Origin of the sequence: Pseudomonas aylmerensis (assembly GCF_001702265.1) — a bacterium.
Lineage (GTDB): Bacteria > Pseudomonadota > Gammaproteobacteria > Pseudomonadales > Pseudomonadaceae > Aquipseudomonas > Aquipseudomonas aylmerensis.
Genome location: NZ_MAUE01000010.1, coordinates 225,757 through 338,508, shown reverse-complemented (window position 1 = coordinate 338,508; position 112,752 = coordinate 225,757). Strand labels below are relative to the sequence as shown.

General features: G+C 58.5%; 110 protein-coding genes (2 of these 110 cut by a window edge). 74 read left to right on the top strand and 36 right to left on the bottom strand.

The features are described 5' to 3' along the window. Positions 1 to 992: the 5' portion of an anthrax toxin-like adenylyl cyclase domain-containing protein gene (locus BBG20_RS07735; RefSeq protein ID WP_083221342.1), read on the bottom strand. The gene continues 241 nt to the left of window position 1, outside the view; 992 of the gene's 1,233 nt are visible here — the first part of the coding sequence; it begins with the start codon at positions 990 to 992; its stop codon lies off the left edge, out of view. A 303-nt stretch (positions 993 to 1,295) separates the two neighbouring features. On the opposite strand from BBG20_RS07735, the gene BBG20_RS07730 reads away from it, so the two are divergent. Next, a complete protein-coding gene (locus BBG20_RS07730; protein WP_065901880.1) occupies positions 1,296 to 1,919 on the top strand; it encodes an HAD family hydrolase in 624 nt (207 codons plus the stop codon). On the opposite strand, the gene BBG20_RS07725 is transcribed toward BBG20_RS07730, so the two are convergent. Next, a complete protein-coding gene (locus BBG20_RS07725) occupies positions 1,916 to 2,821 on the bottom strand; it encodes a LysR family transcriptional regulator (RefSeq protein ID WP_065901875.1) in 906 nt (301 codons plus the stop codon). The genes BBG20_RS07730 and BBG20_RS07725 overlap by 4 nt on opposite strands. A 103-nt stretch (positions 2,822 to 2,924) precedes the next feature. Between BBG20_RS07725 and BBG20_RS07720 the strand changes: the two genes are divergently transcribed. Then, positions 2,925 to 4,094, top strand: coding sequence for an aspartate aminotransferase family protein (locus BBG20_RS07720; protein ID WP_065901873.1), 1,170 nt, complete (start codon positions 2,925 to 2,927; stop codon positions 4,092 to 4,094). A gap of 60 nt (positions 4,095 to 4,154) precedes the next feature. Here BBG20_RS07720 and punR read toward each other — a convergent pair whose 3' ends face one another. Continuing rightward, entirely contained in the window at positions 4,155 to 5,069 is a 915-nt protein-coding gene (gene punR / locus BBG20_RS07715; RefSeq protein ID WP_065901871.1) for a DNA-binding transcriptional activator PunR, read from the bottom strand. Between the two features lie 122 nt (positions 5,070 to 5,191). Between punR and punC the strand changes: the two genes are divergently transcribed. Further along, the gene (gene punC, locus BBG20_RS07710; RefSeq protein WP_065901869.1) at positions 5,192 to 6,382 is read left to right on the top strand and encodes a purine nucleoside transporter PunC; all 1,191 of its coding nucleotides are present in this window, start codon (positions 5,192 to 5,194) and stop codon (positions 6,380 to 6,382) included. Between the two features lie 102 nt (positions 6,383 to 6,484). On the opposite strand, the gene BBG20_RS07705 is transcribed toward punC, so the two are convergent. After that, positions 6,485 to 7,318, bottom strand: a complete 834-nt coding sequence (locus tag BBG20_RS07705) for a nucleoside-binding protein (RefSeq protein ID WP_065901867.1) — start codon at positions 7,316 to 7,318, stop codon at positions 6,485 to 6,487. A 158-nt stretch (positions 7,319 to 7,476) separates the two neighbouring features. Here BBG20_RS07705 and BBG20_RS07700 point away from each other — a divergent pair, with 158 nt between their 5' ends. Next, positions 7,477 to 8,979 (top strand): nucleobase:cation symporter-2 family protein, encoded by a 1,503-nt coding sequence (locus BBG20_RS07700; protein ID WP_065901865.1) that lies wholly within the window; start codon positions 7,477 to 7,479, stop codon positions 8,977 to 8,979. Between the two features lie 100 nt (positions 8,980 to 9,079). On the opposite strand, the gene BBG20_RS07695 is transcribed toward BBG20_RS07700, so the two are convergent. Beyond that, positions 9,080 to 10,006: a proline iminopeptidase-family hydrolase gene (locus BBG20_RS07695; protein ID WP_065901863.1), complete on the bottom strand. Its 927-nt coding sequence runs from the start codon at positions 10,004 to 10,006 to the stop codon at positions 9,080 to 9,082. A 95-nt stretch (positions 10,007 to 10,101) separates the two neighbouring features. After that, positions 10,102 to 10,866 carry a LuxR family transcriptional regulator gene (locus BBG20_RS07690; protein ID WP_065901861.1) on the bottom strand — a complete coding sequence of 255 codons (765 nt, stop codon included), beginning with the start codon at positions 10,864 to 10,866 and terminating at the stop codon, positions 10,102 to 10,104. A 183-nt stretch (positions 10,867 to 11,049) separates the two neighbouring features. Here BBG20_RS07690 and BBG20_RS07685 point away from each other — a divergent pair, with 183 nt between their 5' ends. Genes BBG20_RS07685 through BBG20_RS07660 form a run of 6 tightly spaced genes read left to right on the top strand, consistent with a single transcriptional unit; the run spans position 11,050 to position 17,207 of the window. Further along, complete coding sequence (locus tag BBG20_RS07685) at positions 11,050 to 11,937, top strand: proline iminopeptidase-family hydrolase (RefSeq protein ID WP_065901854.1); 888 nt, start codon at positions 11,050 to 11,052, stop codon at positions 11,935 to 11,937. 3 nt (positions 11,938 to 11,940) lie between these two features. Beyond that, on the top strand, positions 11,941 to 12,888 hold the full coding sequence (locus tag BBG20_RS07680; RefSeq protein ID WP_065901852.1) for an ABC transporter permease: 948 nt from the start codon (positions 11,941 to 11,943) through the stop codon (positions 12,886 to 12,888). Next, positions 12,885 to 13,742, top strand: a complete 858-nt coding sequence (locus BBG20_RS07675; protein WP_065901850.1) for an ABC transporter permease — start codon at positions 12,885 to 12,887, stop codon at positions 13,740 to 13,742. Before BBG20_RS07680 ends, BBG20_RS07675 begins: the two co-directional genes overlap by 4 nt. After that, positions 13,739 to 14,695 carry an ABC transporter ATP-binding protein gene (locus BBG20_RS07670; protein ID WP_065901848.1) on the top strand — a complete coding sequence of 319 codons (957 nt, stop codon included), beginning with the start codon at positions 13,739 to 13,741 and terminating at the stop codon, positions 14,693 to 14,695. Before BBG20_RS07675 ends, BBG20_RS07670 begins: the two co-directional genes overlap by 4 nt. Beyond that, a complete protein-coding gene (locus tag BBG20_RS07665) occupies positions 14,692 to 15,711 on the top strand; it encodes an ABC transporter ATP-binding protein (protein ID WP_065901846.1) in 1,020 nt (339 codons plus the stop codon). The genes BBG20_RS07670 and BBG20_RS07665 overlap by 4 nt, the downstream gene beginning before the upstream one ends. Then, positions 15,693 to 17,207, top strand: a complete 1,515-nt coding sequence (locus BBG20_RS07660; RefSeq protein WP_065901844.1) for an ABC transporter substrate-binding protein — start codon at positions 15,693 to 15,695, stop codon at positions 17,205 to 17,207. Before BBG20_RS07665 ends, BBG20_RS07660 begins: the two co-directional genes overlap by 19 nt. A gap of 140 nt (positions 17,208 to 17,347) precedes the next feature. On the opposite strand, the gene BBG20_RS07655 is transcribed toward BBG20_RS07660, so the two are convergent. The 4 genes from BBG20_RS07655 to BBG20_RS07640 form a co-directional block, all read right to left on the bottom strand. Then, entirely contained in the window at positions 17,348 to 18,088 is a 741-nt protein-coding gene (locus tag BBG20_RS07655) for a YciK family oxidoreductase (protein WP_065901843.1), read from the bottom strand. Positions 18,089 to 18,258: 170 nt separating this feature from the next. Beyond that, positions 18,259 to 18,930 carry an N-acetylmuramic acid 6-phosphate phosphatase MupP gene (mupP, locus tag BBG20_RS07650; RefSeq protein WP_065901841.1) on the bottom strand — a complete coding sequence of 224 codons (672 nt, stop codon included), beginning with the start codon at positions 18,928 to 18,930 and terminating at the stop codon, positions 18,259 to 18,261. 4 nt (positions 18,931 to 18,934) lie between these two features. Continuing rightward, positions 18,935 to 19,633, bottom strand: coding sequence for a bifunctional 2-polyprenyl-6-hydroxyphenol methylase/3-demethylubiquinol 3-O-methyltransferase UbiG (gene ubiG / locus BBG20_RS07645; RefSeq protein ID WP_003172645.1), 699 nt, complete (start codon positions 19,631 to 19,633; stop codon positions 18,935 to 18,937). Positions 19,634 to 19,697: 64 nt separating this feature from the next. After that, positions 19,698 to 21,029, bottom strand: coding sequence for a TRZ/ATZ family hydrolase (locus tag BBG20_RS07640; protein WP_065901840.1), 1,332 nt, complete (start codon positions 21,027 to 21,029; stop codon positions 19,698 to 19,700). A 109-nt stretch (positions 21,030 to 21,138) separates the two neighbouring features. Here BBG20_RS07640 and mtnA point away from each other — a divergent pair, with 109 nt between their 5' ends. The 26 genes from mtnA to BBG20_RS07515 all read left to right on the top strand — a co-directional run bounded on the left by mtnA (position 21,139) and on the right by BBG20_RS07515 (position 50,604). Next, positions 21,139 to 22,209, top strand: coding sequence for an S-methyl-5-thioribose-1-phosphate isomerase (gene mtnA, locus BBG20_RS07635; protein ID WP_065901839.1), 1,071 nt, complete (start codon positions 21,139 to 21,141; stop codon positions 22,207 to 22,209). A 424-nt stretch (positions 22,210 to 22,633) separates the two neighbouring features. Next, positions 22,634 to 25,288 (top strand): DNA gyrase subunit A, encoded by a 2,655-nt coding sequence (gyrA, locus tag BBG20_RS07630; RefSeq protein WP_028619469.1) that lies wholly within the window; start codon positions 22,634 to 22,636, stop codon positions 25,286 to 25,288. Positions 25,289 to 25,531: 243 nt separating this feature from the next. Beyond that, positions 25,532 to 26,617: a 3-phosphoserine/phosphohydroxythreonine transaminase gene (gene serC / locus BBG20_RS07625; protein WP_065901837.1), complete on the top strand. Its 1,086-nt coding sequence runs from the start codon at positions 25,532 to 25,534 to the stop codon at positions 26,615 to 26,617. After that, the gene (pheA, locus tag BBG20_RS07620) at positions 26,617 to 27,711 is read left to right on the top strand and encodes a prephenate dehydratase (protein WP_034096534.1); all 1,095 of its coding nucleotides are present in this window, start codon (positions 26,617 to 26,619) and stop codon (positions 27,709 to 27,711) included. The genes serC and pheA overlap by 1 nt, the downstream gene beginning before the upstream one ends. A 9-nt stretch (positions 27,712 to 27,720) precedes the next feature. Further along, entirely contained in the window at positions 27,721 to 28,833 is a 1,113-nt protein-coding gene (gene hisC, locus BBG20_RS07615; RefSeq protein ID WP_065901836.1) for a histidinol-phosphate transaminase, read from the top strand. A 28-nt stretch (positions 28,834 to 28,861) separates the two neighbouring features. Next, the gene (locus tag BBG20_RS07610) at positions 28,862 to 31,072 is read left to right on the top strand and encodes a bifunctional prephenate dehydrogenase/3-phosphoshikimate 1-carboxyvinyltransferase (RefSeq protein ID WP_065901834.1); all 2,211 of its coding nucleotides are present in this window, start codon (positions 28,862 to 28,864) and stop codon (positions 31,070 to 31,072) included. Beyond that, positions 31,069 to 31,758, top strand: a complete 690-nt coding sequence (gene cmk / locus BBG20_RS07605; protein ID WP_003172653.1) for a (d)CMP kinase — start codon at positions 31,069 to 31,071, stop codon at positions 31,756 to 31,758. The genes BBG20_RS07610 and cmk overlap by 4 nt, the downstream gene beginning before the upstream one ends. Positions 31,759 to 31,877: 119 nt before the next feature. After that, positions 31,878 to 33,569, top strand: coding sequence for a 30S ribosomal protein S1 (gene rpsA, locus BBG20_RS07600; protein WP_065901832.1), 1,692 nt, complete (start codon positions 31,878 to 31,880; stop codon positions 33,567 to 33,569). Positions 33,570 to 33,729: 160 nt separating this feature from the next. Next, complete coding sequence (locus tag BBG20_RS07595) at positions 33,730 to 34,017, top strand: hypothetical protein (RefSeq protein ID WP_065901830.1); 288 nt, start codon at positions 33,730 to 33,732, stop codon at positions 34,015 to 34,017. Between the two features lie 132 nt (positions 34,018 to 34,149). Next, positions 34,150 to 34,446, top strand: coding sequence for an integration host factor subunit beta (ihfB, locus tag BBG20_RS07590; protein WP_065901828.1), 297 nt, complete (start codon positions 34,150 to 34,152; stop codon positions 34,444 to 34,446). Positions 34,447 to 34,470: 24 nt separating this feature from the next. Next, on the top strand, positions 34,471 to 34,713 hold the full coding sequence (locus BBG20_RS07585; protein ID WP_065901826.1) for a lipopolysaccharide assembly protein LapA domain-containing protein: 243 nt from the start codon (positions 34,471 to 34,473) through the stop codon (positions 34,711 to 34,713). A 756-nt stretch (positions 34,714 to 35,469) separates the two neighbouring features. After that, positions 35,470 to 36,450 (top strand): NAD-dependent 4,6-dehydratase LegB, encoded by a 981-nt coding sequence (locus BBG20_RS07580; protein ID WP_065901824.1) that lies wholly within the window; start codon positions 35,470 to 35,472, stop codon positions 36,448 to 36,450. Between the two features lie 9 nt (positions 36,451 to 36,459). Further along, positions 36,460 to 37,611, top strand: a complete 1,152-nt coding sequence (locus BBG20_RS07575) for a LegC family aminotransferase (protein WP_065901822.1) — start codon at positions 36,460 to 36,462, stop codon at positions 37,609 to 37,611. Continuing rightward, a complete protein-coding gene (gene neuC / locus BBG20_RS07570) occupies positions 37,608 to 38,762 on the top strand; it encodes a UDP-N-acetylglucosamine 2-epimerase (protein WP_065901816.1) in 1,155 nt (384 codons plus the stop codon). Before BBG20_RS07575 ends, neuC begins: the two co-directional genes overlap by 4 nt. Positions 38,763 to 38,765: 3 nt before the next feature. Further along, the gene (neuB, locus tag BBG20_RS07565) at positions 38,766 to 39,848 is read left to right on the top strand and encodes an N-acetylneuraminate synthase (protein WP_065901814.1); all 1,083 of its coding nucleotides are present in this window, start codon (positions 38,766 to 38,768) and stop codon (positions 39,846 to 39,848) included. After that, on the top strand, positions 39,848 to 40,537 hold the full coding sequence (locus BBG20_RS07560; protein WP_065901812.1) for an acetyltransferase: 690 nt from the start codon (positions 39,848 to 39,850) through the stop codon (positions 40,535 to 40,537). Before neuB ends, BBG20_RS07560 begins: the two co-directional genes overlap by 1 nt. Then, entirely contained in the window at positions 40,534 to 41,580 is a 1,047-nt protein-coding gene (locus BBG20_RS07555; protein ID WP_065901810.1) for a nucleotidyltransferase family protein, read from the top strand. Before BBG20_RS07560 ends, BBG20_RS07555 begins: the two co-directional genes overlap by 4 nt. Then, positions 41,577 to 42,599 carry a Gfo/Idh/MocA family protein gene (locus tag BBG20_RS07550; protein ID WP_065901808.1) on the top strand — a complete coding sequence of 341 codons (1,023 nt, stop codon included), beginning with the start codon at positions 41,577 to 41,579 and terminating at the stop codon, positions 42,597 to 42,599. The genes BBG20_RS07555 and BBG20_RS07550 overlap by 4 nt, the downstream gene beginning before the upstream one ends. After that, a complete protein-coding gene (locus BBG20_RS07545) occupies positions 42,596 to 43,297 on the top strand; it encodes an acylneuraminate cytidylyltransferase family protein (protein WP_065901806.1) in 702 nt (233 codons plus the stop codon). The genes BBG20_RS07550 and BBG20_RS07545 overlap by 4 nt, the downstream gene beginning before the upstream one ends. Continuing rightward, the gene (locus BBG20_RS07540; protein WP_065901804.1) at positions 43,284 to 44,045 is read left to right on the top strand and encodes an oxidoreductase; all 762 of its coding nucleotides are present in this window, start codon (positions 43,284 to 43,286) and stop codon (positions 44,043 to 44,045) included. The genes BBG20_RS07545 and BBG20_RS07540 overlap by 14 nt, the downstream gene beginning before the upstream one ends. Positions 44,046 to 44,171: 126 nt before the next feature. Further along, positions 44,172 to 45,380: a hypothetical protein gene (locus BBG20_RS07535; RefSeq protein ID WP_141697266.1), complete on the top strand. Its 1,209-nt coding sequence runs from the start codon at positions 44,172 to 44,174 to the stop codon at positions 45,378 to 45,380. 19 nt (positions 45,381 to 45,399) lie between these two features. After that, positions 45,400 to 46,656, top strand: coding sequence for a lipopolysaccharide biosynthesis protein (locus tag BBG20_RS07530; RefSeq protein ID WP_065901800.1), 1,257 nt, complete (start codon positions 45,400 to 45,402; stop codon positions 46,654 to 46,656). Positions 46,657 to 46,740: 84 nt separating this feature from the next. Next, positions 46,741 to 48,033, top strand: coding sequence for a hypothetical protein (locus BBG20_RS32350; protein WP_141697265.1), 1,293 nt, complete (start codon positions 46,741 to 46,743; stop codon positions 48,031 to 48,033). A gap of 33 nt (positions 48,034 to 48,066) precedes the next feature. Beyond that, on the top strand, positions 48,067 to 49,209 hold the full coding sequence (locus BBG20_RS07525; protein WP_065901797.1) for an N-acetyl sugar amidotransferase: 1,143 nt from the start codon (positions 48,067 to 48,069) through the stop codon (positions 49,207 to 49,209). Further along, the gene (hisH, locus tag BBG20_RS07520; RefSeq protein ID WP_065901795.1) at positions 49,206 to 49,820 is read left to right on the top strand and encodes an imidazole glycerol phosphate synthase subunit HisH; all 615 of its coding nucleotides are present in this window, start codon (positions 49,206 to 49,208) and stop codon (positions 49,818 to 49,820) included. Before BBG20_RS07525 ends, hisH begins: the two co-directional genes overlap by 4 nt. A 1-nt stretch (position 49,821) precedes the next feature. Beyond that, positions 49,822 to 50,604, top strand: coding sequence for an AglZ/HisF2 family acetamidino modification protein (locus BBG20_RS07515; protein ID WP_065901793.1), 783 nt, complete (start codon positions 49,822 to 49,824; stop codon positions 50,602 to 50,604). 56 nt (positions 50,605 to 50,660) lie between these two features. On the opposite strand, the gene BBG20_RS07510 is transcribed toward BBG20_RS07515, so the two are convergent. Genes BBG20_RS07510 through BBG20_RS07495 form a run of 4 tightly spaced genes read right to left on the bottom strand, consistent with a single transcriptional unit; the run spans position 50,661 to position 54,374 of the window. Continuing rightward, on the bottom strand, positions 50,661 to 52,187 hold the full coding sequence (locus BBG20_RS07510; protein ID WP_065901787.1) for a hypothetical protein: 1,527 nt from the start codon (positions 52,185 to 52,187) through the stop codon (positions 50,661 to 50,663). 53 nt (positions 52,188 to 52,240) lie between these two features. Further along, entirely contained in the window at positions 52,241 to 52,657 is a 417-nt protein-coding gene (locus tag BBG20_RS07505; RefSeq protein WP_226939983.1) for a GtrA family protein, read from the bottom strand. Positions 52,658 to 52,670: 13 nt separating this feature from the next. Further along, positions 52,671 to 53,384: a class I SAM-dependent methyltransferase gene (locus tag BBG20_RS07500; protein WP_065901786.1), complete on the bottom strand. Its 714-nt coding sequence runs from the start codon at positions 53,382 to 53,384 to the stop codon at positions 52,671 to 52,673. A gap of 3 nt (positions 53,385 to 53,387) precedes the next feature. After that, on the bottom strand, positions 53,388 to 54,374 hold the full coding sequence (locus BBG20_RS07495) for a glycosyltransferase family 2 protein (protein WP_065901785.1): 987 nt from the start codon (positions 54,372 to 54,374) through the stop codon (positions 53,388 to 53,390). Between the two features lie 630 nt (positions 54,375 to 55,004). Between BBG20_RS07495 and BBG20_RS07490 the strand changes: the two genes are divergently transcribed. The 8 genes from BBG20_RS07490 (at position 55,005) to BBG20_RS07455 (ending at position 64,110) form a co-directional block, all read left to right on the top strand. After that, a complete protein-coding gene (locus BBG20_RS07490) occupies positions 55,005 to 56,039 on the top strand; it encodes a polysaccharide biosynthesis protein (protein ID WP_065901784.1) in 1,035 nt (344 codons plus the stop codon). Positions 56,040 to 56,042: 3 nt separating this feature from the next. Beyond that, a complete protein-coding gene (gene wbjC, locus BBG20_RS07485; protein WP_065901783.1) occupies positions 56,043 to 57,161 on the top strand; it encodes a UDP-2-acetamido-2,6-beta-L-arabino-hexul-4-ose reductase in 1,119 nt (372 codons plus the stop codon). Positions 57,162 to 57,185: 24 nt separating this feature from the next. Next, positions 57,186 to 58,316: a non-hydrolyzing UDP-N-acetylglucosamine 2-epimerase gene (gene wecB / locus BBG20_RS07480; protein WP_065901781.1), complete on the top strand. Its 1,131-nt coding sequence runs from the start codon at positions 57,186 to 57,188 to the stop codon at positions 58,314 to 58,316. A 7-nt stretch (positions 58,317 to 58,323) separates the two neighbouring features. Then, the gene (locus BBG20_RS07475; RefSeq protein WP_065901780.1) at positions 58,324 to 59,586 is read left to right on the top strand and encodes a glycosyltransferase family 4 protein; all 1,263 of its coding nucleotides are present in this window, start codon (positions 58,324 to 58,326) and stop codon (positions 59,584 to 59,586) included. Continuing rightward, positions 59,586 to 60,548 carry a UDP-glucose 4-epimerase family protein gene (locus BBG20_RS07470; protein WP_065901779.1) on the top strand — a complete coding sequence of 321 codons (963 nt, stop codon included), beginning with the start codon at positions 59,586 to 59,588 and terminating at the stop codon, positions 60,546 to 60,548. The genes BBG20_RS07475 and BBG20_RS07470 overlap by 1 nt, the downstream gene beginning before the upstream one ends. Further along, positions 60,545 to 61,582 carry an MraY family glycosyltransferase gene (locus BBG20_RS07465; RefSeq protein ID WP_065901778.1) on the top strand — a complete coding sequence of 346 codons (1,038 nt, stop codon included), beginning with the start codon at positions 60,545 to 60,547 and terminating at the stop codon, positions 61,580 to 61,582. Before BBG20_RS07470 ends, BBG20_RS07465 begins: the two co-directional genes overlap by 4 nt. Positions 61,583 to 61,670: 88 nt before the next feature. Beyond that, positions 61,671 to 63,665 carry a polysaccharide biosynthesis protein gene (locus tag BBG20_RS07460; RefSeq protein WP_065901947.1) on the top strand — a complete coding sequence of 665 codons (1,995 nt, stop codon included), beginning with the start codon at positions 61,671 to 61,673 and terminating at the stop codon, positions 63,663 to 63,665. Positions 63,666 to 63,777: 112 nt separating this feature from the next. Continuing rightward, the gene (locus BBG20_RS07455) at positions 63,778 to 64,110 is read left to right on the top strand and encodes a ComEA family DNA-binding protein (RefSeq protein ID WP_065901777.1); all 333 of its coding nucleotides are present in this window, start codon (positions 63,778 to 63,780) and stop codon (positions 64,108 to 64,110) included. 16 nt (positions 64,111 to 64,126) lie between these two features. Here the strand turns inward: BBG20_RS07455 and BBG20_RS07450 are convergent, their stop codons facing one another. After that, a complete protein-coding gene (locus BBG20_RS07450; protein WP_065901775.1) occupies positions 64,127 to 64,705 on the bottom strand; it encodes a TetR/AcrR family transcriptional regulator in 579 nt (192 codons plus the stop codon). A 132-nt stretch (positions 64,706 to 64,837) separates the two neighbouring features. Here BBG20_RS07450 and BBG20_RS07445 point away from each other — a divergent pair, with 132 nt between their 5' ends. Together BBG20_RS07445 and BBG20_RS07440 are read left to right on the top strand one after the other, a co-directional pair. Then, positions 64,838 to 65,482 carry a GntR family transcriptional regulator gene (locus tag BBG20_RS07445; protein ID WP_065901945.1) on the top strand — a complete coding sequence of 215 codons (645 nt, stop codon included), beginning with the start codon at positions 64,838 to 64,840 and terminating at the stop codon, positions 65,480 to 65,482. Positions 65,483 to 65,497: 15 nt separating this feature from the next. Further along, positions 65,498 to 66,346 carry an urea carboxylase-associated family protein gene (locus BBG20_RS07440; RefSeq protein WP_065901773.1) on the top strand — a complete coding sequence of 283 codons (849 nt, stop codon included), beginning with the start codon at positions 65,498 to 65,500 and terminating at the stop codon, positions 66,344 to 66,346. Positions 66,347 to 66,355: 9 nt separating this feature from the next. Here the strand turns inward: BBG20_RS07440 and BBG20_RS07435 are convergent, their stop codons facing one another. Together BBG20_RS07435 and eat are read right to left on the bottom strand one after the other, a co-directional pair. After that, entirely contained in the window at positions 66,356 to 66,523 is a 168-nt protein-coding gene (locus BBG20_RS07435) for a DUF2897 family protein (RefSeq protein ID WP_012722955.1), read from the bottom strand. Positions 66,524 to 66,634: 111 nt separating this feature from the next. Continuing rightward, entirely contained in the window at positions 66,635 to 67,999 is a 1,365-nt protein-coding gene (gene eat / locus BBG20_RS07430; RefSeq protein WP_065901771.1) for an ethanolamine permease, read from the bottom strand. Positions 68,000 to 68,441: 442 nt separating this feature from the next. Here eat and kdpF point away from each other — a divergent pair, with 442 nt between their 5' ends. From kdpF to BBG20_RS07400, 6 genes are all read left to right on the top strand, one after another. After that, a complete protein-coding gene (gene kdpF, locus BBG20_RS07425; protein ID WP_003218754.1) occupies positions 68,442 to 68,531 on the top strand; it encodes a K(+)-transporting ATPase subunit F in 90 nt (29 codons plus the stop codon). 10 nt (positions 68,532 to 68,541) lie between these two features. Then, positions 68,542 to 70,236: a potassium-transporting ATPase subunit KdpA gene (gene kdpA, locus BBG20_RS07420; RefSeq protein WP_065901768.1), complete on the top strand. Its 1,695-nt coding sequence runs from the start codon at positions 68,542 to 68,544 to the stop codon at positions 70,234 to 70,236. A gap of 12 nt (positions 70,237 to 70,248) precedes the next feature. Next, on the top strand, positions 70,249 to 72,306 hold the full coding sequence (kdpB, locus tag BBG20_RS07415) for a potassium-transporting ATPase subunit KdpB (RefSeq protein WP_371920680.1): 2,058 nt from the start codon (positions 70,249 to 70,251) through the stop codon (positions 72,304 to 72,306). A gap of 133 nt (positions 72,307 to 72,439) precedes the next feature. Next, positions 72,440 to 72,985 (top strand): potassium-transporting ATPase subunit KdpC, encoded by a 546-nt coding sequence (gene kdpC, locus BBG20_RS07410; RefSeq protein WP_065901764.1) that lies wholly within the window; start codon positions 72,440 to 72,442, stop codon positions 72,983 to 72,985. A 125-nt stretch (positions 72,986 to 73,110) separates the two neighbouring features. Then, positions 73,111 to 75,762, top strand: a complete 2,652-nt coding sequence (locus BBG20_RS07405; protein ID WP_065901761.1) for a sensor histidine kinase — start codon at positions 73,111 to 73,113, stop codon at positions 75,760 to 75,762. Positions 75,763 to 75,799: 37 nt separating this feature from the next. Beyond that, positions 75,800 to 76,489, top strand: a complete 690-nt coding sequence (locus BBG20_RS07400) for a response regulator (RefSeq protein ID WP_065901943.1) — start codon at positions 75,800 to 75,802, stop codon at positions 76,487 to 76,489. A gap of 232 nt (positions 76,490 to 76,721) precedes the next feature. Here BBG20_RS07400 and BBG20_RS07395 read toward each other — a convergent pair whose 3' ends face one another. Further along, positions 76,722 to 77,759 carry a patatin-like phospholipase family protein gene (locus BBG20_RS07395; RefSeq protein WP_065901760.1) on the bottom strand — a complete coding sequence of 346 codons (1,038 nt, stop codon included), beginning with the start codon at positions 77,757 to 77,759 and terminating at the stop codon, positions 76,722 to 76,724. A 217-nt stretch (positions 77,760 to 77,976) separates the two neighbouring features. Here BBG20_RS07395 and BBG20_RS07390 point away from each other — a divergent pair, with 217 nt between their 5' ends. The 3 genes from BBG20_RS07390 (at position 77,977) to BBG20_RS07380 (ending at position 79,958) form a co-directional block, all read left to right on the top strand. Then, on the top strand, positions 77,977 to 78,255 hold the full coding sequence (locus BBG20_RS07390; RefSeq protein ID WP_010176194.1) for a hypothetical protein: 279 nt from the start codon (positions 77,977 to 77,979) through the stop codon (positions 78,253 to 78,255). Positions 78,256 to 78,308: 53 nt separating this feature from the next. After that, on the top strand, positions 78,309 to 79,070 hold the full coding sequence (locus tag BBG20_RS07385; protein WP_065901758.1) for a CHAD domain-containing protein: 762 nt from the start codon (positions 78,309 to 78,311) through the stop codon (positions 79,068 to 79,070). 90 nt (positions 79,071 to 79,160) lie between these two features. Next, on the top strand, positions 79,161 to 79,958 hold the full coding sequence (locus BBG20_RS07380; RefSeq protein WP_065901756.1) for an acyl-CoA thioesterase: 798 nt from the start codon (positions 79,161 to 79,163) through the stop codon (positions 79,956 to 79,958). A gap of 2 nt (positions 79,959 to 79,960) precedes the next feature. Here BBG20_RS07380 and BBG20_RS07375 read toward each other — a convergent pair whose 3' ends face one another. The 3 genes from BBG20_RS07375 to BBG20_RS07365 all read right to left on the bottom strand — a co-directional run bounded on the left by BBG20_RS07375 (position 79,961) and on the right by BBG20_RS07365 (position 82,979). Further along, positions 79,961 to 80,323 (bottom strand): Mpo1-like protein, encoded by a 363-nt coding sequence (locus tag BBG20_RS07375; protein WP_065901754.1) that lies wholly within the window; start codon positions 80,321 to 80,323, stop codon positions 79,961 to 79,963. Positions 80,324 to 80,594: 271 nt separating this feature from the next. Next, on the bottom strand, positions 80,595 to 82,076 hold the full coding sequence (locus BBG20_RS07370) for a methyl-accepting chemotaxis protein (RefSeq protein ID WP_065901753.1): 1,482 nt from the start codon (positions 82,074 to 82,076) through the stop codon (positions 80,595 to 80,597). A 96-nt stretch (positions 82,077 to 82,172) separates the two neighbouring features. Beyond that, positions 82,173 to 82,979 (bottom strand): TatD family hydrolase, encoded by an 807-nt coding sequence (locus BBG20_RS07365; protein ID WP_065901752.1) that lies wholly within the window; start codon positions 82,977 to 82,979, stop codon positions 82,173 to 82,175. A gap of 236 nt (positions 82,980 to 83,215) precedes the next feature. Here BBG20_RS07365 and BBG20_RS07360 point away from each other — a divergent pair, with 236 nt between their 5' ends. From BBG20_RS07360 to BBG20_RS07350, 3 genes are all read left to right on the top strand, one after another. After that, complete coding sequence (locus tag BBG20_RS07360) at positions 83,216 to 84,637, top strand: MltF family protein (protein ID WP_065901750.1); 1,422 nt, start codon at positions 83,216 to 83,218, stop codon at positions 84,635 to 84,637. A gap of 103 nt (positions 84,638 to 84,740) precedes the next feature. Then, positions 84,741 to 85,175 carry a DoxX family protein gene (locus BBG20_RS07355; RefSeq protein WP_065901747.1) on the top strand — a complete coding sequence of 145 codons (435 nt, stop codon included), beginning with the start codon at positions 84,741 to 84,743 and terminating at the stop codon, positions 85,173 to 85,175. A gap of 261 nt (positions 85,176 to 85,436) precedes the next feature. Continuing rightward, positions 85,437 to 85,745, top strand: coding sequence for a hypothetical protein (locus BBG20_RS07350; protein WP_065901740.1), 309 nt, complete (start codon positions 85,437 to 85,439; stop codon positions 85,743 to 85,745). A gap of 3 nt (positions 85,746 to 85,748) precedes the next feature. Here the strand turns inward: BBG20_RS07350 and BBG20_RS07345 are convergent, their stop codons facing one another. The 3 genes from BBG20_RS07345 to BBG20_RS07335 are packed head-to-tail and all read right to left on the bottom strand — an operon-like array spanning position 85,749 to position 89,150. After that, positions 85,749 to 87,494, bottom strand: a complete 1,746-nt coding sequence (locus BBG20_RS07345; protein ID WP_065901738.1) for a Gldg family protein — start codon at positions 87,492 to 87,494, stop codon at positions 85,749 to 85,751. A gap of 13 nt (positions 87,495 to 87,507) precedes the next feature. Further along, a complete protein-coding gene (locus BBG20_RS07340) occupies positions 87,508 to 88,233 on the bottom strand; it encodes an ABC-2 transporter permease (protein WP_065901735.1) in 726 nt (241 codons plus the stop codon). Further along, complete coding sequence (locus tag BBG20_RS07335; RefSeq protein WP_065901733.1) at positions 88,230 to 89,150, bottom strand: ABC transporter ATP-binding protein; 921 nt, start codon at positions 89,148 to 89,150, stop codon at positions 88,230 to 88,232. Before BBG20_RS07335 ends, BBG20_RS07340 begins: the two co-directional genes overlap by 4 nt. 222 nt (positions 89,151 to 89,372) lie before the next feature. On the opposite strand from BBG20_RS07335, the gene BBG20_RS07330 reads away from it, so the two are divergent. Next, complete coding sequence (locus BBG20_RS07330) at positions 89,373 to 90,359, top strand: hypothetical protein (protein WP_065901731.1); 987 nt, start codon at positions 89,373 to 89,375, stop codon at positions 90,357 to 90,359. Positions 90,360 to 90,472: 113 nt separating this feature from the next. Next, positions 90,473 to 90,946, top strand: coding sequence for a transcription elongation factor GreB (gene greB, locus BBG20_RS07325; protein WP_016972352.1), 474 nt, complete (start codon positions 90,473 to 90,475; stop codon positions 90,944 to 90,946). Between the two features lie 45 nt (positions 90,947 to 90,991). Here greB and BBG20_RS07320 read toward each other — a convergent pair whose 3' ends face one another. Both BBG20_RS07320 and BBG20_RS07315 read right to left on the bottom strand, forming a co-directional pair. Beyond that, positions 90,992 to 93,502, bottom strand: a complete 2,511-nt coding sequence (locus tag BBG20_RS07320; RefSeq protein ID WP_065901729.1) for an ABC transporter permease — start codon at positions 93,500 to 93,502, stop codon at positions 90,992 to 90,994. After that, positions 93,502 to 94,185, bottom strand: coding sequence for an ABC transporter ATP-binding protein (locus tag BBG20_RS07315; RefSeq protein ID WP_065901727.1), 684 nt, complete (start codon positions 94,183 to 94,185; stop codon positions 93,502 to 93,504). The genes BBG20_RS07320 and BBG20_RS07315 overlap by 1 nt, the downstream gene beginning before the upstream one ends. Positions 94,186 to 94,195: 10 nt before the next feature. On the opposite strand from BBG20_RS07315, the gene BBG20_RS07310 reads away from it, so the two are divergent. From BBG20_RS07310 to BBG20_RS07300, 3 genes are all read left to right on the top strand, one after another. Beyond that, positions 94,196 to 94,801 carry an arylesterase gene (locus BBG20_RS07310; RefSeq protein WP_065901725.1) on the top strand — a complete coding sequence of 202 codons (606 nt, stop codon included), beginning with the start codon at positions 94,196 to 94,198 and terminating at the stop codon, positions 94,799 to 94,801. 58 nt (positions 94,802 to 94,859) lie between these two features. Beyond that, complete coding sequence (locus tag BBG20_RS07305) at positions 94,860 to 95,153, top strand: hypothetical protein (protein ID WP_003172705.1); 294 nt, start codon at positions 94,860 to 94,862, stop codon at positions 95,151 to 95,153. 118 nt (positions 95,154 to 95,271) lie between these two features. Beyond that, positions 95,272 to 96,240, top strand: coding sequence for a L,D-transpeptidase family protein (locus BBG20_RS07300; RefSeq protein ID WP_065901724.1), 969 nt, complete (start codon positions 95,272 to 95,274; stop codon positions 96,238 to 96,240). A 136-nt stretch (positions 96,241 to 96,376) separates the two neighbouring features. Here the strand turns inward: BBG20_RS07300 and oprI are convergent, their stop codons facing one another. Next, positions 96,377 to 96,628, bottom strand: a complete 252-nt coding sequence (oprI, locus tag BBG20_RS31640; protein WP_003172710.1) for an outer membrane lipoprotei OprI — start codon at positions 96,626 to 96,628, stop codon at positions 96,377 to 96,379. Between the two features lie 611 nt (positions 96,629 to 97,239). Between oprI and BBG20_RS07295 the strand changes: the two genes are divergently transcribed. Then, positions 97,240 to 97,521 carry a GNAT family N-acetyltransferase gene (locus tag BBG20_RS07295; RefSeq protein ID WP_003189869.1) on the top strand — a complete coding sequence of 94 codons (282 nt, stop codon included), beginning with the start codon at positions 97,240 to 97,242 and terminating at the stop codon, positions 97,519 to 97,521. 72 nt (positions 97,522 to 97,593) lie between these two features. Here BBG20_RS07295 and BBG20_RS07290 read toward each other — a convergent pair whose 3' ends face one another. Continuing rightward, positions 97,594 to 98,670 carry a 3-deoxy-7-phosphoheptulonate synthase gene (locus BBG20_RS07290; protein WP_016975370.1) on the bottom strand — a complete coding sequence of 359 codons (1,077 nt, stop codon included), beginning with the start codon at positions 98,668 to 98,670 and terminating at the stop codon, positions 97,594 to 97,596. A 131-nt stretch (positions 98,671 to 98,801) separates the two neighbouring features. Beyond that, positions 98,802 to 99,236, bottom strand: a complete 435-nt coding sequence (locus BBG20_RS07285) for a PilZ domain-containing protein (RefSeq protein WP_065901723.1) — start codon at positions 99,234 to 99,236, stop codon at positions 98,802 to 98,804. Here BBG20_RS07285 and BBG20_RS07280 point away from each other — a divergent pair. The 5 genes from BBG20_RS07280 to cysB all read left to right on the top strand — a co-directional run bounded on the left by BBG20_RS07280 (position 99,235) and on the right by cysB (position 103,142). Beyond that, positions 99,235 to 99,621, top strand: coding sequence for a YbbN family protein (locus BBG20_RS07280; RefSeq protein WP_065901722.1), 387 nt, complete (start codon positions 99,235 to 99,237; stop codon positions 99,619 to 99,621). The two genes, BBG20_RS07285 and BBG20_RS07280, sit on opposite strands and share 2 nt — an antisense overlap. Next, positions 99,618 to 100,571 (top strand): putative 2-dehydropantoate 2-reductase, encoded by a 954-nt coding sequence (locus BBG20_RS07275; protein ID WP_065901720.1) that lies wholly within the window; start codon positions 99,618 to 99,620, stop codon positions 100,569 to 100,571. Before BBG20_RS07280 ends, BBG20_RS07275 begins: the two co-directional genes overlap by 4 nt. 15 nt (positions 100,572 to 100,586) lie before the next feature. Further along, on the top strand, positions 100,587 to 101,492 hold the full coding sequence (locus BBG20_RS07270) for a 5'-nucleotidase (RefSeq protein WP_065901719.1): 906 nt from the start codon (positions 100,587 to 100,589) through the stop codon (positions 101,490 to 101,492). A 70-nt stretch (positions 101,493 to 101,562) separates the two neighbouring features. After that, on the top strand, positions 101,563 to 102,063 hold the full coding sequence (locus BBG20_RS07265) for a universal stress protein (RefSeq protein WP_065901717.1): 501 nt from the start codon (positions 101,563 to 101,565) through the stop codon (positions 102,061 to 102,063). 104 nt (positions 102,064 to 102,167) lie between these two features. Continuing rightward, positions 102,168 to 103,142, top strand: coding sequence for an HTH-type transcriptional regulator CysB (gene cysB / locus BBG20_RS07260; RefSeq protein WP_003189876.1), 975 nt, complete (start codon positions 102,168 to 102,170; stop codon positions 103,140 to 103,142). Positions 103,143 to 103,213: 71 nt separating this feature from the next. On the opposite strand, the gene BBG20_RS07255 is transcribed toward cysB, so the two are convergent. Further along, positions 103,214 to 103,696 (bottom strand): GreA/GreB family elongation factor, encoded by a 483-nt coding sequence (locus BBG20_RS07255; RefSeq protein WP_065901715.1) that lies wholly within the window; start codon positions 103,694 to 103,696, stop codon positions 103,214 to 103,216. Positions 103,697 to 103,708: 12 nt separating this feature from the next. Then, a complete protein-coding gene (locus tag BBG20_RS07250; protein ID WP_065901713.1) occupies positions 103,709 to 104,077 on the bottom strand; it encodes a hypothetical protein in 369 nt (122 codons plus the stop codon). A 132-nt stretch (positions 104,078 to 104,209) separates the two neighbouring features. Here BBG20_RS07250 and earP point away from each other — a divergent pair, with 132 nt between their 5' ends. Together earP and BBG20_RS07240 are read left to right on the top strand one after the other, a co-directional pair. Then, a complete protein-coding gene (gene earP / locus BBG20_RS07245; RefSeq protein WP_065901711.1) occupies positions 104,210 to 105,343 on the top strand; it encodes an elongation factor P maturation arginine rhamnosyltransferase EarP in 1,134 nt (377 codons plus the stop codon). A 49-nt stretch (positions 105,344 to 105,392) separates the two neighbouring features. Further along, the gene (locus tag BBG20_RS07240; protein ID WP_003172723.1) at positions 105,393 to 105,965 is read left to right on the top strand and encodes an elongation factor P; all 573 of its coding nucleotides are present in this window, start codon (positions 105,393 to 105,395) and stop codon (positions 105,963 to 105,965) included. A 60-nt stretch (positions 105,966 to 106,025) separates the two neighbouring features. On the opposite strand, the gene BBG20_RS07235 is transcribed toward BBG20_RS07240, so the two are convergent. The 3 genes from BBG20_RS07235 to BBG20_RS07225 form a co-directional block, all read right to left on the bottom strand. Next, positions 106,026 to 106,445: an organic hydroperoxide resistance protein gene (locus tag BBG20_RS07235; protein ID WP_065901709.1), complete on the bottom strand. Its 420-nt coding sequence runs from the start codon at positions 106,443 to 106,445 to the stop codon at positions 106,026 to 106,028. 173 nt (positions 106,446 to 106,618) lie between these two features. Continuing rightward, on the bottom strand, positions 106,619 to 107,071 hold the full coding sequence (locus BBG20_RS07230) for a MarR family winged helix-turn-helix transcriptional regulator (RefSeq protein ID WP_065901707.1): 453 nt from the start codon (positions 107,069 to 107,071) through the stop codon (positions 106,619 to 106,621). 80 nt (positions 107,072 to 107,151) lie between these two features. Next, positions 107,152 to 108,102 carry a LysR family transcriptional regulator gene (locus tag BBG20_RS07225; RefSeq protein WP_065901705.1) on the bottom strand — a complete coding sequence of 317 codons (951 nt, stop codon included), beginning with the start codon at positions 108,100 to 108,102 and terminating at the stop codon, positions 107,152 to 107,154. 108 nt (positions 108,103 to 108,210) lie between these two features. On the opposite strand from BBG20_RS07225, the gene BBG20_RS07220 reads away from it, so the two are divergent. Next, positions 108,211 to 108,960, top strand: coding sequence for a sulfite exporter TauE/SafE family protein (locus BBG20_RS07220; RefSeq protein WP_065901703.1), 750 nt, complete (start codon positions 108,211 to 108,213; stop codon positions 108,958 to 108,960). Here the strand turns inward: BBG20_RS07220 and BBG20_RS07215 are convergent. Then, positions 108,950 to 109,804 (bottom strand): LysR family transcriptional regulator, encoded by an 855-nt coding sequence (locus tag BBG20_RS07215; protein WP_065901939.1) that lies wholly within the window; start codon positions 109,802 to 109,804, stop codon positions 108,950 to 108,952. The two genes, BBG20_RS07220 and BBG20_RS07215, sit on opposite strands and share 11 nt — an antisense overlap. A gap of 97 nt (positions 109,805 to 109,901) precedes the next feature. Between BBG20_RS07215 and BBG20_RS07210 the strand changes: the two genes are divergently transcribed. Beyond that, positions 109,902 to 110,108, top strand: a complete 207-nt coding sequence (locus BBG20_RS07210) for a DUF1127 domain-containing protein (protein ID WP_065901701.1) — start codon at positions 109,902 to 109,904, stop codon at positions 110,106 to 110,108. A gap of 45 nt (positions 110,109 to 110,153) precedes the next feature. After that, positions 110,154 to 111,383, top strand: a complete 1,230-nt coding sequence (locus BBG20_RS07205; RefSeq protein WP_065901700.1) for a winged helix-turn-helix domain-containing protein — start codon at positions 110,154 to 110,156, stop codon at positions 111,381 to 111,383. A 69-nt stretch (positions 111,384 to 111,452) separates the two neighbouring features. Here BBG20_RS07205 and BBG20_RS07200 read toward each other — a convergent pair whose 3' ends face one another. After that, positions 111,453 to 112,752, bottom strand: partial view of a class II 3-deoxy-7-phosphoheptulonate synthase gene (locus BBG20_RS07200; protein WP_065901698.1) — the 3' portion only. Its footprint extends 47 nt past the window's final position; the window shows 1,300 of its 1,347 coding nt (coding positions 48-1,347); its start codon lies beyond the right edge, outside the window; its stop codon occupies positions 111,453 to 111,455.

The following is a 112,752-nucleotide window of genomic DNA, read 5'->3' as shown; positions in this document are numbered from 1 at the left end:
GGGCTGCCTGAATCCGCGTTGTGGTGGACCACTCGCTCTGCATCGCCCACCAGCTTTTGGTTGATGAGCTCGATCATGTGCTTGATGCGCGGCGTGGCGTTACCGAGGTCGGGATCTTCTTTGCTATAAAAGTGGCCTGCGCTGTCAAAATCCGCGCGCAACGCTTCTGGCACTTGATAGTCGTCGACATCGGCGTGGCGATGCTTGTAGCTGTTGATGCGGTCTGTGTAAACACTATGAGCGATATCGGGTACGGGGAGTCTGTCCTGGCGACCGTAGTCGCTGATGTGAGGCGCGATCGTGTGCAGGTCATAGTCTGCCGTCAATGCCTTGCCCTCCGGACTTTTCGCCAGCACTTGCACGGGCTTGCCCTCTTGGCTGATGACATAGCGCTCGTCTGAAGACGAAGCGCGCTTGCCTTCGAATACATACTGCTGCTGGCTGGGCCCCAGGGCCTTGAGGTGGATAGTGCCGTCGTCGTCGGGCAGCGTCAGCTCAGAGAGCTTGCCCAGGCCGAGCAATTCATCCAGGCGGGCGCGGGAGATCTCCAGTGGGACGCTTACTGCATGGCCATCGCGAATGCATGCCTGTATTTGCTCGTTGGCGCGTGCGACTTTCTCCGGCGCCAGTGTTGCAGACTTCTCGAGCTTGCTAAGTGCCTGGTCCGCGCAGATCAGACCCGCCTGCGGCCCCCAGTCAGCGCTTTTTCCTTTGATATGGAAGTCCTTGGTGGGGTGCCCTTCCCGTATCAATCCGGTGGCGACGGATTCCACCGGGCGGATACCAATGATGGTGTTGGTCTGTGTTGCGAGGCTTTGCAAGGGAATCAGGTGGTCCGACAGGATTCCGGTCCCGTCCTGGGCACGTGCTGCCGCCGCTTCCACTGAATTCAACGCCGATTGCGCGTGACTCTGCGGATTGGAAGGGCGGGGCTCCAAGGGCGCCTGATTGCGGCTGGATGCAGAGCAATGGGCGTTGATCACGTTTGTCATGGGGAGCTCCAACTGAGGTTTCAGCATACCGTTGGATAATCCTTTCCAGTCTGAGGCATTCCCTCCTTTGCACGTCGGACCCTAAACAGATCGGTTGGCCTGGGCTAAATAAAAAATATGACTACTTGTATGCCCTACACTCGCGCGAGGGAGGTCAAAGCGCGATTATCGGGGATGCAGGCGCAGTTTATCTGTAGGTAAGCTGCGAAATTCCCAGAAAATTCCTACGTTTCTTTGTTCTTCTAGAAGCATGCCAGCATGCCAGACTCGTGTGCCTGTCACGCCACACTGAGGGGAGACCCCATGACCATTCGTGCAGTAGTCTTTGATTTCGGCGGTGTCCTGTTCGACTGGAACCCGCAGCACCTCTACCGTCAGCTGATTGCCGATGATCACGAGCGGCAACACTTTCTCGACACTGTCTGCACCCAGGCCTGGAACACCGAGCAGGACGCCGGCCGCAGCCTGGCAGAAGGCACTCGCCACCTCGTCGAGCAATACCCCGAACACGAACCCTTGATCCAGGCCTATTACGCCCGTTGGCACGAGATGCTGCGTGGCTCGTTGCCAGAAGGCGTGGCGATTCTCGAAGCGCTGCATGCCGCCGATATGCCGCTGTTCGGGCTCACCAACTGGTCCGCCGAGACCTTCCCTTATGCGCGGGCCAACTATCCGTTCCTGCAACGCCTGCGCGATATCGTGGTGTCGGGAGAGCTGAAGCTGATCAAGCCGGATGCGGCCATTTATCACGCGAGCCTCGCCCAGGTGCGGGCGCATCTGCCGGATATCCAGCCCGGTGAAGTGGTGTTTATCGACGACGTTGCCGGCAATATCGACGCTGCGGTCGCCTTGGGCTGGCAGGGTATTCACCATGTGTCGGCCGAGCGCACAGCAGCGCGCCTGCGCGAGTTGGGTGTGAGCTTCTAGCGCGCCCATTTTTCCATGGCGAAATCCACAAAGGCGCGCAATTTGGGCAGACGGTAGCGATCCTGTCTGTAGAGCAGGTGCATGGGACGCGAGGGCAGTTGGTAGCCGGGTAACAGGGCCACCAGCTTGCCGCTCTCCAGGTCCGGTTGTACCAGCGCGTCGGCCAGCATGATGATGCCCATGCCGTTGACGGCGGCCTGGCGCAAGCCTTGCGAGCTGTTGATGGTCAACGAGCCGGACACCGGCACCTCCACCTCGCCTTCCGCGCCGGTCATGCGCCAGAGTTTGTCGGTGTCTCGCCAGTTGTCGCTGGCCGGGTAGGCAAACGCCAGGCAGTCGTGCTGCTGCAGGTCGTCGGGTGTCTGCGGCGTGCCGCGACGCGCCAGGTACGCAGGTGATGCACACAGCGTGAGGGTGTAGGCCTGCAGGGGCCTGGCGATCAGGCTGGAAGTCTCCAGCTCGCCGAGGCGGATCGCCACGTCGAAGCCGCTGTCGACCAGGTCCATGCGCTCGTTGCTCAGCACCACGTACAGGTTGATCTGCGGGTAACGTTGGGCAAACTCGCTAAGGGCGGGCGTCAGGCGTTCGGTGCCGAACACCGGTGGCGCAGTGATGCGCAGGCTGCCTTTGGGGATTTCGCTGTGGGCTTGCTCCGCCAGTAGCTCGGAGTCGGCCACCAGGCCCAGCACCTCCAGGCATCGCTGGTAATACTGGCCGCCAAATTCCGTGAGGCTTTGCTTGCGGGTGGTGCGCTTGAGCAGACTGACGCCCAGCCGCTGCTCCAGGGCGCGCAGGTGATTGCCGACCATGGTGGTCGACATCCCGCATTCGTGCGCGGCGGCCGTCATGCTGCCGGTCTCCACCACTTTCACGTACACCGACATTGCCTGGAACAGATCCATTATCAAGCCCTGGTTTAAAGTTATTGCAGAGTTGCGCAGTTTATCCAGCTCAGATGGCTAACGATACTGCAGGCATCCCAACGATGCACTGGAGCCCGCCACCATGACTGCCGCCTGCCTGATGACCACCTACCAACCCATGGCCCTGAGTTTTACCCGCGGCCTGGGCACGCGCCTGTGGGACCAGCAGGGCCGCGAATACCTGGACGCGGTGGCGGGTGTGGCAGTGACCAATGTCGGGCATTCCCACCCCAGGTTGGTGGCGGCCATCAGCGAGCAGGCCGGTTTGCTCTTACACACTTCCAACCTCTACAGCATCGACTGGCAGCAACGCCTGGCCCAGCGCCTGACCCAGCTGTCAGGTCTGGATCGCGCGTTCTTCAACAACTCCGGCGCCGAAGCCAACGAGACGGCGCTGAAGCTGGCGCGGTTGCACGGGTGGAAAAAAGGCATTGAAGAGCCGCTGGTGGTGGTGATGGAGAACGCTTTTCACGGCCGTACGCTGGGGACCATGGCCGCGAGCGATGGTCCGTCGGTGCGCTTGGGTTTCCAGCGTTTACCGGGGGATTTCCTCAAAGTGGGCTTTGGGGACCTGGCGGCGCTGGAGGCGATCACCCGGACGTTTGGGGCGCGTATCGCGGCGGTCCTGCTCGAGCCGATCCAGGGCGAAAGTGGCGTACTGCCGGCTCCCGCCGGCTATCTGCAAGCCCTGCGTGATCACTGCACACGCCATGGCTGGCTGATGATGCTCGACGAAATCCAGACCGGCATCGGCCGCACTGGTGCCTGGTTTGCGTTCCAGCATGAAGGCATCGTGCCCGATGTCATGACCCTGGCCAAAGGTCTCGGCAACGGAGTGCCCATCGGCGCCTGCCTGGCCCGCACCGCAGTGTCCCAGCTGTTTACCCCGGGTAGTCACGGCAGCACGTTTGGTGGCAATCCACTGGCCTGCCGGGTGGGCTGCACCGTGCTGGATATCATCGAAGAACAGGGGTTGTTGCAGAACGCCGCACTTCAGGGCGAACGCTTGCTGGCGCGGTTACGCGTGGAGTTGAGTGAACACCCGCAGGTGCTGGCGATTCGTGGGCAGGGCTTGATGATCGGGATCGAATTGGCGACCCCGTATCGCGACCTGTCGCAGCGGGCGGCCCAGGAGCATGGCCTGCTGATCAATGTCACGCGGGGCAAGGTCATTCGCCTGCTGCCGCCGCTGACGCTGGACGCCAAGGAGGTCGAGATGATCGTACGCGCCATTAGCCGCCTATTGGATTGAAACGAGATCCGCCCTTGTAGGAACGGGCTTGTCCGCTCCTACGAGGGATCTTCATCATCCTCAGAGGTCGTTTCCGTTCAGCCACTCCTGGTTCATCGTTTCGGTATCTCCCAGGTATTCCAGCAACCAGGCCATGGCCGGGGACAGCTTGCCCTGTGCCCAGGCCACGCACGACGGGCTGGCCGGGAAGGGCCGCGACAGGTGCAGCGCCACCAATTCACCGCGTTCGATCCACGGCAGTACCTGATGCGCCGGTGCCATGCCGACGCAGAGGCCGTCGCGCAGGCAATCAATGGCGGAGGCCCAGTTGGGCACCACCAGGCGGCGTTGGTTATCCAGGGTCCAGGTGTCGCGCTTGGGCAGGTTGCGAGAAGTGTCGGTCATGCACAATGAGGCGAATGGGCGCAGTTGGTCGTCATTGAGCAACCCTTGCATGGCCGCCAATGGATGTTTCGCGCTGACCACACACAGCCAGTTCAACAAGCCCATGTCGCGAAAGGTGAAGTGACTGGCCACCGGCACCGCGCTGGTGGCACCGATGACGATATCGGTGCGCTCATCCGCCAGGGCATCCCACACGCCGTTGTACACCTCGTACTCCAGCAGCAATTCCACTTCAGGAAATTGCCGGTAGAAGTCCAGCACCAGTTGCCGACAACGCTGGGGCTTGACGATGGAGTCCACGGCCACCTTCAGCTGGCCGCTCCAGCCATTGGCAACCTGCTGGCACAAACGCCGGGTGCCGAGCATTTTTTTCATCACGCCGCGTGCTTCGTCGATAAACAGGCGGCCGGCGGGGGTCAGCTCGACGTCACGGTGACGCCGTACAAACAATGGAACCGCCAGCCACTCCTCAAGCTGACGCACCGTATAGCTGATGGCCGACGGCACGCGGTGCAGTTCCTGGGCAGCGGCGCTGAAGCTGCCGTGGCGCGCCACGGCATCGACCACATCCAGGGAATATTCGGACCACATGGCGGTTGCCTTCAAAAATATTGATAAGAGTGTCCAATTATTATCGCTTCACACAAAAACTGTCAGCTTCATAATGGGTGCCAGTCAGCAAATAGTTTGATGGCAGGATCTACAAGGCTTCAATGAAAAATTCTTTTGGTTTTACCGGGTATCTGGCGGGGCTGAGCATGCTCGGCTATTTGGCGATGGACATGTACCTGCCGGCGTTCGGCGCCATGGGCGAGCAGCTGCAGATCAGCGCAAGCGCGGTCGGCGCCAGCTTGAGTATTTTCCTCGCGGGCTTTGCGCTGGGGCAATTGTTGTGGGGGCCGTTGTCCGATCGACTGGGGCGCAAGCCGATCCTGCTCGCGGGCCTGAGCCTGTTCGTGCTCGGCTGTGCGGGGATGTTCTGGGTCGAAACGGCGCCGCAGTTGCTGGCCTTGAGGTTTATGCAAGCGGTGGGTGTGTGTGCCGCTGCCGTCAGTTGGCAGGCGCTGGTGATCGACCGCTACCCGGCCGACAAGGCTCACCGCGTGTTCGCCAGCATCATGCCGCTGATGTCGCTGTCGCCGGCCCTGGCGCCGCTGCTGGGCGCGATGGTACTGAATCACTTGGGGTGGCAGGCCATCTTCGGCGTATTGCTGGGGGTGTCGGTGTTGTTGCTGGTGCCGACCTTGTTCCTGCGCAGCCTGCCGAAACGTCCGATAGAAGAGGGCGAACCTACGCGTCTGGGGTATGGGCAATTGCTCACGTCCCGCGTGTTTACCGGCAATGTGATGATCTTTGCCGCGTGCTCGGCCAGCTTCTTCGCCTGGCTGACCGCTTCGCCGTTCATCCTTGGGGGCATGGGCTACAGCCCGAACGATATCGGCCTGAGCTACGTGCTGCCGACCCTCGCGTTCCTGATCGGTGGCTACAGCTGCCGCAGCGCCTTGCAGCGCTTCCAGGGCAAGACGCTGTTGCCGTGGCTGCTGCTGGCCTATTGCATCAGCATGGTTGCGTTGTACCTGGTCGCGACATTGACCTTGCCGACCCTCACCACGTTGCTGATTCCATTCTGCCTGATGGCGCTGGTCAACGGTGCCAGCTACCCGATTGTGGTAGCGAATGCACTGATGCCGTTTGCGGAAAACTCCGGCAAGGCGGCGGCCCTGCAAAACACCCTGCAACTGGGCCTGTGCTTTCTCAGCAGCCTGCTGGTGTCGTCGATGATCGATGAGCCGCTGATGATCACCGTGATCGTGATGCTGGCGACCGCACCGTTGGCGGTGCTGGGTTACTGGCTGGCGCGGCCGAAAACCGTCCATTCAGCGCTGGCGCCGGATCTGGAGTGACACCCCGGTCAAGCTGTAGGTGCTGGCTTGCCTGCAATGCGGACGACTGGGTGTATCAGGCACACCGAGCCGATGCGGTCGCAGGCAGGCCAGCGCCTGCCGTCAGAAGGTGATTTCCAGATTCACCGTCGGCGTTGACGTGCGGCTGCCCCGGCCGCCGTCCACGCCGAACTTGTTATGCCAGTACTCGTAACCCACCCCGAGGTACAGGTTCGGCTTCACGCTTTTACCCGGTCGCACCGCCACCATCAGTGCAGTGCGCATCAGCGCTTCCGGTGCCGTGTCACGGCCATGGTAGTCCTCGCCTTTTTCCCCGACGTAATTGATGAACCCTTGGAATTTCGCCGCGTGGTTGGCGATCTCGAAAGGACGCATCCACGTCAGGTTGAGCATGTAGGTGTCATCGAAGGTGTGGTTGGACTCCTGCGCGCCGGGGATGCCGGTGTGATTGCGTTCCTTGTAGTACATCAGGCTCAGGTCCAGCACCCCCACGGTGTTGAATTTCAGGGTCGGCCCGATCACCAGCGCACGCTTTTTTGCCGACGCGAAGTTGTTGTTGCGGTTGGCGTCGAAGCCCAGGGTCAACGCGTAGTCCTTGATCAGGCCAGTGCCCAGCGGCCTATCGAACACCCGTGATGCATACAACTGGTGCCGGTACACCGCGTACACCTCGCTGCCCCCGTGGTCGGTGCCCTTGCGCGGGTCGCGGCTGTCGGACAGGAACACATCCAGGTTCAGAAAATTACTGCCGTACGTGTAGCCGCTGGCATGGGTAAAGCTGTAGATGCGCTTGCTGAATTCGTCGGGGTTATTCGGGTTGGTGAACTGCTGGCCGTAGCGAAATCCTACGCTGTTGTTCATCCATTCCACCGCGACAGCCTCCCCGCCGCCGAGGAGGGTGAGTGCGACGGTTGCTCCCTGTAGGGCTTTTTTCATTGTTATCGGTCCTTGGGCGTTCTGGCTCATCACGGCCGGATTATTTTTGTAACGCCGATGGAGGGTATCTTGTTCGGTGGATTGTATACAACTCTATGGACATCCACTCCAAAGATTGCATACAGTGTCCGCACAACAAAAACAGAGAACCCCTCACCATGACTATCCCGAAGGCGTCACCGCAGCGGCCAGAAGATGAGAATCTCGGCGTCGCTGCCAACATGGCTTACGGCCTGCAGCATGTGCTCACCATGTACGGCGGCATCGTCGCGGTACCGTTGATCGTCGGCCAGGCAGCCGGGTTGTCGCCGGCAGATATCGGTCTGTTGATCGCTGCATCGCTGTTTGCCGGCGGCCTTGCAACGTTGCTGCAAACCCTGGGCCTGCCGTTTTTTGGCTGTCAGTTGCCGCTGGTGCAGGGCGTGTCGTTTGCTGGCGTGGCAACCATGGTTGCGATTGTCGGCAGCGACGGCGCCGGCGGGGTACCGGCGATTCTCGGCGCGGTGATGGCCGCGTCATTCATAGGCCTGCTGATCACCCCGGTGTTCTCGCGGATCACCCAGTTTTTCCCGCCACTGGTCACAGGCATCGTGATCACCACCATCGGCTTGACGCTGATGCCGGTGGCGGCGCGCTGGGCCATGGGCGGCAACAGCCGCGCGGCGGATTTCGGCAGCATGCCCAATATCGGCCTGGCGGCACTGACATTGGTGCTGGTGTTGTTGCTGAGCAAAATCGGCAGCGCGACCATCTCGCGCCTGTCGATCCTGCTGGCGATGGTGATCGGCACCGTGATTGCGGTGTTCCTCGGCATGGCCGACTTTTCCGGTGTTACCCAAGGGCCGATGTTCGGCTTCCCCACGCCTTTCCATTTCGGCATGCCGACGTTCCATGTGGCCGCGATCATTTCGATGTGCATCGTGGTGATGGTGACCCTGGTGGAAACCTCGGCAGATATCCTGGCGGTGGGTGAGATCATCGACACCAAGGTCGACTCCAAGCGCCTGGGCAACGGCCTGCGCGCCGACATGCTGTCGAGCATGTTTGCGCCGATCTTCGGTTCGTTCACCCAGAGCGCGTTTGCCCAGAACGTCGGCCTGGTGGCGGTCACCGGGGTGAAAAGCCGCTTTGTGGTGGCCACCGGCGGGCTGTTCCTGGTGATCCTCGGCCTGCTGCCCTTCATGGGGCGGGTGATCGCCGCGGTGCCGACTTCAGTGCTGGGCGGTGCCGGGATTGTGCTGTTCGGCACGGTGGCGGCCAGTGGCATTCGCACCCTGTCGAAGGTTGATTACCGCAACAATATGAACCTGATCATCGTCGCCACGAGCATCGGTTTCGGCATGATCCCGATTGCCGCGCCGAGTTTCTACGACCACTTCCCCACCTGGTTCGCGACCATTTTTCACTCAGGCATCAGTTCGTCGGCAATCATGGCGATCTTGCTGAACCTGGCGTTCAACCATTTCACCGCAGGCAACTCCGACCAGCAGTCGGTGTTCGTGGCGGGGACTGAGCGCAGCCTGTGCTTCCACGACGTGGCGGCCTTGCGCGAGGGGGATTACTTCAGCGGCGGCAAGTTGTTCGATGCCGAGGGCAAGGAGATTCCGATGGTGGCGGATGTGCCGAGGAAAATGACAAAGCCCGAAACCAGCCACGTTTAACCCTGTGGAAGCGGGCTTGGTCGCGAATGCGGTGGATCAGTCGAAACATAGGCCGGCTGACAGACCGCATTCGCGAGCAAGCCCGCTCTCACATGGAGATTCAACTGGCCTTGAGCACTTGGTGCGAACACACCTCATCCAGAAATTTCACCACCGTGCCCATGCACGCCTGGCGCTCTTCCACATGGGGCATGTGGCTGGAGTCTTCAAACAGCGCCCAGCGCACATCGGCGATTTCATCCAGGAACGGCTTGACCACCAGCGGGGTGGCCTCGTCATGCCGGCCGGAAATCACCAGGGTCGGGACATTGATTGCCGACAGGCGGCCAATCGACTTCCAGTCCTTCAAACTACCGATCACGTGGAATTCAGTCGGGCCGCTCATGGCGTGGTACACCGTGGGGTCCGAATCGACTTGGGCGAAGGTGCGCGCGACTTCTTCCGGCCATGGGTTGACCCGGCACACGTGGTGGTCATAGAACACCCGCGAGGCGGCGAGGTATTCCGGGTCCTGATAAGTGCCGGCGGCTTCATGCTTGAGCAGGGTTTCATGCACACCTTCGGGCAACAGCTTGCGCAGGCGGTTGGCCTCGCTGACCCAGGTGCGCATGCACGTCGGTGAGTTGGCCGGGATAAACGCCCGCAGGCCCTTGGGTTGCAGGATCGCGTGTTCACTGCCGAGCATGCCGCCCCAGGACTGGCCGAGGATCGCGTAGTCGTCGCTGATCTGCAGGTGGTCCAAGAGGTTGTTCAGCTCTGCGAGAAACAGGTCGACCGTCCAGAAAGAGCGAGCTTCGTCGGGCAGGTGGGTCGAGCGGCCGTTACCCAGTTGGTCGTAGTGGATGACGGCGTGGCCGCTGGCGGCGACATCCTTGAACGCGTCTACGTAGTCATGGGTGCAGCCGGGACCGCCGTGAATGACCACCAGCGGGGTGAGGCCGCTGGAGAGGTCGCCGGTGACGCGGTACCAGGTCTGGTAGGCACCAAACGCCGCATAGCCTTCGCGGATTTTTTCGATGAATTCCATTTCGTACCCTGCTCTCTTTGAAAAAGGATCAGGGACACGATAATGCGTGCGCGAAATTTAAGTAACTAGCAAAACAGCTAGGTTTTGCCCAGGGATCAATCTTCGAGCAGGCGGTAATGGGTGGCACGCACCACCGCCTGCACACGGTTCTTGGCCCCCAGCTTGTGCATCGCCGAGGCCAGGTGCAGGGTGACCACGGCCAATGAGCGGCTCAGTTGCGTGGCGATTTCGGCGGCAGTCAGGCCTTCGGCTGCCCATTTGAGGCACTCGCGCTCGCGCTTGGTCAGGTGAATATGCGGGTAAGTGCGCAGTTCCTTGCTGAACAACGGGTAGGCCGCTTCCTGCAATGCGTGGGAAATCAGGCTGAAGTCCGACAGGGTCTGCTGCGCATCCTGCAACACGGAATGTGCTGTGCCGGTCCGCAGGCCTGTGAGCGAGGCGAAGCCGCCACGGGGCAGGTGGATCGGCACGCTGACACCGCAGGTCAGTTGCTGGTCGTGCAGGTAGGACGAAACGGGGGCGTGGCAGGGGTCGATGATGGTTTGCAGGGCGGTGTCGGCCTTGGCTTCGTAGGACCAAACAAACGCCGACACCGTGCGCAAGGCCAGGTGTTGCACCGGGTCGATCTGGTAAAACCCTTTGCTGCACCACAACGCATGCCAGTCGGGCGGGGTGTTGCGCAGTTCCAGCACCGAGGGGGTGATCAGTGCACCATCCTGGTCAATCGGCACCGGGGTGTAGTCATACACCAGCGCGTCGAAACCCAGCTGTTGGGCGAGGATAAAAGTGTTGTCCATCTGCTCGTCCAGGCTCCTGCCCGGCATCAGACGCTGATTGAAGGCAGTTAGCTTGGCCAGCATCCGTTCTGCTCCCGAATTCATTTGAATCTCGACTTGCTGCAAGTAGAATGCCACGCCCCGGCGAAGGACAGCCAGGCCAAACCTATAAGAAATGCTAGGTTATGGACGCGCGGCATCCTCGGTAGTGTTGGCCCGACAAAAGGCCGCTACCTGCCAGGCCGACACAACACAAGGAATGTATGCATGTGGCGTGAAATTGCCCCCGACCAGCAGTACAACGTGCAAGTCGACGGCCATAACCTCGTGGCCTACAGCTTTGGCGAAGGCGATGAGGTGCTGCTGTGCCTCAATGGCGGCCCGGGCCTGCCGTGTGACTACTTGCGCGACGCCCATGGCTGGCTCAAGGAGCAAGGCCTGCGAGTGGTTGCATTCGACCAGCTTGGCACGGGCGCATCAGCCAGACCGACCGATGTTTCGCTGTGGGAAATCCGCCGTTATGTCGAAGAAGTTGAAACCGTGCGCCAAGCCCTGGGGCTGGGACGCGTGCACCTGCTCGGGCACTCCTGGGGCGGCTGGCTCGGTATCGAATACGCCATCCATTACCCCGACGCCCTGAAAAGCCTGATCCTCGAGAACACCGTCGGCGACATTCCCCACCTGTCCCAGGAACTCGAACGCCTGCGCGGCGCGCTCGGCAGCGAAACCGTGGCCATGATGCAGCGCCATGAGGCCATGGGCACCCTTGACCACCCGCAGTACCAGGCCGCGATCACCTTGCTCAACTACCGCCACGTCTGCCGCCTGGACGAGTGGCCCGAGCCGGTCAAGCGCTCCCTGGGCGACTGGAACATGGGGCCCTACAAAACCATGCAGGGGCCCAACGAATTCCTCTACATCGGCAACCTCAAGGACTGGAACCGCCTTCCTGAAATGGCCGCGTTCAAGATGCCGATCCTGATTACCACCGGCCAGCACGACGAACTCACCCCGGCCTGCGCCATGCGCATGAAAATGGCGGCCCGGCACGCCGAATTGCACGTATTCCCCAACAGCAGCCATATGCCATTTTATGAGGAGCCCCAGGCGTATTTCCCCGTGCTGCTGGACTTCCTCGCTCGCCATCGAGGTTGACGGATGAACCTGGCGCGCTACCGTTTTGTGCTGTCCCGGCCGCTGCAATTGCTGCCGGTGCTGTTTGGCATCAGCCTGATTACCTTCGTGCTGGTGCGCTCGATTCCGGGCGACCCGGCGCGCGCCTTGCTGGGGTCGCGCAGCACACCCGATGCGTTGCTGAAGATCCGCGCCCAGTACGGCCTCGACCAGCCGCTGTGGCTGCAATATTTCTACTTCCTGAAAAACCTGCTCAAGGGCGACCTCGGCCAATCGCTGCTGTACAAGGTCGACGCCCTGAAACTGATCGTCACCCGCATCGAGCCGACCCTGGTACTGGTGCTCGGCAGTGTGGTGCTGGCGCTGCTGATTGCGCTGCCGCTGGCGAGCTGGGCCGCGCGTAACAAGGGCGGTTGGGTGGATAACCTGATCCGCGTGTTTACCACCGTAGGCCTGGGCATGCCGGCGTTCTGGCTGGGCTTGATGCTGATCCTGCTGCTCAGCGTGCAATGGGGCTTGTTCCCGGTGTCCGGCTACGGGCGGACCTGGCTGGACAAGGCCCACCACATGGTTTTGCCGTGCCTGACCATCGCCCTGGCACTGTCGGCGGTGCTGGTGCGCAACCTGCGGGCGAGCATGTTGATGGAGTTGCAGGCCGACCACGTCACCGCCGCCCGAGCGCGCGGGCTATCGGAAGCGGCGGTGTTTCGCCGCCATGTGTTGCCCAACTCCCTGGTGCCGGCGGTCAACCTGCTGGCGGTGAATATTGGTTGGCTGATCAGCGGTACGGTGGTGATCGAAAGCCTGTTCGCGATTCCCGGTATCGGCCAACTGCTGGTGCGCGGCATTTTCACCCGCGACTACATGGTGGTGCAGGGCGTGGCCATGGTGCTGGCGTGCGCGACGGTGCTGGTCAACTTTGTCGCGGACGTGGTGACGGTGGCCCTCGACCCTCGGGTAAAAATGCAATGAGCAGCCGCCCGTTGATTGCCCCGTGGCGCTTGCGTCTGCGTTTGGGTTTGCGCAATGGCCGGCTGACGGCCGCGTGGGGGCTGCTGGTGCTGCTGCTGTGGTTGGCCCTGGCGGTGTTTGCGCCGTGGATTGCGCCGTATGACCCGATTGCGCAGAACACCGATATCAGCTTGCTCAGCCCAAGCCTGGCCCATCCATTTGGCACGGACAACTATGGCAGGGATATCCTTTCGAGGGTGATCTGGGGCGCGCGTATCGACCTGCAACTGGCGATCATCGGCGTGATCTTCCCGTTCATGATCGGCACCTTTGTCGGTGCGGTGTCCGGTTACATCGGTGGGCGCTTCGACAGAGTGTGCATGCGCGTGATCGACGTGATTCTGGCGTTCCCGTTTCTGGTGTTGATGCTGGCAATCATGGCCATCCTGGGGCCCGGCCTGAAGAGTTTTTATATCGCCATGGCATTGGTGGGCTGGGTGTCGTACGCGCGGCTGATCCGCTCGCAGATCCTGGTGCTCAAGGAAAGCGACTTCGCCCTGGCCGCCAAGAGCCTGGGCTTTGGCCATGGGCGCATTCTGTTTCGGCACTTGCTGCCCAATGCGCTGTTTGGCTCGATCGTGTTTTCCATGTCCGATGCCGTGTTGGTGCTGCTCAACGGCGCCGCCGTGAGCTACCTCGGCCTGGGGGTGCAGCCACCGACGGCCGAGTGGGGGACGATGGTCGCCGAAGGCCAGGCGTTTATCACCACGGCCTGGTGGATCTGCACCTTTCCCGGCCTGGCCATCGTCACCCTGGCCATGGGCTTCAGCCTGCTGGCCGATGGGGTGGCGCAAGTGTTGGGGGATCGCGCATGAGCCTGTTGCAGGTGCGTGACTTGAGTGTGATCGCCAACAACGCCGGGCACGATGTGACCCTGGTGGACCGGGTGTCCTTCGACCTCGCCGAAGGTGAAGTCCTGGGCCTGGTGGGCGAGAGTGGGTCGGGCAAGACCATGGCCTGCCGTGGCCTGATGCGCCTGTTGCCGTCGCCCAGCCTGCGCGTGCAAGGCGGTACGGTGCATCTGGCTGGTCGTGATCTGCTGCAACTCGACGATGCCGGCATGCGCGCCGTGCGGGGTGGGCAACTGGGCATGATCTTCCAGAACCCCAGCAGCCACCTCGACCCCTTGATGCGCATCGGCGCGCAGATCGCCGAGGGCGTGCGCCTGCATCAAGGCGCATCGAAAAAAGACGCGCACCGCCAAGCCATCGAGGTGTTGCGCCAGGTCGGCATTCCCGATCCCCAGGCACGGGTCGACAACTATCCCCACGAATTTTCCGGCGGCATGCGCCAGCGCGCGATGATCGCCGTGGCCTTGGGTTGCAACCCGAGAGTGCTGATCGCCGATGAGCCGACCACTGCCCTGGATGTGACGGTACAGGCGCAAATCCTGCGGCTGTTGCTCGACCTGCGCGACCAGCGCGGCCTGTCGATCATCATGATCACCCATGACCTCGGCGTGGTGGCGCAGACCTGCGATTCCATCGCGGTGATGTACGCCGGGCGCCTGTGCGAGCACGGCAGCAAATACGCGCTGCTGGCGCATCCGCAACACCCGTACACCGCCGGCCTGATCGACTGCCAGCCGGCCCACAGCAGCGGGCATGCCTTGTTGCGCACCATTCCCGGCCAGCCGCCGTTGCTGGATGCGCTGCCGGCGGGCTGCCGGTTCAACCCGCGCTGCCCACAGGCCGGCGCCCTGTGTACCGAAGTGTTGCCCGAAGGTGCGCGGGTGGCTTGTCACTATCCGTTGGGAGCTGGCCCATGAGCCTGTTGCAGATCAAGGATCTGGAGGTGCGCTTTGCGGCGTCCGGCACGGGTGTGTTCGGCCTGAACAAGCAGTGGGTGAGGGCGGTGAACGGTGTCTCGCTGAACCTGGCGGCGGGCGAGACGCTGGGGCTGGTCGGCGAGTCCGGCAGCGGCAAGAGCACGCTGGGGCGGGCGATCCTGCACCTCAACCCGATCAGCGCCGGGCAGGTGTTGTTCGATGGCGTCGACATGGCCCACGGCAGTGCGATCGACATCGCCCGGTTGCGTCACGAAACCGCGATGATTTTCCAGGATCCGTATGCCGCGTTGAATCCGCGCCACACCATCGGCGAGACCATCGCCGAGGTCTTGCGGGTACAGCGCAAGGTCACGCCGGCGCGGATTCCCGACCGCGTCGCCGAGTTGCTCGAACTGGTCGGCCTGCGCCCCGAGCTGGCCGGCCGTAAACCCGCCTCCCTCAGCGGTGGCCAGTGTCAGCGCGTGGGGATCGCCCGGGCGCTGGCGGTGGAGCCGCGCCTGATCATCGCCGATGAATGCGTGGCGGCGCTGGACGTGTCTATCCAGGGCCAGATCATCAATCTGTTGCTGGAACTGCAACAGCGCATGAACCTGGCGATCCTGTTTATCGCCCACGACCTGGCCATCGTGCGCCGCCTGTGCGACCGCGTGGCGGTGATGTACCTGGGCAAGATTGTCGAGGAAGGCCCGGTGGAAGCGGTGTTTACCACGCCGCGTCATCCCTACACGGCGGCCTTGATCCAGGCGATTCCGGAGATCGACCCGTATCGGCCGTTGCCTGCCGAGCCGTTGCCCGGCGAACCACCGAGCCCGCTGAATTTGCCTGCGGGCTGCGCCTTTCACCCGCGTTGTCGGTATGCCCGGGCCATGTGTTCCGTGGTGTTGCCGCCGACTCATTTCCTGCACGAGCATCGGTACAGTTGCGTGCTTGAAGAACCGTTGACCCTTCCTGCCCATCATGAACAAGGAGTTATGACATGCAATCGCGCCACTTGAAGTTGCTCGCCGCCGCCACGCTGACGGCGTGGTCGCTGACCGCCGGTTTTGCTCAGGCCGCCGGCGTCCTGACCATCGGCTGCCGTGAAGACAGCACCACGTTTGACCCGATCAAAAGCGCGCAGAACCGCGACACCTGGGTGTTCGCCAACGTTTACGACACCCTGGTGCGCGTGGATAACCTGGGCACCAAGATGGAGCCTGGGCTGGCAGAAAGCTGGGACATCTCCAAGGACGGCCTGACCTACACCTTCAAGCTGCGCGATGCGAAATTCTCCGATGGCTCGCCGATCACCGCCGACGACGCCGCGTTCAGCCTGCTGCGCATCCGCGACAACAAAGCCTCGCTGTGGGCAGACCCCTTCAACCTGATCAATACGGCCAAGGCGGCTGACGCGAAAACCCTGGTGGTCACGCTGAAGACCCCGGCGGTGGCGTTTCTCTCGCAACTGGCGTCGCCGACGGTGTCGATCCTGTCGGAAAAGGCCATGACCAAAATGGGCGAGGACGCCTACTCGGAGAATCCAGTGACCTCCGGTGCGTTCACCGTCGACGAGTGGCGCAAGGGTGACCGGGTGATTCTGAAAAAGAACCCGAACTTCTGGCAGGCCGGGAAGGTGAGCCTGGACGGCGTCGAATGGGTGTCGGTGACCGACGACAACACGCGCATGCGCATGGTGCAGAACAACGAACTGGACACAGCGATCTTCGTGCCGTTCTCGCGGGTGGAAGAGCTGAAGAAAGACCAGAACGTGGTGATCCACGCCGACCCGTCCACCCGTGAAGATCACCTGCTGATCAACCACGAGCACGGCCTGCTGGCCAAGCCGCAAGTGCGTCAGGCGTTGGACATGGCGATCGACAAGCAATCGCTGGTCAAGACCGCCACGTACGGTCAAGGCAGCGTGGCTTATTCCTACATCCCGAAAGGCTCGCTGTACCACTACGCCAACAACCTGCAGCGCCCGTATGACCCGACCGCCGCCAGGAAACTGCTGGACGAGGCGGGGGCCAAGGACTTGAAACTCAACTACGTGGTCAACGCCGGCAACGAAGCCGACGAGCAGATTGCGGTGATCATCAAGGATCAACTGGCCAAGGTCGGCGTCACCGCCAACCTGCAGAAGGTCGACCCGACCCAAAGCTGGCAGATGCTGGTGGACGGTGACTACGATATTTCGGTGATGTACTGGACCAACGACATTCTCGACCCGGACCAGAAGACCACCTTTGTGCTGGGTCACGACACCAACCAGAACTACATGACCCGCTACAAGAACGACCAGGTCAAGGCACTGGTGGCGGCAGCGCGGATCGAGGCCGATCCGGCCAAGCGTGAGCAGATGTATATCGACCTGCAGAAACTGGCGAAACAGGATGTGAACTGGATCGACCTGTACTACAGCCCTTACATCAACATCTCACGCAAGAATGTGAGCAACTTCCTGCAAAATCCGCTGGGTCGCTTCACCCTTGAGGAAGTGGTGAAAAACTAAGTTCCAGAGAGCACTGCAATGCAAATGTGGGAGCGGGCTTGCTCGCGAAGGCGGAGTGTCAGTCAACAGAAATACCGACTGATCCACCGCTTTCGCGAGCAAGCCCGCTCCCACATTAGGTTCTGCTGTGTTCCCGATATTTATTGCGCGTCAAACGCCTGCCCGTTGATCCCGGCACTGTCCGGCCCCATCAGGTACAGGTACACCGGCATGATCTCTTCCGGCGCCGGCCGCTCCATCGGGTTTTCACCCGGATACGCCTGGGCGCGCATGCTGGTGCGTGTGCCGCCGGGGTTGATGCTGTTGGAGCGTACCGCCGCCACATCCTCGAGTTCGTCGGCCAGGGTTTGCATCAAACCTTCCGTGGCAAACTTCGACACCCCATAAGCCCCCCAATACGCCCGGCCCTTGCGCCCGACGCTGCTGGAGGTGAACACCACCGACGCATCCTGGGACAGCTTGAGCAGCGGCAGCAAGGTGCTGGTCAGCATGAACATCGCGTTGACGTTCACGTGCATCACGCGCATGAAGTTTTCACCGGACAACTGCTCGATCGGCGTGCGTGGGCCGATGATCGAGGCGTTGTGCAACAACCCGTCGAGGTGGCCGAAGGCCTTTTCGATCATCGCCGCCAGCTCATCGTATTGATGCGGCAGGGCTGTCTCCAGGTTGAACGGGATCACCACCGGCTGCGGGTGGCCTGCGGCTTCGATCTCGTCGTAGACCTGGGCCAGGTTGGCTTCGGTCTTGCCCAGCAGCAGCACCGTGGCGCCATGGGCCGCGTAGGTTTTCGCCGCCGCCGCACCAATCCCGCGACCGGCACCGGTCACCAGGATGACGCGGTCTTTGAGCAGTTCTGGACGTGCGGAGTAATCAAACATAAATAGCCTCGACAAAATTCAACAGATTGCTAACACCACGCTTGAGAGTAGTGAAGATCCCCTGTGGGAGCGGGCGTGCTGGCGAAGGCGGTGGGTCAGTTGACACGTTCATTGACTGCCACGCTGCCTTCGCGAGCAAGCCCGCTCCCACATTTAGATCTTCATTGGCCTCAGCAGCTGCACAGCGCGTTATCCAGCACCTTGCGCAGCTCCAGCGGGTGATCCACCACCACATCGGCGCCCCAGTGACGCGGGTTGTCATCCGGGTGGATGTAGCCGTAGGTCACCGCCGCCGTGCGCGTGCCGGCGTCGCGGCCGGACTCGATGTCGCGCAGGTCATCGCCCACGAACAGCACGCTGGCCGGGTCCAGGTCGAGCATCTTGCAGGCCAGGATCAGCGGCTCCGGGTCCGGCTTGCTGTTCTTCACATGGTCCGGGCAGATCAACAGCGCCGAACGCTCGGCCAGGCCCAGTTGCTGCATGATCGGCTCGGCAAAGCGCACCGGCTTGTTGGTGACCACGCCCCAGATCAGCTTGGCTTTCTCGATGTCCTGCAGCAGTTCTTCCATGCCATCGAACAGCTTGCTGTGGATCGCGCAGCCCTTGAGGTAGCGCTCCAGGAACTCCTGGCGCAACGCTTCAAAACCTGGCGATTCGGGGTCCATGGAAAAGGTCACGGCGACCATGGCGCGGGCGCCACCGGAGATTTCATCGCGGATGTGCTGGTCGTTGATCGGCGCCAGGCCGCGATCGGCACGCATCGCCTGGCAGATGGCGATAAAGTCCGGCGCGGTGTCCAGCAGGGTACCGTCCATATCGAAGAGAACCGCTCGCAACTTCACAGGCTTACTCCTCGCGCAGGGTCTGGATCATGTAGTTGACGTCAACGTCGCTGGCCAGCTTGTAGTGCTTGGTCAACGGGTTGTAGGTCAGGCCGATGATGTCCTTGACGGTCAGCCCGGCCTGGCGGCTCCAGGCACCCAGCTCGGAAGGACGGATGAATTTCTTGAAGTCGTGGGTGCCGCGCGGCAGCAGCTTCATGATGTATTCGGCGCCGATGATCGCGAACAGGTAGGCCTTGGGGTTGCGGTTGATGGTGGAGAAGAACACCTGGCCGCCCGGCTTGACCATGCGGAAGCAGGCGCGGATCACCGAGGACGGGTCTGGCACGTGCTCGAGCATTTCCAGGCAGGTGACCACGTCGAACTGCTCGGGCATTTCCTCGGCCAGGGCTTCGGCGGTGATCTGGCGGTATTCCACGCTCACGCCGGATTCCAGCTGGTGCAACTGGGCCACGGCGAGCGGCGCTTCGCCCATGTCGATCCCCATCACGGTGGCGCCGCGCTGGGCCATGGCTTCGCTGAGGATGCCGCCGCCGCAACCGACGTCCAGCACCTTCTTGCCGGCCAGGTTGACGCGTTCGTCAATCCAGTTGACCCGCAGCGGGTTGATGTCGTGCAGGGGCTTGAACTCGCTCTCGCGGTCCCACCAGCGGTGGGCGAGGGCTTCGAATTTGGCGATTTCGGCGTGGTCGACGTTGCTCATGGTGAATCCTCTAAACCTGATAAATCGTGTGGTCGGTGCCCGGCGCGTACGCCCGGCACCGGCATTATTCGTGGTGTCCGCTGATGCGTTGGCCCCAGGCAATGGCCGTGACGGTCAACTGTTGTTCATCCATGCGGGTCAATTGCCGGTCGTCGAGCAACTGCTTGCCGGCGACCCAAAGGTGTTTCACGCAATCGCGTCCGGTGGCATATATAAGCTGTGAGACCGGATCGTAGATCGGTTGTTGCGCCAGCCCGGAAAGATCGAAGGCCACCATGTCCGCGGCCTTGCCGACTTCCAGCGAGCCGATTTCGTTCTCCAGGCCCATGGCGCGCGCGCCATTGAGCGTCGCCATGCGCAGTGCGCGGTGGGCATCCAGGGCGGTGGCCGAGCCGGCGACAGCCTTGGCCAGCATCGCCGCTGTGCGGGTTTCGCCCAGCAGGTCCAGGTCATTGTTGCTGGCGGCGCCGTCGGTGCCGATGGCCACATTGACCCCAGCCTGCCACAGGCGCTCCACCGGGCAGAAGCCACTGGCCAGTTTCAGGTTCGACTCCGGGCAATGGATGATGCTGGTGTTGCTTTCTACCAGCAAAGCCAGGTCATCCTCGCTGATTTGGGTCATATGAACGGCCTGGAAGCGCGGGCCGAGCAGCCCGAGGCGGCCCAGGCGTGCCAGCGGCCGTTCGCCGGTCTGCTCGACGGCCTGTTGGACCTCGAAGGCGGTTTCGTGCACATGCATATGGATCGCGGCGTCCAGCTCCTCGGCGATCACGCGGATCTTTTCCAGGTTGGCATCGCACACGGTATAGGGCGCGTGGGGACCGAAGGTGATCTTGATGCGCGGGTGGTGCTTGAGGTCGCCGAACAGCTCGATGCCCTGGCGGATCGCCTCATCGGCGCTGCTGGCGCCGGGAATCGGGAAGTCGAGGATCGGAATCGCGATCTGCGCGCGCATGCCGCTGTTGTGCACGCAATCGCTGGCGACCTTGGGGTAGAAATACATGTCGGAGAAGCACGTGATGCCGCCCTTGAGTTGCTCGGCGATGGCCAGGTCGGTGCCGTCCCGCACAAAGGCCTCATCGACCCATTTGGCTTCGGCGGGCCAGATGTGCTTTTCCAGCCACATCATCAGCGGCAGGTCATCGGCCAGGCCGCGAAACAGGCTCATCGCCGCGTGCCCGTGGGCGTTGATCAGGCCCGGGCTGAGCAGCATGCCCGGCAACTCGCGGACCTCGGTAGCCGCCAGTTTCAGCGCGGCGGCCCGTGGGCCGATAAAGGCAATGCGCCCATCGCGGATCCCCAGGGCATGCTCCTTGAGCACCACGCCGGCAGGTTCGACAGGCACCAGCCAGGTCGGCAGGAGTAATAAGTCGAGCGGGGCGGCAGTGGCGGTCATCGCAGGCTTCTTCCGGGGCAGCTATAAAAGAAGGGCGAAGTATACCCGAGCGTCCAGGCTGGCGGATCGCTATAATCGGCGGCTTTTGTTGATGAGTACGGGGTGAGGGATGCGCGATCGACTGTTGGCAGCGGAGAAAGTGAAGGCCATCGATTGGCGTGATGGCGCACTGCACCTGCTCGATCAGCGTGTTTTGCCCTCCCGCGAAAGCTGGGTGGTGTGTTCGACGGTCGAAGACGTCGCCGCTGCCATCCGCTCGATGACCGTGCGTGGTGCGCCGGCCATCGGCATCAGCGCAGCCTACGGCCTGGTGCTCGCCGCCCGTCGACGCATTGCCGAAGGCGGTGACTGGCAAGCGGCATGGGAAGAGGACTACGCGTTGCTGGCCGATTCGCGTCCGACGGGGGCGAACCTGTTCTGGGCCCTCAAGCGCATGCGTGACCGCCTCGACCGTCTCAAGAAGCACGCCGACCCGGCGGCGGTGCTGGAAGCCGAAGCCATCGCGATCCATGAAAGCGACCGTGAAGCCAACCTGAGCATGGCGCAGTTGGGCCTTGAGCGGATTCGCAAGCACCAGGGCAATGCCCAGGCGATCCTCACCCATGGCAATGCTGGCGCCTTGGCCACCGGGGGTGTCGGCACGGCCCTCGGGGTGATCCGCGCTGCCTTCCTGGAGGGGTTGGTCGAGCATGTCTACGTCAACGAAACGCGCCCCTGGCTGCAGGGCTCGCGGCTGACGGCCTGGGAGCTGGCGGGCGAGGGGATTGCGACCACCGTCAATGCAGACTCGGCCGGCGCGCATATCCTCAAGACCAAAGGGGTGACCTGGGTGGTCGTCGGCGCCGACTGCATCGCGGCCAATGGTGATGTGATCGGCACGATCGGCACTTATCAGTTGGCGGTGTGTGCCATGCACCATGGCGTGCGCTTCATGGTGGTGGCGCCGAGTTCGACGCTGGACCTGATGATGGCCACTGGCGAGGACGTCGCCCTGGAAGAGCGCGACGCGGGCGAGTTGCTGGAAGTCGCCGGGCAGCGTTTGGACGCGGCGGCTTTCAACCCCGTGTTCGACGTGACTCCCGCCGACCTGATTGATGTGATCGTGACTGAAAAAGGCATCGTCGAGCGGCCGGATACCGCCAAGCTGGCCAAGTTGATGTGCCGTAAACGATTGCATTGAGGGTGTTGCGGTCTGGGAGATTGCTATCGCTGGCGAGCCAGCTCCTGCAGTGGCGGTGCGCACTGTGCAAAATTGTAGGAACTGGCTAGCCGGCGAGCCCCCTAAAATGTCAACAAAACCATTGGATCCATACGCAAAAAATAGCACCAAGGCATCTCTGAGCCCCTCTCGTCGCCCTCAAGCCTGTCATCCGTCAACTTACTATGCTCCATGCGCATCAGGGGGATAGGTGCGTGGCGGCGATTGTGATAACATCCGGCGGTTTCCAGGGCTGCCCCGAGGGGTGGCCTATAACGTGCAGATCCGTGTCATAACTCGTTGATTTGTCGTAAGTCGTTGTCAGGCACTGTGCCGGCAGCGGCGAGCTTCGTTCGTCCCATATGGATGTGACGAAGTTTCACCCGAAAAAGGAATCAGGCTTCTCATGGGCGAACTGGCCAAAGAAATCCTCCCGGTCAATATCGAAGACGAGCTGAAACAGTCCTACCTCGACTACGCGATGAGCGTAATTGTCGGTCGGGCACTGCCTGATGCGCGCGATGGCTTGAAGCCCGTGCACCGGCGTGTGCTGTTCGCGATGAGCGAGCTGGGTAACGACTGGAACAAGCCGTACAAGAAATCTGCCCGTGTTGTCGGTGACGTGATCGGTAAGTATCACCCTCACGGCGACACTGCGGTGTACGACACCATCGTTCGGATGGCCCAGCCGTTTTCCCTGCGCTACCTGCTGGTAGACGGCCAGGGCAACTTCGGTTCGGTCGACGGCGACAACGCCGCGGCCATGCGATACACCGAAGTGCGCATGACCAAGCTGGCGCACGAGCTGCTGGCCGACCTGCATAAAGAAACCGTGGACTGGGTGCCGAACTACGACGGCACCGAAATGATCCCGGCCGTCATGCCGACCAAGATTCCAAACCTGCTGGTCAACGGCTCCAGCGGTATCGCCGTGGGCATGGCCACCAACATCCCGCCACACAACCTCGGTGAAGTCATCGACGGTTGCCTGGCCCTTATCGACAATCCTGAGCTGACTGTCGATGAGCTGATGCAATACATCCCCGGTCCGGACTTCCCGACCGCTGCGATCATCAACGGTCGCGCCGGTATCATCGAAGCCTACCGCACCGGTCGCGGGCGCATTTACATGCGCGCCCGCTCGATCATCGAAGACATCGACAAGGTCGGTGGTCGCCAGCAGATCGTCATCACCGAACTGCCGTACCAGCTGAACAAGGCGCGGCTGATCGAGAAGATCGCCGAGCTGGTCAAAGAGAAGAAGCTCGAAGGCATCACCGAGCTGCGCGACGAGTCCGACAAAGACGGTATGCGCGTGGTGATCGAGCTGCGTCGTGGCGAAGTGCCTGAGGTGATCCTCAACAACCTCTACGCCCAGACCCAGCTGCAAAGCGTGTTTGGTATCAACGTGGTAGCACTGATCGACGGCCGCCCGCGCATCCTGAACCTCAAGGATCTGCTCGAAGCCTTCGTTCGTCACCGCCGCGAAGTGGTCACCCGCCGTACCGTGTTCGAACTGCGCAAGGCCCGCGAGCGCGGCCACATCCTGGAAGGCCAGGCAGTTGCGCTGTCGAACATCGACCCGGTGATCGCCCTGATCAAGGCCTCGCCAACCCCGTCGGAAGCCAAGGAAGCGCTGATCAGCACCCCTTGGGAATCCAGCGCCGTGGTGGCCATGGTTGAACGCGCCGGCGCCGACTCGTGCCGTCCGGAGACCCTGGACCCGCAATACGGTCTGCGCGAAGGCAAGTACTTCCTGTCGCCGGAACAGGCCCAGGCCATCCTGGAGCTGCGCCTGCACCGCCTGACCGGCCTGGAGCACGAGAAGCTGCTGGCCGAGTACCAGGAGATCCTCAACCAGATCGGTGAGTTGATCCGCATCCTCAGCAGCGCCGTGCGCCTGATGGAAGTGATCCGCGAAGAACTGGAAGTGATCCGCGCCGAATATGGCGACGTGCGCCGCACCGAAATTCTCGATGCGCGTCTCGACCTGACCCTGGGTGACATGATCCCGGAAGAAGAGCGCGTCGTGACCATTTCCCACGGTGGTTATGCCAAGACCCAGCCCCTGGCTGCGTACCAGGCCCAGCGTCGTGGTGGTAAAGGTAAATCGGCTACCGGCGTGAAGGATGAGGACTACATCGCTCACCTGCTGGTCGCCAACAGCCACACCACGCTGCTGCTGTTCTCCAGCAAGGGCAAGGTGTACTGGCTCAAGACCTACGAGATCCCGGAAGCCTCGCGTGCCGCCCGTGGTCGTCCGTTGGTCAACCTGCTGCCGCTGGACAGTGATGAGTACATCACCACCATGCTGCCGGTCGAGGAATACACCGAAGGTCACTTCATCTTCATGGCGACCGCCAAAGGCACCGTGAAGAAGACCCCGCTGGAATCCTTCAGCCGTCAACGCAGCGTGGGCCTGATCGCGCTGGAGCTGGACGAAGGCGACGTACTGATCTCCGCCGCCATTACCGATGGCGAGCGTGAAGTCATGCTGTTCTCCGACGGCGGCAAGGTCACGCGCTTCAAGGAATCCGACGTCCGCGCCATGGGCCGTACCGCCCGCGGTGTGCGTGGCATGCGCCTGCCGGAAGGGCAGAAGCTGATTTCGATGCTGATCCCGGAAGAAGGCAGCCAGATCCTCACGGCTTCCGAGCGTGGTTATGGCAAGCGCACCGCCATCAGCGAGTTCCCGGAGTACAAACGTGGCGGCCAGGGCGTGATCGCCATGGTCAGCAACGATCGCAACGGCCGTCTGGTCGGCGCGGTCCAGGTGCTCGACGGCGAGGAGATCATGCTGATTTCCGACCAGGGCACACTGGTGCGTACCCGTGTGGCTGAAGTGTCGAGCCTGGGCCGTAACACCCAGGGCGTGACGCTGATCAAGCTGGCCAAAGACGAAAAACTGGTGGGCCTGGAGCGTGTGCAGGAGCCATCGGAAGTCGAAGGCGAAGAGCTGGAAGGTGAGGAATTCGACGGCGAGGTGATCGCAGCAGGCGATGACAACGTCGACGAGCCAACCCTCGACGCTGCCGCAGACGAAGAAGAACCGCAGGAATAAGCGGACACACAGGGGGCGGATGAAGATTCGCCCCCTTGTTGTTTGTCCCTTGTGAAATAACACGTCCTTTGGCTGGACGCGCTCAATGTGGGAGCTGGCTTGCCCGCGATGGCAGCGCCACGGTATCACTGCGCTACCGAGGTGCCCTTATCGCAGGCAAGCCAGCTCCCGCATGGGTTCGCTCCAGAGAAAGGTTGTTGCCGAACATGATTGCAGCCCCACCAGATCAGAGTGAGATTGGATGTGAGCAAGAGAGCCTATAACTTCTGTGCCGGTCCCGCGGCGCTTCCTGAAGCAGTCCTGCAGCGTGCGCAGGGTGAACTCCTCGACTGGCATGGAAAAGGCCTCTCCGTGATGGAAATGAGCCATCGCAGCGATGAGTTCGTGTCCATTGCCACCAAGGCCGAGCAGGATCTGCGCGACTTGCTGGACATCCCATCCAACTACAAAGTGTTGTTCCTGCAGGGCGGCGCTAGCCAGCAGTTCGCCCAGCTGCCCCTGAACCTGTTGCCGGAAGACGGCACCGCCGACTACATCGACACCGGTATCTGGGGCCAGAAGGCCATTGAAGAGGCTTCGCGCTACGGTCACGTCAACGTTGCCGGTACCGCCAAGCCCTACGACTACTTCGCCATTCCCGGCCAGAACGAGTGGAAGCTGTCGAAGGACGCGGCCTACGTGCACTACGTAGCGAACGAAACCATCGGCGGCCTGGAATTCGACTGGGTACCGGAAGTAGGCGACGTCCCGCTGGTGTGCGACATGTCCTCGGACATCCTCTCGCGCCCGATCGATGTGTCCAGGTACGGCATGATCTACGCCGGCGCGCAGAAGAACATCGGCCCGAGCGGCATCCTGGTCAACATCATCCGCGAAGACCTGCTGGGGCGTGCCCGTTCGCTGTGCCCGACCATGCTCAACTACAAGGTCGCGGCCGATAACGGCTCGATGTACAACACCCCGCCGGCGTTCGCCTGGTACCTGTCCGGCCTGGTCTTCGAGTGGCTCAAGGAGCAGGGCGGCGTGGCTGCCATGGGCAAGCTGAACGAAGAGAAGAAGCGCACCCTGTACGACTTCATCGACGCCAGCGGCCTGTACAGCAACCCGATCAACCTGACCGACCGCTCGTGGATGAACGTGCCGTTCCGCCTGGCCGATGACCGCCTGGACAAGCCGTTCCTGGCCGGTGCCGACGCGCGCGGCCTGCTGAACCTCAAGGGCCACCGTTCGGTCGGTGGCATGCGCGCCTCCATCTACAACGCTGTCGACATCCACGCCATCAACGCGTTGGTGGCCTACATGGCAGAGTTCGAAAAGGAACACGGCTAATGTCTGAGCAAGAACTCAAGGCCCTGCGCGTGCGCATTGACAGCCTGGACGAGAAAGTCCTGGAGCTGATCAGTGAGCGCGCGCGGTGCGCCCAGGAAGTGGCACGGGTAAAGATGGCCTCCCTGGCCGAAGGCGAAGTGCCAGTGTTCTACCGGCCCGAGCGTGAAGCCCAGGTGCTCAAGCGCGTGATGGAGCGCAACAAGGGCCCATTGGGCAATGAAGAGATGGCGCGGTTGTTCCGTGAAATCATGTCTTCCTGCCTGGCGCTGGAGCAGCCACTGAAAGTGGCTTACCTCGGGCCTGAAGGCACCTTCACCCAGGCGGCGGCCATGAAGCACTTCGGCCACGCGGTGATCAGCAAGCCAATGGCGGCGATCGACGAAGTGTTTCGTGAAGTGGCGGCTGGTGCCGTGAACTTTGGCGTGGTGCCGGTGGAAAACTCCACCGAAGGCGCGGTCAACCACACGCTGGACAGCTTCCTCGAGCACGACATGGTGATCTGTGGCGAAGTCGAGCTGCGCATCCACCACCACCTGCTGGTGGGCGAGAACACCAAGACCGATAGCATCAGCCGTATCTACTCCCACGCCCAGTCGCTGGCCCAGTGCCGCAAGTGGCTGGACGCGCATTATCCGAATGTCGAACGCGTGGCGGTGTCCAGCAATGCCGAGGCGGCCAAGCGGGTCAAGGGTGAGTGGAATTCGGCGGCCATTGCCGGTGACATGGCTGCAGGCCTGTATGGCCTGACGCGCCTGGCCGAGAAAATCGAGGATCGCCCGGACAACTCCACGCGGTTCCTGATGATCGGCAACCAGGAAGTGCCGCCGACCGGCGACGACAAGACGTCGATCATCGTCTCCATGAGCAACAAGCCCGGCGCGCTGCATGAGCTGCTGGTGCCGTTCCACGACAACGGGATTGACCTGACGCGTATCGAGACTCGTCCTTCGCGCAGCGGTAAATGGACTTACGTGTTCTTTATCGACTTCGTCGGCCATCACCGCGACCCGCTGGTCAAGGGTGTGCTCGAGAAAATCAGTCAGGAAGCCGTGGCACTCAAAGTGCTGGGCTCTTACCCGAAAGCGGTTTTGTGAGGCTTTAACATGAGTGGCAACTTCCTCGCCCTGGCTCAGCCGGGCGTGCAACAACTGTCGCCTTACGTTCCAGGCAAGCCTGTGGACGAGCTGGCGCGTGAGTTGAACCTGGATCCTTCGAAGATCGTCAAGTTGGCCAGTAACGAAAACCCGCTGGGCCCAAGCCCCAAGGTGTTGGCGGCCATTCGTGAGGAGCTGGCCGAGCTGACCCGTTACCCCGATGGCAACGGCTTTGCGCTCAAGTCCCTGCTGGCGCAAAAGTGCCGGGTCGAGCTGAGCCAGGTGACCTTGGGCAACGGTTCCAACGACATTCTCGAGCTGGTCGGCCGTGCCTACCTGGCGCCGGGCCTCAACGCGGTGTTCAGCGAACACGCGTTTGCGGTCTATCCGATCGTGACCCAGGCGGTCGGCGCTGATGCGCGCATCATTCCTGCGAAGGAGTGGGGCCACGACCTGCCGGCCATGCTGGCAGCCATCGACGCCCAGACCCGTGTGGTGTTCATCGCCAACCCGAACAACCCGACTGGCACCTGGTTGGACGCGCAGGCGCTGAACGACTTCCTGCAGGATGTGCCGGAGCACGTGCTGGTGGTGCTGGACGAGGCCTACATCGAGTACGCCGAAGGCAGCGACCTGCCGGACGGCCTCGACTTCCTGGCGGCCTACCCGAACCTGCTGGTCTCGCGCACCTTTTCCAAGGCCTATGGCCTGGCGTCGTTGCGGGTGGGCTACGGCCTCTCCACGGCGGTCGTCGCGGACGTGCTGAACCGCGTGCGCCAACCGTTCAACGTCAACAGCCTCGCGCTGGCGGCGGCCTGTGCGGCCGTGCAGGATGCCGAATACCTGGAAGAGGGCCGGCGCATCAACGAAAGCGGCATGCTGCAGTTGCAGGCAGGCTTTCGCGAACTGGGCCTGGGCTGGATTCCGTCCAAGGGCAACTTCATCTGTGTCGACCTCGGCCAAGTGGCTGCTCCGGTATTCCAGGGCCTGTTGCGCGAAGGTGTGATTGTGCGTCCGGTGGCTAACTACGGTATGCCGAACCACCTGCGTATCACCATTGGCTTGCCGGCAGAAAACAGCCGCTTCCTGGAGGCGTTGGCCAAGGTTCTGGCTCGTGGTTGATGTCACTGCATTGCAACCTGTTGTGCCTATGATCGGTCGCCTGGTGGTGGTCGGTCTGGGGTTGATCGGTGGCTCCTTCGCCAAAGGCCTGCGTGAGAGCGGGTTGTGTGGCGAAGTGGTCGGTGTGGACCTGGACCCGCAATCGCGCAAGCTGGCGGTCGAGTTGGGCGTGGTGGATCGCTGCGAAGCGGACCTGGCACTCGCATGCCAGGGCGCTGACGTGATCCAGTTGGCGGTGCCGATCCTGGCCATGGAGAAATTGCTGGCGGTATTGGCGGGCATGGACCTGGGGCAGGCGATCCTGACGGACGTCGGCAGCGCCAAGGGCAATGTGGTGCGCGCTGCGCAACAGGCGTTTGGCGGCATGCCCGCGCGCTTCGTGCCGGGCCATCCGATTGCCGGTTCCGAGCAGAGCGGGGTTGAAGCATCGAATGCGCAGCTGTTCCGGCGCCATAAGGTGATCCTGACGCCGCTCGAGCAGACCGATCCTGCGGCGTTGGCCGTGGTTGACCGGCTGTGGCGTGAGCTGGGCGCTGACGTGGAGCATATGCAGGTCGAGCGCCACGACGAAGTGCTGGCGGCGACCAGTCATTTGCCGCATCTGCTGGCATTTGGCCTGGTGGACTCGCTGGCCAAGCGCAATGAAAACCTCGAGATTTTCCGTTACGCCGCCGGTGGCTTTCGCGATTTCACGCGGATTGCCGGCAGCGACCCCGTGATGTGGCACGACATCTTCCTCGCTAACCGCGAAGCGGTGTTGCGCACCCTGGACACCTTTCGCAGCGACCTCGATGCCCTGCGCGACGCGGTTGATGCCGGGGATGGCCATCAGTTGTTGGGCGTGTTCACCCGTGCGCGGGTGGCGCGTGAGCATTTCAGCAAGATCCTGGCGCGCCGGGCCTATATGGAAACTGCCGTGAACGCCGATGACCTGACCTTCCTCGCCAGCCCGGGCGGCCGCTTGAGCGGACGTATCCGGGTGCCGGGTGACAAGTCGATCTCGCATCGCTCGATCATGCTCGGCTCGTTGGCCGAGGGTGTGACAGAGGTTGAAGGTTTCCTCGAAGGTGAAGACGCCCTGGCGACGTTGCAGGCTTTTCGCGACATGGGGGTCGTCATCGAAGGTCCGCACCATGGGCGCGTGACCATTCATGGCGTGGGCTTGCATGGCTTGAAATCCGCGCCGGGGCCGATCTACCTGGGTAACTCCGGCACATCCATGCGGCTGCTTTCGGGGTTGTTGGCGGCGCAAAGCTTCGACAGCGTGTTGACCGGCGATGCGTCCCTGTCCAAGCGTCCGATGAGCCGCGTGGCCAAACCGCTGCGGGAAATGGGCGCGGTGATCGAGACCGGTCCGGAAGGGCGTCCGCCGTTGACCATCCGCGGCGGCCAGGTGCTGAAAGGCCTGGCCTATTCGATGCCGATGGCCAGTGCGCAGGTCAAATCCTGCCTGTTACTGGCCGGGTTGTACGCCGAGGGCGAGACTTCGGTGGCCGAGCCCGCGCCGACCCGTGACCATACCGAGCGCATGTTGCGCGGTTTTGGCTACCCCGTGGCGGTGAGTGGCGCGACCGCGTCGGTGCAATCGGGTCATGCACTGACCGCTACCCATATAGAAGTGCCGGGGGATATTTCCTCGTCGGCGTTTTTCCTGGTGGCGGCGTCGATTGCCGAGGGTTCCGAGTTGTTGCTGGAGCATGTCGGCGTCAACCCGACGCGGACCGGGGTGATCGATATCCTGCGGCTCATGGGCGCAGATATCACCTTGGAAAACCCGCGTGAAGTAGGCGGCGAGCCTGTCGCGGACTTGCGTGTGCGTGCTGCGGCCCTGAACGGTATCGAGATCCCCGAGGCTTTGGTGCCGTTGGCGATCGATGAGTTTCCGGTGCTGTTTGTCGCCGCGGCCTGTGCCAAGGGCCGCACCGTGTTGCGCGGGGCGCAGGAGCTGCGCGTGAAAGAATCCGACCGTATCCAGGTCATGGCCGACGGTCTGTTGGCGTTGGGCGTGAAGTGTGAACCGACTCCCGATGGGATTATCATTGACGGTGGCCTGATGGGCGGTGGCGAAGTGCACGCCCAGGGTGATCACCGGATTGCCATGGCGTTCAGTGTGGCTTCCCTGCGGGCGACGGCACCTATTCGTATCCGTGACTGCGCCAATGTTGCTACGTCTTTTCCGAACTTTCTTACACTGTGTGCCCACGTCGGCATCCGTGTTGCCCAAGAGGCTCAATTGTGAATATCAAAGCACCGGTGATTACCATCGACGGGCCAAGTGGCTCGGGCAAAGGCACGATCGCCGGCATCCTGGCCAAGCGCCTGGGCTGGTGTCTGCTCGATTCCGGCGCGCTGTACCGCCTGCTGGCGTTTGCCGCACGCAACCATGGCGTCGACCTGACCAACGAAGAATCGCTGAAGCTGCTGGCGGCGCATCTTGATGTGCAGTTTGTCGGGGCGACGGAAGGTCATCCCCAGCGCATCATCCTTGAAGGCGATGATGTGACCGATGACCTGCGCAATGAACAAGTCGGTTCCTGGGCCTCCCAGGTTGCCGCGCTGCCGGCCGTGCGCGATGCCTTGCTGCAGCGTCAGCGCGCGTTTCAGGAGCCGCCGGGCCTGGTCGCCGATGGTCGCGACATGGGCACGGTAGTGTTTCCGGAGGCGCCGCTGAAGATTTTCCTGACCGCCAGTGCCGAGGAGCGGGCGCGCCGCCGCTACTTGCAGTTGAAGGGCAAAGTCGATGGTGTTAGTCTGTCGAGTCTGCTAGATGAGATCCGTGCACGCGATGAGCGTGATACCCAGCGCGCAGTAGCCCCGCTAAAGCCGGCGGCTGATGCCATACAGCTGGATTCCACGGAGTTGTCCATCGAGCAGGTGCTGGAACGCATCTTGAGCGAAATCGCCATTCGCGATATCGCCGGGTGACCAAGAAGGCCGCAGGGGACCAGTCATAGTCTTGGGGCGCTTCTTCTAATTGAAACTAACCCACACCGTCTGGGGTGTGGAGATGGGCGTATTCTTCGCCCTTATCAACAGGAATTAAAATGAGCGAAAGCTTTGCGGAACTCTTTGAAGAAAGCCTAAAAACCCTGAACCTTCAGGCAGGCTCCATCATCACCGGTGTTATCGTTGATATCGATTACCAAGCTCGCTGGGTAACCGTTCACGCTGGTCTGAAGTCTGAAGCTCTGATCCCGCTGGAACAGTTCTACAACGATGCTGGCGACCTGACTATCAATGTCGGTGACGAAGTTCACGTTGCTCTGGACTCGGTTGAAGACGGTTTCGGTGAAACCAAGCTGTCCCGTGAAAAAGCCAAGCGCGCTGAATGCTGGATTGTTCTCGAAGCAGCCTTCGCAGCTGAAGAAGTGGTCAAGGGCGTTATCAACGGTAAGGTTAAAGGCGGCTTCACTGTCGACGTTAACGGCATCCGTGCGTTCCTGCCAGGTTCTTTGGTCGACGTTCGTCCAGTGCGCGACACCACGCACCTGGAAGGCAAAGAACTCGAATTCAAGGTCATCAAACTCGACCAGAAACGCAACAACGTTGTCGTTTCCCGTCGCAGCGTCCTGGAAGCAGAAAACTCCGCCGAGCGTGAAGCTCTGCTGGAATCCCTGCAGGAAGGCCAACAAGTCAAAGGTATCGTCAAGAACCTCACCGATTACGGCGCATTCGTCGATCTGGGTGGCGTCGATGGCCTGCTGCACATTACCGACATGGCTTGGAAGCGTATCAAGCATCCTTCCGAAATCGTCAACGTTGGCGACGAGATCGATGTCAAGGTTCTGAAATACGATCGCGAGCGCAACCGTGTTTCCCTGGGCCTGAAGCAGCTGGGTGAAGATCCATGGGTTGCTATCAAAGCCCGTTACCCAGAAAGCACTCGCGTGACCGCGCGTGTTACCAACCTGACCGACTACGGCTGCTTCGCAGAGCTGGAAGAAGGTGTGGAAGGCCTGGTACACGTTTCCGAAATGGACTGGACCAACAAGAACATCCACCCTTCGAAAGTCGTACAAGTCGGCGACGAAGTGGAAGTTATGGTTCTGGACATCGACGAAGAGCGTCGTCGTATCTCCCTGGGCATCAAGCAGTGCAAATCTAACCCATGGGAAGATTTCTCTGGCCAGTTCAACAAGGGCGATAAAATCTCCGGCACCATCAAGTCGATCACCGATTTCGGTATCTTCATTGGTCTGGACGGCGGCATCGACGGCCTGGTTCACCTGTCCGACATCTCCTGGAACGAAGTGGGCGAAGAAGCTGTTCGTCGTTTCAAGAAGGGCGACGAGCTGGACACCGTTATCCTGTCGGTTGACCCAGAGCGCGAGCGCATCTCCCTGGGTATCAAGCAGCTGGAAAGCGATCCGTTCTCCGAGTACGTTCAAGAGAACGACAAAGGCGCAATCGTTAAGGGCACTGTGAAAGAAGTTGACGCTAAAGGCGCCATCATCACTCTGGCCGACGATATCGAAGCGACTCTGAAAGCCTCCGAAATCAGCCGTGACCGCGTTGAAGACGCGCGCAACGTTCTGAAAGAAGGCCAGGAAGTAGAAGCCAAGATCATCAGCGTTGACCGCAAGAGCCGCGTAATCCAACTCTCCATCAAGTCGAAAGACGAGATCGAAGAGAAAGAAGCCATCCAGAGCCTGCGCGACAAGCCAGCCTCGTCGGATGCTCCAGTTGACACCACGCTTGGTGCTCTGCTGCGTGCGCAAATGGAAAAACAGAACTAAGTTCTGTCAGACCATAGAAAAAGGGCGACTTCGGTCGCCCTTTTTTGTGCCTGAAATTCGTTGAATCAACATCGAGAGCCAAGACGCACAGCTCACTGTCAGAACTGACTATAGTCTTCATGAAAGCTGTTCCAGCGTCGTTGTGTTGATAAGGATTTAAATGAACAGGCTTATCGTGCTATTTGCAGTGCTAGTAGTGCTTGCAGGTTGCTCCAGTACCAGCGCCAAGACCCACGCCAAGCGTGGAGTCAGCGGCATCGAGATCGATTGCTCGGGCTTGGGCAACAAATGGGAGAAGTGCGAGAAGCGCGCCGCCCGCGAGTGCAAGATGCAGGGTTACAAGGTGATCACCCGCTCCAGCGATGCCAAGGATGAAGAGGGCGATTACCTGTTCGGCTGGAACCCTGCTGGCGCCGTAACCCGTACCATGCTGGTGATCTGCAATTGATGGCGTCGCGCCGGCCAGACAGGCTTCCATCTATCCCGGAGATAAGTTGCTGTGCGGGCTGTTCAAATTCATCAAGTCATGCTAAAACCTTCGAAGCGCTTTTCCTAGCTGCTTGAAAAAGAAGGGAAAAATATGACGAAGTCGGAGTTGATCGAACGAATTGTCACCCATCAAGGGCTGCTCTCATCCAAGGATGTCGAGCTGGCCATCAAGACCATGCTCGAGCAAATGTCCCAGTGCCTGGCTACCGGGGATCGGATTGAGATCCGTGGGTTTGGCAGCTTCTCCCTGCACTACCGCGCACCGCGCGTAGGGCGGAACCCCAAGACTGGGCAGTCGGTGAGTCTGGATGGGAAATTTGTGCCTCATTTCAAGCCGGGGAAGGAGTTGCGGGATCGGGTGAATGAGGATGAGGATGAAGGTGTTTGAGTCGTTTTAAATCAGGAGAGGGATATGTATCACGCTAGGCGAGCTTTGCTTGCTCTAATTCTGCTTATCGTAGCGCTGGGCGTTTTGGTATTTGTACTGGAGAATCAGCAAGTGCTCGCCCTTTCCTTTCTGGGTTGGGCCACTCCGCAAATACCGGTCTCTATCTTTATCGCGCTTTCTCTGTTAGTGGGTCTCCTTTTAGGGCCTCTTCTTGGCTTTATTTTTCGGCGTAAGGCAAGTCGTCTGTCGGTCTCCTCGGGTCGCTAGCTAAGCCGCTTATCACTCAAGTAGCCATGCGCTTGTAGGCCTCCTCATGATGCTGACTGCCCTGGTGGTGTGCGAGCGTCATGGTTCGCGTCTTTGTGCTATATCAGTGTAATCAAGTCATTTCCGTTAGCGGTTGAGGGTGTTGTGCTCTCGCGGTAAGATTTTTATTGTTAAGATTAATGAAATCGCTAAGTGGTGTGCGCTGACGGGTGGGCGTCGGCGTGCAGTCTTTGTCTGCATCTTTAGTCGGAACGAAAGATCAAGTGATATCGTTAGCAGGGTTAGTTCGGCAGCTGTTGATTGTGGTCCTTTTTAGACGGGCTTGTGTTTGAATTATCGAATTTATTTATTTGTTTTTTTTGGTTGGACATGGATCGATATTTCGAGTCGCCGCCTTGGAGGCTCGGCCCGGGATTTTAATATGCTGGGCGGCATTGAAATCTAAATCTATCGCCGATGAATACTGGTATGCATAGTTGTGTTTCGGTGAGTTATTTTTTTTGGGTTTCGGCTGGCTTTCACGTGGGTCAGGGTAGGAGTGGCTTCCAGGTCGGGGTTGCGCCCCATGCGGCCGGCGCTGGCCAGCCTCGCGACTGGTTTTATGAGGTCAAAGTCTGTAAATTGTCAGTAGAAGAATTCCATGCATTCATCGATTAAATGGGCGGTGAGTGCAGGCTGATGGGGGCTTTAGCATATTTTTGCTCGCGTCACATAGCGAAGTCACGTCGTAGTTAGGTTTACAGTCAAGGTGAAATGATGAAAACAGTTTTAGTGACCGGAGCGGATGGATTTATTGGATCGCACCTGACTGAGCTATTGGTTCGGGAAGGGTACAAGGTAAAGGCGCTATCTCAATATAATTCCTTTAATTACTGGGGCTGGCTTGAGGATGTAAGTTGCCTGAAAGATATTGAGGTTTTGAATGGTGACGTGCGCGATCCGCATTATTGCAAACACATCACTAAAGGTGTCGATGCTGTTTTTCACTTGGCGGCGTTGATTGCTATTCCTTATTCCTATGTGGCGCCCGACAGCTATGTGGATACTAACGTCAAAGGTACGCTGAATATTTGCCAGGCTGCAATTGACAATGGTGTGCAACGGGTGATCCACACGTCCACCAGCGAAGTCTACGGTACTGCGCAATACGTGCCTATTGATGAGAAACACCCGCTTCAGCCGCAATCACCTTACAGCGCCTCTAAGATGGGCGCCGATGCAATGGCCATGAGCTTTTTCAACGCATTTGATTTGCCTCTGACCATCGCACGTCCCTTCAACACTTATGGGCCTCGTCAGTCTGCACGTGCTGTGATTCCCACAATCATCACTCAGATTGCCAGTGGCAAGAAGCAGATCAAGCTGGGTGATGTTTCACCCACTCGCGACTTCAACTATGTAGCTGATACCTGCCGCGGCTTTCTAGAACTCCTGCGCTGCGACAAGGCTGTAGGTGAGATCGTCAATATCGGCTCAAACTTTGAAATCACTGTGGGTGACACGCTGAACCTCATCCGCGAGTTGATGAGCAGTGATGTCGAGTTCTTGATGGATGACCAGCGTCTGCGCCCTGAGAAATCCGAGGTGTTCCGGTTGTGGTGTGATAACACCAAGATTCAGGGTCTAACGGGGTTCCAGCCACAGTACTCGATCCGACAAGGGCTGCAGGAAACAATTGATTGGTTTACTCGGCCTGAGAACCTGGCTAAATACAAAGCCGATCTCTACAACGTCTGAGGCGCCATCATGCTTGACGCTCTGGTGAAATTTGTACGCGAGCAATACCGTACCAACGAGTTCATTCCTTTGCATGCGCCAATATTTGGCGGGAACGAAAAAAGCTACGTCCTCGAAACCATAGATTCAACGTTTGTTTCCAGCGTTGGGGCTTTCGTTGATCGATTCGAGCGAGACATGGAAACCTACACCGGCAGTCCCCGGGCGGTTGCGACCGTCAATGGCACGGCCGCATTGCATGTCGCACTGATGTTGGCGGGTGTTAAGGCCGGTGATCTGGTGCTCACACAGCCACTTACCTTTGTGGCGACTTGCAATGCCATTGCTTACTGCGGTGCGGAGCCAGTATTCATTGACGTAGACAAGCACACGCTGGGGCTTTCGCCGGTAGCGATGGAGTGCTGGTTGCAGGAGTTTGCTTACCTGGATAGCGATGGCGCTTGCCGGGTTAAAGAAAGCGACAAAATTATCCGTGCCTGCCTGCCCATGCATACTTTTGGTCATCCGGTCGAACTCGACCTGTTGATTGAAGTTTGCACCCGCTGGGGGCTGGTGATAGTCGAGGATGCTGCCGAGTCGCTGGGGAGTCTCTATAAAGGGCGGCACACCGGTACATTTGGTGCTGTTGGCACTCTGAGCTTCAACGGAAACAAGACCATCACAACAGGTGGTGGGGGCATGATCCTGGCGGGAGAGGCTTTGGGTGCCCGGGCAAAGCACTTGACCACGACTGCGAAAAAAGCTCACCCCTATGAGTACGTTCATGATGAGGTGGGCTACAACTATCGCTTGCCTAATCTTAACGCCGCTTTGGGATGTGCCCAGCTTGAACAGCTGGACTCGTTTATTAGCGCAAAGCGTCTTCTTGCAGCGCGTTACCAGTCATTCCTGGAGGGCGGACCCTTCCAGTTTGTTGTTGAACCTCAAGGGTGTCGTTCCAACTATTGGCTTAACGCGATCATCTGTGAGGACCTTGGACAGCGTGATGAATTGTTGGCTTTCAGCAATCAGGCTGGTGTCATGACGCGACCTATCTGGAAGTTGATGAGCCATTTGCCCGCTTACTCTTCAAGCCTGCGGGGCGAATTGACTAATGCATTATGGCTCGAGCAACGTGTTGTCAATCTGCCGAGTAGTGTGGTGCCGGAGTTGCAGGTTTGAAGCGTAACGTTGCAGTGTTCACAGGCACGCGTGCCGAATATGGATTGCTCTATTGGCTGATGAAAGATATTCACGCCAGCCAGAGCATGGCGCTGCAAGTGATTGTAAGTGGCATGCACCTCTCGCCTGAGTTTGGTGAAACGTGGAGGGGCATAGAAGCCGACGGGTTCACCATTGACGCAAAAGTTGAAATGCTTTTGTCTTCCGATAGCGATGTTGGTGTTGTCAAGTCGATGGGGCTCGGTACGCTGGGCTTCGCTGATGCTTTGGACCGGTTGCGACCCGGGATCTTGATAGTGCTGGGAGATCGGTTTGAGGCACTCGCCATCGTACAAGCGGCATTGATCATGAAGATTCCGGTTGCGCACCTGCATGGTGGCGAGATTACCGAGGGGGCCTACGATGACGCCATCCGACACGCTATTACCAAAATGGCGTTCTTTCATTTCGTAGCCGCCGAACCCTATCGCCAACGCGTTATTCAGATGGGCGAATCACCTGAACGAGTATTTAATGTGGGTGCGATGGGGCTTGACCATTTGCTGCGTAGCCCACGTATGACTCGGGACGAACTAGCACAAAGCCTGGACTTTGCGTTGGATGGGCCGTTCCTGTTGGTGACTTACCATCCGGTGACCGCACTCGAGGAAGATCCTGTCCGAAGTTTCAATGCGCTATTGTCGGCGCTTGATCAGTTTCCTGAACATAAAGTCATTCTTACCTACCCTAATGCCGATAATGGCGGTCGCGCGATAATTCCCCTGCTGGAGGAGTATGCGCAGCGTAGCCCCGAACGAGTAATACCCATACCTTCGCTCGGATTTCGGCGTTATCTGAGTGTGGTAGCGCTGGCGGATGCGGTCGTAGGCAACTCCTCCAGTGGCATTATTGAGGTGCCGGCGTTTGGCGTGCCGACAGTTAACATAGGTGCACGACAGACCGGTCGTTTATCCTCGGCATCGGTTGTCCACTGTGCTCCGGATGCTGAATCCATCGGAAATGCAATACGCCTTGCACTGACTGACTCGTTCGCTGAAACCTGTAAGAAGGCGGTAAACCCCTACGGTGCTGGCAATGCTGTGCGTGGCATTATGGACGTCCTCGAGCGTTTCCACGGGGAATATCACAAGTCATTTCACGATTTGAGCTAAACCATGAAAGTATCTAACGAAGACTCGGTCTATATCATCGCTGAGGCCGGCGTTAACCATAATGGTGAGCGAGCCCTTGCGTTTGCCCTCGTGGACGCAGCGGCTGAAGCGGGTGCTGATGCAGTGAAATTTCAAACCTTTGATGCCGCACGTCTAGCGTCGAAGGCGGCTCCCAAGGCCTCTTATCAAAAGCAGAGTACCGACGCGGCCGAAAGCCAACTTGCCATGCTCAAAAAACTTGAATTGCCCAAAGAATGGCATGCGGATCTTCAGGCTCATGCACATAGTAGAGGGATTGAGTTTTTATCCACGGCATTCGATACCGATAGCCTGACTTTTTTGTGTGAGATGGATCTGCCATTTTTCAAAGTGCCTTCCGGCGAACTCACGAACGGTCCGCTTTTGTGGCAGTTTGCACATACTGGAAAGCCACTCGTGTTGTCGACCGGTATGGCTACATTGAGCGAAGTCGAGCAGGGCCTGGCGATCGTTGCACATGCGCTGGCGTCTGATCGAGAGCCTGCGAACATGGACGAGGTTTGGAAGAGCTGGAGCGAGCCGCAAACTCGCGCACGTCTCAAGCGACATGTCACCTTACTACATTGCACCTCCCAGTACCCTACGCCGTGGGAGGAAGTGAACTTGCGCGCAATGGATACGTTAAAAGCGTTCGATCTGGCGGTGGGTTACTCCGATCATACGGAAGGTGGCTTGATTTCCGTCGCTGCGGTAGCCCGAGGCGCTAGGGTCATCGAGAAACATTTCACGTTGGACCGCGCTATGCCAGGGCCGGATCATAAGGCATCCCTTGAGCCCGGCGAATTAAAGGCAATGATTAGCCAGATCCGCGTGCTGGAGTTGGCCTTGGGCGATGCCTGCAAGGCGCCTCAACCCAGTGAATGGGACACCCGCAGGGCCGCGCGCCAGCAGGTAGTGGCGGCGCGCGATATTGCTGAAGGCTCCATCATTGGCAGGGACGATTTGACAACGGCGCGCGCCGGCTCGGGATTGCCGCCCACAGCGTTGTGGGAGTTGGTTGGAACCCGCAGCAAATTTGCCGTGCAGGCCGGTGAGACCATCAATTAATGAATCAGCCATCTAACCCATCATTGAACTTGGTGATGCTGGGCGCGGGCGGGCATGCCAAGGTCCTGCTTTCACTTGCAAAGGCCTCGGGTTTGCACGTGATAGGCGTCTGTGATCCAGAGCTTCACCGTTCAGGCGTCCTGATGTGGCGCGGACTTACCGTGTTGGGTGGGGATGATGCGTTGGAACCGCTTGATCGCGCGCGCGTCGGTCTGATAAACGGCATTGGTCAGGTAGTTGGGAGTACTCTTCGACGGACCATTTATGAGTTGGCGGTAGCCAGGGGGTTTCTATTTCCTCCACTTGTACACCCGTCTGCTTGTGTGGATGAATCCGCTGTGCTGGGTCAGGGAGTACAAGTAATGGCCGGCGCTATCATCCAGCCAGATGTGATCCTGGGATGCAATACCATTATCAATACCCGAGCCAGCGTGGATCATGATTGCACTGTGGCTGCCCATGTACACATCGCCCCCGGAGCGACCCTCTGCGGGAACGTTCAGATAGGCACCGGCACATTTGTAGGTGCGGGAGCAACTGTTATTCAGGGCTTGATGCTGGGCGAGTACGCTGTCGTCGGTGCCGGGACGGTCATGGTTCGTGACCTGGCAGCCCGTAATGTTTTATTAGGACAAGCGGCGCGTTCCAAATTCGTTCCTGACGAGACAAATAGAGAAGGTAATCAATGAAACAGTGGGAGTTAACACTCGTCGGTCCAGAGTGCTCAATGGAGGAGGCCATCGCGACACTTGATCGTGTTGCTGTGCGTATCGTTATGATTGTCGACGAGGAACGCTGCCTGTTAGGTACTTTGACTGATGGCGACGTGCGTCGAGCGTTGTTGAAACAGAAGGCTTTGTCCACGCAAGTCAAAGATGTGATGTGCACGACGCCGCGCACTGCCGGTCCTAACTGGAGCCGTGAGCGCATTATGGCGGTTATGGACACCTACCAATTATTGCAGTTACCGGTAATAGACACTGAAGGTAAAGTTATCGGGCTTGAGACGTTGCATGAGTTGTTGACCCGCAGGCGTCGTGATAATCCAGTTTTTTTGATGGCGGGCGGTTTCGGCACTCGTTTGCGACCGTTGACACATAACTGTCCAAAACCGCTGCTCAAGGTGGGAGACAAGCCCATTCTCGAGTTAATTCTAGAGAGGTTCATTAGTTCTGGCTTCCACAGATTTTTCATCTCGACTCACTACATGCCTGAAATGATTAGGGAGCACTTTGGCGATGGTAGCCAGTGGGGAGTCTCCATTCGCTACATTCATGAAGATGAACCCTTGGGAACGGGGGGAGCACTGGGGCTGTTGCCTCACGATGAAATAGATGCTCCGCTGTTCTTGATGAACGGTGATCTGTTAACCACGTTGAATTTTGAAAATCTTCTTGAGTTTCATCAAGAGCACCAGGGCGCCGCGACTATGTGTGTGCGTGAATACGAGTATTGCGTTCCTTATGGTGTGATACAAAGTGATGGTCATCGCATACGCTCTATGGTCGAAAAGCCGATTCAGCACTTTTTCATCAATGCGGGTATTTATTTGCTCTCGCCAGAATTAGTGAAGAGTGTCGCCGCGAAAACACGGGTGGACATGCCCACGTTATTGGAAGGCGAAATCGCGGCGGGTCGAGATGTAAATATGTTTCCCGTTCATGAATATTGGCTTGATATAGGCCGGATGGAAGATTTCCAGCGGGCGCAGCAAGAGTTCGGTGGGCTATGAGCGAGCAGGTGAATTATCTAGTCATCGGCAGCGGTAGTATTGCAAAGCGTCATCTTGCAAATCTCAAAAGGCTTTTCGGCGGTAGTCACACGACAATAGGGTGTGTTTCTGCTTCAGGCAGAACTATCTCTGCAAGTGAAGTGGGCGAAGGGATAGTGATTTATAACACGCTGGCGCAGGCGCTCGAAAATGAATATGCGTTTGCTATTATTGCTTCACCAGCACCTTGGCATATAGAGAATGCCGCACAGTTGCTGCAGAAAAATATTCCATTATTAATTGAAAAGCCGCTGTCTGATTCATTAAAAAATTTTAGGTTGTACGAAAGTACGTTGTTAGCACATCAGGATAAAATTGAAGTTGCGTACAATCTTCGCTTCTTGCCATCGGCTGTTAAATTTAAGGCTTTGCTTGAAGATCAGGTAGTGGGGTCAGTGCAGGGGGTCAGCGTTGACGTCGGTCAGTATTTGCCCGATTGGCGCCCGGCGAGTGACTACCGGAGGAATGTCTCTGCTCGTAAAGAATTGGGCGGTGGTGTATTGCTCGAGCTCAGTCATGATCTCGATTACTTAGGTTGGCTGTTTGGTAGATTTGAAACTGCCTATTGCGTCTCTAGAAATACTGGTACGTTGGATGTAAATGTTGAAGATGTCGCGGATGCGCTGTTAGTGCGCGAGGACCGCCTCACTGTTGCGGTGCATATGGATTTTCTACAGCGATCTCCCGTGCGCACGTGCAAAGTAATCGGAGCGCTCGGAACATTGGTTTGGGATATCATCAGCAATACAATTACTCTCCGTACGGGCGCAAATGAAAAAAGGGTACTGTTCGAAGATTCCGAGTATGACAGGAATAATATGTACCTTGATCAACTTCGGCATTTTTCAGATGTTGCCAGTGGGAACGTCTCCCCGGCCATCAGCATTAACGAAGGGCTTAACACGCTATATCTGATTGAAGCAATGAAGGCGTCTGCTTTGACAGGGCTGTCGGTCAAGATTGAGGAGAGTCAAGCGTGAGCACCTATGCTTTTATTTTTGCGCGGGGCAATTCCAAGGGGTTGCCGGGAAAAAACATTAAGTTACTGGGAGGGAAGCCGCTCTTAGCGCATTCCATCTGTGTCGCTCAGCAGGTGCCGGGTATAGACAAGATTTTTGTCTCTACCGATTCTGCCGAAATTGCGGCAGTGGCAGAAGCTTTCCAGGCCACAGTAATCATGAGACCTGACGAACTGGCCACGGATACTGCTTCAGAATGGCTCGCGTGGCGGCATGCGATCGAGACGTTACAAGCTCAGGGAGATAGTTTCGATGTATTTGTGAGTTTACCCGCGACGAGCCCCTTGAGGAACGTTGGAGACGTTCAGCAATGCATGGCAAGCCTTGATGAACAGTCGGACGTAGTCGTTACAGTTACACCCGCTTCACGAAGTCCATACTTCAATATGGTTGTACGTGATGAAGAAGGAGCCAGCCAATTGGTGTGTTCGGGCTCGCAGGTAAGTCGTCGTCAAGATGCGCCGGTCGTGTATGACATGACGACAGTGGCTTATGTGGCTCGCCCAGAATTCATTATGTCCAATGAGCGTATTTTTTCAGGTCGCGTAAAATCCGTTGTTATACCACGCGAGCGTGCGGTCGATATTGATGATATTTATGATTTCAAGTTGGCCGAAATGTTTTTAGAAAGTAAGGATACTGTACATGTTGGAAAATAAAACTATTCTTGTTGTGGGTGCGGGTGGTTTGCTCGGATCAAATCTTGTGTCGGCCTTGCTGGGGCAAGGCGCGTCTGTCATCGCCGCAGATATAAACCGGCAGGCAATGCTTTCTCGCCTGGAAAAGGTATCTGGTTTCGACGCCAGTGGTAATTTAACACTCGTAGAACTTGACTTGAATGATGCCCAAGCCGTCAAAGCTTTTTTTAAGGGGGCCAAGGGGTTGGATGGCGCGGCCAACTGTGCATATCCGAGAAATAAGCATTATGGTGCAAAGTTGTTTGATGTCGAGCTAGAGCACTTTAATGAAAATGTAAGTCTTCATCTGGGTGCCACGTTCTTGTTTATGCAGCAATGTGCCGCGTATTTCCAGAGGGAGCAGCAGGCATTTTCGCTGGTCAATATTTCTTCGGTTTATGGCGTTATTGCTCCGCGGTTTGAAATATATGAAAACACCGCCATGACAATGCCAGTCGAGTATGCGGCAATAAAGGCGGGTGTCCTGCAGTTGAGTAAATATTTAACCGCTTACGTGTCTAATAGCTTGTTCCGATCAAACTGTGTGAGCCCAGGCGGTATATTTGACAACCAGCCTCAGCCTTTTTTGGAGAAGTATAAATCATACTGTATGGGTAAGGGCATGCTTGATATTAGTGATGTCACCGGCACTGTTCTATTCTTGCTGTCTGAAAGCGCGAAATATGTTAATGGGCAAAATATAATTGTTGATGATGGGTTTTCACTATGAGGCCTGTATCGTTGTTGGTCGAGCGTCTAATGCTTAATGCTACTTCATTGGCGGCGACTTAACTTTATGATACTCCTCGTTATTGGATACATGCTTTGTGTTTATTTTCTGTTGAGAAATAAGCATGTGCTGAGTCCTTCAAATATAGTGTTTGCAAGTTACTTTCTATATTTTGTTTTCCCCGCGTCACTTTTTTATATCCTTGAAGCTCTGAGTTGGCAATATGTGCTTCCCTGGGGAAAAATAAATGACTGGGCGGCGCTCTCCAACGAGGCAGTGTTGTCTTATGCTTATGTGTTCACACTTTTTTTCCTGATAACTCGCTTGCTTGAGTTAATAATAGACCGTCGCCACACGTCTGATATTTTTTTTGAGTATCAGGTAAGGCCCATCGGAATCGCGCTATTGGCCTTCGTCGTTTTGCTAGGAGGTATTTATTTCTTCCAGGTTACCGGCGGTATGGATGCTTGGTTCAGCGATTACAGTAAAACCTATCTTGAGAAAAAGAAAGGGTATGGGGTATTGAATTTTCTGCTCTTGATGGGGGCGAACTTTCTTGCTTTTGCATTGGGCGTACATTGGCGAACAAAAACGCGACTTAATGTGCCATTGGTGCTTTTGGTCCTGGTGGTGTTGGTTTTTTGTGCCTATATTCAAGGGATTAAGAGTAGGATATTTTATTTCCTGATATTTTTTAGCCTGCCGTGGCTATGTACATTTAAATTGACACTTATAAAAGCCAGTTTGATCTTTGCAGGATTTGTCCTGCTGTTTAGTTTTTCCATGTATTTCCGGTCCAATGGATTTTATAATACGCCTGAAATGTTATTGGAGTACTTTCTAAATTATTTCAACACTATCTTTCTGCACGATATGATTTTAAGGGACATGCCACCTGATTTTTTCCTTACGTTCGACTTTCCGTTTAAAAAATGGATGACATTTGTGGGGGTTCCGTCAGAGGGATATTTGCATGATATCAGTCGTTGGCTGACGTCCATTTACTTCCCTTCTCAATGGTTTGATGAATCTGCGACCCAACAATGGCCTATAGAAACAGAGTTGTATTTGAATTACGGTAGTTACATTTTCTGGTTTATTCCTGTTCTGTTGTGCTCGCTCTATATATGTGGTTTGTATTATTTCAGGTTCAGAGGTGGGCCTGTTTTTCTATTTATTTATGTCTCTGAACTGTTGCTGTTCTTAAGTATGTTCAGGGGGAGTATGTTTCAGTGGATAGCGCTCTTTAATATGGGCTTCTATATTTGTATTTGGGCCGGCCGACGCTTGTTGTTTTCCCGTACACGGCAGCTTAGCTCTATACCTACTACATGAACGTCTGGCGGTTGGTTTTATGTTAAGAGAACACGTAGTCCGTGTCGCCAATATCACATTGCGTGGGATGACGCTCGTCAGTAAGTTTGTACTGCTATTTTTTCTTGCTAAATTTCTTCAGGCAAGTGAGGTAGGGTTATATGGATTGCTTTCTGCAACTATTGGCTATGCCCTCTACGTTATCGGTTTTGAGTTCTATAATTTTTCCACGCGAGAAATGATCGGTGAGGACTCCAAACATTGGTTGGGGATGATCCGGGATCAGTTGGCCTTGTATGGGGTTTTGTACTGCATATTCCTGCCTTGCGCGCTTTTCATATTCTATATGGGGTGGCTCCCATGGTCACACGTATTCTGGTTTCTCGTCCTGGCGTTGCTTGAGCATATAGCTCAGGAACTCAATCGTATATTGGTTGCCATCTCTCAACAGCTGTTAGCCAGCGTGGTGCTTTTTTTACGCAGCGGCGCTTGGTGTCTGGCAGTGGTCGTCGTCATGTGGGTGGATGTGTCGGCCCGAAACTTGGACGTATTGCTCGGAGGTTGGGTCGTAGGTTGCTTGCTGGGCTGTATACTGGCTATAAAGAAGATTTCTGAATTTGACCGGAATTCCCTGCGCCGAAAAATAAACTGGAGCTGGGTTTCCCGGGGGGTGAAGATTGCGATCCCATTGCTGGTTGCCAGCCTTGCCATGAGAGGTGTCTTCACCTTTGACAGGTATTTTATTGAGAGTACCGCTAGCCTTGAAGTCCTGGGGGCCTACGTGTTGTTTGTCGGAATGGCATCTGCAGTGCTGTCTTTTTTGGATGCGGGTGTGATTGTGTTTTTCTATCCGAAATTGGTGTCGTCTGCGAAAAAAGGAGATCTGCCACTATTCCGCAAGCAGATGAAGATGCTTGCATTTAACGTTTTAGGCGTCACGGCATTCCTTGTGTTGGCATGTTATGGAGTTAGTGGTCTCGTTTTACACTGGTTGAATAATGCTATTTATTCAGAGAATATTCATATTTTATATTGGTTGTTGTTGGCAGTCGCTGTGTACTCGGTGAGTATGATTCCACATCTTGGACTTTATGCGTTTGGGTTTGATAAACCCCTTTTGTACAGCCAAGTGGTTGGCTTGTTTGTTTTCTTGGCTGGCGCTTACTGGCTCCAGGGCGAAGAGGGTTTTTATGCTGTACCCATGTCTATGTGTATTGCCTTTTTTGTGATTCTAATATGGAAGTCATTTGCTTATGTTTTAAGGGTGCGACGTATAAGCTCCAGCGTGCCTATATAATGTAAACTCAATGATCGGATGAGAAGGTTCTCGTGGAATTGAGTGATTCGAATAATAAAGTAGAAACGGTTTGATGGTTGCTCTATGAAAAAAGAATTATTAGTTATTGTTGCAGATTACATTCGGGCAACTGAGAATGAAATTTCCATAGATAAGAGTGTTTACGATCTCGCGAATACGTCTCCCGAGCGCTTGGGTTACATGCCGCGTCCGGCTAAGATACTCAATAAATTCATAAAACGACCTGTATTGTTCAAGCTATTGGTCATGGTGTTGAGAGGACTTTGGCGCGCAGGCGGCGCTTCATTGTTCTTTTTCTATGAAATGATCGTTTTTTACAAATACTCTCGACGTGTCCCTGCGCAGTTAGAAAGTGAAAATCACTCGCGTGAGTACGCGTTAGCTTTTTCAGCACGGGCCGCTGATATATTAACGTCGAAAGTTCTTTCTTTTGAACCGGAGTGCTGGATTACGTTTCCATGGGTGCAAACGAATTTCGAGCGGGAAGTAGAGTCGATTGATGTGTTCTCCTTATTGAAAGGAAAGGATATCTTCGCCGCTTTTGTTCTTGCTGTCATTGCGTCGAGAAAAATCGCTCACAGTAAAAAAAATCAGAGATGGATGCTTCAAAGCTATACCGCATTTCGTTGGTTTGCTGTTCGTATTGCCTTGGGAAAATTGCGTACCCATAAATTAATTATTGCTGAACATTATGATCGGTGGGCTATGCTCGCAGACAGTGTGGCGTCGCGATGCGGGAGAGATCCAGGAAACCAGAGTGATTCAGGCATGGAATTAGTCATGGTGCAGCATGGTTCCCTGTCCGGACTTGCATCACTGGAGTATCAGGCACGCCCCTCGTTACCATTTAAACTTGGGCATAAGCTGAAAAATGTAACTCATGCGTTCGTCTACAACGAAGACGCTAAAATGATATTTGCGTCGGATATCCTCTCGTTTAGTTGTACAGCCGCGGGGGTTGCATTTACCTATTTTAGCCCAGCCATAAAGTTGACTACATATCCCTCTGAAAACCCTGTACGGGTTTTATTTGTTGGTCATCCTATTTGTGAAGGACTGCATGCGCATTTACTTCGGGATCTCGTTCAAGCCTATCAAGTGAGTTTTTATTACAAACCACACCCTACCGCGGGTGCTGCGGAGTCTGTGCAACACGAGGCATGGCAGGTAATTATGGGGCGTGAGTCTTTCCCGGAGGTCGATTTTCTTATAGCTTACCCCTCAACCTTGGTGATTGAGTACGCCGCATCAGGAATTTCTGCGATACTCCACCCGTTGGATTTGAATCCAGAGGTTTCCTCTGGCCTTCTGGAGTCAATCAAGTCAAAATTAGACACAATGGGCTGTAAAAAATAGAATGAGCGTTATGGTTACTTTAAAGGAGTGGGTATGAGCGGTAAAGACTATCAAATGTGCTCTCGCTGTATTATGGATAGTAGTGATCCGCATATCCACTTTAACGAACAAGGGTTGTGTGATTATTGCGTCAATTTTGATTTGGCGATTATGCCTAACTGGCACCCAAACGAGCGCGGCCACGCCGAACTCATGAAGTTGAGTGAAAAAATAAAGAAAGACGGACAGGGGCGAGATTTCGATTGTATTATTGGGTTGAGCGGGGGCCTGGACAGTTCGTATGTGAGCTACTTGGCCAAGGAAGTCATGGGCCTGCGCCCCTTACTTTTCCATGTGGACGCAGGGTGGAATACAGACCAGGCTGTTGGCAACATTGAAAAGTTGGTCGACGGCTTGGGCTTGGACCTGTACACCGAAGTCATCAATTGGGAAGAAATGAAAAGCCTGCAATTGGCCTTTCTCAAGGCGCAGGTCGCTGATCAGGATATCCCCCAAGACACTGCGTTTTTCTCTGGGCTCTATAAGTTCGCCAAAGCTCACAAAATTAAATACGTACTGACGGGGGGGAACTTTTCCACTGAGTGTTGCCGTGAGCCTGAGGAGTGGGGCGCCTATCCTGGTATCGACAAGACGTTGATCAACGACATTCACGGTCAGTTCGGCTCGCGGAAGTTGAAGAGCTTCCCGATTGTTGACGTATTGGCCTATAAAATTTACTACCGTTACGTTCTAGGCATGCAAGTGGTGCGCCCGCTGAATTTGGTGCCCTACGTCAAGCACGATGCTGAGGCAACCCTGGAGCGATTGTTTGGTTGGAAGAAATTTCAACATAAGCACCATGAGTCGCGTTTTACCCGTTTTTACGAAGACTATTGGATGCCGCGTAAGTTTGGTTATGAAAAGCGGCGCGCGCATTTTTCCAGCCTCATTATGACGGGGCAGATGACGCGTGAAGAGGCATTGCAGCGTATTTCCAAGCCCGAACTTGATGAACAGTTCCTGATGTCAGAGTTTGAGTATGTTGCCAGCAAGCTAGACCTCAGTGTTACAGAGTTGCAGGCGCTGTTTGAGGGGAAGAATAAGACCTTTCACGATTATAAGAATAAGCATTTCATGATTGGCTTGGGAGCTCGAGTACTGTCTGCGTTGGGATTGGAAAGAAGGCTGTTTAGATGATCACCATTATTGATTATGGCCTCGGAAATATTCAGGCTTTTGTGAATGTTTATAGGCGTTTACATATACCTGTCACCATTGCTCGTACTGTGGAGGACTTGCACTCTGCGACCAAGCTTATCCTACCAGGCGTGGGCGCCTTCGATCATGCGATGGAAAGATTGAACGCCTCAGGTATGCGCGCAATGCTTGATGAGTTGGTATTGGTCCGGAAAATCCCGGTGATTGGTATCTGCGTGGGCATGCAGATGCTAGCAGACAGTAGCGATGAAGGCTCACTTCCCGGGCTTGGGTGGGTTCCGGGGCGCGTGCGACATTTTGGCTCTGTACCCGGATTAACAAACCTCCCTTTGCCGCATATGGGGTGGAATGATATTGAGTCTTCACCTGGGCACTCTTTGTTCAGGGGGCTGGAGAATGAGGCAAGGTTCTACTTCCTTCACTCCTTCTATTTTGAATGCGCACAAGATGTTAATGAGGTTGCTCGAACCGAGTACGGTCTGAATTTCAGCTGCGCAGTTTCTGAGGGAAATATCTACGGTGTTCAGTTTCACCCGGAAAAAAGCCATCACTTTGGTGTCGCGCTTCTAAAAAATTTCGCGGAATTATGAAATGTTAAGACCTAGAATTATTCCCTGCTTGCTGATTCAAGATAGCGGACTGGTGAAAACGGTACGCTTCAAGGACCCTAAATACGTCGGGGATCCCATTAATGCTGTCAAGATTTTTAACGAAAAGGAGGCTGACGAATTAATCGTCCTGGATATTGATGCGACGGTTAATAATCGTGAGCCAAATTATAAGCAAATAGCAATTTTGGCCGCGGAATGCCGAATGCCACTTTGTTATGGCGGTGGTATACGTACTGTTGACCAAGCCCGGAAAATTATTGCATCAGGTGTGGAGAAAGTGGCCATCAGTGCTGCCGCTTTGGAGAACCCGCAGTTGGTGGCTCAAATAGCAAATGAAGTAGGTCGGCAAAGTGTCGTTGTAGTTCTTGATCATAAAAAGCGACTGCTGAGCAAGCAGCATGATGTATGGACGCATAATGGCAAGGTCAACACAAAGCGCAATGTACTCGATGTGGCCAAGGAGATGGAGGTTCTGGGGGCGGGCGAAGTGGTGATTAACTCCATTGACAACGACGGTCGCATGAAAGGCTATGATCTTGAGTTGCTTATGCAGCTACGCAAGACTGTCAATACGCCTGTGACGATCCTCGGGGGGGCTGGATCCTTGGAAGATATGGGCAAGGTCATATCGAACTGTGGGGCGGTGGGGGTTGCGGCAGGTAGTTTCTTTGTTTTCAAAGGGCCATATCGGGCTGTGTTGATCAGTTATCCCGATATTACCCAGAAAGAAAAGTTTATTTTTTCAGCGTTGCGCTCTAATTGATCAGCCATTGATCGCAGTAAAAGTTATTCAGCTCAATGCTTCTACTGCGATCAATATCAGGGTCGACTCATTTCCGAGATTGATACGGTTACGATAGAGTCGCCCTTTCCTGAAAGGTATTTAGCAAAAGTTTTTCCAGCGTTCCATTTACCAACCGATGTGCTGATGTTCATATCCACGATGCAGTTCGGCATCTGCGCGGGCATGAAATACTTCTTCTTATAGCTCTCTTTGGTGAATTTCCCATAAAGTTCTTTCATGTCGAAGATTGGGTCTTTCGAATCCCCCAGTGGTAATTGATTTGTGTCGCCGTAGGCTCGATAGAATATATCGCCATATTCATAATTTGTTAACGTTCCAACCCCTTTGCTTCGGATGTTGATAGCGCAATAAGGAAGTGGCGCAAGGCCTTTCAGTTCGCTAATCAAGCCACGCTGAAAGAGTACCTCCTTCATTTTTCCCTCATGTGCATAAATATTAATTGCGCATGCGTGTATCAATATTGATGCTAGTGCCAGGTACCGCAAGCGGGGCATGTGAGCTAGAGACTGCCAAATCGCCGGTAGCAGTAGTACTGCAAAAACAGTGCTGGTGAATGTAAATCGGAGGCTCTCGCCGTGCATCAACCCGATTTCAGATACGCCCGGTACTTTATTGACGGCGATATAGGCAACGCCATTAAATAAAATGCCCAGAAAGAGAATTGAAAAAAGATAGAATGTTTTCTTTTCGCGCCGATAGTATAAGGCTAAACAGGCGGCAGCAAGGCTAGGTAAATACAGGATTGCATAATATTTTGTGAGTTTAAGATAGCTTCCGATGTTGAAGATATTTTTGAGATGAATTTCGTTGTATGTGGCGTATAAGCCGTAGGTGGGGAATATTTTTCTGAGGGCAAAAAAACCTGCTGTTATGAATATGATAAGACCGGCATTGATGAGGCGGTCTTTTGTGTGGGGGTGTTGATACAGGCAGCTTAGTAATATAAGTGATATTGACAGTGGCGCATTCGACGACTGTTGAAATGAAAGGAGAAGCAAGGGGAGACATAATGCCAGTGCTTTTCGATCCAGTAGATAGCGTGTGCAGATTAACGTGGCAAACAACGTAAGTGAATGCATCAAGTAAATGTTTGAGTAGTAAAGCACCCAGGCAGGCGATAAATAAAACAGGATGGCTGTGTAGAATTTTATCTGTCGGGGTATTTCAAAATACCTTGACGCAATATGACCGACTTCAAGGGCTGACAGAATCAGAAAAAGAACAGTAAATAGTTTTGCAAGTGTCTCGTAGTTTATAATTTCATGAAAAATATAAACCGCGTCGTAAATGTAGGGGGTGAAAAACAATCCGGCTTCGCTGAACCATTCGTGGTAGATGTCAGGTCGTTCAAGGGACACGGCATGGGAGACGATGACACCGTCCCATAGATCGGTCCCCATGGTCAGAAAGCCAGCGAGACCAACAGTGAGTGTTATTGCCATCAACAGCTGGAGGCTGATGCTGACAAAATTTATCCGGAGAGTTGTTTCTTTAATATCTGTCCAGGATTTATCAAAAAACATTGTTTTCAGAGAGAACATCCTAGGTCCTTAAGGTATGAGTCTTCGGAGTGGAGTGAGCGATAGTTTTATTCTTATCTGGGGTCGCGATATGTCCACGTGCTGTGCAGAATAAACGTGATAATGGGAACAGTCAGAATTACTCCGAGGATACCTAACAGGTAATTTAACCCTATCCATTGTGCTAGCCACGCGATGGAGACCGATGCAATGAAGCCTATTACGGACACACAAATGAATTTATAGAGTGTGTGTCTTTGCAGGGGCTGAGAGAAACTCCACAGGGTATTGATTGCATAAGATGTCAGTGTGGCGATAATAAATGCGACGCCGTTCGATAAAGGAGGCGAATACAAGAATACACTGACCATGGCCCAGACGATGAATGCATGGAGGAGGGTGATGAGCAGGCCCGTGGCGCAAAAGCGCAGGACTCTTTTTTTCGCGTCATGCTGGCCGATCATCTGGTGCTGCACCTTGGGTATGCTCACTTCAATCGCCTGCTCATGGTTTCACTGCGATACAGAACACCGAAAGACCTGCTATCCGGTTTAAGCTCATCAAGGGCACCTCTAGCGCGCAAATGCCTTTCAGGACCGCATTCGTGAAGCGGCCATGCTGTGCCAGTTGCGATTTTGGCGCGCGATCTTTCGGTTTGACGCAATCAGCCAATCGAAGAGCTGCTGCGATGGGGAATACGCCTCCGAAAAAATACGCTCCCTTTTTCAGCTCCAATCCGCATGCACCTACGACGGACTCAAGTTGTTTTAAGGTGTAGCGGCGTTTATGTTCGAGAAAAACATCATGCCCGCTCCACAAAAATTGAAACGCGGGCACTGTTATCAAGAATTGGGTGCCAGTAGGAACTTTTTCGACGTATTCCTTCAACAGGCCAATGTCGTCGTCAACATGCTCAAGCACGTCCATGAGCATGACGAGGTCAGCGTCGATGGAGTCAATGGCTTTGCGCAGGAACAGCGGTTTGCCTGCGTAGCTCTCATCGGATTCGTACGCGTAGCTAATATCCACGCACCAGGCTTCTTTGGCGGCAGTGTTTTCAAGCAGATATTTTGAAAAAAAACCAGATCCTGCGCCAATGTCGAGAATTTTAGTGATCGGTGCCTTGCCGAGAAACTGCTCCACCGCCTTTACTTTGGAGCTGTAATACCAATGCTGATTAATTGCATCACCCAGAATTTCAGTTTCTTTAAGGTCCATAAATCAGCTCTTGCTCCCGTAAATTTGACGCACGAGAAATACTGGGCGTCGTTTCGATTCTATGTAGGTCCTGCCCAGGTATTCACCGAGTATACCGATACCGATTAATTGCAATCCGCCCAAAAAGGTCACCGCAACCATAAGAGACGCATAGCCAGGCACATCAATGCCATGAACAATAACTTTCAAAGCAATAAAGATGGCGAGCAGAAACGAGATCGCAGAAAACACTAATCCCAGATAAGTCCATATTTTAAGTGGGTCAGTGCTGAAGCTGGTGATACCCTCTAGCGCGAAGTTCCACAGCTTCCAGCCGTTGAATTTGCTTGTACCGGCAGAGCGTTGAGGCCGGGCATAATCGATGTGGGTGGTTTTAAAGCCCACCCAGGCGAAAAGCCCTTTCATAAACCGCCTCGATTCGGGAAGTTCTTTGAGTGCTTCCACGACGCACCGGTCCATCAAGCGAAAGTCACCTACATTTTCCGGTATTTTCGAGCTGGTCATTTTGTTATGGATGCGATAGAACCAATTCGCCGAAGAGCGCTTGGCCCAAGAGTCCGAGTTTCTGTCGGTGCGGCGGCCGAGGACAACCTCAAAGCCTTCTCGCCATTTGGCGACCATGGCGGGAATCAGTTGCGGAGGATCTTGCAGATCAACATCGATGGGCACGATTATTTGCCCCGAGCACAGCTGCAGTCCTGCCGTAAGAGCGGCTTCCTTGCCAAAGTTTCTGCTGAGATCAACTATATGGATTCGAGAGTCGACACTCTGCAGTTTGAGCAGGTGCGACAGTGTGTCATCGGTGCTGCCATCGTTGATGAACAGAATCTCAAGATCAATCAGCGGCTCGGCCGCAAACACACTCGAGACCGAATCGATAAATAAGGCGACTGTTTCTGACTCGTTGAAAACGGGTACCACCAACGATAGCTTTACTACAGTCTCGGGCGCTGTACTTTGTGTCAATTCACCGTACTCACTTTCGGTCATTGTTTCAGATGCTGTAAGGGTGCTTGCTTTTATTCTCCCACAATCCAGAATCACGTTCCGGTCTTTTTTTCAATAAACATTTGTGTAGGTTGTTTCTGTAATTGCCAAGCACACAAATCTACGGACTTCAAGTGCGGATGTGGACGCTCCTCCCCTGTCGGAGGCATGTGGTAACCTGCAGGCATTGCCTGCAGCGGCTCCTGGTTTCACTACGGATTTGAGCTGGGTGAGATGTGAGTTTCACGGCATACCCGCGATACCCAGTGATACCTGGCGCTTTACGCCTCGACCTTCACAAGGCCGGTGCTCTTCTCTGGCGGTTGGGTACAGTGCTTTTCAAGGGTGATGTCGTGCTAAACTCGCGCTCAAACCTAAGGCCGGCTGGCGTTTTTGCTGGGTAGTGTTCGGCAATGATGCGCGCCTCTGGTGCTACGTCCGGTGAGGCATGTTTGCAGGGCCAGCGCGATCGACCTCTGGTTTGAGACTCGTCTGTGCGTTTTGCTCCCTCGCCGCTTAAAGGTATTTCGTCATCACCCTGTTCGCACATCGCTCCTACCCGTGGAGCTTTTCACTCAGGCCCTGTTAGGCCTTTTTCATATTCAGAATTGTATGCGCGGTTTGAGGTAAATTATGTTTGAAGGAAGTAAACTACTCATCTCTGGCGGCACGGGTTCTTTTGGAAATGCTGTTTTAAAGCGTTTTTTGAATACCGAAATTAGTGAAATTCGCATTTTCAGTCGTGATGAAAAAAAACAAGACGATATGCGTAAGCACTACAACAACCCCAAGTTGAAATTTTACATTGGCGATGTCCGCGACTACCAAAGCGTGCTGAACGCCACCCGAGGCGTTGATTACATTTTTCACGCGGCCGCCCTCAAGCAAGTTCCTTCCTGCGAATTTCATCCGATGGAGGCAGTCAAGACGAATGTTATTGGCACTGACAACGTGCTTGAGGCGGCTATTCAGAATGAGGTCAAGCGCGTTGTCTGCTTGAGTACCGACAAGGCGGTGTATCCCATCAATGCCATGGGTATTTCCAAGGCCATGATGGAAAAGGTCATGGTTGCGAAATCTCGCAATGTCGACGAAGCCAAGACCGTCATATGCGGCACTCGCTACGGTAACGTCATGGCTTCCCGAGGGTCGGTCATTCCATTGTTTATCGATCAGATTCGAGCAGGCAAAGCACTGTCGATCACTGACCCGAGCATGACGCGTTTCATGATGACACTCGCGGATGCGGTGGATTTGGTTCTCTATGCGTTCGAGCATGGAAACAATGGTGATTTGTTCGTCCAGAAGGCACCCGCAGCCACCGTAGAAACGCTGGCTCGCGCCTTGACGGCAATGCTGGGGGTCCCCGAGCACCCGATCCAGATTATTGGTACCCGCCATGGCGAGAAACTGTACGAAGCGCTCTTGAGCCGGGAAGAAATGGCATGCTCTGAAGACCGTGGTCAGTACTTCCGCGTGCCGCCTGATCTGCGCGATTTGAACTACAGCAAGTATGTCGAACAGGGGGAGGAAAAAATCTCCACCATGGAAGATTACAACTCCCATAATACCGAGCGCCTTGACGTCGAGGGGATGCAGGCCCTGCTTCTGAAATTGGAGTTCATGCGCGCGATCCAGCGTGGCGAACATGCCACTCCGGAGGAATAAGCAATGAAGGTATTGGTCACTGGCAGCCAGGGTTTTGTTGCCAAAAACCTCCTTGTTCATTTGGCAGTGCGCGAGGACATTGAAGTCTTGGAGTTTTCCCGCGAGGACAGTATTTCCAGCCTGAAGGGAATGCTCATGCAGGCAGACTTCGTATTTCATTTGGCCGGTGTGAATCGACCAACGGATCCAGAAGACTTCAAGTCTGGAAATACGGACCTGACGCGTGTGGTCTGCGAGGGCATTGCCGCCAGCGGCAGGAAAACGCCCGTGCTGTATACCTCGTCAAGCCAGGCGGAACTGGCAAACGCTTATGGCGCGAGCAAGTTGGCTGCAGAGCAGGCTCTATTGGAACTGAGGGAAAAACATGCGGTTCCGGTACATATTTTTCGGCTGCCCAACGTATTTGGAAAATGGGCCCGTCCAGACTACAACTCAGCGGTGGCTACGTTTTGCCATAACATCGCTCGCCACCAGCCTATCAAGATCAACAATCCTGACGCTGCCCTGACGCTGGTCTACATCGATGATGTGATCGCGCACTTTGTTAGGATCATGGACGGTCAACTCACAGGCGATCCATTTCTTTCGGTCCAACCCAGCTACTCCACCACGGTCGGGAAGGTAGCTGAGCAATTGCTGGCGTTCCGTGACAGCCGTGAAACCTTGATCACTGAAGCGGTGGGGACTGGGCTGACCAGGGCGCTTTATTCGACGTACCTGAGCTATGTCCCTCCTGAGTCCTTTACCTACGAAGTTCCTAAGTATGGTGACCAGCGAGGCGTCTTTGTCGAGATGCTCAAGACCCAGGATTGCGGTCAGTTTTCTTATTTTACTGCGCATCCGGGCATCACTCGAGGCGGGCACTACCATCATTCGAAAACCGAGAAGTTCCTGGTGATCAAGGGGGATGCCTGTTTTCGCTTCCGCCATATCGTATCGGGAGAGTTTTACGAATTGTTCACTTCCGGGGAGAAGCCGGAAGTTGTAGAAACAGTGCCAGGCTGGACCCACGATATTACGAACGTGGGGAGCGAGGAGATGATCGTCATGCTCTGGGCCAACGAAATTTTCGATCGTGAACGGCCGGATACTTATGCCTTACCGGTGGGTACAGAAGCCTAAACACACTCTCAAGTAGATAGAGTCATGAAGAAATTGAAGATTGTTACGGTCGTTGGTACGCGCCCTGAAATTATACGTCTGTCGAGGGTGATCGCGGCCCTGGACGAGCACTGTGAACACGTATTGGTGCATACCGGACAAAACTACGACTACGAGCTCAACGAGATTTTCTTTCAGGATCTGGGCATCCGCAAACCTGATCACTTTCTGAATGCTGCGGGAGCAAGTGGCGCGGAAACGATCGGCAATGTGATCATCACTGTTGATCGTGTGCTGGCTCACGTTCAGCCGGAAGCCCTGTTGGTACTCGGGGATACCAACAGCTGCATGGCGGTTATTCCGGCCAAGCGCCGCAAGATCCCGACGTTCCACATGGAAGCGGGCAATCGTTGTTTCGATATGCGCGTCCCCGAGGAGATCAATCGGCGTATTGTTGACCACACTGCCGACATCAACATGACCTACAGCACCATTGCGCGGGACTACCTGCTACGTGAGGGCTTGCCGCCAGACATGGTGATCAAGACCGGCAGTCCAATGTTCGAGGTGCTGAATCATTATCGTGCGGGCATTGATAGTTCGGACGTACTTGAGCGCCTCGGTCTGCAGCAACATCGATTCTTTGTATGCAGCGCCCACCGTGAAGAGAATATCGACTCCGACAAAAACTTCCTCAAGTTGGTGGAAGTACTCAATACCGTAGCCGCTCACTATGACCTTCCCGTTATCGTCTCAACGCACCCGCGCACCCAGAAGCGGGTCGATGCCATGGGGGTGACCTTCCACAAGAATGTGCAACTGCTCAAGCCTCTCGGGTTCAAGGACTATAACAAGCTCCAATTGGCGTCCAAGGCCGTCTTGTCCGACAGCGGCACAATCAGCGAAGAGTCCTCCATTCTGAATTTCCCAGCCTTGAATATTCGAGAGGCTCATGAACGTCCGGAAGGCATGGAGGAGGCGGCCGTCATGATGGTCGGGCTTGAGGTTGACCGTGTACTTCAGGGGTTGGGTATTCTAGAAGGTCAGCGCACAGGGGAAAGTCGTACGTTACGGCTGGTCAGTGACTACAGCATGCCGAATGTATCGGAAAAAGTTGTCAGGCTTGTTCATAGTTATACGGACTATGTGAACCGCATTGTCTGGAAACGCTACTGATCGAGTTATGCTGATGCCTGATGATAACAAGCTGAATATTCTGGTCGTGACGCAATATTTTTGGCCCGAGAATATGCGTATCAACGATCTCGTCCGCGATTTTTCGGAAAAGGGCCACAACGTTACCGTGTTGACCGGGTTGCCGAACTATCCCGAAGGTCAGGTATATGAACGCTATCGAGCCCAGCCGGAGAACTTCGGTGAGTATTACGGGGCGAGTATTGTGCGGGTGCCGCTGATCCCTCGAGGAAAACGCAGCATCAACCTGATTCTCAACTACCTGTCCTTTTTCACCATGGCTTCCACGCTGGGAGCATGGAAAGTTCGCGGTCAAAAGTTTGATGCGATTTTTGTGTATGCCGTTTCTCCCATCATGGCAGCGATCCCCGCCTTGGTAATTGGGCGACTGAAAAAAGCGCCTGTGTTCATTTGGGTCCTGGATTTATGGCCTGAAACGCTTCGTGCTGTCGGCGTATTGCGTCAGCCACTGTTGCTGGGCTGCGTAGGTCGAGTAGTGTCCTGGATCTACAATCGCGCGGACTATCTCTTGCTGCAATCCCACGGTTTTTTTGAAAACGTGCAGCGCTATTGCACGCGAGAAATGCAGCCGCAGCGACTCATCTATTTCCCAAGCTGGGCAGAGGACGACTTTTCCAACGTTGCGCCGCCACCTTCAACACTGTTGACGCACGACCCATCGGTGTTCACCGTTTTGTTCGCAGGCAATCTGGGTGAGGCGCAAGATTTACCCGCGGTGATAGACGCGGCCCAGACCTTGGTGGGGACTGTAGCGGTGCGTTGGGTCATTGTTGGCGATGGCCGTATGAGCGAATGGCTTGCGGAACAAGTTCAAGCACGTGGCCTGGACAATGTCCTGCTGTTGGGACGTCACCCCTTGGAGGAAATGCCCGGCTTGTTCGCTTGTGCAGACGCCTTGCTTGTCTCGCTTAAGACCAATGACGTCTTCGAAAAAACCATTCCGGGCAAGGTCCAGGCTTATCTGGCCTCCGGCAAACCCATTCTTGGGATGATCAATGGTGAGGCGGCGCACGTTATCGAGGCGTCAGGTGCAGGTTTGGCATGTCCGTCCGGTGATGCCGCTGCGCTCGCACGTATTACGCTCGAATTGGCGAACGCCGGTGAGAATGAGCGCACTCGCATGGGCAAGTCTGGCCGTGAGTACTACCTGGCCAACTATTCGAAGCCCACTCTCTTGGCTCGCCTGGAACAACTGTTTCACGATGCAACCTTGCGCAAAGGACGTCCGTGATGTCGCAATCTGTTTTCTTGACCGGTGCCACCGGTTTCGTCGGTGGTGCGGTAATGCGCCGTCTGGTCACGGATGACGTGCGCGTCACCGCAGCGGTACGTGATGGATCCAAAGTCGCCTGCGGCGATGTGGATGTTGTTCGGTTTGATACTTTTGAAGACGTAAATTGGCATTCAAGCCTCGCTGGCGTCGATGCAGTGGTCCACTGTGCCGCACGTGTGCATGTCATGAGTGATACCGAAGTCGATCCATTGGCGGCTTTTCGCAAGGTAAACGTGGAGGGCACCCTGAACCTTGCCCGGCAAGCCGCGCAGGCCGGCGTCCGACGCTTTGTCTTCATCAGCTCCATCAAGGTAAACGGGGAGGGTACTCGACCCGGTCAACCCTATACGGCCGATGATCAATGCGCTCCGAGCGACGCCTACGGGGTTTCCAAACTTGAGGCAGAGCAGGGACTGCTCGCATTGGCAGCCCGCACCTCCATGGAAATCGTGATTATCCGCCCGGTGCTGGTGTACGGGCCGGGAGTCAAAGCCAACTTTCTGAATATGATGCGTTGGTTGGACAAGGGCATTCCGCTGCCCTTTGGCGCTATCGATAATCGCCGGAGCCTGGTAGCCCTGGATAATTTGGTGGATCTGATCATCACGGCTATTAACCATCCTGCAGCTGCAAACCAGACATTCCTGGTGAGCGATGGCGACGACTTGTCTACGACGCAGTTATTGCGCAGTACCGCCTTGGCCCTGGGCAAGTCCGCCCGTTTGTTGCCTGTTCCTGCCTGGATGCTCAGCACAGCGGCCAGGCTCGTGGGTAAGGACGCTCTATCCCAAAGGCTTTGCGGCTCGCTGCAGGTTGATATCCAGAAGACTCGAACCTTGCTGCGATGGGCACCTCCCGTGTCAGTGAACGATGCACTCAAGGCAGTTGCAATACATTACAAGAGCGATAAACAACAATGAGTGATTGGTGGCTTATCGGCCTTGTCGGTTTTTTGTCGTTTGTGTTGACTGCCGCGTTGCGGCGCTATGCCTTGGCTCACAGCATCATCGACGTGCCCATCGCCCGCAGTTCCCACTCTGTACCCACTCCGAGGGGGGGGGGCGTGGCCATTGTAGTGTCCTTCCTTATAGCGCTGCCTTTGCTTGGATGGGCCGAGGAGGTTTCATTTGACACCTTGATGGCCGCAGGCGGAGCCGGTGCATTAGTTGCAGTCATCGGCTTCATGGACGATCACGGGCATATCGCGGCCCGGTGGCGTTTATTGGGGCACTTTTGCGCCTCGGTATGGGCGCTATACTGGCTAGGTGGTCTGCCTGAGGTGACACTTTTTGGTATGACTGTCGACGCGGGTTGGTCTGGTGGCGTTCTTGCTGCGTTCTATCTGGTCTGGATGCTTAATTTGTACAATTTCATGGATGGAATTGACGGCATTGCCAGCGTTGAAGCCATTTGTGTGTGCCTCGGCATGGGCTTGCTTTGCGCGTTGAGTGGCCACACTGGCCTGGTTCTATTGCCCCTTGTGCTGGCAGTCGCAGTGGCTGGTTTCCTATGCTGGAATTTCCCGCCTGCTCGAATCTTCATGGGTGATGCCGGCAGCGGATTCCTGGGGATCATTCTGGGAGTCTTTTCACTCCAGGCGGCTTGGGCCTCTTCTCAGTTGCTATGGGCGTGGTTGATTCTGTTGGGTGTATTCATTGTGGATGCCACCTTTACATTAACTCGCCGCCTTCTGCGGGGCGACAAGGTATATGAGGCACATCGAAGCCACGCGTACCAATTTGCTTCCCGGCGCTATGGCAGGCATTTACCGGTGACACTCGCTGTGGCCGGTCTGAACCTATTCTGGTTACTGCCGGTAGCGGCGTGCGTGGTTTTGCTGGGGGTGGATGGCGCTGTGGGTGTCGTTGTCGCCTACGTGCCCTTGGTCGCGCTGGCGCTCAAGTTTCATGCGGGTGAACTGGAAAAGACTGACGCTACGCAAGGCAGCGTCTGACTTCACATTCATGAGGCCTGGCATGGTAAACGCATAAAAAGATCACGCAGTCATCAATTACAGGAACGGTTAGGTGGGCGAAGGGATTATGGAAAGGTTACGGGCATTCCTGGTGGGGCTGCCGCGACGCTACAAACGACTGATTCAAGTGACGACCGACGTCGTGGTCGTTTGGGCGGCTCTCTGGCTGGCGTTTATCGTACGGCTGGGAATTGATGAAATGGCCAACCCGTTACGAGATCATCTCTGGTTGTTTTTCGCGGCACCAGTAGTCGCAATCCCACTTTTTGTCCGCTTTGGGATGTACCGCGCTGTCATGCGGTATTTCGGTAACGATGCACTGATCGCCATATTCAAAGCCGTCAGCCTGTCAGCCTTGATTTTGGTAATTGTTGTTTATTTGAACAGCAACCAGCAGCACACCGTCCCCCGGTCGATCATTTTCATTTACTGGTGGTTGAGCCTGATCATGGTGGGCGGGCTTCGCTTGGCTATGCGCCAGTATTTTCTCGGTGATTGGTTCTCCGCCTCGCAGCATGTGCCTTTTACCAATCGAGATGACGGCCTTCCGCGTGTTGCCATCTATGGTGCTGGCGCTGCTGGCAACCAGTTGGTTGCAGCACTGCGGATGGGGCGCTTGATGCGCCCAGTAGCGTTTATCGATGACGATGCTAGCATTGCCGAGCGTGTTATCTCTGGCCTTCAGGTCTACAAGCCCAAGCATATCGAACGTATGATCGATGACACGGGCGCTCAGGAAATCCTGCTGGCGATCCCTTCTTCCAACCGTGGTCGCCGGCGTGAAATCCTGGGATTCCTTGAAGGTTTTCCGCTGCATGTGCGCAGTATTCCAGGTTTTATGGACCTGGCCAGCGGTCGGGTGAAGGTCGATGATATCCAAGAGGTCGACATCGCGGACCTGCTGGGCCGCGACGCCGTTCCTGCTCAATCCGATCTACTGGAACGTTGCATCAAGGGGCAATGCGTCCTGGTGACGGGAGCAGGTGGCTCTATTGGTTCTGAACTCTGCCGTCAGATCATGTCCCTGCGGCCGAAGACGCTGCTGTTGTTCGAACACAGTGAGTTCAACCTGTACAGCATTCTCTCGGAGCTTGAGCAACGCGTAACCCGTGAATCGTTGCCCATAACGCTGCTGCCGATCCTCGGTTCCGTACGCAACCCGTCCAAACTGATGGACGTCATGAAGACATGGCGTGTCGATACGGTTTACCACGCTGCGGCTTATAAGCACGTACCGATGGTCGAGCATAATATTGCCGAAGGGGTCCTGAATAATGTGATCGGCACACTGAATACCGCACAAGCGGCGCTTCAGGTCGGGGTTGCCAACTTTGTCCTCATTTCTACAGACAAGGCGGTGCGTCCAACCAATGTCATGGGGAGCACCAAGCGTCTTGCCGAGTTGACGCTCCAAGCCTTGAGTCGTGAACTGGCACCGGTCATGTTCGGTGACAAGTTCAATATCTCTCGCGTCAACAAAACCCGTTTCACCATGGTCCGCTTCGGCAATGTATTGGGCTCATCCGGTTCAGTAATCCCACTCTTTCACAAACAAATCAAATCGGGTGGGCCCATCACGGTCACTCACCCGAAAATCACCCGCTACTTCATGACCATTCCCGAAGCCGCGCAACTGGTCATCCAGGCCGGTTCCATGGGGCAGGGCGGTGATGTGTTTGTACTCGACATGGGCGAACCGGTAAAAATTACTGAGTTGGCTGAAAAGATGATCCACCTCTCTGGTCTCAGCGTCCGCTCCGATAGAAACCCGCACGGTGATATCGCGATTGAGTTCACCGGCCTACGTCCCGGCGAAAAGCTTTACGAAGAGTTACTCATCGGCGACAACGTAGTCGCCACTCGGCATCCCATGATCATGAGTGCCAACGAAGACCATCTCTCATGGGAAGTGCTCAAGGGCAAGCTGACAGAGCTGCTCGACGCGGTGGATGAGGACGATTACACCCGTGTCCGCCAACTCCTTCGCGACACCGTCAGTGGCTACTCTCCCGATGGTGAAATCGTCGACTGGATCTACCAGCAGCGCCGCTTGGAACCTTGATTTAACACGCTGTTACTCAAGCCTTTTTGACGAATCCCCACCATCGCCTAAGTTAGAAAGGCAGCTTCGGAAAAGCTGCTTTTTTCTCTTACGCATGTCATGGAGCGTCAAAATGCAAAACACCTACCTTACTTCCCTGATCTTCGCTTTCCTCACCACTCTTTCCGTCACCACTACTGCAGCCCCGTCCATCAAGGCCGAAGCTCCAGCCCCCATCACTGCTCAAGTCGTCAATGCCGAGCAAGCCGCCAAGGTCAATCTGAACGCCGCCGACGCTGAAACCCTGCGTCGCGACCTCTTTGGCATCGGTGCAGCAAAGGCGAAAGCGATCATCGCTTACCGTGAAAGCAACGGCCCGTTTACGGCGGTGGATGAGCTGCTGGAAGTGAAGGGGATTGGCAAGGCGCTGATGGAGAAGAATCGCGACAGGTTGGTAATCAACTAAGCCACAAAGAGGCCGGTCATTGATCGGCCTTTTTATCGTCCTGGAGGAGCGTCTTCAGGCTTTCTCGCACGACTTCCATAATCCGCAAGCCCAACGCTGAATCTTCGACACTCCTGGCCAGCACCAATGCTCCCACCAGTGTCGACATTACCATCAGGCCAGCAGCATCACCGCGCCCGTCACCCAGGGCCGCTTCAATCTGCTTGAGCCTTGCTCCGAGTACCGCATCCGTCGTCGCACTCGGTTGGCCTCTCAGCCCGAGTTCGGCCGACATCGTCGGCAGCGGGCATCCTTCTCCGGGTGAGGTCTGGTGCCACGGCGACAGATAATTATCAATGAAGGCTTCCAGCGGGCGCTCCTGGCTGAACAGCATCTCGCAATGGGCATCCAGCTGAGCCCCTGCGGCCTGCAGCGCCTTCTCCACCAGTTCGTCCTTGGATGTGAAGTGGGCGTAAAACCCGCCGTGCGTGAGGCTCAGCGCGTTCATCAGTGGCTGCAGTCCGGTCGCGCCGATGCCGTCGCGGCGAAAGCGTACCGAGGCTTCCTTGATGATGCGCTGTCGGGTCTGGGCTTTGTGGTCTGGTGAATAGCGCATAGGACTGCCTCGTGGTCAGGTCGGTATTTAACCATCTCACACGGCTTTACACACTTCCCCCCACGTTTGAAGGGTTGGCATGAAACGTGATTACGTCTACAGCAAAGATTGTTCAACAATCGTGAGGTGTTGATGGTACTCAGCCTGTCTTTAGCCGACCAGATTGCCCTCGAACTGCGCGCCGACATTATCGGTGGGCGGCTGTTGCCGGGTGTTGCGCTGGTCGAGGGGGAGTTGGTGAAGCACTACAACGCATCGCGCAATACCATTCGTGAGGCGCTGCATCGCTTGGGCCAGGAAGGGCTCACCCGTTACGTGCGCAATAAAGGCGTGATGGTCCGGCGGCTTGAACGCGATGAGGTGCGCGATTTGTTTGTCGTGCGTCGCACCCTGGAGTTGCAGGCCATTGCCCAGAGCAGTGCGCTTGCCCGGGATCAATCCGCACGTATGCAGGACGCGATCGATGCCACCACCTTGGCCCGCGAACGCGAAGATTGGCGTTCGGTGGCCACCCACAGCCTGGTGTTCCATCAGCAGATTGTCGGGTTGATGCGCAGCCCGTTGTTCGATGAGTTTTTTGCCCAGGTGATTGCCCAGTTGCGCCTGGTGTTTTGCGCGGCGCCGGATGAGCAGCGTTTCCAGTCGCCCTGGCTGGAGCGCGATCGTGAGATTTACACCTTATTGGCCCGAGGAGACAAGCCGGCGGCAGGGGAGGCGATGAGTCTTTACCTGGATGATTCGGAGCGTCTGTCCCTGGCCCTGTTCGACCACTCCTGATTGAGGATCCGCACCATGTACAAAGACTATCCGGCCGCTTACCAGGTCAGCAAAGGTTCGGCGCTGCAGGTTAATACGGCGTTCTATGAGCGGATCCGCAACCAGGTGAACCAGCGCACGCTGGTCGAGCAGTTCGAGGTGCCGATCCGAACGGGCAGGGCGTGGAAAGTACCGGCCGGTCATGTGTTTCGAGTGACTACGCCGGTCGGCCCGCAGGTCGGCGACTTCAACGTGTGGAACGCCAACGACCCTCGCGAGCGCCTATGGGCGGCGCGCACTCGTCAATTGCAGGGCGCCCATGTCAGCACCCATGACCGCCTGTGGTCGAACCTGCCATTTTTGAGACCTTTGGTGACAATCACAGACGACAGCCTCGCCAGTTACGGCATCGATGAACACGGCGGGCGCCTGCACGATTTGCTTGGTACGCGATGCGATCCCTACGTCAACCGCATGCTCACTGGTGAGGACTTCCACCACCATTGCCATTCGAACCTGACTCGCGCGGTTTTACCGCACGGTCTTACGGAGTTCGATGTGCATGACGTGCTGAATATTTTCCAATGTACGGGCCTGAATCATGACGACATGTATTTCATGAAGGCGTGCCCGGCGCAGAAGGGCGATTACCTGGAGTTCTTTGCCGAGATTGATTTGCTGTGTGCGCTGTCGACGTGCCCGGGCGGGGATTTATCGCTGCCGATGTGGGGCCCGGAGGCTCAGGATCCGCTGACGGTGTGCCGTCCGCTGGGGGTGGAGATCTATAAGCTGGAGGATGAGCTGCTGAACGGCTGGAGCCAGCCGGAGCGTGCTGCCTACAAGGGGCAGCACGGTTTGCATATTGCCAAGGCGCCTTGGGAGTAACCCCAAGGTTCAGCGATCCTGCGCGTCCTTGGCATCCGCCTGGGCATTGCGTTCGGCGACGCGCTTGCGTTGTTCGTCGGTGAGTTCCACCTTGTTGGCGCTGTCACGCAGCATCATCAACCCACCGACGATCGACCCGATCGCTACCACTAAAATCAACCATGCATACCACGGCATAAGGCTCTCCTTGAGGCAGATTGCCGTGGGAGAGTTTTCCCACGGTAATAACTGCTTTGAGTGACGGGCTTTCTTACTAGTTCAGTGTAGGCCCGTTCTGCCTCCAGTAGATCAGAGCCCGGTCAACATCGCATCCGCCGGTGCATCCGCGCGGTCCTGCGCGGTCAGTTGGAAGTAGATGAAGCCCGCCAGCATGAAGCCCAGGAAAATCAGGCCGATCAGCGCGTTGAACCAGGCCATGGCCACCAGGCAGACCACCGCCAGCACCAATGCAATACCCGGCACGATCGGGTAGCCCGGCGCGCGGAAGGTGCGTTCCAGCAGCGGTTCGGTCTTACGCAGTTTGAACAGGCTGAGCATGCTCATGATGTACATCACGATGGCGCCGAACACGGCCATGGTGATCATCGCTGCGGTCAGCGTCATGCCACCGAGGTTGATCAGGCCGTCGCTGTAGATTGCGGCGATGCCCACCACGCCACCGGCGATGATTGCCCGGTGCGGTGTCTGGAAGCGCGACAGTTTGGCGAGGAAAGACGGCAGGTACCCGGCGCGGGCAAGGGCAAAGAACTGGCGCGAGTAGCCGAGGATGATCCCGTGGAAACTGGCGACCAGACCAAACAGGCCGATCCACACCAACATGTGCAGCCAGCCGGAGCTGTCGCCCACCACGGTTTTCATCGCCTGCGGCAACGGATCGTTGATGTTCGACAGGGTGCGCCAGTCGCCCACGCCGCCCGCAAAGAACATCACGCCCATGGCCAGGATCACCAGGGTGAGGATGCCGCTGATGTAGGCTTTTGGAATGGTGCGCTTCGGATCTTTCGCTTCCTCGGCTGCCATGGCCGCGCCTTCGATGGCGAGGAAGAACCAGATGGCGAACGGAATCGCCGCAAACATCCCGGCAATCGCCGGGGCGCCGAAGGTGTCGGAACCGGCCCAGCCGTTCAGGGCGAAGTTGCTGAAGCTGAAGGCGGGGGCGACCACGCCCATGAACACCAGCAGTTCGGCGACGGCGAGTACGCACACCACCAGCTCGAAGGTGGCGGCGAGTTTCACGCCGAGGATATTCAGGCCCATGAACACGATATAGGCGCCGACGGCGGCGTGTTTCGGGTCGAGTGCGGGAAACTGTACGTTGAGGTAGGCGCCGATGGCCAAGGCGATGGCGGGTGGCGCAAAAACAAACTCGATCAAGGTAGCGAGGCCGGCGATTAATCCGCCTTTCTCACCAAAGGCGCGACGGCTGTAGGCAAATGGGCCACCGGCGTGAGGAATTGCGGTAGTTAGCTCGGTGAAGCTGAAGATGAAGCAGGTGTACATCGCCGCGACCATCAATGAGGTCACCAGGAAGCCCAGGGTCCCGGCAACACCCCAGCCATAGCTCCAGCCGAAGTACTCGCCGGAAATCACCAGCCCGACCGCGATGCCCCATAAGTGCAGGGTGCCCAAGGTGGGTTTGAGTTGTGTGTTCATGATGTTGCTCTCCCTGAACCGTTTGGAATGATTCAAGGTGTTGCAGCGGCCATGCCAGCCTGAGGATCGTTGTCGTAAAGCCGCGTTACTGTCGCGTGGGGGATGGTTTGGCGTTTGAATTTTGCCGGTGTCGCACCAGATAAGTGCGGTGGTGCTTGAGCTGCCGCCATCGCGGGCAAGCCCGCTCCCACGGGCGGCCGCGTCTTTTCTTGCTTAAACACAGGGGGCCGAGTCTTTCCAGATCAAGCGCGGTCGAGTGTGGGAGTGGGCTTGCCCGCGATGAGGCCCTCAAATTCCCCACAAATCCCCCTGTAAACCCCGCATAAACCCACTCTTTACGCCGTCTTTACGCCCCAGCCACACCCTCGCTCTCGTTCCTTTACGCCCCTCCTGCCGACAATTGCCCCACACGCGGCACTCGCCGCTAAACGGAGAGACTTCCATGAGCGTTCTGGACGGGGTGTCACTGCTATTGGCCGTGGCGCTGTTCATTTATCTGCTGGTTGCGCTGTTACGCGCGGATCGGAACTAGGAGCAGGGCTATGCACAGTTATGACTATTGGCTGATCATCGCCTTCTTTGCCGTGGTGCTGGTGCCGGCACCGTTCCTGGGGCGGTTCTACTACAAGGTGATGGAAGGCCAGCGCACCTGGCTCACGCCGGTGTTCGGCCCCGTCGAGCGCGCGTGTTATCGCCTGTCGGGCGTTGACGAGCATCAGGAGCAGAGCTGGCAGAAATACACGCTGGCCTTGATCGCGTTCAACCTCGCAGGTTTCTTGCTGTTGTTCGCGATCCTGTTGTTCCAGGACTATCTCCCGCTGAACCCGCAGAAATTGCCGGGTCAGGAATGGACCCTGGCCTTCAACACCGCGGTCAGTTTCATGACCAACACCAACTGGCAGTCCTACAGCGGTGAGGCGTCCCTGAGTTATCTCAGCCAGATGGTGGGCCTGACCGTGCAGAACTTCGTCAGTGCGGCCACCGGTTTGGCAGTCCTGGTCGCTCTGTGCCGTGGGATCGGTCGCAAATCCACCAAGACATTGGGTAACTTCTGGGTCGATATGACTCGGGCGACCCTCTACGGCCTGCTCCCGCTGTGCCTGGTGCTGGCGTTGTTCCTGGTGTGGCAGGGCGTGCCGCAGACCTTCGCGCATTATGTGGATGCCGTGACCATGCAAGGCGTGGATCAAGTGATCCCCCTGGGGCCGGCCGCCAGCCAGATTGCGATCAAGCAATTGGGCACCAACGGTGGCGGCTTCTTCGGCGTCAACTCGGCGCACCCGTTTGAAGACCCGACTGCCTGGGCCAACCTGTTCGAGTTGGCGTCGATCATCCTGATCCCGGTGGCGCTGGTCTTCACCTTCGGCCATTACGTGAAGGACCTGCGTCAGAGCCGCGCGATTCTCGGCTGCATGCTGGCGTTGTTCATCATCGGCGGCGCGACCTCGCTGTGGGCCGAATACCAGCCTAACCCAACCCTCAACAACCCGGCCGTGGAGCAAACCGCACCACTGGAAGGTAAAGAGGCACGCTTCGGCACCACCGGTACCGTGCTGTGGTCGGTGACGACGACGGCGGCGTCCAACGGCTCGGTCAACGGCATGCAGGACAGCCTCAACCCCCTCAGTGGGATGGTGGCGCTGGTCAACATGATGGTCGGCGAAGTGATCTTCGGCGGCGTCGGTGCTGGCATGTACGGCATGTTGCTCAACGTCTTGATCGCGGTGTTCCTGGCCGGCCTGATGATCGGCCGCACTCCGGAATACCTCGGCAAGAAACTCCAGGCCAAGGAAGTGCAATTGCTGGTGGTGACCCTGCTGGTGATGCCAGTCGGCGTGCTTGTGCTGGGCGCTATCGCCGCCAGCCTGCCGGGTCCGGCCGGTGCCATCAGCAACCCTGGGCCCCACGGTTTCAGTCAGTTGCTCTACGCCTACACCTCGGCCAGCGCCAACAACGGCTCGGCATTTGGCGGCTTCAGCGCCAACACCGCGTTCCATAACTTGATGCTGGGCCTGGGCATGTTGATTGGCCGCTTCGGCTACATCCTCCCGGTACTGGCCCTGGCCGGCAGCCTGGCGATGAAGAAGACCGCACCGATCGGCCAGAACAGCTTCCCGACCCATGGCCCGCTGTTCGTGACCCTGTTGACCGTGACCATTTTGCTGGTGGGCGGCCTGACCTTCCTGCCGACGCTGGCACTGGGCCCTATCGCTGAACACTTGAGCATGGGCTTCTAAGGGGATATGAAAATGAATATGCCTGCAAAAAACGCGGCTCCGGTGAACACCCAGGAACCGCCAAAAACCGCGATGTCCGCCCTGTGGCGCCCGGCGCTGGTCCAGGCCTTCGTCAAGCTGGACCCGCGCCAGCTGCAACGCTCGCCAGTGATGCTGGTGGTCGAGTTGACCGCCATCCTCACTACCGTGCTGTGCTTTGTGCCCGACACGGCAGTGCCGACCTTCGTCGCCGTGCAGATTGCCGTGTGGCTGTGGTTCACCGTGCTGTTCGCCAACTTCGCCGAGGCCTTGGCCGAAGGTCGTGGCAAGGCCCGCGCTGACAGCCTGAAGGCCGGCAGCGAAGGCCTCAGCGCACGCCGCAAGGAGGCCGATGGCAGCTTCAAGGTCGTGCCGGCCGCCAGCCTGCGCAAAGGCGATGTCGTGCGCGTCACCGCCGGGGAAATGATCCCCGGTGACGGCGAGGTGATCGAAGGCATCGCCGCGGTCAACGAGGCGGCGATCACCGGCGAATCCGCACCGGTGATCCGCGAGTCCGGCGGCGACCGCTCGGCCGTTACCGGCAATACGCGTCTGGTGTCGGACTGGCTGCTGATCCGCATCACTGTCAACCCTGGCGAGTCGACCCTGGACCGCATGATCGCGTTGGTGGAAGGCGCCAAACGCCAGAAAACCCCCAACGAAGTCGCGCTGGATATCCTGCTGATCGGCCTGACCTTGATCTTCCTGTTGGTGGTGGTGACCCTGCAGCCGTTCGCCCACTTTGCCAATGGCAGCTTGCCGCTGGTGTTCTTGGTCGCACTGCTGGTGACCCTGATTCCTACCACCATCGGCGGCTTGTTGTCGGCCATCGGCATCGCCGGCATGGACCGCCTGGTGCGCCTCAACGTGATCGCCAAGTCTGGCCGCGCCGTGGAAGCGGCGGGCGACGTGCATGTGTTGCTGCTCGACAAGACCGGCACCATCACCTTCGGTAACCGTCGCTGTGCGGCGGTGGTCGCGGCGCCTGGCGTCAGCGGCCGGGACTTGGCCGAAGGCGCGCTGCTGGCGTCACTTGCGGACGACACGGCAGAAGGTAAATCCATCGTCGAATACCTGCGTGCCTTGCACCCCCAGGCCGAGCCGTCCCTGGATGAGCTGACCGCCGTACCGTTCAGTGCTGAAACCCGCTTGTCCGGTGTCGACTACCAGGGCCGCGTGTTCCGCAAAGGCGCAGTGGACTCGCTGCTGGCGTTTATCGGCCAGCAACGTCGCGACCTTGCCCCTGCGCTGTCGCGGGAAATCGACAAGATCGCCCAGAGCGGCGGCACCCCGTTGCTGGTGTGTGCCGATGGCAAGCTGCTGGGCGCGATCCACCTCAAGGACGTGGTCAAGCCCGGCATTCGCGAGCGTTTCGCCGAGCTGCGCAAGCTGGGCATCCGCACCGTGATGGTCACCGGTGACAACCCGCTGACCGCCGCCGCGATTGCCGCCGAAGCGGGCGTGGATGACGTGCTGGCCGAGGCCACCCCGGAGAAAAAACTCGCGCGCATCCGCCACGAACAGAATGACGGTCGCCTGGTCGCGATGTGCGGCGACGGTGCCAACGATGCCCCGGCGCTGGCCCAGGCTGACGTCGGCATGGCGATGAACGACGGCACCCAGGCCGCACGCGAGGCCGCCAACATGGTCGACCTCGATAGCGACCCGACCAAGCTGCTCGACGTGGTGCAGATCGGCAAAGAGTTGCTGGTGACGCGCGGTGCGCTGACCACGTTCTCTATCGCCAACGACGTGGCCAAGTACTTCGCGATCCTGCCGGCGCTGTTCGCCTCGATCTACCCGCAACTGGGCGTGCTCAACGTGATGCACCTGCAGAGCCCGCAGAGCGCGATTCTGTCGGCGATTGTGTTCAACGCCTTGATCATCGTGGTGCTGATTCCCCTGGCCCTGCGAGGTGTGCGTGTGCAGGCGGCGAGTGCCGCGGCGTTGCTGCGCCGCAACCTGTTGATCTATGGGCTGGGCGGGATCCTGGTGCCGTTCGTGGGCATCAAGGCGATCGACATGCTGCTGACTGCGCTGCACCTGGTGTAACCCCAACCCTGGTAGGAGCCGGCTTGCCGGCGATGGGTCCGATGCGGTCCGACTGACCCTTCGTCATCACCGGCAAGGACCAAGCGTCCTCCGGCTCCTACAGGTCGTGATGATTCAATGTGAGGAATGTGCAATGTCTAACATGATCCGTCCGGCCCTGAGCCTGCTGGTGCTCATGACCCTGATCACTGGCGTCGCTTACCCGCTGGTAGTGACTGGCGTCGCCCAAGTGGCGTTCCCGGACCAGGCCAATGGCAGCCTGGTGCGCGACGACAGCGGCAAAGTGCGTGGTTCCAGTCTGATCGCCCAGGATTTTACCGGCGACAACTGGTTCCACCCACGCCCATCGGCCGGCGCGTTTGCCACGGTTTCCAGCAGCGCCAGTAACCTGGGCCCAAGCAATCCGGCATTGGCCACCCGTGTGTTCGACGACGCGAATAAACAGTTGGTGCCAGCCCAGGGCCCGGTGCCTCTGGCTTCGCTGACTACCTCTGGCAGCGGTCTTGATCCACACTTGCCACCTGCGGCAATTGCCTATCAACTGGCGCGAGTGGCGGCGGCGCGGAATGTGCCGGTGTCGACCTTGCAGCGCTTGCTCGATGAACACATCGAAAGCCCGCTGGTAGGCCCGCCGGTGGTGAATGTGCTGGCGCTGAACATGGCCCTGGAAAAGTTGTAAGCGGTGGTGCCGTCATCGCGGACAAGCCCGCGCCCACAGGGGTATGCATGCCTAATGTGGGAGCGGGCTTGCCCGCGATGACGGCGTGACAGACTCCCTATGAATACCTGAAGGAACCCTCGCGCATGAGCGACTCCGGCCGCGCCGACGCCCTCTTAGCCGATCTGCCCCGGGATGGCCGTGGCCGGCTCAAAGTCTTCCTCGGCGCCGCGCCGGGAGTGGGCAAGACCTACGCCATGCTCCAGGCGGCGCACACGCAGTTGCGCCAGGGGGTGCGGCTGATCGCCGGCGTGGTCGAGACCCACGGGCGCGCCGAGACTGAAGCCTTGCTCAGCGGCCTGCCGCAGCAGCCATTGTTGCGCACGGAATACCGCGGCGTGATGCTCGAGGAAATGGACCTCGATGGTCTACTCGCCGCCAAGCCCAAGCTGGTGCTGGTCGACGAACTGGCCCACAGCAATGCCCCCGGCAGCCGGCATGAAAAACGCTGGCAAGACATCCAGGAACTGCTCGCCGCGGGCATCAACGTGTTTACCACGGTCAACGTCCAGCACCTGGAAAGCCTGAACGATCAGGTGCGTGGCATCACCGGCGTGCAGGTGCGCGAAACCCTGCCGGACTGGGTGCTGCAAGAGGCGGATGAACTGCTGCTGATCGACCTGCCATCGCGCGAACTGCTGGAGCGCCTGCGCGACGGCAAAGTCTATGTGCCGGAGCAGGCTCGCGCGGCCATCGATGCGTTTTTTACCCAGACCAACCTGATGGCGCTGCGCGAGCTGGCGATGCAGACCGCCGCCGCCCACGTCGATGACGATTTGGCCCAGGGCTATCGCCAACTGGGCCAGGCTGCGCCAGCGGTGCGCGGTCGTTTGCTGGTCGGCGTGGATGGCGATGCGCAGGCCGAGCGCCTGGTGCGTCATGCCAGTCGCGTGGCCCAGCGCCGGCATTTGCCGTGGAGCCTGGTGCATATCGATAACGGCCGCGCGCGCGATGAGCAGTCGCGCCTGCGTCTGCAAAACGCCCAGCAACTGGCCGAGCGCCTGGGCGGGGAAGTGGTGCTGCTGCGTGCGGGGGAGGTGGCCAAGACCTTGATCCAGCATGCCGCCGAACGCCGTGCCAGCCTGGTATTGGTTGGGCAATCGCGGATGCGCTGGCGCCGCCGCGTGTTCGGTGGTGGCCTGGCCGCACGGCTGTTGCGCAATGCGCGGGGCCTGGAAATCAACGTGCTCGACAGCGACGACATCCCCGCACCGCCGCGTCTGCCGGATGTGCGCGGCTTGGTGTGGTTCGACTACGCCTTGGCGGTGCTCGCCACCGTGGTGGCTGCGGCTGTGGCCTGGGCGGTGTCCAGTGTGTTGCCGCTGCCGAATATTTCCCTGGTGTTTCTCGCCGCCGTATTGCTGGTGGCGGTGCGCAGCAGTCTTGGGCCGTCGCTGGTGTGTGCCGCGCTGTCGTTCCTGACGTACGACTTTCTGTTTATCCCACCGAATTTTTCCTTCGCCATCCAGCGCGAAGAGGACGTGCTGACCCTGCTGTTCTTCCTGCTCATGGCCGCGCTCACCGGTAACCTGGCTGCCCGCCAGCGCCGGCAGTTGCAGGCGTTGCGCGATACCCAGGAAGAAACCAGCGAATTGCTCGACCTGTCGCGCAAACTCACGGCTGCCACCGATCGGCAGGCGGTGATCAGTGCGGCGGCGCATCATCTGGAAGGTTGGAGCGACCTGGACCTGTGCCTGGTCAATCGCGATGGCCAGGGCGGCTGGAAGGTCGAGACCGGTGGCCCATTGACCCTCACCGAAGCCGAACGCGCTGCCGCGGACTGGGCCTGGCAGCATGACCAGCCAGCAGGCATGGGCACCGGCACCTTGCCGTTCGGTCGTTGGTGGTGGTGGCCGCTGTCGAGTGAGGAGGGGCCCTTGGGCTTGCTCGGGGTGAGTGCCAAGCCCGGCCGGGAGTTGAGTGGCCAACGCCGCCGCTTGCTCACTGCGCTGAGCCAGCCGCTGGCCCAGGCGTTGGCGCGGGCGCAACTGGCGCAGGAGCTGGAGTCGGCGCGCCTGCACGGCGAAACCGAGCAACTGCGCAGCGCGTTGCTGGCCTCGGTGTCGCATGATTTGCGCACGCCGTTGACGTCCATGCGCGGCAGTATCGACAGCCTGCTGGCGCTCGGTGAGGCGATCCCGCTGGAGGATCGCCGCGAATTGCTCGAAGGTACCCGCGATGAGGCCGAACGCCTCGACCGTTACATCCAGAACCTGCTCGACATGACGCGCCTCGGCCACGGCGCCCTGAAGCTGGCGCGCGATTGGGTGTCGCCGGGCGACATCGTCGGCAGCGCACTCGGGCGTTTGCGTGCCGTATTGGCGCCGCTGCAGGTCAGCACCCAGGTGCCGGCGGAGTTGCCGTTGCTGTATGTGCATGCCGCGTTGATCGAGCAGGCGCTGGTCAATGTGCTGGAAAACGCCGCGCGCTTTTCGCCGCCCCAGGGCCGTTTGCAGCTCAGCGCCGGTGTCTCTGACAACCAGCTGTTTTTTGCGGTGGCCGATGAGGGCCCGGGGATTCCCGAGGAGGAGCGTGCGAAGATTTTCGATATGTTCTACACCGCCGCCCGAGGCGATCGCGGCGGGCAGGGCACGGGGCTGGGCCTGGCGATCTGCCAGGGCATGGTTGGTGCCCATGGTGGGCATATCAGCGTGGCCGATGGCATCGACGGGCGCGGCACCTGCATCACTTTATTCCTGCCGTTGCCGACCCAGCCTGGCCTGGAAGGCGAGCCGTGAGCTACCCTCTTTTCTCCACGGAATTTGATTGGACACCATGAGCCAGACCGCGACGATTTTGGTCATTGATGACGAACCGCAGATCCGCAAGTTCTTGCGCATCAGCCTGGCCTCCCAGGGCTACAAAGTGATCGAGGCCGGCACCGGCAACGATGGCTTGGCCCAGGCGGCGTTGAGCAAGCCGGACTTGCTGGTGCTCGACCTCGGCCTGCCTGACATGGACGGCCAGCAGGTGCTGCGCGAGTTTCGCGAATGGTCGATGGTGCCGGTGCTGGTGTTGTCGGTGCGGGCCAGCGAAGGGCAAAAGGTCGAGGCCCTCGACGGTGGCGCCAATGACTACGTGACCAAACCCTTCGGCATCCAGGAATTCCTCGCCCGCGTGCGCGCGCTACTGCGCCAGGCCCCGGCGGGGGAAGCCCAGGAAGCGGCGTTGCGGTTTGGCCCCTTGACCGTCGACCTGGCCTACCGCCGCGTGCTGCTGGACGGCGTCGAAGTGGCGCTGACCCGCAAGGAATACGCGGTGCTCGCACAACTGGCGCGGCATCCGGGGCGGGTGATTACACAGCAGCAACTGCTCAAGGATATCTGGGGCCCGACCCATACCGATGACAGCCACTACCTGCGCATCGTGGTGGGCCATCTGCGCCAGAAACTGGCGGATGACCCGACCCAGCCGCGATTTATCGTGACCGAGGCGGGGGTGGGTTACCGGTTGTTGAATGCTTGAGTTTATCGGCGCCTGGACGGGCGTCATCGCAGGCAAGCCAGCGCCTGCATTCGTCCGCATTCCAGAGGGCGAACTCGATTGAATGTGGGGCCTGGGCTTGTCTGGTTTTTGTGACGGGGGACGACATTTTTGCAGGCCAGTTCCTGCATTCGTCCGCATTCCAGAGGGCGAACTCGATTGAATGTGGGAGCCGGGCTTGCCCGCGATGAGGCCCTCAGCTACCACCCACCTGTCAGCGCTGCTCACTCTCATACCGATCCAGCGTGTCACTGGCAATTTCCCGCCCCAGCGCGATCAACTCCGGCGCCTTGTAGAACTCGAAAAACCGGCACACCCGCTTCGGCACGTTGATCAGGATATCCGGCGGGTAGCCCGCGATCTTGTACTGCGCCAGCGACGTCTGCATCACCTCGAAGCTTTGGTTGATCAGGTCCAGCAATGACGCCGGGCCGACGTTGTCGATGATGAACGAGCCAGTCGCCGACTTCGGTGCCCCGGCCTTTTCCGGCGCGGCGGCAGGTTGCTGGGATTCCGGCTCGGCCGACTCCAGCCACGGGTTGATCTCGGCCGCCTGGGCCTGCAGGGCTTCCTGCTCCAGCTTCAACAACTGCTCGGCCTGTTTGCGGCGAAACGGCAAGTGTGAGCCGAGGGACTTCACCAGGCTGTCGAAACGGCTCTTGAACGCCGGCGGACGCTGGATCACCGGCAACTGGTAGTGCTTCTGATTGGTGGCGTTGAGGTTGACCGCAATGATCAAGTCGCAATGGCTCGACACCACCGGCACGATAGGCAGCGGGTTGAGCAGGCCGCCGTCCACCAGCATGCGGTTGCCTTGCATCACCGGGGTGAACAGGCTCGGGATCGCCGCCGAGGCGCGCATGGCCTGGTGCAGGCAGCCCTCCTGGAACCAGATCTCCTGCTGGTTGGTCAGGTCAGTGGCGACGGCGGTGTAAGGGATGCGCAGCGCTTCGATATTGATCTCGCCGACGATCTTGCGGATCTGCCCGAAGACTTTCTCGCCGCGAATCGCGCCGAGGCGAAAGCTCACGTCCACCAGGCGCAATACATCGAGGTAGTCGAGGCTCTCAATCCAGTTGCGATATTCGTCCAGCTTGCCGGCGGCGTAGATCCCGCCGACCACGGCGCCCATGGAGCAGCCGGCGATACAGGCAATGTCGTAGCCGCGCCGTTCGATTTCCTCGATCACCCCGATATGGGCGTAGCCCCGCGCCCCACCGGAGCCCAGCACCAAGGCAACACGCTTTTTCATGGTCGATGTCCTCCCCTAGGCAAGCACCCACAATGCACCTTTTGAGGGGGTGGCTTCAATCTTCGTGCGGGCATGCAGTATTTTTCCAGGAAAGCCATGCGGCTCGGGTATGCTCTGGCAATAGGCGAGTTCGATTTCAGGTTGACTGATAAGGCACTTTTCCTTGTAGGAAACGTCTACAGCGTACGACTGTTTTTCTTTATTTGAGGTGTCATCAATGAAAGCCTGGATGTGTGTGCCTGTGATCGTGTTGGCCCTGGCCGGTTGTGCCGGGAAAACCGCGTACCGCGACAGCTGCGGCACGCAACTGGATGCAGCGTGGCACGAACTGGACTTGGCCAAGGCTGAAGGTTTTGCCGGCACCGTGAGCTACTCCAAGGCCCTGTCTTTGTTGACCGGCGCCAAGACCCAACAGCAATTCGAAGCGTTTGAAGGCTGCTCCAACAAGGCCGAGAAAGCGCGGTTCTATATTCGTGAGTCGCGCGCCGGCCGCTAAGCCGTCTACGCTAGCGTGAGCCAGCCGGGATTTTCATCGTCAAGGGGGAAGGGATGTCAGCTTTGGTCGATCAGTTAGTCGCTCAGGTCATTGGCCTGGAAGTAGGGTTACTGAGCTGCCAGGCTCGCCTCGCTGCCGTCACCGACGATGAAGCCCTGCATGATCTGCGCACTACTGTGCGCCGCCTGCGCAGCCTGTTGCGCCCCTTGCGCGGGCTGCCCGGGGTGGAACAGGTTGAGGCGGCCGCCCGCGCGGTCGGCCAATTGACTACGCCGCTGCGTGACCGTGAGGTGCTGGCGGCGTATTTGCACGCGCATGGCCACCACGAGGCCGCTGATCGGCGCATGCGCCTACAACCCGATGCGTATCGCCACGTGGCGCAAGGCGCAGAACTTGCGCATTTGCTGCTGATCCTCGATGCATTCCCACGGTTTATCCGCGCCAGCGAACATCAGAAATTGCTCAAGGGCCTGCGTCCGCGAATCCAGAAACGACTGGCCAAGCAATGGCACCAACTTGATCAAGCCCTGAAGGATCCTGAGCACGATCGCCACCGCCTGCGCTTGTTGATCAAGCGCGTGCGTTACGCCGCCGAGGCTTATCCCGAGTTGGACAAGCTGCCCGCCAACGCCATGTCGCGCCTGAAAAAGGCCCAAGGTGCCCTGGGCGACTGGCATGACTGCTGGCAGTGGCTGGCCCAGGCCGAACACCAGGCGGATTTGCAGCCGTGTGTTGCCGTGTGGCATCGCACCATGGCCAAGGCGCAAGGGCAGGCGGACCGCGTGCTGGATAAGCTCAGCGCCGATTGTTTCTAAAACGGTCCGGGTTTTGGCCGGAATAAGCGCTGTACGTTGCTGGCTCGATGGTTAAGATCCTTCATCTGTTTCTTTTGATGTGAGGTCGCCATGCGCTTTAGTGATTTGCTCGACGCCGCCCGAAACCACCCGCTGGACGTCACCATTCCCGCCGAGTGGGCCCAGGGCCGCGCCACGTTTGGCGGCCTGGTCGCCGCCTTGCAGTACGAAGCGTTGCGCGCCAAGGTGCCGGCGGATCGCCCATTACGCTCGCTGGCAATCACTTTCGTCGGCCCGGTAGCGCCTGACGTAGCGGCCAGTTATGAAGTCGAAGTCTTGCGCGAAGGCAAGGCGGTCAGCCAATTGCTTGGCCGTGTGGTGCAGAACGGTGAAGTGGCGACACTGGTCCAGGCCAGTTTCGGCGGGTCTCGCGCGTCGGAAATCGATGTGGCGAGCGAGCCAGCGCCGGTGTTCAAGCACTGGGATGAGTGCCAGGAGTTGCCCTATATCAAGGGGGTCACCCCTGAATTCATGCGCCACCTGGCGATGCGCTGGAGTGTCGGCGGCTTGCCGTTCACCGGCAATAAGTCCCGCGACATGGGCGGTTGGGTGCGATTGCGTGGGGATGTCAAAGAAGAACCGCTGACCGAGGCGCATATTCTCGCCCTGGTCGATGCCTGGCCGCCGGCCTTGCTGCCGCACCTCAAGAAGCCAGCGCCAGGCAGCACCTTGACGTGGACCATCGAATTTATCCAGCCGCTGCAGGACCTGACGACCCTGGACTGGTGCCAATACCACGTCAACATCGAACACGCCCGTGACGGCTATGGCCATGCCGCTGCTGCGCTGTGGAGCCCGACCGGCGAGCTGATCGCCCTGAGCCGCCAGACTGTGGTGGTCTTCGCCTGACCTCAATGCCGGTGGCGCTGGCGCCAGGCACGCCACCAGCCGCCGCTCAGCACAAAGCGCGGGAAGGTCACGAACTGCTCGACCACCAGGCGTTGCACTGCGTCTTTACGATCACTGAATGGCTCACTGGCCTGGGCTTCCAGGCTATGCCCATGACGCTGCAGCGCCAGGCCGGCGAGAATGCCGACAACGCCAATGGCGAAACTGGCCAGGCTCAGGCTGAACACCCCCGACACAATCAACAGAAACCCGATGATGAACAGCGGCACCGCAATCAGGTGCAACGCCAGGTTGGTCGGGTGTTGATGGTTCTGCGGGTAGTTACGCCATTGCCAGGCGGGGAGATTGGGATGACGTTTGCCCATGGTGGTGAATCCTCTGTCCGTTGAAACAACATGCAGAGAGTCTAGGTGGGGTTGGGTGAGGGGGCGAATTGGGGCTGGCTATTGGGGTCATAGAGGGCAATTTTTGACAGGTTACCGTCATGTCAAAATAGCGCAGTCAGGGTCGTCCCTGTGCATCGGATACGTAAGAATAGGTATGCGGTCGTAGGACCGCTGCAATACCTTTGCATCGTGCAAAACCTCAGGTTCACCGAGGCCTTGTTGTAGGGTGGGGACTACAGGTTGAACAGTCCTACAGTTTCAACTGCCCGATCGCCTTACTCAGTTCCCCAGCCAGCGTCGCCAGTTCGTTGCTGGTCGTCGCGGAGTCCACGGTCTGTTGCACGGTGTTCTCGGTCACGTCACGGATGCTTACCACCGCGCGGTTCATCTCTTCGGCGACGTGGCTTTGCTGTTCGGCGGCGACGGCGATCTGGGTGTTGCTTTCGCGCATTTGCGCCACGGCGCCGGTGATTTCGGCGAGTGCGGCGCCGGCCTCCTGGGCTTGTTGCACGCAGTCGTCAGCCTTGAACGAGCTTTCCTGCATGAAGTCCACTGCGTCGCGCGTGCCGGCTTGCAGCGCCGAGACCATGCGGGTGATTTCGTCGGTGGAGCTCTGCACGCGCTTGGCCAGGTTGCGCACTTCGTCGGCAACCACGGCGAACCCCCGGCCCATTTCGCCGGCGCGCGCGGCTTCGATGGCGGCGTTGAGCGCGAGCAGGTTGGTCTGTTCGGCGATGCTGTGGATCACACCGACCACACCGTTGATTTTCTGGCTGTCCTCGGCCAGTTTCTGGATCATTTCGGCGGTCTGTTGCACGCCGGTGGACAGCCCGGCGATTGAGAGCTGCACGCGGGTGACCACTTCCTGGCCGCTGCCGGCGAGGGTGTCGGCGGTCTGGGACAGGTCGCGCGTGGCACCCGCATGTTGAGCAATGTGGTAGACGGTGGCGGTCATCTCGTTGATAGCAGTGGCGGCCTGGTCGGTCTCGCTTTGCTGGCCGAGCATGCCGTGCTGCACTTCGTTCATGCTGCTGGCCAGCCGCGCGGCACCCTCGTCGAGTTGCCGGGCGGTGCGTGCCACCGTATTGACCACCCGCTGGTAGCCGGCTTGCATGGCGTTGAAGGCGCTGGCCATCTGGCCGACCTCGTCCTTGCAGGCCAAGGGCACACGGGCCGACAGGTCGCCGGTTTTCTCCACGTGCAGCATCACGTCCTTGAGGGTATTGAGCTGGCTGAGCAGGAAGCGGATCAATAACTGCGAAGCGCCGAGCATCGCCAGCATCAGAATCAATACGGCCACCGCATAGTTGGCGAAGCGTTCGCCGAACACTTGGCTCAGGCTGGGGGCATACGCCAACACCGCGACCTGTTGGCCGTCGGGGCGCGCGATCACTTCGGCGCCCATCAGCGGATTCTCGCCAAACAACGGCATACGGTTGAGGTCGATCCAGCCGTTGGCGCCGCTCAGGGCTGAAAGATCCTGGTCAGCTCGTTGTGGGATCTGGCCTTGTGCATATGTCAGCCAGTGCTCATCTGTGGGCAGGGCCTTTTCCGCCGGCCAGGCACTGAGCAATCGCGCCTGGGCCTGCGCCGAGGCCTGGGACGCATCGCTGCGCGCCTGTTGTTCAAGCTGCACGGCGTACAGCACCAGCAGCAGGGTGGTGATGAAAGCGACCGCGTTGACGGCCCAGAATTTGTACTTCAGCGAGATATTGCTAAGCCAGGCACCCATGGAAGGTTTTCTCTGATAGCGGAAACAGCATTGGCAAGGTGCCATTATTGTGCCGCTACTCAGGAAGGCGGTTTTGACATGGGTCAATGCGCCGCATCAATCCACGGCAGGCAAGCCAAAAAACGCGCGCGCGCTGGCGGTGCTGTGCGCGGCCAGGTCTTCCACGCTTTCGTTGCGGTGCAACGCGACTTCGCGCAGTACTTCCGGCAAGTAGGCCGGTTCGTTGCGGCCGTTTTTTGGTTTGGGCCGCAGGGTGCGCGGCAGCAGGTAGGGGGCGTCGCTTTCCAGCATCAGACGGCCACGGGGAATTTCCCTCACAAGCGGGTGCAAGTGTGTCCCACGGCGTTCGTCGCAGATCCAACCGGTGATGCCGATGTGCAAGTCGAGGTCGAGGTAGCTGAACAATGTCGACTGTTCGCCGGTGAAGCAGTGCACCACGGCGGCGGTGAGGTGGTCGCGGTAGTCCTTGAGGATTTCCAGCAGGCGTTGGTTGGCGTCGCGTTCATGCAGAAATACCGGGAGTTTCAACTCGACGGCCAGGGCCAAGTGCTCTTCCAGGACTTTCTCCTGCTGCGGGCGTGGGGAAAAGTCGCGATTGAAGTCCAGCCCGCATTCGCCCACGGCACGCACGCGGCTTTCACTGAGCAGGCCGCGCAAACGCTGGGCGCTGTCGCCGTTCCAGTCACTGGCGGAATGCGGGTGGATGCCGGCCGTACTGAACAGGCGCTGGCCGCTTTCATCGAGTTTCAAACACAGTTCCAGGGCCTGCTCACTGCCGTCGACGCTGGTGCCGGTGAGTACCAATTGCTGTACGCCAGCGGCATAGGCTCGCTCGAGAACGGCCAGGTGCTTCTCGTCGAAACTGGGGTTGGTCAGGTTGACGCCGATATCAATGAGTTGCATGGTGCTATCTCCGCCTGCGGCCGGAAAGCATATCAGAGCTGTAGATTTATAAGAAAATCGAAGAACTACAACGAGTTATAGCTGTCTTTGAACGTCGCAAGTGACATTGTGGTCGGCCGACCGCCTGACCCAGTGTCGCCGTTGCGTACCTTGCCAGCGCATAAAGCGCTCTGTTTCTGACGCCCACCGCCTCGTTTTTCGCGAGAGCGTTGGCCAGTATTCTTTCCGGAGAGCGGATGATCCGACCCTCGGCGTTGCTTATGTTGTGCCTGACGTTATTGCTGCCCATGGCGGCGGTTGCGCGTCTGGACGGGCCGCTGGAAGTGACCAAGCCCAGCAAGGTGCGCGACCTGGCGGAGATCCGCTCCAGCCGCACCTTGCGCGTATTGGTCAACCAAAGCCGCAATAGCTCTGGTGAAGTGCAGGGCCAGGCTATCGGGGTGGAATATCACCGCCTGCGTGCCTTCGAGCAGTACCTCAATGGCCACGCCCGTGATGGCCAGGAAATCAACCTCAAGATCATTCCCAAGGCCAAGGACCAACTCCTTGGCGCGCTGGCCCGTGGCGAAGGCGACCTGGTGGCCCCTGGTGAACTGCTGGATGTGAAGGCCGCACACAAGATCAGCACCAGTGACCCGATCGCCAGCGGTGTGCCGTTGTGGCTGGTGGGGGTCAAGGGCGAGCGGCGGTTTACCAAGTTGGAGCAACTGTCTGGCCGGACCGTGGCGCTGACCACTGGCAGCGCGGCGGCGGATGCCATCAGCCAGGTCAATCAGAAGCTGGCGCTGCACAAGCAGCCGTCGATCAAGGTGGAATGGGTCGACCCGACGCTCGCGGTGGAGGACGTGCTGGAGATGGTCCAGGCGGGGATTTTTCACCTGACCATTGTCGAGAAGCCGATTGCCGAGCGCTGGTCGAAGATCCTGCCCAAATTGCGCTTCGATAAGCAGGTGGCGATCAGCGAACCGGGTGACGAGTACTGGTTCGTGCGCCAGGACGCGTCGATGCTGCGGGCCAGCATCGATCGATTTCTCAAGACCTATCGCACGCCCTCCGACCAGGATGTCGCGTTCCAGCGTATCTATCGGCGCCTGTACCAAGTGCGCAATCCGCTGGCCCGGGTCGACCGCCAGCGCCTGGAGAAGCTGCGCCCGGTCCTGCAAAAACATGCGCGCGAGCAGGGCATGGACTGGTTGAACCTTGCGGCATTGGCCTTCAAGGAGTCGGCACTCGACCCCGGCGCGCGCAACAGCGGCGGGCCCACCGGCCTGATGCAGATCACGCCGTCGGCGGCGCAGCGGGTGGGGGTCAACAATATCGAGAACCTCGACAGCAATGTGCAGGCCGGTGCGCGCTATCTGGCGATGATCCGCCGCAAGTTTTTCGCCAGCCCCAAGCTCAATGAGCGCGAGCGCATGGCCTTTGTACTGGCGGCCTACAACATGGGCCCGGAGCGCGTCCAGGGCATGCGCACCGAGGCCAAGCGCCGGGGGCTCAACCCCAACCAGTGGTTCTTCCAGGTTGAACGCATTGCCATGGAGCAGGTGGGCATGAGCGGCGTCAGCTATGTTAATAGCGTCAACAAGTACTACTTGGCGTTCGATCGGGAGCGGGAGTCCCTGGAGCCGCCAGCGCCGAAAATTGCCTCACGGAAGTAATCGATTAATTCGATATTGATAGGGCAGTTTTTGCGCTTTTAACATTGCTTAAACTGATTAATATGGCGGCCAACCAACCCCTGTTTCGAAAAGGATTACAAGCATGAGCCCACTGATCAAAAGCCTCCTGACCACCCGTGCCGGTTACGGCCTGACTGTCCTGCGCATTGTTGTCGGCATTATCTTCGCGGCCCACGGCTCGCAAAAACTCTTTGGCTGGTTCGGTGGCTACGGCCTGGCCGGCACGGCGCAGTGGATGGAAAGCATCGGCCTCGCACCGGGTACGCTGATGGCACTGTTGTCGGGCGGGACCGAGTTCTTCGCCGGCCTGGCACTGATCATCGGTTTGCTCGCTCGCCCGGCGGCACTGGGCTTGACCATCCTGTCGCTGGTGGCGATCTTCTCGGTGCATATCCATAACGGTCTGTTCATGGCCAATAATGGGTACGAGTTCGCATTGGCGCTGCTCGGTGGCGCACTGGCAGTGCTGCTGGAAGGTGCCGGCAAATTGTCTGCAGACCGCGCCATCGCTCGCTGATCGACGTCTGGAAAACCGACAAGGCCCGCCCATGTGCGGGCCTTTTCGTTGCCCGCCATTCTTGACATCGCCCCTGCGGCTTCTCTAGGATGCCGCTCATGCGCCGATTTAAACAGCTAATTGCGGGGCGCCACCGGGACTCTATGCAGCCCGACAGAAGCTTGTTCTCCCATGCCGAGACAGCTTTGAAATTCCGCTAAAGCGCTGGTTCGGTGTTGCCTCTCACCTGCCCGCAGACTTTTGAGGCAGAGACACGACACGATGAATGCACTACGCCCCCTGATACGCCTGGCCCCGATCACCGCGGACCTGACTCAACGCAATCCGAAAATTCTCCTGGGCGGCAAGCACCAGCCGACGCTGTTGCGTTACCTGGATGGCTGGCCGCGTCGTACCGGGCGGCCATCGGCGTTCCTGATCCAGTTTGTGGAAGACGGCGACTCTCTCGCCCGTTTTGCCAACAACAGCTTTGACCTCGCGGTCATCCAGGCTCCAAGCGCCGTCAATGCAGCTGAAGTGATCGGCCATCTGACCCGCATTGCCCGGCAAGGGCTGATTGCCAGGCGTTGAGGTTCAGCGACGTGCGGCCTCGCCGTTCAAGCGTCGTCGACGATGGCCGAGAAACACCAGCCAGGCAACCAGGCACAACATCAGCGGGATCGCGAAGGTCACGCCCAGTTTTATCGCCAGCTCCAGGCGATTGATCTGCGCGTATGCCTCGGCCTTCAAGGCGTGCAACTCCATGGGCAAACGCAGGCGCTCCTTATTGAGGGCCTGCAATTGCGTCCTGGTGTCCACTGCCTGGGTGCCCAGGTTGATCACTTGTGGCGTCAACTGCCGCCATTCCTGTTCCGTTCGCTGCAGGCGTCGTTCCACCTCATAGGCCTTGCCGCGATAGGTCTGTTCGGCGGCGTTGCGCATGGCCTCCAGCAGGGTCGGTGAGTTGCTCGCTGGCGTACGCGGCCGAACGTTGGCCAGTGCTTCAAGGGCGGACAGGTTATCCAGTGTATTCAAGATAAACAGTGCGTTGCTGTCAGGCGTCGCGGGGCTGAGCTGATCGGTGAGCATGTCGGTGTCGGCGACCACCACGACATGGATCTGTGTCGCTTTTTGCACGCCCGGCGGTTGACCCTTGATGCCTTCCGGAAATGCCGAATAAGCCGGCCCCTCGATACGGGCCGCAATTACATGGCGTTTGCCTTGCTTGGGCAGCACGTCAGCCAATGCGTCACGCGCGGTGACGTCCACGAAACGCTCGGTATCCATCAGCTCGGCGTGCTCGGAGCTGTACAGCAGGGGGGTAAATGTCGTGCGACTTTTAGCCAGGCGAGAGACAGCGCCGCTGCTGGATACGATTACGGTGTTCAATTTCCAGGTGCTCACATCCTGCGTGTTCATCGCCTGCCGTGGCAGGTTTAACCGGGCCGGGTACCGCTCCGCGTTTCTTCCGGGGCCCGGCTCAGTCCAAGACGAATAGAGGCCGTCGACCAGCAACTTATCCGCTGGCATCTGGATCCCCCAGGCGGCCAGCAGTTCGTGCAATCGAGTATTGGCTGGCGCACGGCCTGAGCGTTGCTCGCCCAGGGGGTCGATAAACATCATCAACCTGCCGCCCTTCAATACAAATTGTTCAATGCCATACAGAGTCTGCTCGGACAACGCGGCGGGCTGCACCACCATCAGTGCCTGGACATATTCCGGGATGCGCACGGTCGTCGACTCCAGCAGCGCGAGGTTAAAGTGCTGCTGCACGGTCTTGAGCAGCCGCCCTGCGGATTCCTCCATCGCTTGCCCTGAGATCAGACCGACAATGGGGCGCTCAGGGTGTTGCAACTTATAGATCAAGTGGCTGATTTCGTAGTCGAGCAAGGGCTCACGATCAAGGCTGAATGATTCGATGCGTTGCGCACCGTGACCGGCGCGGGTACCGATAAGGCCCAGAAAACCGGCCTCATCGTCTAGGCCAAATAGCTCCGCTTTGTAGGCATCCTCTGAAAAACGTGCAGGTTCGATAATGTGCAGGTTGAGCATGCCTCGGGCGGCTTTTTCATATTCCTTGAGCCGGTCTTCGATACGCTTGCCATAGCGTTTCATCGCGGGACTTCTTGCTGGGGCGTTGTTGGCGTTGAAGTAATACAAGTCTACCGGGCTTTCCAGGGCATTCAGGAAGTGCCGTACGGTGGGGGATAAAGTGTGGATCTGTGAACGGGAATAGTCCCAGCGAATGTCGGGAAGTTTAACTATCCAGACCAGGTTGAACGCGAGAAATAGTAAAAGCAAGACAATAAGTGTCATGCCGGTACGCAGAGTGGATCGCATGGGGCTTTCCTTCTCAGCGATGCTTGTAATTAAGGGTGATGGTCGCCGCAGTGAGGAAGGCCAGGATCATGCTAATGAAGTAAAGAATGTCGCGAAGTGCAAATTTTCCATCGTCCAGGCTGCTGAATCTTGAAAGCGGATTGAGGGAACTCAAACTGTCGATAACCCAAATGGGCGCTTGATGTTCCAGAGCATCGAGTAAAGATGAAAGTCCACTGACGGTGAGCAGTAAGCCCATCGTCAGTATGACGACGACGGTACGCTGACGGACGCAAGTGAAGATGAAACAACCGGCAGATAGATAACTGCCCGCCAGCAGCCAACTTGCCAAAAATTGCGAGGCTATAACAGCGTTGTCCGCCTTGCCCAGATAATTGGCGATGATGACCAGCGGAAACGTCAACAGCAGAGCCAGGCCGACTACAGCCCAGGCAGCCAGGAACTTGCCGATCACCCACTCAAAGGGGGTGACGGGCAATGTTTTCATCAGTTCGAGAAAACCGGCATTCGCCTCATCCGACCAGAGTTGCGCCGCCAGGGCGGGGATCAAGAGTAAGTAAAGCCAGGGATGCAGTTGGAAAAAAACCTGCAAGGTGCTGCTGTCTTGCTCCAGCCACGGGCTGAGGTGAAAACCCAAGGCCACGGACAGTACTAAAAAAATCGCCACGCTCAGGTAGGTGCCGGGTGTGCAGGCATAACTGGCGAGTTGGCGCTTGAAAATGACGGGCAGCAATTTCAAAGAGTGGCCTCTCGGCTCAGGTGGTGGACCACATCGTTCAGGCGGCCTGACTCCTGGTGCAGCGAGCTGATTTGCCACCGACGACTGGCGATGAGTGTGTGAATGTGTGAGGAGATGTTATGGCCCGGCATGGCCAGCACGGTCACCGTGCCGGGGGCGTGGCGATGCTCTTCGATGCCCGCCACGCCTGGCAGGACGGCGAGCGCCAGCAGGTCCAGAGGCGTTTGCGCGGTCAGGGTAACTGCCTGGAAATGACGGGAATCGCGTTGCAGATCAGGCAGTGGCGTATCGGCCACCAGACGCCCGCCCGCAAGCACCAGCGCCCGTGTGCAGAGTTCGGACAGTTGATCGCAGTGCCGGGACGCGATGATCACTGTCATCTCCTGCGTCAACGACCTGATAAGCGCCCTGAAGGTGTGTTTTTGATCGGGTGCCAGTCCTTCGGTCGGCTCATCCAGTAACAACAAGGCCGGCCCATGCAGGATGGCTTGGGCAATCGCGACTTTACGTTTCCATCCAGTACAGAGTGTGTCGAGGGGCGCGTTGAGAATGGGCCACAACTCAAGTCGCATGGCGGCGTGTTCCACGCGCGCGCGTTTTTCTGCGCCGCGGAACCCACGAATGCTGGCAATGAAATGCAGGAACGCGTTTGCCGACATCGTTGGATGACCGAGATCCCGGTCCAGTTGATAGCCGATCGCTTTCTTTATCTTGAGAACTTGCGGGTTGATACCCTGGACAGTGACGTGTCCACTGGAAGGCGAAGTTGTACCGGAAAGTATATTCAACAGTAGCGTTTTAACAGCAGGGTCTTCTCCAAAAAGCCCCAGGCATTCGTGTTGATTGGCGCTGAATGAGAGATCACTGATAATGTTTTTCTTGTCCAGGTATTTTGTCACGTTGCTTATTTCGATCATGTGTTTACCGAATAAGTTTGGTATGACGTTAAGGGGGAGATTTTAAAAAGGGTACGGATAATCATCGCTTTTGGGAACGACGATCAGCATTAATAAGAGAAGTCCTACGTGTGTGCCCGGTACATCGCTGAAACAATTGGAGTGTGTGTTGACTTTTAAATTTCGAATGTTTATTTGATGTTTGTATAGACGTTCTGCGCTGTGTAACGAGGCCTGATAATCATGATGCTGCTACGTACCCTAGTTCTTGAACGCGATGGTCAGGATGCACCGGTCAACGGCGCACTGCTCTGTGGGTTTGCTGTTGGTCAGATTGCCTCCAACTTCCTCGTTTACAGCCTCGATGAAGAAGTTGAACCGGGGAGTTCCAGGGTTTACATCGCGGCATTGCGTAAAAAAGCCGAACGGTATTTTCTCGGTGGTGTCGAGTCCAGGGACGACTTGCAAGTTGCCATGCATGTGTTCAAGCAAATTCTGACGTTGGCGGCGTCGGGTGCAAAAGCCGCTGGCGTTACGGAAACCCAGTTGCCCTATCATTTTGTCGATTTGAAAGGCTGCAAGCTGCCGCCTGCCAGGCCCGAGGATCACCACTCGGTGATCATCAAGAAAGCGCTGGTGATGAAGGTGATTACCCTGGGCATTTCCGCGCCTGCGTTGCCGGCAATCGAAAGCGCGTCATTGATCGTGCCGTCCATTCGCTTTTCATCGAAATTAAGCTCGTCCCCCAGGGCAGCGATCGCGGCCGACCCTGCCCGTGTACCTGAGCACGAACAGCCTGTCGAAGAGGCGCGCCCGGTGGCGATCGAAATGCCGGTAAACCGCGTGCAGGCTGAACCTGTGATGCCGCCCGCGCCGGAGCCGCGGGGGCAATCTGGATTGCCCGCGGCCATGGACCAGAACGCCATGTTCGAGGTGGACAGTACACTGACCAACCTGGCGCGTGTCGCACAGGAGTTGACCCAACAAAAGCTCGCCGTCATCGAACAGCAGGCGGCGCTTGACCAATGGCAGGCTCGATTGCAGCAGGAACAAAGCCAGTCCGATGAGAGGTCTCGAGAGCTGGAGCAGCGCATTGCCCAGCTGCATGACCAGTCGCTGGCGGTCAGCCAGAGAACAGAAGCGCTGAAGGTCATGACGTCGCAGGTGTCGAACCTGCGCCAAAGCTTGCGCGCGATGCTGCTGGACCTGGATCAGGTCCTGGATGGCTAGACCGGCCTGGCTACTTTCCCGGGTTCATTTATCATCAACGCCAGCCAGCCGACGCCAGGGCATGATTGCCTGGCCGATCGGCACCTATGGACATTGCCTGGGGATGCATGCGTTTGAGTACCAAGCTGATTACCAAAGAAGGTCATGAAGCGCTGAAGAAAGAGCTGGACTACCTGTGGCGCGAAAAGCGCCCGGACACCACGCGCAAAGTGACATGGGCTGCCTCGCTGGGCGACCGCAGCGAAAACGCCGACTACCAGTACAACAAGAAATTGCTGCGCGAGATCGATCGCCGGGTCCGTTACCTGCGCAAGCGCCTGGAAGACATGCGCGTGGTGGAGTACATGCCCGAGCAGGAAGGGAAGGTGTTTTTCGGCGCCTGGGTCGATATCGAAAACGAGCAGGGCGAGACCAAGCGTTTTCGGATTGTCGGCTATGACGAGATTTATGACCGGATGGACTATATCTCCATCGACTCACCGATGGCCCGCGCGTTGTTGCGCAAGGAAGTCGATGATGAGGCCATTGTGCAGACGCCCGGCGGCGAAGTGTGCTGGTGGATCACCGGGATCGAGTATGTGAAGTGAGCGGCGTTGGCCCGCGTCCCTTGAAGGGCGCGGGCCATTGTGTTTTCAGCCTTCGCGCAATACGGTCAGAGGGCTGGCATTCAGTGCGCGGCGCGTACCGATGACCCCGGCCCCGCCGATCAATACCGCACCGATCACCGGCAGCACCAACAACCACGGGTGCGGGTGCCAGGCCAGGTCAAAGGCATAGCGGTACAGCACCCAGGTCACCAGCTCGGTTCCCAGCGCCGCCAGCAACCCGCTGACGGCACCCAGCAAGCCGAACTCGATGCGCCTGGCCTTGACCAGCAGCTTGCGCTCGGCGCCCAGGGCGCGCAGCAGGGCACCTTGGCGGATCCGCTCATCAAGGGTGGCCTGCAGGCCGGAGAACAACACCGCCATTCCGGCCGCCAGCACAAACAGCAGCACGTACTCCACCGCCAGGGTCACCTGCGCCAGGATGCTGCGCAACTGCTCCAGCAGTGCCTCGACCTGCAGGATGGTCACGGCCGGGAAGGCACGTGACAGATCGACAATCTGCTGGTCGTGCCCAGGCGCCAGGTAAAAGCTGGTCAAGTAGGTCGCGGGCAGATCCTTCAGCGTGCCTGGCTGGAAAATCATGAAGAAGTTCGGCTGGAAGTTGTCCCAGTTGATGGTGCGCAGGCTGGTGACCCGCGCTTCACGGTTTTCCCCGCCCACGGTAAACACCAGGTGGTCGTTGAGTTTGAGCTTGAGGCTTTCTGCGACCTTGGCTTCTACCGAGACCCCGGGGATTTCATCGGTGGGTTGCTGCGACCACCAGGTGCCCGCTGTCAGGGCGTTGCCCGGTGGCAGGTCGGCGGCCCAGGTGAGGCTCAAGTCACGTTGCACCGCGCGGTCGCCGCTGGAGTCCTTGCTGACAATCTCCTGCACCGGTTCGCCGTTGATGCTGATCAGCCGGCCCGGCACCACGGGATACAGCGGTGCTGACTGCGCCTGCAGCTCCAGCAGGCGAGCGCCGAACGCGTCTTTGCCGGCCGGCAGGATGTTGAGGGCGAAATAGTTGGGCGCATCCTTGGGCAACTGGTTTTGCCAGGTGTCGAGCAACTCGCCGCGCAGCAGGGCAATCAAGCCCATCGACAGCAGGATCAGGCCAAAGGCCAGGGACTGGCCAGCCGCCGCCAGCGGGTGACGCAGCAATTGTCCCAGGCCCAGGCGCCAGGGCAGGGAGGCGCGGGCCAGCAAGCGTCGCAGGCTCTGCAGCAGCAACAGGAGCAGGCCACCGAGTACCAGCGCTGCCACCACGCCACCGCCGAGCAGGGCGAAGGTCAGCACCAGGTCGAGGCTCAGGCGCCACATGATCAGGCCCAGGGCGAACAGGGCTGCGCCGTAGACCATCCAGGTGCTGGAAGGAATCGGCAGCAGGTCGCGACGCAGTACCCGCAGCGGCGGCACCCGACCCAATGCCGCCAGTGGCGGCAGGGCGAAGCCGGCGAGGGCGACCAGCCCGGTGCCGATCCCGGCGATGGCCGGCAGCAGGCCGCCAGGCGGTACGTCCGCCGGCAGCAGATCGTGCAGGAAGTAGAACAGGCCAAACTGCGCGAGCCAGCCGAGCAGGGCGCCGGTCAGGCTCGCCAGCAGGCCCAGTACGCTCAATTGCAGGCTGAACAGCAACATCGCTTCACGGCGCGATAACCCCAGGCAGCGTAACAATGCACTGGCGTCGAAGCGGCGGGTGGCGAAACGGTTGGCCGACAAGGCCACGGCGACACCGGCCAGCAGCACTGCCACCAGGCTTGCCATGTTCAGGTAGCGCTCGGCCTTGCCCAGGGCGCCGCCAATCTGCTGGTTGCCGTCTCGCGAGTCCTGCAGGCGCTGGTTGGCGGCGAGGCCGGGCTTGACCAGGTCGCGATAGGTTTGCAGCGCTGTGCTGCCCTGTGGCCCGCGCCACAGTTCGCGGTAGCTGACGCGGCTGCCGGGCTGGACCACACCGGTGGCATCCAGGTCCGCCAGGTTGATCATCACCCGGGGCGTGAGGCTGTAGAAGTTACCGGCGCGGTCGGGTTCGTAGGTGAGGATGCGGGCCAGGCGCAGGGTCTTCATGCCGACATCGATACTGTCGCCGACCTTGAGGTCGAGTGCAGTCAGCAGCCGCGCCTCCACCCAGGCTTCACCGGGCTTCGGGCCACCTCCCGGGGTTTCATCGCCAAACGGCGCAGCCGCGCTTTTCAGCTCACCGCGCAGCGGGTACTGCTCGTTGACCGCCTTGATGCTGGAGAGCTGGATGCCGTTGTCGGTGGCAATCACGCTGGAGAATTCGACCACCCGGGCGTGATCCAGGCCCAGCTCGGTCCCCGACCGGATTTGTTCGGGCCGCGCCGGCGAACTGCCTTCAAGCACCAGGTCGGCGCCGAGGAACTCGGTGGCGCGCAGCATCATGGCGCCATTGAGGCGGGCACCGAAATAGCCGATGGCGGTGCTGGCCGCTACCGCTACCAGCAGGGCGAAGAACAACACGCGCAATTCGCCGGCGCGGGCATCGCGCAGCAATTGGCGCATGGCAAGGCTGAACAGGCGCAACAGCGGCAAACGTGCCATCAAGGCTCCAGGGGCGCGACCATCAGGCCGGCTTCAAGGCGGATCAGGCGTCGGCAACGGTGGGCCAGACGCTCGTCGTGGGTGACCAGCACCAGGGTCGTGCCGCTTTCTTTGTTGAGCTCGAACAGCAGGTCGCTGATGCGCTCGCCGGTGTGGCTGTCGAGGTTCCCGGTGGGTTCATCGGCAAACAGCACGTCCGGTTCGGCAGCGAACGCGCGGGCGATCGCCACTCGTTGCTGTTCACCGCCGGACAACTGGCGCGGCGAGTGGGTCAGGCGTTGGCCCAGGCCGACTCGCTCCAGCAAATGGGTGGCGCGCTCGCGGGCGTCTTTGCGGCCGTCCAGCTCCAGCGGCAGCATGACGTTTTCCAGGGCGTTGAGGCTGTCGAGCAACTGGAAGGACTGGAACACGAAGCCCACGTGCTCGGCGCGGATGCGCGCACGCTGGTCTTCGTCGAGGGTGCTGAGGGCTTGTCCGGCGAGCGTGACTTCGCCGCTGCTGGGCAGGTCGAGGCCGGCCAGCAGGCCGAGGAGGGTGGATTTGCCGGAGCCGGAAGCACCGACGATAGCCAGGCTATCGCCCTTGTTCAGTTCCAGGCTCAGTTCGTGCAGGATAGTCAGTTCACCTTCCGCGCTGGGAACCACTTTGCTAAGGTTCCGCGCGGTGAGAATGCTTGCGCCCATGGAGAATCCGATGCGAATGTGGTTTTTGAGTGCTGGTCTGGCCTTGATGTGCATGGCCCAGAACGCAGCGGCGGGTACAGTCCTGATCGTTGGCGATAGTATCAGTGCCGGTTTCGGCCTGGATACCAGCAAAGGGTGGGTAGCGTTGCTGGGACAACGGCTCAAGAAGGAAGGTTTCGACGATAAAGTGGTCAACGCTTCCATCAGCGGCGACACCAGTGCCGGAGGCTTGGCGCGCCTGCCGGCGGCGCTTGCAGAGCATAAGCCGGATGTCGTGGTGATCGAGCTTGGCGGCAATGACGGCCTGCGCGGCCAACCGCCTGCGCAATTGAAACAAAATCTTGCGTCGATGATCGATCAGTCCAAGGCCGGCGGCGCCAAGGTGCTGTTGCTGGGCATGCAGTTGCCGCCCAACTACGGCCCGCGCTACACCACGGCATTCGCTGAAGTGTATGGGGCGCTGGCGAAGGAAAAAAATGTCCCGCTGGTGCCGTTTTTCCTTGAGGGCGTCGGTGGTCATCCCGAGCTTATGCAGGCGGATCAACTGCACCCGGCGGTCGGCGCCCAGGGCAAGTTGCTGGAAAATGTCTGGCCGACGCTAAAACCGCTGCTTTGACGCTTTTCTACCGGCAGGCTTTCGGCTAAGGTGGCGCCCCCCCGATTTGGAGCCCTTGATGTCGCGTCCTGCCTGGTCCCTGTTTAACTACCAACTGATCGAGCCGGACGAGCAGCTGGATCTGTTCGCCTGCCAGGAAGTGCGGGTGCATCTGGTCACGCGGCAATTGGAACTGGGCGGCTCCATCGATCGTACCCTGTGCGGTACGTTACTGCCGGCGCAACCGCGGTGGTCGCTGGTCGATCGCTCGATCTTCCAGGACCAGCGCCTGTGCCCGTTGTGCCGGGCGATTCTGGAGTCCCAGAAGCGCGGCACGCCGCCAATCTGGCCGGAGCTGCGTTTCGAGCTCTAGATGCAGCTGCAAGCTTCACGCTATAAGCTGTAAGCTAGCGGCTGAAAGCTTGTAGCTTGTAGCTTGTAGCTTGCAGCTTGCTTTTAACCTACCCGTCGTTCTGCGAAGGATTTTCCGGATGTTGTCGCGCCTTTCCGTCGTCACCTGCTGCCTGTCTCTTGCTGCACTTTGTGCGGCCGGTTCTGCGTCAGCCTTGCAGTTGCCCCTGCCTCCGCCAGGCGAGGACATCGTCGGTCAGGTCCAGGTGATCAAGGCCAAGTACGAAGACACCTTTGCCGACCTGGGCACGACCTATGATCTTGGCTATTCGGAGATGGTCGCGGCCAACCCGGGCGTGGATGCCTGGTTGCCGGGGGCGGGCACTGACATCGTGCTGCCGACGCGTTTCATCCTGCCGCCCGGTCCTCGGGAAGGCATCGTGATCAACCTGGCGGAGTACCGGCTCTATTACTTCCCCAAGGGCCAGGACGTGGTCTACACCTTCCCGCTGGGGATCGGCCGTGAGGGCTGGGGCTCGCCGGTCGCCCACACCACGATTACCGGCAAGATCCCCAACCCGACCTGGACCCCGCCCGCCTCGATCAAGGCCGAGCACGCGGCCAATGGCGATCCGCTGCCCAACGTGGTGCCGGCCGGTCCGGACAATCCTTTGGGACCGTTCAAGTTCACCCTGGGCACTCCGGGCTACCTGATCCACGGTTCGAACATGAAATTTGGTATCGGCACGCGTACAAGCCACGGTTGCTTCCGCATGTTCAACAACAACGTGCTGGAGATGGCCAGCATGGTGCCGGTGGGTACCTCGGTGCGCATCATCAACGATGCCTACAAGTTCGGCAGCAGCGGCGGCAAGGTCTACCTCGAGGCACATACGCCGCTGAACGACGACGGCACGCCTTCGGTGGTCGACAAGCACACGGCGGTGATCAACGCCCTGCTCAAGCGTGAAGACCTGGCCAATAACCTGCGGGTGAACTGGGATCAGGTGCGTGATGTGGTCGCGGCCGAAGACGGCCTGCCCACCGAAATCGGGGTGCCGGGTGCAGCGCCGGTAGCGTCCAGCGCGCCGATCGACCTGCAGCAATAAGCCTGCTCGACCCTGAGCCCGCCACGGCCTTGCGCTGCGGCGGGCTTTTTATTGCGCGGCAATCGAGGCACGAATCGCGGGCAATAAAAAAGCCGACCCAAGAATGGATCGGCTTGATAACAACCCCGAGGGATTATTACTTGCGGCTTGCTTTTTCAAGCATGCGCAGAGCGCGCTCGTTAGCTTCGTCAGCAGTCTGTTGTGCTTTTTGAGCAGCAGCCAGAGCTTCATCAGCTTTACGGTAGGCTTCGTCTGCACGAGCCTGGGAGCGAGCTGCTGCGTCTTCAGTTGCAGTCAGACGAGCTTCGGTTTCTTTGGAGACGCTGCTGCAACCGGTAGCCAGAACTGCGGCCAGAGCCAGAGCAGAGAATTTCAGAACGTTGTTCATCGTGTTCCCCTTCAAGGACTTTCTATTAAATGGCTATTTCCTCAGAGTGAGTTCATAGCCGGCGTACATACTACTCATTACTTGTAGTAAGTAAACTGACGTAGCGCAAGAAGCAAAAAAAATTCTTGTGCCGAATCTATTTTGGCTAATCTTTTGGAGGTTTGTATAAAAACCGTCCAATTTTTTGCAGTCGGGCGAAAATTGGATCCAGGCTGAAAGGGCCGGCCCGCATGTGTTAAGCCTTGTAAACAGATGAAAATTTATATATCGAGGCCGACACTTTCGCGCTGCTTGCCTTTACCGCGCCTGGCATCTTTTACGCATGTAGAGTGACTTTAAGAGCGGCAGTTCGTCTCAAGGTTCAACGGCCGGCAAATGTTCAGGCTATCGGTCACCGGTTGATCGAGGCCCTTTCTATATCCACCCATGGCAAGGATGACGAGTGCGGCTTGAGCAATGGCAGGATTGGTGCCTACTATTCTCTACGTGCTGGTTGTGAGCGCTAAAGGTTTTCTCGTTGTCGAAACCGGCACGGGGTGGCGTAGATGTTCCTTCGCCGGAAAAACATCGGTAAGGTAGGGGTCGCAATCTTAGACCCGCGAGGAGTAGTGATGAGCGAGGCGTTGTCCATCCACCATGACCAGGCTGGTCATCAGTTCGAGACCAATGTGGACGGTCATCGTGCCTATCTGACCTATATGGACCTCGGGAAGCAGACCCTGGACATCTATCGGACCTTCGTGCCCAACGCGCTGCGCGGCCGTGGTATTGCGGCGGCATTGACCGAAGAAGCGCTGAAGTTCGCCGAAGAGGCCGGCTACACGGTGATCCCGTCCTGCTCCTATGTCGAACGCTACATGGAGCGCCACCAGCGCCATGCCGCGAAGCTGTAAGCCACACGCTGCAGCATGAAAAACGCCGGGCTTAGCCCGGCGTTTTTGTGTGCGCTCGATTCAACCGCGCTGTCAGGTGCGTTTGCGCTTGGGCAAGACGTCCTTGAGCTTGGCGTGCATGCTGCGCAGGGTGTTCTCGGTAGCAGCCCAGTCGATGCAGGCATCGGTGATCGACACGCCGTACTGCAAGTCGGCGAGGTCCTTTGGAATCGCCTGGCAGCCCCAGTTCAGGTGACTCTCGACCATCAGGCCGATAATCGACTGGTTGCCTTCGAGGATCTGGTTGGCGACGTTTTCCATGACCAGTGGCTGCAGGGCCGGATCCTTGTTGGAGTTGGCGTGGCTGCAGTCGACCATGATGTTCGGCTTGATCTTGGCCTTGTTCAGGGCCTGCTCGCACAGCGCGACGCTGACCGAGTCATAGTTGGGCTTGCCGTTGCCACCGCGCAGCACCACGTGACCGTAGGCGTTGCCCTTGGTGGTGACGATGGAGACGCCGCCTTCCTGGTTGATGCCCAGGAAGCGGTGAGGGCTGGAGACCGATTGCAGCGCGTTGATCGCCACGGTCAGGCCGCCGTCGGTGCCGTTCTTGAAGCCGACGGCCGACGACAGGCCGGACGCCATTTCGCGGTGGGTCTGGGATTCGGTGGTGCGGGCGCCGATGGCCGACCAGCTGATCAGGTCCTGCAGGTACTGCGGGGAGATCGGGTCGAGGGCTTCGGTGGCGGTGGGCAGGCCCATTTCTGCCAGGTCCAGCAGCAACTGGCGACCGATGTGCAAGCCGTCCTGGATCTTGAACGAGTCGTCCAGGTACGGGTCGTTGATCAAGCCTTTCCAGCCCACGGTGGTCCGTGGTTTCTCGAAATAGACGCGCATCACCAGGTACAAGGTGTCGGACACTTCCGCTGCCAACACCTTGAGGCGCTCGGCGTACTCGTGGGCAGCCTTGAGGTCGTGGATCGAGCAGGGCCCGATCACCACGAAGAGGCGGTGGTCGGTGCCGTCGAGAATGTCACGGATGACTTCGCGGCCCTTGGTGACGGTCTGCAGGGCAGCGTCGCTCAGGGGGATTTCGCGCTTGAGCTGATCGGGTGTGATCAGCGTCTCGTTGGATTCGACGTTAAGGTCATTGATCGGTAAATCAGCCATCGTGTTACTCGCCAGGGTCACGGGTGCCGGCCGCCAGCCATCCCCGTGCGGCGGGCACAGCATGATTTTGAATACAGGGGGGAGGAACCTTAGCGCGTAACACGGGCCCGCGACAATGGGCAAAGCCCGCTTTAATCCCGTGCAGGCCGCACAAATGCTTCATGGGAGAACTCGCTGGCATGGCGCGCCACCCACTCGCGGGCCAGGGCTTCGAGTTGTGCAGGTGTCGGTTCGGCATCTTCGTGCTGGCGGCAGTAGCGTTCCATCCGGCATGCTTGTTCGCCCATGCGCGCGCCGAACAACGCATGCTCATCGGTAAACGAGATGCCGATGCGATAGCCGTTTTCGACCTTGCGGCACCAGGCTACATACCCCGGATACCGGGCGTTGGCGCCCAGGGACGGGATGTGCAGGTCAACGGCTGTGCCCTGGCGCCAGGCGCGTGGCCAATGGCAGGCGATGCCGCCCAGGCCGACCGTGTGCAGGCGCGGGCGGGGGAGGGCAGGAGAGGGACGTTGGATTAACTCGACAGCGACATCATCAGGGTGAGGTAAAAAACGACCCATGTACACGGACTCCGAGCACCGTCCAGTTGACGGCGGTGGCAGCAGTATAGTGAAGGAACTGGAATTGACCGACCTGGATATTGACCAGCAATTGCTGGGATTGCCAGGTATTTCGCTGGTGGTGTTCACCAGCGTCGGGTGTTCCAGTTGCCGTTGGGCGCGCCAGCAGCTACCGGGCTGGTCCCTGCCGATTGACCGCGTGTGCTGGGTGGATGCCGGCCACAACGGCGGCGCGGTCGAACGCTACCAGATCTTTCATTTGCCCGCGTTGTTCGTGGTGTGCGAGGGTCAATTCCTCGGGCAGTTACAGACACGTCTTACACTCACTGACCTTACCGACGCGATCAATCAAGCGCTTACCCGTACTCCAGAGGATCTGCCATGACAGCACAGTCGCCCCGCATTGGCATTATCGGCACCGGCGCCATCGGTGGTTTCTACGGCCTGATGCTGGCGCGCGCCGGTTTCGATGTGCACTTCCTGTTGCGCAGCGAATACGCGGCGGTCAGTGAGCATGGCTTGCACCTGAACAGCAGCGTGCATGGCCACTTACACCTGCATCCGGTGCAGGCCTACGCACGGGCCGCCGACATGCCGCCGTGCGACTGGCTGCTGGTGGGCACCAAGTCCACGGGTAACGTTGAGCTGGCCCCGACTATCGCCCAGGTCGCGGCGCCGGATGCCAAGGTGGTGTTGCTGCAGAACGGCCTGGATGTGGAAGACAGCCTGCGTGAACACTTGCCGGCGTCGCTGCATCTGCTGGGTGGGCTCTGCTACATCGGCGTACACCGCTCCGCGCCTGGCGTGGTCGAGCACCAGGCGCTGGGGCGGGTCAACCTCGGGTATCACAGTGGCACCGCGGCCAACGACGACGCCCGTCGGCAGGCGATTGTCGAAGCCGGCGCCGCGTTGTTCCACCAGGCCGGCATCGACTCCCAGGCCATGGCCAATGTGCATCAGGCGCGCTGGCACAAGTTGGTGTGGAACGTGCCTTACAACGGCCTGTCCGTCCTGCTGGGGACCGGCACCACGGCGATGATGGCGGACGAATCCAGCCGCGAGTTGATCCAGGCATTGATGGCCGAAGTGGTGCAGGGCGCCCACGCTTGCGGGCATGAAATCCCTGCCAGTTACGCCGAGCAGATGTTCGCCATGACTGAAACCATGGACGACTACCTGCCGAGCATGTATCACGACCACGTGCATAAACGCCCGCTGGAACTGGCGGCGATCTATGCGCGGCCACTCGCCGCAGCCAAAGCCGCTGGTTGCGAATTGCCACGGATGCAGGCGCTGTATCAGGCCTTGAGTTTTATTGATCGGCATAATCGCTGAGTGAGGAAGCACACCATGGCCAGGGGTTTGGGTGACAAGTTGGTGCTGGCGATTTCCTCGCGGGCACTCTTCGACTTGAGTGAAAGCCACAAGGTCTATCTGGCCGAGGGGGTCGAGACCTACCGCCAGTACCAGATCGAACACGAGGAAGAAATCCTCGAGCCGGGCGATGCCTTCCCGCTGGTCAAGAAGCTGCTGAGCCTGAATGCCAGCCTCGGCCGTGCCCGGGTCGAAGTGGTGCTGGTGTCGCGCAACAGTGCCGACACCGGCTTGCGTGTGTTCAATTCCATCCAGCATTACGGCCTGGATATTTCCCGCGCCGCTTTCGTCGGAGGGCGTAGTCCTTATCCTTATTTGGCAGCGTTCGGTTGCCATCTGTTTCTTTCCACCCATGCTGAGGATGTACGCAGTGCCCTCGATGCGGGGTTTGCGGCAGCGACGATTTTGTCCGGCGGTCCACGCCGTGCCTCCAGTGAGGAATTGCGGATTGCCTTTGACGGCGACGCGGTGTTGTTCTCCGATGAGTCGGAGCGCGTGTACCAGTCCGGCGGGTTGGAAGCGTTCCAGGCCAGCGAGCGCGAGTCGGCGCGCCAGCCGTTGCATGGCGGTCCGTTCAAGGGGTTCCTGGCCGCGCTGAACCTTTTGCAGCGCGAGTTTGCGGACGAGGACTGCCCGATTCGCACGGCGTTGGTCACTGCGCGTTCGGCGCCGTCCCATGAGCGGGTGATCCGCACGTTGCGCGAGTGGGATATTCGCCTGGACGAGTCGCTGTTCCTGGGTGGGCTGGAAAAATCCGCGTTCCTGGAAGCGTTCGCCGCCGATGTTTTTTTCGATGACCAGGCCGGTCATTGCGAGAAAGCCAGGGAGGTGGTGGCCACCGGGCATGTGCCCCATGGCATCAGTAATGAAGTCAAGAGCTAAGTCAATCCAAGTCGTCCGGGCGCTGCTAAGCTGATTCAATCTCCGCCGTCCTGGCAGTCCAGGAGGTTCTATGATTCGCTCGATGCTCTTTGCCACGGACCTTGGTCTGTACGCGCCTTATGTGATGCAGCATGCGTTGGCGCTGGCGCGGACGTTCAAGGCAGATCTGTACGTGATCCACGTGGTCGAGCCGATCGGGTTGTTCGCCGAATCGGTGTTGCAGAGCTACCTTGATGAGAAGGCCCTGAGTGAATGGCAGAGCCAGGGGCTGACCACGGTGATGGCGACGATCGAGCAGCGGGTGCTGGACAGTTTTCGCGAGGAGTTGGGGGAAGGGGAGCAGGACCTGAAGGTGATTCGCTCGGTACGGGTGATCCAGGGGGATCCGTGCGAGGTCATACTCGATCAATTGCGCAAACTCTCCGTAGACCTGCTGATCGTCGGCAGCCACAGCCACGCTACTTCGGCTGCCACTCCGCTGGGGCGTACCGCAGCTCGGGTGTTGCAGCTGTCTACCGTGCCGGTTTACCTGGTGCCTTCGTTACAACGTCGACGCAGTGATGACGTGTGATGGGTAAATAACGATAAAAAGTTCTAGATTTATCCGTCAAACCTTTAATATAGTTATATACCGTCGCTGATACCCGTGGCGTCTATTTGCTTTGAGGGACACATATGAAGCTTCAACAACTGCGCTACATCTGGGAAGTGGCGCACCACGACCTCAACGTTTCCGCTACCGCTCAAAGCCTCTACACCTCGCAACCCGGTATCAGCAAGCAGATCCGCCTGCTCGAAGACGAGCTGGGCGTCGAAGTGTTCGCGCGCAGCGGCAAGCACCTGACCCGTGTCACCCCGGCGGGTGAGCGCATCATCACCACCGCCGGCGAGATCCTGCGCAAAGTCGAAAGCATCAAGCAGATCGCCCAGGAATTCTCCAACGAGAAGAAGGGCACCCTGTCCATCGCTACCACCCACACCCAGGCGCGTTATGCCTTGCCGCCGGTGATCCGCGATTTCATCAAGCAATACCCTGACGTCGCGTTGCACATGCACCAGGGCTCGCCGATGCAGATCGCCGAAATGGCAGCTGACGGCACCGTCGATTTCGCCATCGCCACTGAAGCCCTGGAGCTGTTCGGTGACCTGGTGATGATGCCGTGCTACCGCTGGAACCGTTGCGTGGTCGTGCCTCAAGGTCACCCGTTGGCCAAGCTGCCGAAGCTGACCCTGGAAGCCCTGGCCGAATACCCGATCGTGACCTACGTGTTTGGTTTCACCGGCCGTTCCAAGCTCGACGAGGCTTTCAGCCATCGCGGCCTCACGCCGAAAGTGGTGTTCACCGCCGCCGACGCCGACGTGATCAAGACTTACGTGCGCCTGGGCCTGGGCGTGGGCATCGTGGCCAAGATGGCCGTCGATACCAACCTCGACAAAGACCTGGTGGTGCTCGATGCCAGCGAGTTGTTCGAGTCCAGCGTGACCAAGATCGGCTTCCGTCGCGGCACGTTCCTGCGCGGCTTCATGTGCGACTTCATCGAGAAGTTCGCGCCGCACCTGACCCGTGAAGTCATGGCCAAGGCGATCCAGTGCCACAACAAGCAGGAGCTGGAAGAACTGTTCGACGGCGTCGAATTGCCGGTTCACTGACATTGCAGGGCTGGCTTGCCGTGGTGAGGGAGCGTGCTCCTTCGCCACTATCAGCTCGCTCCTGCAGGCGTTTATTTGGCCTCGGTCACCGTAAAGTGCTGCCGGGCGCCCGCCACCAGAATCTCCACCTCATCCCCTTCGAATTTGTGCAGCAGGCTCTTGCCCAGCGGCGAGCGCGGGGTGATGACGGTCACCGGTTGCCCGACCACATCCACTTTCAAACCCGCCGCGTCCGGCGCCAGGAACAGCCACTGCTGGCGACCGTGCTCGTCTTCCAGCCCGAGTAGCGCGCCGATTTCTATACCGCGCTGATCATCATAAGCACGCAACGGCATACTCTGGCACAGCGCCAGCGCCTGCTTGATTTCCTCGACCCGCTTGGCTTGGCCCGCCGCGAGGTAGGACGCCTCGAGGCCCAGGGTGTCGTATTTGTTTTCGGCGATGTTTTCTTCGTGGGTCGCAGTTTCGTAGGCGGTCTGCGCGGCGCGTTGGGCAATGTCGAGATCGACGCTGAGCTTCTCCAGCACAAGCTGGTGGACGGCGTGTTTATTCATGGCTGTGCTTGATCATTCGCAAAATTGCAGGACATTTGCCCGGCTCTTTTCATTGGGCGCGTTCTGGTCCTGTTGCAGCCAGAACTGGCACTTGGGGTTGGACAGGTTGCGCGCGTTGGTGCGGGCCTGATCCAGGCTCTGCTGTTGCTCCTGCTTCTGCAGGTTCTGTTGATACTGCTCGAACATTCGGTTCGGCGGCTCCGGCACAGCCACCGCCGGTTTACCCAGTTGCTGGACAGCTTGGGCCACGGGCGCCAGGGTTTGCGGGAAGAGGTAGCGCGATGCCAGCCAACTGGTCAGCACAATGGCGATAAACCCCAGCCACACCCCCATGGCGATGGCGAACGTAAGCTTGGGCAGCGACAACGATTGATCCGACATGATGGCCTCCTGGCAGGCAATTGCGGCGTGGCGGCGATTGTCGCACAGCCGCTGTGCAGAATAATCGCGATCAAGCCTTCTGCATCAGGGCATTTATGCGGACAATCGGGCCTTTGATCGTAGGAGCCCGGAATGAAAGCCCGCTGGGATATTTTTTGCAGCGTCGTCGACAACTACGGCGACATCGGCGTGACCTGGCGCCTGGCCCGGCAATTGGTGGTGGAGCACGCCTGTAACGTGCGTTTGTGGGTCGACGACCTGCGGGCCTTCGAGCGCATGTGCCCGGAAATCGATGTGCACCTGGACGAGCAATGGCAAGAGGGCGTGGAAGTGCGCTTTTGGCCGACCGAATGGCGGGACACGGCCTCCGCCGATGTAGTCATCGCCGCGTTCGCCTGCCAGTTGCCGCCCGAGTACATGGAAGCCATGGCCGCAAGCGCGCGTGCGCCCTTGTGGATGAACCTCGACTACCTCAGCGCCGAAGAGTGGGTGGTGGGTTGTCATCGCCTGCCGTCAGTGAAGTTCAAGGGGGTGCAGAAGTACTTCTTTTTCCCGGGCTTCCGACCGGGCACCGGTGGGCTGCTGCGCGAGGCTGGATTGCTGGAGCAGCGCCAGGCGTTTCAGCAGGACGCAGCTGCACAGCGCCAGTTCCTGCAGGCCCTGGGCGTATTTGCGACAGAGGGAGCACGCCTGATTTCATTGTTCGCCTACGAAAATGCCGGGCTGGGCCGTTGGCTGGATGTGTTGTCGAGCGACGTGCGGCCCACGCACCTGTTGGTCCCGGAAGGGCGCATCCTCGGTGATGTGCAGCGCTGGCTTGGCGTGGAAGGCCTGGTGGCGGGGGACGTGCATCAGCGCGACGCCCTGACCGTGCAGGTGCTGTCGTTCGTGCGCCAGGAGCAATATGACCGCCTGCTCTGGTGCTGCGACTTCAATGCGGTGCGCGGCGAAGACTCGTTCGTGCGTGCCCAGTGGGCCGGGCGGCCGCTGTTGTGGCACATCTATCGGCAGGACGAAGACATCCACCTCGACAAGCTCGATGCCTTCCTCGCGCTGTACACCGCGGCTTTATCACCGGCTGCCAGCGCTGCATTGATCGCACTCTGGCAAGCCTGGAACACTGATGGCGATATGGCACAAGCGTGGAAAATGCTGCTGGAGCACTGGCCGGAGGTGAACCAGCATGCGCAGACGTGGTGTCTGGAACAAGGCTTGCAGGCCGATCTTGCGACGGCGCTGGTACAGTTTTATGAAAGTTGGATATGATACGCGACCTTGATTTTTGTAAATCCCATCCAAATTTCGGATATACGCAATGAAAACTGGTAAAGAACTGAAACCCGGTACAGTGATCCGTCTCGAAAACGACCCTTGGCTGGTTCAGAAAGCTGAGTTCACCAAGTCTGGTCGTAACAGCGCAATCATGAAGACCAAGCTGAAGAACCTGCTGACCGGTTACAAGACCGAGATCGTCTACAGCGCCGATGACAAACTGGACGACGTGATCCTCGACCGCAAAGAAGCGACCCTGTCCTTCATCAGCGGCGACACCTACACGTTCATGGACACCACCGACTACACCATGTACGAGCTGAACGCTGAAGATATCGAAGCCGTTCTGCCGTTCATCGAAGAAGGCATGGAAGACGTCTGCGAAGCTATTTTCTTCGAAGAGCGCCTGGTTTCCGTAGAGCTGCCGACCACTATCGTGCGTAAGGTTGCCTACACCGAAGGTTCCGCTCGCGGCGACACTTCGGGCAAGGTAATGAAGCCAGCCAAGCTGAGCAACGGTACCGAACTGCAAGTAGCCGATTTCATCGAAATCGACGACCTGATCGAGATCGACACCCGCGAAGGTGGTTCGTACAAAGGCCGCGCCAAGAAGTAATTCTGGCTCGCCAACAAAAAACCCGACTTAGCGTCGGGTTTTTTTATGCGCGGCTGTTTATCAGACGGCAACGTGCAGGCGTACTTCGACATTGCCACGGATGGCGTTGGAGTACGGGCACACCTGGTGGGCGGCATCGACCAGGCTTTGCGCCTCGTCCTGGGCCAGGCCCGGCAGGCTGATATGCAGGTCGATATCCAGGCCGAAACCACCGGGGATCTGGCCGATGCCGACGTGGGCAGTGATCGAGGCGTCATCCGGGATTTTGCGTTTAGTCTGGCTGGCGACGAATTTCAGTGCGCCGATGAAGCAGGCCGAGTAGCCGGCGGCGAACAGTTGCTCAGGGTTGGTGGCCTGGCCACCGGCACCGCCCAATTCCTTGGGGGTGGAGAGTTTGACGTCGAGGATGTTGTCGCTGGAGACAGCGCGACCATCACGGCCGCCGGTGGCGGTGGCTACTGCGGTATAGAGCGTTTGCATGGTGTCGTCCTCTTGGGTTTTAGCGCTAAATGTTTGCGCGCTAAGTAGTTGGTGAGGTGAATGTATAGCGCTAATGTTTAGTGCGCAAGATAAATTTTAAAAATTTTCCCCTCGATGCACAAACGGTAGGAGCCGGCTTGCCGGCAAGCTGGCTCCTACAAGGGGGAAGGGGGTTAGACGCTGGCTTGCAAATGACTGCGCAGGGCAATCAGGTCAGCCTGCAGTTTGAGCAACTGTTCCAGCTCCAGTCCGCTGGCGCCAAGGATGCACTGCGGAATGCCCATGGCCTTGTCCTGCAGCGCACGGCCGGCAGCGGTCAACTCGACGACGACGACCCGTTCATCTTCGCGGCTACGGGTCCGGCTGAGCAGGCCTTCAGCCTCCAGGCGCTTGAGCAGGGGCGTGAGCGAGCCTGGATCAGTCAGCAGGCGGCTGCTGATTTCGCCGACGGTCAAGCCATCTTCTTCCCACAGCACCATCATGGCCAGGTACTGCGGGTAGGTCAGGCCGAGGGCTTGCAGCAGGGGTTTGTAGACCTTGGTCATCAGCAGCGAGGTCGAGTGCAGGGCGAAGCACAGCTGGTTATCCAGCATCAGGGACTCGCAGGGATCAGGGTTTTTGCTCATGGCGGTGCCTCAAAAAAGCGTATCTGGCCTGGAATCTAGCGGGCAAATCTTTAATGCGCCAGATAATTCTGTCCGGGTGGTCAGACAAGCCCGCTCTGCAGCGCCAGATCCCAGGGCGGCACCGGGCTGAAGCGCGATTTCAGGTATTCCAGCAACAACCGGCTGCGGGCATTCGCCTGCTGTTCCAGGCGCAAGGCGTAAATCCCGGTGGTTTCCGGGCTGGGCAGGGCATCCTCGCAAAACAGTGGCAACAGTTCGCCGCGTACCAGGTATTCACTGGCCAGCCAAGTGGGCAAGTGGGCGATCCCCAGCCCGGCGAGGGCGCCGGACAGCAGCGCTTCGGCGTTGTTGGCGCTCATGCGGATGCGCTGCGGACGGTAGGTGGCGCGGCGACCATCCAGCTCGAAGCGCCATGCGAACATGGGGGCCAGGCCGTCCCAATCCAGGCCATCATGCTCGCTCAGTTCGCGCGGATGAGTGGGGGTGCCACGGCTTTTCAGGTAGGCCGGACTGGCACAGGCGATGCGCACGATGCTGGCCAGCGGCGTGGCGATCAGGCGGGTATCGACGATATGCCCGGCGCGCAATACCAGGTCGACCTTGCCCAGGTGGGCGCCCTGCATGTCGACAAAGCTGTCGATCAAATGCAGGTGCACATCCAACCCCGGATAAACGTTGAGGAAATCCGCAATCACCGGCGCCAGGTGCCGTCGGCCGAATGCTGCGGGCGCATCCACACGAATCAGGCCTTCTGGCGCATGGCTCAGAGACACTGCCTCGGCGCGCGCCAGTTGCAACTCGCTGACAATCCGCCGCGCCCGCTCGGCAAACGCCAGGCCGGCGGGCGTCGGTACCACGGCGTGGGTGCTGCGCTGGAACAGGCGACTGCCCACCGAGCTTTCCAGGCTGTCGATGCGCCGAGCCACCGCCGAGGGTGTCAGCGGATGACGGCGGGCGGCGGCGGAGAAGCTACCGGTTTCCAAAACATCCAGAAACAGGCCGAGCTGATCGGTGAGAGTGTTGGGGTTCATAGGCGTACGCTTATGCGGAATTGGCACAGCCATTGTGCGTTGCTGTGCGTTTCCGTGCCAGGGGCGACTGCGTAGCATGCAAGGCCTGGAATGGGGGAGTAGCGAACGGTGTTGGATCTAGCGATGTACCTGATATTGGGCGCGGCCCTCGGCACGGTGGGCGGCCTGTTCGGGATTGGGGGTGGCTTGATCGCTATCCCGGTACTTGGCGTGTTGTTCGGCCTCGATCAGCAACTTGCCCAGGGCACGGCGCTGGTGATGGTGGTGCCCAACGTGATGCTGGCGCTGTGGCGTTATCACCAGCGCAACCGTATCGAATTGAGGCATGCGCTGCCCTTGGGCGTGATGGGCTTCAGCTTCGCCTGGCTCGGCTCGATCTGGGCCGTGGGGCTGGACGCAGGCGCGATGCGCATCGGCTTTATCGCATTCCTGCTGACGCTGTCGGCCTACAACCTGCTGCGCATGTTCACACGCAACGCGCCGCCTACCGCGCAAATGCGTTATTCCTGGCCGTGGCTTGGCGTCTTGGGCGCAGCTTCCGGCTCCATGGGCGGGCTATTTGGCGTCGGGGGCGCGGTGGTCGCTACTCCGGTGCTGACCAGCCTGTTCGGCACCACCCAAGTCGTCGCCCAAGGCCTGTCCCTGGCCCTGGCGCTGCCCAGCACCAGCGTGACCCTGGTCACCTACGCCTGGCACCACGAAGTGGACTGGATGATCGGCGTGCCGCTGGCCGTTGGCGGAATGCTCAGCATCAGTTGGGGCGTGAAAGTGGCCCATGCGCTGCCGGAGCGTGTACTGCGCGGCCTGTTTTGCGGCTTCCTGGTGGTGTGCGCGGTGATGCTGACGTTTAAAGTTTGAAGCCTTCGATGATGTAGTCGGCCAGGCAATCGGTAATCGGCGAGGCCAGCAATGGGTTGCGCAGCAGGCGCAGATTCATCGAAGGCAATGGGGGGAAGCCGTCCTCGCTGCCGAGTATGCACAGGTCTGGGGTCACCAGGCTTTCCATGCTGACCATGGCCGCCAGGCCCGCGCTGACAACGGCCTGGATCGCCGCCCCGTTGGAGCTGTGGTAGGCCAGGCGATAATTGCGCTCGGCCGAATCGAGTGCCGCCAGGGCCCATTGCGTGTAGAGGCAGTCGCCACCGGGAATCGCCAGTGGCAGGGCATCGTGCTCGTCCACGCAAAAGCACGGCGCCGCCGCCCACACCATGCGTTCAGTGCGCAACAGCTCACCGACATCATTGCCCGGCTCGCGGCTGATAACGGTCAGCGCCAGGTCCCGTCGCTGCATCAACACGCTTGATCCCTCGCAGTGCATCTCGATCTGGATCAGCGGGTAGGCCTTGGAAAACTGTTTGAGAATGCCCGGCAGGAAGCGCATCACGTAGTCATCCGGCGTGCCGATGCGCACCAAGCCGACCATGTGGGGCTCGCGCAAGGTATTGAACACCTCGCTGTGCAGCTTGAGGATGCGTCGCGCGTAGCCCAACAGCACCTGACCCTCGGGCGTCAGCCGGACCTGACGCCCGTCGCGCTCGAACAGCTTGCGTTGCAGCACGTCTTCTTCCAGGCGCTTCATCTGCATGCTCACCGCTGATTGAGTGCGATTGACCAATTCGCCGGCGCGGGTAAAACCGCCCTGGTCGGCGATGGCGACGAAGGTACGCAGCACTTCGGTGTCGATGCTCGGGTAGCCGGACAATTGATCAATCTCTGAGATGTATTGTATAAGAAACATTCGTTGGATTGATCATAAGGCCAAGCACACACTCGCGTCATCCCCACTGGAGGGCGAGAAGATGAAAGGTCAAAGAGGCTTTGTGTTGCTGGCGAAACGTCCGTTTTCCGGGCTATTCCATAAGGTTGTGCGGTGGCAGGCGCTGCATGCGGAGCGCCAGACACTGGCAGCCTTGAGTGATGATGCGCTCAAGGATATAGGGCTTAACCGCGGCGACGTCGAGCAGGATCGCCACCTGCATTTCTGGCAAGACCCGCTGCGAAAATGACGCGGGATGCAGTAGGGTAGTCGGCGCGCCCATATGGAGATTCGCATGCCCGCCGACCTGTCTTTTTCACTCAAGCAAGCTCGACGCCTGGCGCTGGCCGCCCAAGGTTTTTCCGGGCGCCAGGCGCCTGCACTGATCAAGGCCGCTCACATCAACCGCCTGGTCGAACGCCTGGGTGTGTTGCAGATCGATTCGGTGAATGCCGTGGTGCGTTCTCACTACCTGCCATTGTTTTCCCGCTTGGGCACTTACTCCCCGTTGATCCTCGAACAGGCGGCCTGGAGCCAGGGGCGCCGGCGTTCGCTGTTCGAATATTGGGGGCATGAGGCCTCGCTGCTGCCGATGGCGTTGTACCCGTTGATGCGCTGGCGCATGCAGCGGGCGCAGCAAGGGCAGGGCATTTATTCGCAAATGGCGCGCTTTGGCCGTGAGCAGCAGGCGGTCATTCAACGCGTCCTGAAGACCGTGGAGCAGCAGGGTGCGCTGGGCGCGGGGAGTCTGTCGACTCGCGAGGAGCGCGCCGGCCCGTGGTGGGATTGGAGCGAGGAAAAACACGCGCTGGAATGGCTATTTGCTGCGGGGCTGGTCACCGTGGCCGGTCGACGTGGGTTCGAGCGGCTCTACGATTTGCCGGAACGGGTGATCCCTGGCGAGATCCTGCTGACAACGGTGGGCGAAGCCGAGGCCCAGCGCGGCTTGTTGTTGCACAGCGCGACTGCACTTGGCGTCGCTACCGAAAAAGACCTGCGCGATTACTTCCGCCTCGACCCTGCCGACAGTCGCAATCGCCTGGCCGAACTCGTGGAGGACGGGCAGTTGCAGGTGTGCCAGGTGCAAGGTTGGAAACAACCGGCGTACTGTCTGCCCGAGCCGAAAGTGCCACGCAAGGTGCCGGCCAGCGCGTTGCTGTCGCCGTTTGATTCGCTGGTCTGGGAGCGCGCGCGTACCGAGCGCCTGTTCGATTTTCGCTATCGGCTGGAGATCTATACCCCGCAAGACAAGCGGGTCTATGGCTACTACGTGCTGCCGTTCCTGCACAACGAACGCATCGCCGCGCGCATCGACTTGCGCGCCGAACGTGCCAACGGGCGGCTGGCTGTACATGCGGTGCACGAAGAAGAACCGGGGCTGGATGAAGAGGGGATGCTGGCGCTGGCCGTGAACCTTCGACAGATGGCCGACTGGCTGGGGCTGGAACAGATCCAGCTCAATTGCCAGCGGCCAAGTGCCGACAGGTTGCGGGCGGCGATGATCAGTCGGGACAGGCTTGTTTAGAGCCTCATCGCGGGCACTTGTGGGCGACGGGCTTGCGCGCGATGGCGTCAGCCCCGGCGATTCAACCTCTCAACGCTTGACCTGTTTGAGCGTCTCCGCAATCAGGAACGCCAGTTCCAGCGACTGATCGGCATTCATCCGGGGGTCGCAGTGGGTGTGGTAACGATCCGACAAGCCATCCTCGGTGATCGGTCGCGCACCACCAATGCACTCGGTGACGTTCTGCCCGGTCATCTCGATATGAATCCCGCCGGCATAGCTGCCCTCGGCCTGGTGCACCTGGAAGAACTCCTTCACTTCGCCGAGGATCTGCGCGAAGTCGCGGGTCTTGTAGCCGCTGCTGGCCTTGATGGTGTTGCCGTGCATCGGGTCCGAGCTCCACAGCACCTGCTTGCCCTCGCGCTGAACGGCGCGAATCAGCTTGGGCAGATGTTCGCCGACCCTGCCCGCACCCATGCGCGCGATCAGGTTCAGGCGACCGGGGTCGTTGTCCGGGTTGAGGATGTCGATCAGGCGGATCAGGTCGTCGGGGTTCATGCTTGGGCCGACCTTGACCCCGATCGGGTTGTTCACCCCACGCAGGAACTCGACATGGGCGCCGTCCAGTTGGCGGGTGCGGTCGCCGATCCAGAGCATGTGCGCCGAGCAGTCGTAGTAGTCGTTGGTCAGGCTGTCCCGGCGCACGAAGGCTTGCTCGTAGTTGAGCAGCAGCGCTTCGTGGGCGGTGAAGAAGCTGGTTTCGCGCAGTTGCGGTGAGCTGTCCATGCCGCAGGCGCGCATGAACGCCAGGGTTTCGTCGATGCGGTCGGCCAGTTGGCTGTATTTTTCCGCCAGGGCGGAGTTGGCGATGAAGTCCAGGTTCCACTTGTGAACCTGGTGCAGGTCGGCAAAGCCACCCTGGGCAAAGGCGCGCAGCAGATTGAGGGTCGCGGTGGACTGGTGATAGGACTGCAGCAGGCGCTCGGGGTCCGGCACCCGGCTTTTTTCGTCGAAGCCGATCCCGTTGACGATATCGCCGCGGTAGGCGGGCAGGGTGATGCCGTCGATAGTCTCGTCATTGGCCGAGCGTGGCTTGGCGAACTGACCGGCCATGCGTCCGACTTTGACCACCGGGCAGCCGGCGGCGAAGGTCATCACAATCGCCATCTGCAACAGCACCTTGAAGGTGTCGCGGATCTTCGCGGCGGAGAACTCGGCAAAGCTCTCGGCGCAGTCACCGCCTTGCAGCAGGAACGCCCGACCCTGGGTCACTTCGGCAAACTGACGGCGCAACTCACGGGCTTCCCCGGCAAATACCAGCGGCGGGTAGCTGGCCAGGTTCTGCTCCACTTGCAGCAAGTGCGCAGCGTCCGGGTACTGGGGTTGTTGC

Coding starts and splice junctions, on each gene's coding strand:
- BBG20_RS07730 (WP_065901880.1), top strand. CDS start 1,296: ATGACCATTCGTGCAGTAGTCTTTGATTTCGGCGGTGTCCTGTTCGAC.
- BBG20_RS07725 (WP_065901875.1), bottom strand. CDS start 2,821: ATGGATCTGTTCCAGGCAATGTCGGTGTACGTGAAAGTGGTGGAGACC.
- BBG20_RS07720 (WP_065901873.1), top strand. CDS start 2,925: ATGACTGCCGCCTGCCTGATGACCACCTACCAACCCATGGCCCTGAGT.
- punR (WP_065901871.1), bottom strand. CDS start 5,069: ATGTGGTCCGAATATTCCCTGGATGTGGTCGATGCCGTGGCGCGCCAC.
- punC (WP_065901869.1), top strand. CDS start 5,192: ATGAAAAATTCTTTTGGTTTTACCGGGTATCTGGCGGGGCTGAGCATG.
- BBG20_RS07705 (WP_065901867.1), bottom strand. CDS start 7,318: ATGAAAAAAGCCCTACAGGGAGCAACCGTCGCACTCACCCTCCTCGGC.
- BBG20_RS07700 (WP_065901865.1), top strand. CDS start 7,477: ATGACTATCCCGAAGGCGTCACCGCAGCGGCCAGAAGATGAGAATCTC.
- BBG20_RS07695 (WP_065901863.1), bottom strand. CDS start 10,006: ATGGAATTCATCGAAAAAATCCGCGAAGGCTATGCGGCGTTTGGTGCC.
- BBG20_RS07690 (WP_065901861.1), bottom strand. CDS start 10,866: ATGCTGGCCAAGCTAACTGCCTTCAATCAGCGTCTGATGCCGGGCAGG.
- BBG20_RS07685 (WP_065901854.1), top strand. CDS start 11,050: ATGTGGCGTGAAATTGCCCCCGACCAGCAGTACAACGTGCAAGTCGAC.
- BBG20_RS07680 (WP_065901852.1), top strand. CDS start 11,941: ATGAACCTGGCGCGCTACCGTTTTGTGCTGTCCCGGCCGCTGCAATTG.
- BBG20_RS07675 (WP_065901850.1), top strand. CDS start 12,885: ATGAGCAGCCGCCCGTTGATTGCCCCGTGGCGCTTGCGTCTGCGTTTG.
- BBG20_RS07670 (WP_065901848.1), top strand. CDS start 13,739: ATGAGCCTGTTGCAGGTGCGTGACTTGAGTGTGATCGCCAACAACGCC.
- BBG20_RS07665 (WP_065901846.1), top strand. CDS start 14,692: ATGAGCCTGTTGCAGATCAAGGATCTGGAGGTGCGCTTTGCGGCGTCC.
- BBG20_RS07660 (WP_065901844.1), top strand. CDS start 15,693: ATGCAATCGCGCCACTTGAAGTTGCTCGCCGCCGCCACGCTGACGGCG.
- BBG20_RS07655 (WP_065901843.1), bottom strand. CDS start 18,088: ATGTTTGATTACTCCGCACGTCCAGAACTGCTCAAAGACCGCGTCATC.
- ubiG (WP_003172645.1), bottom strand. CDS start 19,633: ATGAGCAACGTCGACCACGCCGAAATCGCCAAATTCGAAGCCCTCGCC.
- BBG20_RS07640 (WP_065901840.1), bottom strand. CDS start 21,029: ATGACCGCCACTGCCGCCCCGCTCGACTTATTACTCCTGCCGACCTGG.
- mtnA (WP_065901839.1), top strand. CDS start 21,139: ATGCGCGATCGACTGTTGGCAGCGGAGAAAGTGAAGGCCATCGATTGG.
- gyrA (WP_028619469.1), top strand. CDS start 22,634: ATGGGCGAACTGGCCAAAGAAATCCTCCCGGTCAATATCGAAGACGAG.
- pheA (WP_034096534.1), top strand. CDS start 26,617: ATGTCTGAGCAAGAACTCAAGGCCCTGCGCGTGCGCATTGACAGCCTG.
- hisC (WP_065901836.1), top strand. CDS start 27,721: ATGAGTGGCAACTTCCTCGCCCTGGCTCAGCCGGGCGTGCAACAACTG.
- BBG20_RS07610 (WP_065901834.1), top strand. CDS start 28,862: ATGATCGGTCGCCTGGTGGTGGTCGGTCTGGGGTTGATCGGTGGCTCC.
- rpsA (WP_065901832.1), top strand. CDS start 31,878: ATGAGCGAAAGCTTTGCGGAACTCTTTGAAGAAAGCCTAAAAACCCTG.
- BBG20_RS07595 (WP_065901830.1), top strand. CDS start 33,730: ATGAACAGGCTTATCGTGCTATTTGCAGTGCTAGTAGTGCTTGCAGGT.
- ihfB (WP_065901828.1), top strand. CDS start 34,150: ATGACGAAGTCGGAGTTGATCGAACGAATTGTCACCCATCAAGGGCTG.
- BBG20_RS07585 (WP_065901826.1), top strand. CDS start 34,471: ATGTATCACGCTAGGCGAGCTTTGCTTGCTCTAATTCTGCTTATCGTA.
- BBG20_RS07580 (WP_065901824.1), top strand. CDS start 35,470: ATGAAAACAGTTTTAGTGACCGGAGCGGATGGATTTATTGGATCGCAC.
- BBG20_RS07575 (WP_065901822.1), top strand. CDS start 36,460: ATGCTTGACGCTCTGGTGAAATTTGTACGCGAGCAATACCGTACCAAC.
- neuB (WP_065901814.1), top strand. CDS start 38,766: ATGAAAGTATCTAACGAAGACTCGGTCTATATCATCGCTGAGGCCGGC.
- BBG20_RS07560 (WP_065901812.1), top strand. CDS start 39,848: ATGAATCAGCCATCTAACCCATCATTGAACTTGGTGATGCTGGGCGCG.
- BBG20_RS07555 (WP_065901810.1), top strand. CDS start 40,534: ATGAAACAGTGGGAGTTAACACTCGTCGGTCCAGAGTGCTCAATGGAG.
- BBG20_RS07550 (WP_065901808.1), top strand. CDS start 41,577: ATGAGCGAGCAGGTGAATTATCTAGTCATCGGCAGCGGTAGTATTGCA.
- BBG20_RS07540 (WP_065901804.1), top strand. CDS start 43,284: ATGTTGGAAAATAAAACTATTCTTGTTGTGGGTGCGGGTGGTTTGCTC.
- BBG20_RS07530 (WP_065901800.1), top strand. CDS start 45,400: ATGTTAAGAGAACACGTAGTCCGTGTCGCCAATATCACATTGCGTGGG.
- BBG20_RS32350 (WP_141697265.1), top strand. CDS start 46,741: ATGAAAAAAGAATTATTAGTTATTGTTGCAGATTACATTCGGGCAACT.
- BBG20_RS07525 (WP_065901797.1), top strand. CDS start 48,067: ATGAGCGGTAAAGACTATCAAATGTGCTCTCGCTGTATTATGGATAGT.
- hisH (WP_065901795.1), top strand. CDS start 49,206: ATGATCACCATTATTGATTATGGCCTCGGAAATATTCAGGCTTTTGTG.
- BBG20_RS07515 (WP_065901793.1), top strand. CDS start 49,822: ATGTTAAGACCTAGAATTATTCCCTGCTTGCTGATTCAAGATAGCGGA.
- BBG20_RS07510 (WP_065901787.1), bottom strand. CDS start 52,187: ATGTTCTCTCTGAAAACAATGTTTTTTGATAAATCCTGGACAGATATT.
- BBG20_RS07500 (WP_065901786.1), bottom strand. CDS start 53,384: ATGGACCTTAAAGAAACTGAAATTCTGGGTGATGCAATTAATCAGCAT.
- BBG20_RS07495 (WP_065901785.1), bottom strand. CDS start 54,374: ATGACCGAAAGTGAGTACGGTGAATTGACACAAAGTACAGCGCCCGAG.
- BBG20_RS07490 (WP_065901784.1), top strand. CDS start 55,005: ATGTTTGAAGGAAGTAAACTACTCATCTCTGGCGGCACGGGTTCTTTT.
- wbjC (WP_065901783.1), top strand. CDS start 56,043: ATGAAGGTATTGGTCACTGGCAGCCAGGGTTTTGTTGCCAAAAACCTC.
- wecB (WP_065901781.1), top strand. CDS start 57,186: ATGAAGAAATTGAAGATTGTTACGGTCGTTGGTACGCGCCCTGAAATT.
- BBG20_RS07475 (WP_065901780.1), top strand. CDS start 58,324: ATGCTGATGCCTGATGATAACAAGCTGAATATTCTGGTCGTGACGCAA.
- BBG20_RS07470 (WP_065901779.1), top strand. CDS start 59,586: ATGTCGCAATCTGTTTTCTTGACCGGTGCCACCGGTTTCGTCGGTGGT.
- BBG20_RS07465 (WP_065901778.1), top strand. CDS start 60,545: ATGAGTGATTGGTGGCTTATCGGCCTTGTCGGTTTTTTGTCGTTTGTG.
- BBG20_RS07460 (WP_065901947.1), top strand. CDS start 61,671: ATGGAAAGGTTACGGGCATTCCTGGTGGGGCTGCCGCGACGCTACAAA.
- BBG20_RS07455 (WP_065901777.1), top strand. CDS start 63,778: ATGCAAAACACCTACCTTACTTCCCTGATCTTCGCTTTCCTCACCACT.
- BBG20_RS07450 (WP_065901775.1), bottom strand. CDS start 64,705: ATGCGCTATTCACCAGACCACAAAGCCCAGACCCGACAGCGCATCATC.
- BBG20_RS07445 (WP_065901945.1), top strand. CDS start 64,838: ATGGTACTCAGCCTGTCTTTAGCCGACCAGATTGCCCTCGAACTGCGC.
- BBG20_RS07440 (WP_065901773.1), top strand. CDS start 65,498: ATGTACAAAGACTATCCGGCCGCTTACCAGGTCAGCAAAGGTTCGGCG.
- BBG20_RS07435 (WP_012722955.1), bottom strand. CDS start 66,523: ATGCCGTGGTATGCATGGTTGATTTTAGTGGTAGCGATCGGGTCGATC.
- eat (WP_065901771.1), bottom strand. CDS start 67,999: ATGAACACACAACTCAAACCCACCTTGGGCACCCTGCACTTATGGGGC.
- kdpF (WP_003218754.1), top strand. CDS start 68,442: ATGAGCGTTCTGGACGGGGTGTCACTGCTATTGGCCGTGGCGCTGTTC.
- kdpA (WP_065901768.1), top strand. CDS start 68,542: ATGCACAGTTATGACTATTGGCTGATCATCGCCTTCTTTGCCGTGGTG.
- kdpB (WP_371920680.1), top strand. CDS start 70,249: ATGAATATGCCTGCAAAAAACGCGGCTCCGGTGAACACCCAGGAACCG.
- kdpC (WP_065901764.1), top strand. CDS start 72,440: ATGTCTAACATGATCCGTCCGGCCCTGAGCCTGCTGGTGCTCATGACC.
- BBG20_RS07405 (WP_065901761.1), top strand. CDS start 73,111: ATGAGCGACTCCGGCCGCGCCGACGCCCTCTTAGCCGATCTGCCCCGG.
- BBG20_RS07400 (WP_065901943.1), top strand. CDS start 75,800: ATGAGCCAGACCGCGACGATTTTGGTCATTGATGACGAACCGCAGATC.
- BBG20_RS07395 (WP_065901760.1), bottom strand. CDS start 77,759: ATGAAAAAGCGTGTTGCCTTGGTGCTGGGCTCCGGTGGGGCGCGGGGC.
- BBG20_RS07390 (WP_010176194.1), top strand. CDS start 77,977: ATGAAAGCCTGGATGTGTGTGCCTGTGATCGTGTTGGCCCTGGCCGGT.
- BBG20_RS07385 (WP_065901758.1), top strand. CDS start 78,309: ATGTCAGCTTTGGTCGATCAGTTAGTCGCTCAGGTCATTGGCCTGGAA.
- BBG20_RS07380 (WP_065901756.1), top strand. CDS start 79,161: ATGCGCTTTAGTGATTTGCTCGACGCCGCCCGAAACCACCCGCTGGAC.
- BBG20_RS07375 (WP_065901754.1), bottom strand. CDS start 80,323: ATGGGCAAACGTCATCCCAATCTCCCCGCCTGGCAATGGCGTAACTAC.
- BBG20_RS07370 (WP_065901753.1), bottom strand. CDS start 82,076: ATGGGTGCCTGGCTTAGCAATATCTCGCTGAAGTACAAATTCTGGGCC.
- BBG20_RS07365 (WP_065901752.1), bottom strand. CDS start 82,979: ATGCAACTCATTGATATCGGCGTCAACCTGACCAACCCCAGTTTCGAC.
- BBG20_RS07360 (WP_065901750.1), top strand. CDS start 83,216: ATGATCCGACCCTCGGCGTTGCTTATGTTGTGCCTGACGTTATTGCTG.
- BBG20_RS07355 (WP_065901747.1), top strand. CDS start 84,741: ATGAGCCCACTGATCAAAAGCCTCCTGACCACCCGTGCCGGTTACGGC.
- BBG20_RS07350 (WP_065901740.1), top strand. CDS start 85,437: ATGAATGCACTACGCCCCCTGATACGCCTGGCCCCGATCACCGCGGAC.
- BBG20_RS07345 (WP_065901738.1), bottom strand. CDS start 87,494: ATGCGATCCACTCTGCGTACCGGCATGACACTTATTGTCTTGCTTTTA.
- BBG20_RS07335 (WP_065901733.1), bottom strand. CDS start 89,150: ATGATCGAAATAAGCAACGTGACAAAATACCTGGACAAGAAAAACATT.
- BBG20_RS07330 (WP_065901731.1), top strand. CDS start 89,373: ATGATGCTGCTACGTACCCTAGTTCTTGAACGCGATGGTCAGGATGCA.
- BBG20_RS07320 (WP_065901729.1), bottom strand. CDS start 93,502: ATGGCACGTTTGCCGCTGTTGCGCCTGTTCAGCCTTGCCATGCGCCAA.
- BBG20_RS07315 (WP_065901727.1), bottom strand. CDS start 94,185: ATGGGCGCAAGCATTCTCACCGCGCGGAACCTTAGCAAAGTGGTTCCC.
- BBG20_RS07310 (WP_065901725.1), top strand. CDS start 94,196: ATGCGAATGTGGTTTTTGAGTGCTGGTCTGGCCTTGATGTGCATGGCC.
- BBG20_RS07305 (WP_003172705.1), top strand. CDS start 94,860: ATGTCGCGTCCTGCCTGGTCCCTGTTTAACTACCAACTGATCGAGCCG.
- BBG20_RS07300 (WP_065901724.1), top strand. CDS start 95,272: ATGTTGTCGCGCCTTTCCGTCGTCACCTGCTGCCTGTCTCTTGCTGCA.
- oprI (WP_003172710.1), bottom strand. CDS start 96,628: ATGAACAACGTTCTGAAATTCTCTGCTCTGGCTCTGGCCGCAGTTCTG.
- BBG20_RS07295 (WP_003189869.1), top strand. CDS start 97,240: ATGAGCGAGGCGTTGTCCATCCACCATGACCAGGCTGGTCATCAGTTC.
- BBG20_RS07290 (WP_016975370.1), bottom strand. CDS start 98,670: ATGGCTGATTTACCGATCAATGACCTTAACGTCGAATCCAACGAGACG.
- BBG20_RS07280 (WP_065901722.1), top strand. CDS start 99,235: ATGTACACGGACTCCGAGCACCGTCCAGTTGACGGCGGTGGCAGCAGT.
- BBG20_RS07285 (WP_065901723.1), bottom strand. CDS start 99,236: ATGGGTCGTTTTTTACCTCACCCTGATGATGTCGCTGTCGAGTTAATC.
- BBG20_RS07275 (WP_065901720.1), top strand. CDS start 99,618: ATGACAGCACAGTCGCCCCGCATTGGCATTATCGGCACCGGCGCCATC.
- BBG20_RS07270 (WP_065901719.1), top strand. CDS start 100,587: ATGGCCAGGGGTTTGGGTGACAAGTTGGTGCTGGCGATTTCCTCGCGG.
- BBG20_RS07265 (WP_065901717.1), top strand. CDS start 101,563: ATGATTCGCTCGATGCTCTTTGCCACGGACCTTGGTCTGTACGCGCCT.
- cysB (WP_003189876.1), top strand. CDS start 102,168: ATGAAGCTTCAACAACTGCGCTACATCTGGGAAGTGGCGCACCACGAC.
- BBG20_RS07255 (WP_065901715.1), bottom strand. CDS start 103,696: ATGAATAAACACGCCGTCCACCAGCTTGTGCTGGAGAAGCTCAGCGTC.
- BBG20_RS07250 (WP_065901713.1), bottom strand. CDS start 104,077: ATGTCGGATCAATCGTTGTCGCTGCCCAAGCTTACGTTCGCCATCGCC.
- earP (WP_065901711.1), top strand. CDS start 104,210: ATGAAAGCCCGCTGGGATATTTTTTGCAGCGTCGTCGACAACTACGGC.
- BBG20_RS07240 (WP_003172723.1), top strand. CDS start 105,393: ATGAAAACTGGTAAAGAACTGAAACCCGGTACAGTGATCCGTCTCGAA.
- BBG20_RS07235 (WP_065901709.1), bottom strand. CDS start 106,445: ATGCAAACGCTCTATACCGCAGTAGCCACCGCCACCGGCGGCCGTGAT.
- BBG20_RS07230 (WP_065901707.1), bottom strand. CDS start 107,071: ATGAGCAAAAACCCTGATCCCTGCGAGTCCCTGATGCTGGATAACCAG.
- BBG20_RS07225 (WP_065901705.1), bottom strand. CDS start 108,102: ATGAACCCCAACACTCTCACCGATCAGCTCGGCCTGTTTCTGGATGTT.
- BBG20_RS07210 (WP_065901701.1), top strand. CDS start 109,902: ATGAAAGGTCAAAGAGGCTTTGTGTTGCTGGCGAAACGTCCGTTTTCC.
- BBG20_RS07205 (WP_065901700.1), top strand. CDS start 110,154: ATGCCCGCCGACCTGTCTTTTTCACTCAAGCAAGCTCGACGCCTGGCG.